Origin of the sequence: Lacrimispora amygdalina (assembly GCF_900205965.1) — a bacterium.
GTDB classification, from domain to species: Bacteria; Bacillota; Clostridia; order Lachnospirales; family Lachnospiraceae; genus Lacrimispora; species Lacrimispora amygdalina_A.
Genome location: NZ_OAOF01000001.1, coordinates 230,686 through 346,028 on the forward strand (window position 1 = coordinate 230,686; position 115,343 = coordinate 346,028).

Below are 115,343 nucleotides of genomic sequence, written 5' to 3' on the forward strand. Positions count from 1 at the left end.
TCTGGTTATTATTGGTCCCTGCTCTGCCGATAACGAGGACTCTGTCTGTGATTATGTTAATCGTCTGGTAAAGGTTCAGGAGAAAACAAAAGACCGCCTGATCCTGGTTCCCAGAATTTATACAAACAAGCCAAGAACCACAGGCGAAGGCTATAAAGGAATGCTTCACCAGCCTGATCCGGAGAAAAAGCCGGACATGCATGAAGGTCTCATTGCCATCCGCCGTATGCACATGAAGGTATTTGAAGAGACCGGTTTATCCACAGCAGACGAGATGCTGTATCCGGAGAATTTAACCTACCTTGACGATATCATGTCCTACATTGCCATCGGTGCGCGTTCCGTGGAGAACCAGCAGCACCGCTTAACTTCCAGCGGCTGCGAAGTGGCAGTTGGTATGAAGAACCCCACCAGCGGTGATATCTCGGTCATGCTTAATTCTGTAGTTGCCGCCCAGCAGGCTCATGACTTCACCTACCGCGGCTGGGAAGTGAAAAGCTCCGGGAATCCCCTTGCTCATACGATTCTGCGCGGTGCGGTCAACAAGCATGGCCAGTGTATCCCTAACTATCATTTTGAAGATTTATTCCTTCTTCATGAGATGTACAGCAGACGCAGTTTACAAAACCCTGCCTGCATTGTGGATGCAAACCATTCAAACTCCAATAAAAAATACCGGGAACAGATCCGTATCTCCAAAGAAGTCCTTCACAGCAGGAAGCACGCGCCGGAGATCCGCAGCCTCGTTAAAGGATTGATGATAGAAAGCTACATTGAACCTGGATGCCAGAAGGTAGGCGATGGTTGTTATGGAAAGTCCATCACCGATCCATGCCTTGGGTGGGAGGAATCCGAGCGTCTGCTTTATGAGATTGCGGAGAGCTGCTGATTACCAGTACAATTTTAAAATTTCAAGTAATTTAATAGAAGGTATAGATCAAAACAGTCTGATGTATTACTCAGCAGATTGCTTTGTTCTATAACCTTCTTTTAACTTAGAAAATATTTTAAAAGTATATCATATCTGCCGATTACAGTAAGTATAGAAACAAGTGAACCAGCTAAAACAAATAAAATCCCAAATAATAATTCCAGTATTGTAATAATTATTGTAGATCCATCACGAGATTCTCTAATTATCTCTCCTCCCGCCGCAGCTAACGTAGTCCCAATAAACATGCAAACCCATATCATTGTTGCAATCTCATAAGATATTAAATCCATAAGAGTTGCAGTATAATAAGCAATACAGGATATAATCAAATATCCAGCTTCCAAAAACAATATAATATCTACCTCGGAATCACTTCGTTTTCCTAATAGCGGTAATACAAGTTTAATATATTTATGAGAGACTTTAGCTTTTTTACCAGAACGGCTATTATTATGATATGTACAACCATATAAAAACACTGTGAAAAAAAATACAAATAGTTTTTCTGACATTAATCCACTCCATGTTTATTGATCTTCCTGCTTACCCTGAGATCTCCAACTTCGTAAAACCTAATTGGTTCTGTTTTTTAATTATACTCTTTCACGTTATCATCCTCTGTTTGTATTGTCTTAAGCATTTTAAGGATTACTGGTCTCCATTTTTCGTGATCATTAAATATGCAATTAAAGCTCCCAATAACCAGTTTTCCGCTTGAAAGAATCAAAAATATCATGTTATAGATCCATTCATCCCCAGAAAAGCTTTTGTAATCAAACCATATCACGGGTAGATTTCCTGTAACGTTTCCCTGATCATAGAATACATTCTTTCCGTCTGTCTGTCTTAAAATCTGGCATATTCGCTCCCTTTCATGATACAGATCCATTGCGTATGTCTTATTTTCCAAAATTGCAGTCTGGAAGGTAAGACCCGCATGGGCCGACGAATGTACAAGAACCAGATCGGGCCGATTTTCAGAAAAATAAATGAGAGTGGAGTTCTCTTTATCCGCTTCTAAAAAATCGTCTGGAACCTCAAGTGCAAAACCTATACTCGGAAACCATTTCAATTTATTTGATTCAGCCACCCTGTCTGCTGCTTCAAGCTCTATGTTCTTTAACCTCTTTTGAAGCTGCAGAAAAACCTTATCGATATAGTTATCCTTGTTGATCTCTTCCATACCTTCACTCCTGACCTTTCCCATAATACGATGCTGCCTCCTGCAGTGTATCAAAAAATATTATCCTGTTAGATTTGATTAAATGACATATAATTACATTATACTCCTGTAAATCACAAAATGTGTCATCATGTAATAATTAGCACTCTACATGTAACATTTGGTATACTAATTTCTCGCGCCGGTCAAAGAGAGGTCAAATAGATATCTCAATGTATCAAAATGCTTAAAGCTTTTTCGTCTTTTGCATATGCAGGGAGGTCAGAGCTCGTCCATAGCCCGTAAACTCAAAAATTGCCCACCATTTTATTTGACAGAGCATTTTAAAATTCATTTAACCCTTGTAATTTCCTAATAAAGTAGGTAAAATGATATTACCAGATTTACCTTAATACATAACATATCATAAGCCCTCACCGGCACAGACCGGTGTACAAGAGAAGGAGGTATGGATATGCGGACGATGAATGTCGATATCCAGCTGCGTACCATTCCCATTCCGCTGGCACTCCTTATTAATACCGCTAATGCATTTATGTGCGATATATATATTGATTACGGTTTGACCAGGGTTAATGTAAAAGACTATGATGAGATGAAGATAGGACTGGTAACGCAGGATCGGAATTTATTATTTAACTTTGACGGCATTGATGAACTTGCCGCTGAAGGGCGGATCGGAATGCTTTTTAAACCGTAGACGCCGGAAAGGACCCCTATATGACCCACCACACAAAAGAGAGTTGACCGCGGCGAATGGCCGGCAGACAACTCTCTTTTTTATGGTTTACTTAACCAAGGAATGCGGAAATACCAAAATACACTAACACAATTGCTCCAAGTACAATTCTGTAATATCCAAAAAATTTAAAGTCATGCTGTCTGATATATCCCATAAGGAATTTAATGGCATATACAGAAACAGCAAATGCCACTACCATTCCCAGAATCAGATAAAACACCTGGGCTCCGGTAAAATGAAATCCAAATTTAACAATCTTTAAAAGGCTCGCTCCAAACATAACCGGTATCCCAAGAAAGAAGGAGAATTCTGCAGATGCCGCCCTGGAACAACCGAGAATCATGGCTCCCAGAATGGTGGAGCCGGAACGGGAGGTCCCCGGAATCAAGGAAAGGAGCTGAAACAGACCAATATAGAGAGCAGTCTGGTAAGAAATCTCCCCCACCTTCTGAACCTCAAAATTCCGGTACTGGTTCCGGTTCTCAATCATAATAAAGAGTACACCATATAGAATTAATGTCGCCGCTACCACATAACCGTTCATTAAATATTTATCCAGAATGTCATCCACTAAAATCCCAATAACAGCCGCAGGTAAGCATGCCAGTATGATCTTACTCCACAAAATGAAGGTTGCCTTCTGCTGGGCTGGCTTCTTCCTTGGGGAGAATGGGTTTAACCTGTCAAAATATAATACAACTACTGCAAGTATGGCTCCCAGCTGTATTACAACCAGAAACATGTTTTTATAACTGTCCGGCTGATTTAAATGAATGATCTCATCTACCAGAATCATATGTCCGGTGCTGCTGATCGGCAGCCATTCTGAAAATCCTTCTACAATTCCCAGGACGATAACTTTTAATATCTCAATAATATTCATCTTAATTCCTCTGTTTTAAATATTTTCGATCTGCCAGTCTATGGGTGTCATTCCATTAGCCTCCAGATAAGCATTTGTTTTGCTGAAATGCCTGCAGCCAAAGAATCCTCTGTAAGCGGATAAAGGGCTGGGGTGGGGGGCTTCCAGTATTAAGTGTTTTGGATTTGTCAGCATTACTTTCTTATTCTGCGCAGGACGTCCCCATAGGAGAAAGACCATGGGCCGGTCCTGTTCATTTAAGATTTTAATCGCTGCATCCGTAAATGTCTCCCAGCCGATTCTCTGATGGGAATTGGCTGCATGGGCTCTGACGGTCAATACAGTATTTAGAAGCATGATTCCCTGATCTGCCCATTTTTTTAAGTATCCGTTGTTTGGAATCTCACATCCCAGATCTTCTTTTAATTCCTGATAGATATTTACCAGAGAGGGCGGGATATCCACATCAGGCTTTACGGAAAAGCACAGACCGTGGGCCTGACCAACATTATGATAAGGGTCCTGCCCCAGTATAACCACTTTAACCTTGGACAGGGGGGTAAACTGAAAGGCATTAAATATGTCGTTGGGGTCCGGAAAGACTTGTGTTGTCTCGTATTCTTTCTTCACCTTCTGATAAAGATCCCTGTAATATGGCTTCTTAAACTCCCCGCTTAAGGGTTCCAGCCAGTCGTTGTCAATTGCTCCCATGTTTCCTCCTTTGCATCTTGCCGGTTCCAGCCGGTTTTAAATCCGAACCGGTACTCCTTTCTCTTCCAGGTACCGTTTTAACTCCATAATTTCCAGTTCTTTGTAATGAAACAAAGAAGCTGCCAGTGCTGCGTCCGCCCTTCCTTTTGTAAGTGCACTGTAAAAATGCTCCATAGTTCCCGCACCGCCTGATGCAATGACCGGAACAGATACCGAATCTGCTATGATCCCATTTAATTCATCATCATAGCCGGCCTTGGTTCCGTCACAATCCATACTGGTAAGCAGAATCTCTCCGGCTCCTAAGCGATCCGCCTCCATGGCCCATTCCACAGCATCCAGTCCCGTATCAACCCTTCCTCCGTTTTTAAAAACATTCCAGCCGGTTCCGTCTGCCCGCCTTCTTGCATCAATGGCAACCACCACACACTGGCGTCCAAACTTATCCGCAGCATCAGAAATCAGTCTGGGCGTATTAATTGCAGAGGAATTGATGGATATCTTATCCGCTCCTTCCCGCAGAAGCATCTTAAAATCCTCCACGGTACGGATTCCTCCGCCCACCGTAAACGGAATAAAGACCTTTTGGGCAACCCGGCGCACCATATCAACCACTGTATTCCGGTTATCAGAGGAAGCCGTGATATCCAGAAACACCAGCTCATCTGCTCCTGCTTTATCATAGGCTGCAGCGATTTCCACCGGATCTCCAGCATCCTGTAAATTGACGAAATTAACTCCCTTTACCACTCTCGCATTGTGTACATCCAGACATGGAATGATTCGTTTCGTAAGCATGCGGCTCCTCCTTTATGTAAGTTCAATGAAGTTTTTCAGGATCGTAAGACCGGTATCCCCGCTCTTTTCCGGATGGAACTGGCATGCAAACAGATTGCCTCTTTCCACCGATGCACCAAATGTTACACCGTACTCACAGGAAGCGGCAACATCAGATTTCCTGTCTGCTTCTAAATAATATGAATGGACAAAATAAACATATGCTCCGGAATCCAGTCCCTTAAAAAGTCTTGCTTCCGGCCTGATTGTCAGACTGTTCCAGCCCATATGGGGAACCTTAAGACCCTGCTGGTCCGGGAATTTAACGATTCTGCCGGGAAGAATGGAAAGTCCCTTCATTCCTTCACATTCCTCACTGCTATCGAATAAAAGCTGCAGCCCTAAGCAGATCCCTAAAAAAGGGGTGCCCTTCTCCGTCACCTGACGGATCACTCCAGGCAGATCATACTGACAAAGCTTTTCCATGGCATCTCCAAATGCTCCCACGCCTGGAAGAATCACTTTGTCCGCTGAAAGAATGGTTTCCTTGTCCCGGGTTATCACCGGATTTTCACCTAACGAAGCAAGGGCCTTTTCTACACTTTTTAAGTTTCCGGCATCATAGTCAATAATCGCAATCATGGCAGCCACCTCTTTTTCGCCTTTTTTCAATATTCTAACACAGTCCCTGTTTCAGTACAACGCAAAACATTATGAAAAACTACGAAGGAAATTAACGGAATTGACAGAAACGGATTCTGCCTTCTTTCGTATCCCTTCCGAAAGCTGTGCAAAACTTCCATGAATCCGGTACATAAATGCCTTATTATTTACAGAAACGGTTTTCTCAAAGGGCCAGCGTATTACCGTCGGCGTCTGAAATCCAACTCCTAGTTCCAGAATCAGAAGCTTTTTATTAAGCGTTCCTGCCAGCCATCTGGTATAGGCATTCCACTGAGGAAGATACCCCTCTTCAATATAATCCTCCGCCTGAATGGTATTGCCGGTCAGCGGCTCGCCGCAATGAGGACAGATATCATCGGCAATCTCACCCGGTTCCCAGATATCCTTCGTACAGGATTTGGAACACTGTCTCCAGGTAACGTTGCCACAGGGTGCCACCATGCGCTCAGGGTCCAGACCTGACTTTAACAGTTCTCCATTTGTAAGAGTCGTAACAATAAAGTAATCCTTATCCTTTATCAGTTGTCCCAGTTTTTCATACAGGCTGTCTTCCTGTTTGGCCTCCTCCCGGTTCCATTCCTCTCCGATTCCGATCAGAAGCTTCTCGCATTCCTTTATTTCATTTAACATCTTCTCTTTTAAAGCCATACATTATCCACCTTCTTTTCTGCAATACCCGTCTATTATACATCATTGGAGTTTTTAAGAAAAGATGGAAATTCTTATCTTGCGGCAGTCCTCCCATCCATGCTATACTAATCTGTGCTATTTGAATAATGAAAAAGGAAGTCAGCATAACATGAATCGATTCAAAAGGCTCTCTCCCTTTTTGGGAGGCTTTGCAGCGATAGCAGTTCTGACACTGCTGTTAATCATCTATACTCTGACAAGACCTGTTCCCATGGCCGGAACGAAGAATATCACCGTAGACGTGGTATATGAAGACGGGGGAACGGACCACTACCAGTTAACAACAGAAGCGCGGTACTTATTAGACGCTCTAAAAACAATACCCAATCTGACAATTGAAGGAACCACAACCGAAGAACTGGGCTTAATGGTGACCAGCATTAACGGCAGACAGGCAGATTATAAAACAGACGGTGCGTACTGGGCTATTCTTTGCGACGGCGAACCATGCAGCTACGGCGTAAGCCAGCAGGCAATTAAGGATGGGGAACGCTACACCTTTCAATATACCCCTGCTGGCGGTAAAGGCGGCACTTCATGACTTCCCATCGCCCCATGACCACAAAAAGGCTGGTAATTGATGCGTTTTTATGTGCACTTTTGTTTATCAGTCAGGTCAGCTTATCCTGGCTTCCAAATGTGGAGCTGGTCTCTTTGTTTCTAATTTTATACTCTCTGGTATTTGGCAGACACGTATGGATCATCCTGTACGTGTTTGTTCTGTTGGAAGGACTGTTCTGGGGAATAGGTATGTGGTGGTTTTCCTACTTATACGTATGGGCACTGGTCCCCGCCTCCGTTTTTCTGCTTTACAAAAAACACTGCCCATCTCCTGTCTCAGCTGCGCTGCTGGCTGGAACCTTTGGTATGCTGTTTGGATTGTTTTCCTCTCTGCCCGCAGTACTAACCGGAGGCTTAACTGCAGCCTTTGTCTGGTGGACTGCAGGCATACCATATGATATTCTTCACGGTATGGGGAACTTCATCATTTCACTTATTTTATTTAAACCCTTATATCAGCTGCTGACTGCGCTGAAGCAGCATCAATTATAAAAAAAAGGAGTATCTGAATATGGAAACAGCTGTCGTAAGAATCAAAAAGGGAGAAGGCCGTTCCTTAAAAGCCGGCGGAATGTGGATTTACGATAATGAAATAGATGCAATTACAGGAGATTTTGTAAACGGAGATATCATCACAGTCCAGGATTTTGATGGCTACTGTATGGGTCGTGGCTTTATAAACACCAACTCAAAAATTACAGTCCGCATGCTGACACGGAAAAAAGACGCGGAGATCAATGAGGAATTTATTGAAATGCGGGTCCGCAATGCATGGGAATACAGAAAAACTACCGTGGACACCAGCAGCTGCCGTATCATATTCGGAGAAGCCGATTTTCTTCCGGGAATCGTTGTGGACAAGTTTTCCGATGTTCTGGTAGTGGAATCCCTTGCACTTGGAATCGACCGCTTGAAGCCCATGATATTAGAAAAGCTGAAATCCATACTGGCAGAAGACGGAATCCTAATCCGGGGGATCTATGAACGAAGCGATGCCAAGGTCCGTCTGCAGGAGGGAATGGAACGTTTTAAGGGATTCATAGGCGAGCCCTTTGACACCAAGGTAGAGATTACGGAAAACGATGTCAAATATCTGGTAGATGTGGAAGACGGTCAGAAAACCGGATTCTTTCTGGATCAGAAATACAACCGGCTTGCCATAAAACGCTTATGCAGGGACAAACGGGTCCTGGACTGCTTCACCCACACCGGCTCTTTCGCTTTAAACGCTGGAATCGCAGGCGCAAAAGAAGTGATTGGTGTTGATGCCTCCGAACTGGGTGTTGCCCAGGCAAGGGAAAATGCGCAGCTAAACGGCCTTTCAGACAGGGTTTCCTTCCGCTGCGCCGATGTCTTTGAACTCCTCCCTGAACTTGAGAAAAACGGAGAAAAATTCGATGTAGTCATCCTGGATCCTCCTGCATTCACCAAATCCAGGAACTCCGTTAAGAACGCAGTAAAGGGATACCGGGAGATCAATATCCGGGGATTAAAGCTTGTTAAGGACGGCGGCTATCTGGCAACCTGCTCCTGCTCCCATTTCATGAATCCAGAACTGTTTACGAAAACCATACGGGAAGCTGCTGTAAGCGCCCATAAGCGCCTGCGGCAGGTGGAATACCGCACCCAGTCTGCAGACCATCCGATTCTCTGGAGCGGAGATGAGAACTCCTACTATTTAAAGTTCTATATCTTTCAGGTTTGTGATGAAAAATAAATAATAAAAGAGCAGCCGATAAAAAAAATCAGGTTAGAAATCCTCTTGTGTGGATTCCCAACCTGATTTTTCTTTTATTCTGCCTCCATCGCTTTACCGCAATGACATCGCAGCATACATACCGCTTCTCACAGCACCGCCGACCTTGCCGACTATCGTACAGTCACCGATCAGACGCACCTTATTATGGTATCTTGCATCAATAGCTTCAGCTGTTTCATTGTTCGGTTTCATTCCAAAGGACGCGACGATTGTATTTCCTTCAATGAATACTTCTTTCCCATCCTTTTGCATTGCTTTAACACCTTCTGCCGTGATTTCAAGCACCTTGTGTCCCGTATAAAGTTCCACGTTATTCTCTAAAAGCATTGGTATTAAAGCGGCTTTATTTATCATATGATCTCCCGCAGCTACTTCATCAAGCATTTCTATGACTGCAACCTTTTTCCCTTTGATAGCTGTTTCCAAAGCACTGTCACACGCAGATAAACCGCCTCCGCAATAGACGATCTTATCTCCTTTCAGCTTATTTTCATCAAGATGCGCCTCCAGAACATTAATTGTATTCTCAATCCCTTTAATCGGCGGCATTATGGGAACTGCTCCAGCAGCAATAATAATCGCATCAGCCTTTGCAAGAGCCGGGCTATCTTCTTCTATTTTGGCATTGACATATACTGATACACCTGCTAATTCCAATTGGCGTTTATACCAGGTAACCAGTTCACGCAGCTGACTCTTAAAAGGAGGAGTTGCCGCGCTGCGCAATTGACCGCCCAAATCACTTTCCTTTTCATACAAGTCAACCGTGTGTCCCATAAGTGCAGCAGTTCTGGCTGCTTCCATTCCGCCAGGTCCGCCTCCAATCACGACTACATGCCGGGGGTTTTCAGCCTTCAGAAGTCTGAATCGCTTTTCAAATCCGGTAGCCGGATTGACCGAGCAGCTGATTTTTGTCAGTCTGGTCAGAATTCTTCCAATACAGTCATCATTGCAGCGAATGCAGGGCCTGATCTCATCACGGCGGTTACTTAAGATTTTGTTTGCCATCTCCGGTTCGGCAATTATTGGTCTTCCCATTAATACAAAATCAGCGTTTCCGCTTTCGATTAACTGAACTGCTGTTTCAGGAGTATGATTGCCTGCATTCAGCAGGGGAATTCGTACTGCCTTACGTGCAACCTCACAGACATCTGCCATGCATGCGTCTCCCAGATAAGCAGGAGGAAAGATATAATCTATATTTTCATAGCTGCCGCTGTCAACATCCAGTGCGTCAACCCCTGCCTTTTCCAGTTCCTGCATCAGAGGAATGGTTTCTTCAAAGGTACGGCCGCCTTCAAAATTATGCTTCACTGCCATTCTGAACAGAATTGGCATATCAGGTCCCACCGCTTCCCGTATGGACTGTACGATCTCTACAGCAAAGCGCATACGGTTTTGAGGTGTACCACCATACTCATCTTGTCTCTTATTCCAGATTTCAGACATAAACTGGTCGATGAGGTATCCGGCATGTCCATGAATTTCGATCGCATCAAATCCGGCATCCTTTAACACTTTTGCTGAGAAGGCAAATTGTTTCATAATCGTCTTAATTTCATCAATGGTTAGTTCTCGGCACAGTAAATTCGGATCAAACATAGAAGGAATTGCTGAAGAAGATACAGGCGCCTTTCCATTTAACATGTTTGGAAATGCATTTTTTCCAGTACCGCAGCTGAGCTGTGCACAAATTTTCGTTCCATAACGGTGAACTGCTTCCACTAATGTGGTTAATTGAGGGATCACGTAAGTATTGTCCAGATAACCTTCCATTGAACCCTGGGCCAGTTCCTTCGTTAAAAACTGGCAGCCCATAATAATAAGCCCGGTTCCTCCTTTTGCCCGCTCCTCAAAATAGTCAATTTCGTCATCAGCAATTGTTCCGTCAACATGACCTGAGTTTAATCCCATTGGTGCCATAGCGATTCTGTTCTTTACTGTCATAGTTCCGATAGAAAATGGTGTGTTTAAAATATCGTAATTCATTTGCCGCCTCCGTTTTTTGTAATTGTTAAATATGAATATAATTATCGTAACATATTTACGTACTTTTATTCATCGTGCATTTATTTAGAAAAAGGCGGCCAGCAATGACATAACTGCACAAATGAGAAATCATCTCACCGGCTGATGTATTCTAATATTTTATAAGAGAAATAGAGTGTCATATAGCAGTCCCTGTTGTAAAGATCTACAGATATCAGTTCCTGTATCTTTGCCAGACGGTAATTCATAGTATTTCTGTGAATATATAGTTCATCTGCGGAAGCAGCTAAATTTCCCATATTTACAATATAGGTATAAAGACTTTTTAAATAATCTGTTTTATGGTTCCTGTCATATTCTTTCAATTTCAATATGTCCGGGTGGCAATAACGGATCAGATTTTTCTGTTCTTTTATCTGTTCTAACATATCGTAAATCCCATAATCTTCATAACGATATACCGGCAGTACAGAATCGTCCTTTTTCCCCAGCCGGATTGCCGCCAGGGACTGCTGATAGGCCACTGGAATCTCCATTATTTCATCAAAAAACTGACTGACACCTGCAATCATATGCATCTGCTTCAGATAATGGGATAAAGGCTCAATATCCTGGTTTGTTATATATTGGGATTGTTTACAGCCTGTAATGAATATTAAATTATTGTCATGAAACGTTAATTCCCCGCCGGAGCTTTTAAAAAGCTCTGATTCTCTTATAAATGAAATCAGACCGAACGTTTCGGAATAATGATTGTATTGAATAACAATCAGATACTTTCTATCCGGTAATCTCCACTTCAGCCTCTTTGCTCTGTCCGCAATTAATTCTGGTTCTGTAAGACTCCCCTGTATTAAATCCGAGATAAAACGGTTGGCCAGCCAATTATATTGATAGCCTGAATTCTGACTGTTTTTCATCTCATCGGCAATAACATCACAGATAAACTCTGTTATTTCCAAATCCTTATCCGTAAAGGAACGGTTATATTCAAGGACCGCTAAATGCCCGATAATGCGCTGTTCCAGCCCTATTACACAAAAGATTCTTTTATATTTGTAACCTTCTCCAAGACTTCCAATGACAGCTTTCCTGCTTTGAGCCGTTTTCTCAATCCACTGTTTAAAATTATACTTCTGGGTATACTCATAGGTTGTAAATCCCATATTCCGATATTCCATCCAGGGAAGATCATCTACCTCCTTAAAATCGGATGCCGCTAATAAACGGTGATTATTATCCCCCAGCATAACGGGATTACCTAATAATTCACTGGCTATTTCAATAATATAAGGCAGACCCCGTCCCTGAATTATGGTATGAAACAGTGCTGCCGGCCGCTCAATTAATGAATACTGGTCAACAAGTATATCCGTAACATGATTTAAAAGTTCTTCTGCCGTTAAGTCAGGTTTAATATAAACGATATTGATATGACAGTCCGGTTTTTCAATGTCAGGATGCTCAGGGAAGGACGGATTTTCAGGAATCATGACATTCATAGGATAATGACCCCCGCTAACATTAATCATCGATTCATACCGGCCAATATAGAGGATATCAGAATCAAATACAGTAATACGGTCCGTTAAGAGTTTAACCCCCCGTATCCTTTGATTTTCTTCACATAAAACTGACTTTAAAATAATATCTTCGTCTAATCTTTCTATTATATCTTTTATTCTTAACATCAATAGCTTCACCATTCCTTCCCAATAAACAAAAAAATACCCTGATAGTTAGACTCCTTCCCATTCGTGTCATACTATCAGGGTACTGCTATCCTTACTCTTCTTACCGATAAAACTGGGAATAAACCCCGCCTGGAACCACTCCGCCCCGATAGCTGGCAAGCTCGCTGACTGTAACCAGCTGATATCCTTCCTCGGATAATCTGCGGATAATTTCAACCGCAGCAGCTCCGCTTTGGGGATAAAGTTCATGCATCAGCACAATATCCCCATCCCGCACACGGCTCATCACTGTCTGAATGGTCTTAGCCGTATTCCTGGTCTTCCAGTCCAGAGTATCAATGCTCCACATAATCATGGGTGCGTGGACATTCTGAAGAACTGTGCTGTTCTTATTCCCTCCCGGCAGTCTGACCAGCACCGGACGAACTCCGCAGACAGCCTGTACCGCATCATTGCAGCGGTTGATCTGGCTTTGAATCTGCTGTGGGCTTAATTTGTTTAAGTACTTATGTTCATATGTATGATTCCCGATCTCATGCCCCTCAGCCGCCATGCGCTTTAACTCATCAGGATAATAGACCGCCCGGTTTCCCACCACGAAAAAGGTTGCTTTCCCGCCGTACTGTGCCAGGCTGTCCATTATCGGATTCCCTACTGGAGCGTAAGGACCATCATCAAAGGTAAGGGCCACCATGGGTCTGGAAGGATCAATCACTCTTTTAGCCGGCTGTCCTTCACTATCCGCTGTCTCCTGCTGTTTGGTATCTGCAGTCGTTTGGCTTTCTGCCTCTGCCTGTGACTGCGTGGCTTTCTCTGTCTGAGTCTCTTCCTGCTTTCCAGGCTGTGAGGAGACATTCCCGTTCTCATCCACCCATCTGGCCACTCCTGGCCCCAGGTTTTCATCTATCCAGCCTCCCCGTACCTTAGCTGCTGTTTCCTGTGCAGCTGCCGCCGTCTCATATGCCATAGACGGAAAGGGCGAAGCCGGTACTAAGGCTATTATAAGAGCAAGGGTTATTACACCCAGACCCAGTTGTAAAAATTTCTTCATGAAACATCATTCCTTTCCCTGTTACTAACCACTACTATACAGGAAATGGATTAAAATGGAAAGTAAAATATAAAAACCCTGAAGCGCATTTTACTGCACTGCAGAGTTTTCATACTGTTTATATATGATTTGCAACTTCAAATGCATCCCAGATGGCATACATAATATTAGAGACTTTCTTTGCATCTCCCAGGAGATAGATTTCCGGAACATCGAATTCCAGTTCTTTATAAAGACTGTCCTCTTCCTTATATCCAACTGCCAGAATTACACTGTCACAGGCGATTTTCTTTTGTTCCTTTCCTACTGAGACCGACAGGGTTCTATATCTGATTAACATGATAATGCTTATATGCCAGAAATACGAATAATTAATTCACCGATTTTCCTTTTAAAAGGGCAGCAATTACCCCTTCCGCACTTTTTTCCACTGCCTGAAAGGGCAGTCCCTGTTCTTTGATAGCTCCCAGCTGATGGGCATCAGAATTCGTCAGGATAAGGCAGTTCTCAAGATAGGGATTTTTTCTTACCAGTTCCGGCAGCCGGTCCAGGTCCCTTACTTCTGCCGCTGTAAAACGGCTGTCCGGAGGCACAAACCCCAGGTTTGACAACAGGCTGTTGGCATTTTTGTCCAAATGAGCAGGGAACATAACTCCTCCATAGGATCTGACCAGTTCAAAAAGACCGTCAAATGATATCTCCGTAGAATTAATTAAAAGATTGTCCACTGATCCTTCCTGTTCATCATCCTTATTATATATCAATTGATTTCCGAAGATCTCCACCTTATTGGGAAAGGGAATCAGTTTCTTTTCCACGAATGCATCAAATTCCATAGCCATTGAAAGCTCCGGAAAGAGGCAGACCGCATGTACCTCTTCCGACGTACAAAGCTCCATTCCGGGAACTGCAAGGATTCCGAACTCTTTTGCAAAATGAAGAACTGCAGGACAATTCTTACAGGAATTGTGATCTGTAACTGCAATCACATCAAGCCCTTTTAAGGCAGCCATCCCAACGATGTTACCGGGCGTCATATCGTCATCGCCGCAGGGGGATAAGCAGGAATGAATATGGAAATCATACTGGAGCGTCTTCATTGGAAAGCCTTTTTTCTATCAGCAGAGCTGCCTCAAAAATGGGAAGCCCGGTCTTTAACACAGTAATATTTTGTTCTTTAGCCTTTTGCTTCGCTGCCTCATCAGGTATCACACCCTCTGCCAGAATCACGCAGGCCGCGTCCGTAAGTGATGCAACCGCAAGAGTATTCATGTTTCCCATAACAGTCACCCAGGCACAGCCCTCAGGCGCTTTGCCCATGGCAATACTTAATAAATCACAGCAAAATGGCTTCGTAATACGTCTGTCCGTTCGTTCTCCAACATGGATTGTCTCAAATTCTCCCGAATCAATCAGTTCCTTTATCGTCATTTTGATTTCTCCCCTCTTTCCTGTCAAGCTGGTTCATTTCATCAGAAATCCTCACTATATATGAAGTCATGGCTCGAAACTTACTGTAGCTGTCTCCCTCTCCCTCTTCAATATCAGCTGCAAGTCTGGCAACCTCCTTAGTCAGCTTGTGGACATTGTCCCTGAGGAAATAGATACAATCCGATTCCGCGGCTTCTCCCCGGACGATATCCTCAGCCAGGGCTTTACAGGTGGGTGCCCCGCAGGAGCCGCAGTCCAGTCCCGGAAATTTCTTCAGCAGCCGCTCCACCTGGTTAAGTCTTGCAAAACTTTCCATCATGGTATCTCCTAAATGAAATACCGGCTCGTACTGGACCATGCTGGTCCATTTCACAAGCTTCTCACCTCCTGATTCCATATGACTTCTGGCTACAGGCATATATTTTCTCAGACGTTTTAATTTCACTTCTGCCACATAAGGATTTTCTACGGTCAGAACGCCCCCGACACAACCGCCGTTGCAGGCATTTAACTCTACAAATTTTAAGTTGGTAAATTTCTGGTCTTCCATATCCTCAAGGACCCGTATAACATTCTCGATTCCATCCGCGGCTAAGTAATCCTCTGTAAACAGACCGCTTGCCTCTCCTCCGCTTCTTCCCCAGCTGACGCCGATTTTACCGGAAGTTCCAATCTCCGGAGGTTCCTCTCCCACCGCCTTCATACAGGAAAGAAGCCGTGGATAAACATCTTTAATAGCCAGGACCCTGTCGATTTCACTGTGTTCCGTTCCCAGCGGAGATCTTGCATAGGTCACCTTTGAGGGACAGGGGGAAATAAAAATGATACCAATCTTTTCCCTGGACAGCCCCGTTAATTCCATGGCCCTTTTTAAAGCGAGTATGGCAGCTACCTCTACCGGCGGATTAAGGGGAAGAAGATTGGGAATCAGATTGGGAAACCGTACCCTGATAAGCCTCACTACGGAAGGGCAGGCTGTGCTGATAAGCGGAAGCTTATCCGGATTTTTGCTTAAGTACTCTCTGGTTGCCTCACTGACAAGCTCCGCTGCCGCACTTACTTCAAAAACATCATCAAACCCCATGAGCAAAAGAGCATTCAGCACAATGTTCACATCATCTAAGTTATTGAACTGGCTGTACAGGGAAGGGGCGGGGAGGGCTACCGTATATTCGAACTGCTTTAAATCCTCCAGGGTATCATAAATAGCATGTTTGGCGTGATGAGGACATACACGGATGCATTCCCCGCAGTCAATACAGAATTTACTGTTAATCTGTGCCTTTTTATTTCTGACTCTGATCGCCTGAGTCGGACAGCGCTTAATGCAGTTAATGCAGCCCATGCACAGATCCTCGTCTAGCCTTACTGAATGATAAAATTTATCCAATGGCTCACCCCTTTTTGTATCTCATCATATTTTGCGTTTACAGATTCACCACCATACGTATGGTAGTACCTTCTCCAATTACCGTATGTATCTCCATCTCATCGGAATACTTTTTCATATTAGGCAGTCCCATTCCCGCCCCGAACCCAAGGGAGCGCACCGCGTCCGGCGCAGTGGAATATCCGGCCTGCATGGCAAGGTCAATATCAGGAATTCCCGGACCTGAATCCTCTAAAATCATTTCTATGCTCTCCGTTGTCATATGTACCGTAATTTCTCCGCCTTTCGCATGAATGACCATATTGATCTCCCCCTCATACATGGCAATGGCAACCTTTCGTACCGCTTCCGGTGTGACACCCATTTTTTTTAATTTGCTCTTCACATCGCTGCTGGCTTCCCCTGCTCTCGTAAAATCATCGGGAGAGATGGTATAATGAAACGTAATTACATCCATCATCAAACCGCACCTCCGTGAAGTCCCGCCTCATAAAGCATTCCGCAGGCGGAAAACATGCGATGGCCGGTGGACAAAAGTATAATTCCCCTTTCAGCTGCCATCTGGAGCATGGCTTCGTCTGGTTTTTTCCCCCGTACAAATACGATACACACGATATCTAACATTTCAGCAGTCCGGACCACCTGAGGATTGCAAAGTCCTGTCAGCAGGACAGAATGATCCTTAGAATAAGCAAGCACATCACTCATCATATCAGAGCCGCATGCACTTCTCACCTCCTCAGACATATGTTCCTCTCCCACAAGCACCTTTGCACCCAGTATTTTCCTGATATCTTCTACTGTCATATGGTCCTTCTCCTCCATTCATTCACTCTATTCGCACAATTCATGACATTATTGATAATTATATCATAAATAGTCCCTCAGGTGTATAAAATTACCACGAAATCATCGTTATTTTTTTGTCGAATCTTGATTAAAACTATAGATTTTTTCTCAATAACATGATAAAATATCAGTTACATTGCATAAGCAACATTGAAGGAGGTTATCAAATGACTTGTAAAAAACAAGGCGTCCAGTTTAACGGGACAAAAGAGCAGGAAGCTGCTTTGAAAGAAGTGATTTCCCAGCTCAAAGATACAAAAGGATCCCTGATGTCTATCATGCAGAAGGCTCAGGAGATTTATGGTTATCTTCCAATTGAAGTCCAGACCATTATATCTGATGAAACGGGTATTCCCCTTGAAAAGATTTATGGTGTTGCCACTTTTTATGCCCAGTTTGCGCTTCAGCCAAAGGGCAAATATCAGGTATCTGTCTGTCTTGGAACCGCATGCTACGTAAAAGGATCCGGAGACATTTTCCATAAAATTGAGGAAATACTTGGCATAACCAACGGAGAATGCACTCCGGATGGAAAGTTTTCCTTAGATTCCTGCCGCTGTGTAGGGGCCTGCGGTCTGGCTCCTGTCATGATGGTGAACGGAGAAGTTTACGGAAGACTGACAGTTGATGATGTTCCAGGTATTTTAGCCAAATACGAATAATTCCATACGCTTATGATGACAGAGATTTCTTTAAATATTTTGGATGTGGCAGAGAACTCCACACGGGCAGGTGCCAGCCTTGTTACCATTCTTGTTTCTGTGAATACTTTAACAGATAAACTGACCGTCACACTTACCGATGACGGCTGCGGAATGACAAAAGAACAGCTGGAACATGTAACAGATCCTTTTTTTACCACCCGTACGACCAGAAAGGTCGGCCTTGGTATTCCGTTTTTTAAATATGCAGCGGAATCCACCGGGGGAAGTTTCTCCATCGAATCAGAACCGGGAAATGGAACGAAGACAACTGCTGTTTTCGGACTCTCCCATATAGACCGAATGCCCTTAGGTGATATGAACAGCACGATTCAGACACTGATCACCTGCCATCCGGATACAGATTTTCTCTATATCTATCGTTATAACGAAGCGTCCTTTGAGCTGGATACAAGACTCTTTCGGGAGATTCTTGGTGAGATCCCATTTGACTCGCCGGAGGTAGCCGCTTACATAAGGGAATATTTATTTGAAAACAAATTGGAAACTGATGGAGGCGCGGTCATTTAGACCCGTCAGAATTGGAGGATAAACATGAAGACTCTTGAAGAATTAAAAGCAATTCGCGAGAAGATGCAGAGTCAGGTCAGCATGCGCGGAGAGGACCATGCCCGTACCCGTATTTTAGTTGGTATGGCCACATGCGGAATTGCAAGCGGAGCAAGACCTGTTCTTAATAAATTGTCAGATCTGGTTCAGGAGAACCATATGACAGACCGTTTTACTGTTACACAGACAGGCTGTATCGGTTTATGCCAGTATGAGCCGATCGTTGAAGTTTTAGAGCCAGGTAAAGAAAAAGTAACTTACATCAAGATGACAGCGGAGAAGGCAGAGGAAGTTTACAAAGAGCATCTTCTGGGCGGACACGTTGTTCAAAACTACACATTATCATCTGCTGATATTAAATAAAGGAGGATTCAGGATGTATCGTTCACACGTATTGGTTTGCGGCGGCACCGGATGTACTTCCTCCGGAAGCCAGCAGATTATGGTTAAATTAAGAGACGAATTAGGAAAGCAGGGTCTTTCCGAAGAAGTATCAGTTGTACAGACCGGCTGTCACGGTCTTTGTGCTCTGGGCCCCATTATGATTATTTACCCGGATGCCACTTTTTATGCAATGGTAAAAGAAGAAGATATTCCGGAAATTGTCAGCGAACACTTATTAAAGGGACGTCCGGTAGAACGCCTTCTTTACGATGAGACTGTAACCCCGTCAGGAATCAAAGCATTAAGTGATACCGATTTCTACAAGAAGCAGCACAGAATCGCTTTAAGAAACTGCGGTGTTATTAATCCTGAAGAAATCGAAGAATACATCGGTACCGGCGGATATCAGGCACTTGGCAAGGTTCTTACCGAGATGACTCCTGATGAAGTAATCCAGGTTCTTTTAGACAGCGGATTAAGAGGCCGCGGCGGCGCTGGTTTCCCAACTGGTATGAAGTGGAAGCTGGCAAGGCAGAATGATGCTGATCAGAAGTACGTATGCTGTAACGCAGATGAAGGTGATCCAGGTGCATTCATGGACCGTTCCGTATTAGAGGGAGATCCTCATGCATTGCTGGAAGCCATGACCATCGCAGGTTATGCCATCGGCGCATCCCAGGGCTTTATCTACGTCCGTGCTGAGTATCCCATCGCTGTTGACCGTCTTAAAATCGCCATTGAACAGGCCAGAGAGATGGAACTTTTAGGCGATGATATCTTTGGAACAGGTTTTTCCTTTAACATTGATCTCCGACTGGGTGCAGGCGCATTCGTATGCGGCGAGGAAACCGCACTGATGGTATCCATCGAAGGAAACCGCGGCGAGCCAAGACCAAGACCTCCGTTCCCGGCTCAGAAAGGTCTGTTTGGTAAACCAACCATCTTAAACAATGTTGAAACTTATGCAAATATTCCTCAGATCATCTTAAACGGCCCGGAATGGTTTGCTTCCATGGGTACAGAGAAATCCAAGGGAACTAAAGTATTTGCTTTAGGCGGTAAAATCCACAACACCGGACTGGTAGAAGTTCCTATGGGTACCACTCTGCGAGAAATTATTGAGGAAATCGGCGGCGGTATTCCTAACGGAAAGAAATTTAAAGCTGCCCAGACCGGCGGACCTTCCGGCGGATGTATTCCTACTGAGCACTATGATATCCCCATCGATTACGACAACCTTCTGGCAATCGGTTCCATGATGGGATCCGGCGGATTAATTGTAATGGATGAAACTGACTGTATGGTTGATATCGCTAAATTCTTCTTAGAGTTTACAGTTGAGGAATCCTGCGGTAAGTGTACACCATGCCGTATCGGTACCAAACGTATGCTTGAAATACTTGAAAAAATAACAAATGGTCAGGCAAAACCGGAAGATTTAGATCGTCTTGAAGAACTGTGCTATTACGTTAAGGCCAATTCCGCATGCGGACTTGGACAGACAGCTCCAAACCCGGTACTTTCCACATTAAAGTACTTCCGTGATGAGTACAATGCCCACATTTACGAGAAAAAATGTCCGGCCGGTGTATGTAAGGCACTTCTTTCCTACTACATCGATGCTGACAAGTGTAAAGGCTGTACGCTTTGCGCAAGAAACTGTCCGGCTAACGCGATTACTGGCTCTGTAAAGAATCTGCATGTCATTGATCCTGAAAAATGTATCAAGTGCGGCGTTTGTATGGAGAAATGTAAATTCGGCGCTGTCTATAAGAAATAATGGAGGGAGATTGTATCATGGAGAATATTACTATAAAAATCAATGGCATGGACGTAACCGCTCCGGCAGGCTCCACCATTCTGGAAGCTGCCAGATTTGCCCATGTTGAGATACCGACTTTATGCTTTTTAAAAGATACCAATGAAATCGCAGCCTGCCGTATCTGTACCGTTGAGATCAACGGAGGCAGACTTGCCGCTTCCTGCGTTTACCCCATCAATCCGGGCATGGAAGTAAAAACCAATACCCCAAGCCTTCGGGAATACAGAAAGAAGACACTTCAGCTGATTCTTTCCAACCATGACCGTTCCTGCTTATCCTGTGTCCGCAGCGGAAACTGTGAGCTGCAGACCTTATGTAAGGAACTGGGTGTGGATGCAGATGACTATTTCGACGGCGACAAGACTCCTTCCGTTTTGGACGAGAGCGCTGCTCATATGGTCAGAGACAACAGCAAGTGTATTCTTTGCCGCCGCTGCAGTGCAGTCTGCGAAAAAGTACAGGGAATCGGTGTAATCGGACCAAATGAGCGTGGTTTTGCTACCTTTATCGGCTCTGCTTTTGATATGGGACTTGGAGAAACCAGCTGTGTTTCCTGCGGACAGTGTATCGCAGTCTGCCCAACAGGCGCTCTCTATGAAAAAACCAGCATTGATGAAGTAGCTGCTGCCATTGCAGATCCTGCAAAGCATGTTATCGTTCAGACAGCTCCTTCTGTACGCGCTGCGCTGGGTGAAGAATTTGACTATCCGATTGGAACCAATGTAGAAGGCAAGATGGCTGCTGCTCTCAGAAGACTGGGCTTTGATAAAGTATTCGATACCAACTTCAGTGCTGACTTAACCATTATGGAAGAGGCTCATGAGTTCATCGGGCGTGTTCAGAACGGCGGCGTTCTTCCTATGATTACTTCCTGCTCTCCAGGCTGGGTAAAATACTGTGAACACTACTTCCCGGATATGACAGAGAATTTATCTTCCTGTAAATCCCCGCAGCAGATGTTCGGCGCTATTGCCAAATCCTACTATGCAGAGAAGATGGGCTTAAAGCCTGAGGATATCGTATCCGTCAGCATCATGCCCTGTACAGCAAAGAAGTTCGAAATCGGAAGAGATGATCAGGATGCCAACGGTGTTGCTGATGTAGACTATTCCTTAACTACCAGAGAATTAGCCAAAATGATCAAACAGGCTGGTATCCGTTTTAACAATCTTCCTGACGAAGAGTTTGATGCTCCTCTTGGAATCTATTCCGGTGCAGGTGTAATCTTCGGCGCAACCGGCGGTGTTATGGAAGCGGCCCTTCGTACTGCAGTGGAAACCTTAACAGGGGAAGAATTAAAGAAGCTGGAATTCAGTGATGTACGCGGAACTGCAGGCATCAAGGAAGCTACCTATCGCGTAGGCGATATGGATGTAAAAGTTGCCGTAGCCTCCGGTCTTGGCAATGCAAGAGAGCTTTTAAACAAGGTTAAATCCGGTGAAGCAGATTATCACTTTATCGAAATTATGGGTTGTCCAGGCGGCTGTGTAAACGGCGGCGGTCAGCCTCAGCAGCCAGGATACGTACGCAATACCACAGATATCCGCACTCTGCGTGCGAAAGTTCTCTACGATACAGATGCAGCGTTATCCATCCGTAAATCCCACGAGAACCCTGCCATCAAGGAACTTTATGATACATTCCTTGGCAAACCTGGAAGTGAAAAGGCACATCACCTTCTTCATACCAGCTATGTAAAAAGATCAATTAACGATAATTAATTTTTTACCTCCTTCTGCCAGATCAGAAGGAGGTTTTTTATTAAATTAACCGGAAATTATCCGGAAAATGCATGGATCCTTAAAAAACCTCCATACTATGACTGGAGGTGATGAGACATGAGCCCAAAAGAATTAAATTATATTGAAGATGCTCTCGGACATGAAAAATTCTTAAAAACCCAGTGCCAGGATGCTATCCAGAATTTACAGGATCCTGAGTTAAAAGCCTGTGTACAGCAGTTACAGCAAAAGCACCAGCAAATTTTTGATAACTTTTATAACTTAGTGTAAGGAGGAAGTACGATGGACGATAAGTGTATTATGGAAAACTTACTCAATACCACAAAGGGTGCCTGTGATTTGTACCTGCACGGAACTCTTGAATCCCCAACCATGAATGTACACCAGGCATTTGACAATGCGTTAAATGATACTTTGTGCATGCAGGATGATATCTATAAAAGGATGTCCTCCAAGGGCTGGTATACCACCGATCAGGCAGAGCAGCAAAAAATTTCCAAAGTCAAAAATCAGTTTGCAGGGATGTAAGTTTACCTTTCAAAAAAGCGCCCTATGCCGGTTCAGCCGGCTAGGACGCTTTTTAGTTATTCTATTGGTTCCTGTGCATCTTAACAGCCTCCAGGCCAAGACTTTTTATATTATCGTGGACCATTCTGCCATCTGCCTGTCCAATTAGTAAATCTCTGGCTTTTTTCGCTTCTCCTTCACTTCTATGCTTGCTGGGACCGCCGACACAGCCGCCCATACAGGCCATTCCCTCAACAAAATCTGCAGGCAGCTTTCCAACCTTTAAAAGCATCAGCGCTTTCTTGCATTCCGCAGCCCCATTACATTTCATAACCTGGATATCTGCATTTTCACCCGATTCTTTCAGACATTCCAGAACAGCAGCCGTAACTCCGCCTCCGTTGCCAAAACGCTTTCCATATACTGAACCTGCCTGATATGTATTCTCCTCCGGCTCCAGTTCTACCCCCTTTACCACCATCATGGCATGAGCCTCTCCAAGAGTCAGTACATAATCTGCATTTCCCTTAACATTTAAATCCAGAGCTTCGCTTTTCTTTGCGATACAGGGACCGATAAAAACAGCAATCGTTTCCGGATCATCTGCCTTCAACATTCGTGAAACTGCACACATCGGAGACACTGTCGTAGACATATTCTCAAGAAGCATAGGATAATGCTGTTTAATCATATTAACAAATGCCGGACAGCAGGAGGTCGTCATTTTCTTTCCTTCCTTATATGCCTCTGACCATTCTTTCGCTTCTGCTGCAGCGGTTAAGTCACCGCCCAGCGCTACCTCTACCATATCCTCAAAACCGATTTTTTTAAGTGCCGTTCTCCAGCTGGCCATGGTGATATCAGGACCATACTGTCCTTCTATAGCAGGTGCAACCATAGCAACCACCTTTTTTCCAGCCTTAATCAGGTTAATTACATCAACCATAAAAGTTTTGGACCCAATTGCGCCAAATGGACAGCTGTGTATGCATGCTCCGCACTGAATGCATTTGCTTTCATCTATCACAACAATACCATCATCATCCATAGTAATTGCATCCACAGGACAGCTCCTTTTACAGGGACGGGTTAAGTCTGCAATAGCATTATATGGACATGCCTGAGAGCATTTTCCGCACTCCTTACATTTGTCAGGATTGATGTGGGCCCTGTCATGTCCCATACTAATGGCTCCAAAATTACAGGAATTCTGACAGGCCTTACCCATGCATAGCTGGCAGTTATCCGTTACTACATATCTGGCTATGGGACAGCCCTCACAGGCAGAATTAATTACCTGAACTACATTTTTTGTATCTCTGCCGCTGGGGCAGAACCCCTCTGCCAGCCGGACCCTCTCTCTGATGATTTCCCTCTCCCTGTAAATACAGCACCGAAACTGCGCCTTAGGGCCAGGAATTATGTGATAAGGAATCTCATCCCGTTTCTGTTCCAGTATGCCCTCCCAGGCAAGTTTCGCCACTTCATTTAAAACCTGATGCTTGATGCGAAGTAAGGTTGCATCATTTGTTACCATATCGTTCCTCCTTGAAGCTTCCACTCATTGTGGATGTGTGAATAATCTCTATTAATAATAAGTAACTGTAACCGTCTTCCCAATCTCTTCTGCCGCATGTTTCAGCTGCTCCACAAGATTCTGGCGGATTCCCAGATCAAAGGGCAGCCCCGGATTCTGGTATGCGCTGTTAATCGCCTTCCCTACATACAGCTTTAATTCTGTACAGTCCTCAATAATCATCTTTGCTACCATGGAGGCACCGTTTGGTTTATCCAGTTCGAGAAAAAATTCCTCCGTGACTGATTCATTCTTTACATAGCGCTTTAAAAGCTTTAATACCCGGTTCAGCGTCAATACCCCTTCTGTTACCAGTTCGATGCCGTCAATATAAGCCACAGGCGGCAGATCCGGATCAGAATAATCAAGTGATACCTTCAGCTTCCTGTCGGTGGTCCTGGACACAATATTGGCGCTGGTTCCTCCGCAGATAATCCGTTTTGTCATATCATCTCCGCTCAGGAAATCCCTGACCATGCCAGCGTCGTCATCCGGATCCTCGGGCGGACCAGTCATTAAATGAACTGGTTTGCTGTCGATAATCCGCATGACAGCAACTGTAGTATCATCTCCCGGCCGGTACTGGTATAGTTCATCACAGGCCCGGCATAATGAATTGGCAAGACGGACCGCAGATACGGTCAGACGGTACTGTTTCACCGCATAAGAAGCAACATCATCCCAAAGCCAGCCAAAGTTCAAAAGCTGCCCCACGCCTGCATGAATGGTCCCGTCACTGAGAAGGATAAGAGCATCTCCTTTTTTCACACGAAACCGGTATTCATTAATTTTCTTATCCCGAATGACACGCATACTCCGGGGAATGGAAACCAGACTCCCCTCCCGGATAAAAATACAGCCCGGGTTATCAAACTCCACAAGATAAGCATCTCCATTGTGAAATACCTGGAGAATACTGAAGGTTGAATATGCAACCTGTCTGACCTGACAGACCGGCAGCGTCTCCACAATGGTTTCCACACATTCTTCCAGCGTAGCGCCGTTTAAAAACATGGTCCCCAGTATCTTGGAAGTCATTGTAGCCAGTATGTTTGCCTTTACTCCGCTTCCCATACCGTCTGCCAGAATCATAATGTTGGAATCTTCCGTATGGAGCAGCTCCACCTTATCCCCGCACAGCACTTCATTAAATTTATTTAAACTTTTATAAGCAACGTCAACGGTGACTCCCATCATCGAACCTCGCTTTCACTTCCTTCATATAACAGAGACTTGCACAGCTTTGTCAGCGTAGTCTTCGTTTCTGCAGTTGTCTCCCCCAGAAGTCCCGCAATTTCCTGAGCCACCATCATCTGCTTATGAATTACTTTCTGAGCCAGATCAATCGTCTCCAGCTTCTTTTCGTATTCCTGCCTTGCCTGTTCCTCTTCCCTTGTAATATCGATAAAGGTTGCCAGCACCACATCCTCATTGTTTACATAAACAATGTTCTGTAATGTTGAGATTCCGTATTCTCCATAAGTGACTTTCTTTCCGTGGATCTTCTGATGTGTGTCATAAACCCATTGAAAATCAGAAGTATCAATCAGCTCATACAGGTACATATCTAACGCTTCCTGCCTGGTCTTGCCGAAATACTTCTCTCCCACTGCCGAATATTCCAGAATCTTCATCTCTTTATCAACAATTAAAACAATATTGGGTGATGTTTCCATAACAAGATTGGATAAGGATTCCGCTTTTTCATGCATGAATGGAATACACATGTTTAATTCCGCTTTTTTCTGAATAACTGCCACAGCCTTTTCCCTGCATGTGGAATAACCGCATGCTCCGCAGTTTAACTCATCTTCCGGTCTCGTCTTGCCTGTCTTCTTTAATATCTCCTGAATCTGGCTCTCTGTCGGTATGATATCTCTTGGAGCACGGTTTAAAAAGTGTTTGCCAAATGTCAGCGTCTGAAAGATCTTCTGGATCTCTTCGTCAGGAACCGGCTCTTTTTCGATGGTCTCTTCCATGTCCAGTCTGATTTTAAATCTGGATATGTGTTCATGGTCCGCCGCCGGTCCCTTGATGCAGCCTCCGGAGCACATGTTCATTTCAATGAAACACCCCGTAATATCTCCATGGAGCATGCTCTCACAAAGATCCATGCAATTGCGGCACCCGTGAACATAAAACTTCCGGTATCCATCCCGTTTTGCTTCCGTCGCCAGCACAGAGCTGACGATTCCACTGGTAACAGGATATAACCGGTTCACTTTGGGATTCATATGAACAAAAGGAACATCCTCACAATCCTCGATGGTAATTTCCTCTTGTGCAAGCCAGCCTTCTATATCATTAAAATTTAAGACAGCATCAATATAATCCCCATGCCTTAAATCCTCTGCTTCCTTCTTTTTCGCAATACAGGGACCTACAAATACTACCTTCGTATCCCTTCCAAATTCTTCCTTTAACATCTTTCCATGGGCCACCATGGGAGAAACTACCGGTGCCAGATGGGGAATCAGTTCCGGATAATAGATTTCGATTAAATCATTGACACTGGGGCAGCAGGTTGTGATGATATTTTCCATCTTCCCCTCTTTTAAGAGTCTGGTATATTCTGCAGTCACCACCGCTGCGCCCTCCGAGGTTTCCCTTACATCGGTAAATCCCAGCTTTCTTAAGGCACCGTTCACCTGACCTGCAGTTTTATATTTTAACAGCCCCATATACGATGGAGCAAGAGATATCACCGTTTTATATCCTATATCAAGATACCCTTTGACCAGATCCAGATCACTGACAAGCGTTTTGGCAGACTGGGGACATACCTGCATGCATTTTCCGCATAAAATGCACTTATCAGACATAATTTCTGCACGTTCATCTTTAATCATGACTGCTTTGACTTCACAGTTACGAACACATTTATAGCAGTGTTTACATTTGGTCGCCTTGAAATCAATGATTCCCATGATTAAAGCCTCCCCAGAATTTCTTTGTCAAAAAACTCCTTTGTATCTTCCGGTTTTAAGGAATAGATCTGACTGTCAACCGTCACGCAGACTCCATTGACACAGTTCCCGCTGCAAAAGGAACCGTTTAAGTCAACCTGATCCTCCAGATGTTTCTCTCTCACCAGATTCTGAAGCTGGGCTATGATCTCTCTGGAACCTTTTAAATGGCATGCACTTCCTATGCATATAGTTACTCTCATGAATAATCTCCCTCCGAATAAATCCCTTGGTGAACTTCCTTTTCGACTATTATCGCATATTGTTATATTTTTATCAATACTTATTTACTGATTGGATGTATTTTTTCAAATACTGAAAAATATGGTTTTTAAAACCTCCTGCCTCTCAACATCTATCAGGCCGCAGGTATTTAACCGGAGCATGGGAATCACCGGGAGACTGGCAAATGCAAGCGTCATAAAGGGGTCAATTTCCTTTCCCACCCCCAGCAGTTGTGCCTGTTTTTTCAGTTCCTCCAGCCGTTCACCCACCCAGTCAGCAGGTTCCCTGCTCATCAGCCCTGCAATGGGCAGTGCCAGCTCGCCAAGGACCACTCCGCCTGCTGCAACTGCAATACCTCCCCGGTTTTTCCTGACAACATTTCCTGCAAGTGCCATATCCTGATCGTTAGTCCCTGCTATAATCAGATTGTGGGAATCATGGGCAATACTGGTCGCCACTGCTCCCTGCTTCAGCCCGTAACCGCCAAGAAACCCCAGACCGGTATGACCGGTATTATGGTGGCGCTCAAAAACAGCCATCTTCACAATGTCCGCGGCTGCAAGAGCCTTCGGATCATCACTCAGTTTTTTCGTCCAGGAAACAAGCCTCTCTTTTGTAGTCAGCTCTCCGGGGATCAAACACAGGACTCTTATGGTATCCCCATCTTCGTTCAAGGCAAAGTCTTGTGGTACTATTTCTTTTAATCGGAAGGAATCCCCTACTTTGTCCGGTAATACATTATTTTTTGAAGTTTCTGTCCCGGAGTTTTCTGTTAACCGTCCGTTCTCCGCTACCAGTTTCCCTTTCCGGTAGACCTTGCTGACATTAAATTCTGCCAGATCTGAGACAACAATCAGATCAGCCTGGTATCCGGGTGCGATAGCACCAGCCTGATCCAGCCTGAAATACCGTGCAGCATGATAAGAAGCCATGATCACAGCATGCACCGGATCCGCCCCCAGTTTTATGGCTTTTCTTACAATATAATCCATATGGCCAAGCCTGGATAATTCTCCCGGATGCCTGTCATCGGTCACCAGCATGCAGCGGTGATAATAAGGCTCCTGAAACAAAGGCAGAAGCGCCTCCAGATTTCTGGCAGCAGTACCTTCCCTTATCATAACCCACTGGCCCCGCCTGATCTTCTCCACTGCCTCTTCCAGGAGAGAACACTCATGATCTGACCGGACACCGGCTGTGATATATGCATTCAACTGCAGCCCGGTTAAAAAAGGTCCATGGCCGTCGATCATTCTCCCATGATCTGCGGCGCTGGTTATTTTTTCCATAATATTTGGTTCTGCCTGTATGGTACCATGACAATCCATCAGTTCTGCAAGTCCAAGCACCCGTCTGTCCCTGTAAAAAGGAGCAAGATCATCTGCTGAAATAACAGCGCCGGATTCATCAAGCTTTGCTGCCGGAACACAGGAAGGGAGCATAAAGTATACGTCCAGATCAAGATCCTTTGTATGATCCATCATAAACCGGATTCCTTCTGCTCCCGCTACATTGGCAATCTCATGAGGATCCGTAACAACCGCGGAGGTTCCATGGGGTATGACCGTCTTTGCAAATTCCTCCGGAGACAGCATGGAGCTTTCCAGATGAATATGTCCGTCTATCAGCCCCGGACAGACCACGTTACCGTTTAAATCTGTCTCTCTCTCCCCTTCATACGAACCGATTCCCACAATATATCCGTCCTCAATGGCGATATCACCATCCTCCAATTCTGAAGTAAATACATTCACCATTCTGGCATTCTTTAATACCAGCGAAGGCTTTTTCCTCCCTGACGCAGCATAAATCCGTTCCGCCAGCCTCTGATCCATAAGCCCCTTCCCCCTTTATTTACCGGCAAGCTTCGTAATGGATGCCGTAATCAGTCTTTTAAACAGTGGTGCCACCCGGTCTGCTGTCTCCTGGACCTCCAGATGGCTTAAAGGCTGGTCGATAATCCCGCACGCCATATTCGTGATGCAGGAAATGCCGCATACTTTCATGCCCATATGGTTTGCAGCTACCGCCTCGCAGGCAGTGCTCATTCCAACCGCGTCTGCCCCCAGTATCCGGCACATCTGCACTTCAGCAGGTGATTCATACGCCGGTCCCGTCAGCTGTAAATAAATCCCCTCCTGGAGCTCAATTCCCTCTTCCCTGGCCGCTTCCTTAATTAAAGCTCTCAGTTCTTTACGGTAAATATCACTCATATCCGGAAATCTGGTTCCCAGTTCCCCGATATTGGAGCCAATTAACGGAGAAGGAACAAACGTTGCGATATGATCACTCAGAAGCATAAAATCTCCTGGCTTAAATTCCTTGTTTACGCCGCCGCTGGCATTGGTTAAGAACAGGATTTTTGCTCCCATCAGCCCCATCAGCCGTGTGGGAAGCACCACATCTGTCATGGGATAACCTTCATAATAATGGACACGTCCCTGCATGATCACCACAGGAACCTTATTTACATAACCAAAAATAAATCTCCCTTTATGTCCGGGTACTGTTGATACCGGAAATCCTTCAATATCTTTATAATCTATGGTGGCAGTTACGTCAATCTCCTCTGCATATTCACCCAGTCCGGAACCAAGAATCAGGGCAACTTCGGGGATAAAATCCGTTTTCTCACGTACACTTTTTAAACAGCTTTGAAGCTTCTCATATACATCGTTCATATTATTTTTTCTCCTTTCAAACTCCTTACAGAGTCTCTCCCTGCAGGTGCTACAAGTATAACACATTTCCACCTTGTTTCGCATAATATTTTGACAAACACAGCTGAAAAATGGTATAATTACCCTGTTCGTACTAACCCGGAAGGATCCCTGACGGAGAAGGCGAGGAGAATACGTCAAACCGGAAATCCCATGCCTGTCGGCGTGGTTTTTTTTCATCTGTTTGCATGGTAAACCAGTATAAAATGGTACGGACAGAAAGTGAGGATTATTATGAAAAAAGTTTTATCTGCACTTGCTGCACTGGCAATAACTGCTGCAGTCCTAACCGGCTGTGCCAGAAACAATTCCCAGACCTCAGCACCTGCACAGGAAAGCACTACTGCAGTCCAGACTTCCAAAGAACAGGAAACTACTGCAGCATCGGAAACAGCCGCAAGTGACGAGGCCCAGTCAGACACTTATACCTTAAAAATTGGTTCTCTTAAAGGTCCTACTTCCATGGGGCTGGTGGGACTGATGGACAAGGCAAAAAAAGGCGAAACCCAGAACTCCTATGAATTTACCATGGTAACTGCTCCAGATGAGCTCCTGGGAAAATTAGTAAGCGGCGAATTAGATGTTGCTTTGATTCCTGCAAATATGGCGTCCATTCTTTACACAAAAACCAACCACAATATAACCGTTCTGGATATCAATACGCTGGGGGTCCTCTATGCCGTCTCCGCTGACGATTCCATTCACACCACAGCAGATTTAAAGGGCAGGACCGTTTATTTAACAGGAAAAGGGACAACACCTGACTATGCTCTCGCCCATGTCCTGAAAGCCAACGGACTGACCACTGACGATGTAAAGCTGGAGTATAAATCAGAAGCTGCAGAGGTAGCTGCCGTATTAAAAGAGAATCCAGATGCGGTCGGTCTTCTTCCACAGCCTTTTGTTACAGCTGCCATGGCTCAGAATGATCAGCTGAAAATGGTACTTGATTTAACAAAAGAATGGGATTCCGCTGCAAAAGATGGAAGCGGCAGTCTGGTAACCGGAGTTACTGTCTGCAAAAATAATATATTAAAGGATCATCGGCAGGCAATTAACCAGTTCCTTGCCGATCATAAGGAATCAGCCGAATATGTCAATAGCAATGTAAGTGAGGCTGCTGCTTTAGTTGCTGCTGCCGGAATTATTGAAAAAGCCCCTGTTGCCGAAAAAGCCATTCCCTACTGCAGCATTACCTATATAGATGGGAATAAGATGAAATCCATGTTAAGCGGATATCTAAATGTACTTTTTGAAATGGAACCGCAGACAGTCGGAGGAGCGCTTCCCGGAGATGACTTCTACTATCTGCAGTAAATATACCCCTAAGGAGACCCGATTATGAAAGCAGGTATCTTCCCGTTCAAGAAACCCGGAATCATCTTATTCTGGCTTTTGGTATGGCAGGCCGCCAGTATGGCAGTACACAACAACATCATACTGGTTGGTCCGCTGGAGGTTTTATCCGCTTTACTGCGCCAGGCCGGACTGCCGGATTTCTGGAAAACCATCGGCTATTCCTTCGGTAAAATCAGCCTTGGATTTCTTATGGCTTTTATTGCTGGTATTTTTGCCGGAGGAGCTGCCTGCCGTTTTCCAATCATAGGGGACCTTTTATCACCGTTAATGGCTCTGATTAAGTCGGTTCCGGTTGCTTCCTTCGTCATACTGGCACTGATCTGGGCTGGATCTGAAAATCTTTCTGTAATCATCGGGTTTCTGGTTGTTTTTCCCATGATCTATATTCAGACCATTGCAGGAATCGAAAGCACGGACCCGCATCTGCTTGAGATGGCTAAGGTATTTCAGATGTCAGAACTGAAGAAATTCTTTTACCTTTACCGTCCGGCACTGCTTCCCTATCTGGCAGCGGGCAGCCGTGTAGCACTGGGAATGAGCTGGAAATCCGGAATTGCTGCAGAAGTAATTGGTGTTCCTCTTCACTCTATCGGGGAAAAGCCCTATCTTGCAAAGATCTATTTAAGTACTGCAGACTTATTCGCCTGGACACTGGTAATTATTCTGCTCAGCATGCTTTTTGAAACGATTTTCCTATGGCTTTTAAATCTGGCATCCCCCGGCATCAGACGCAAAAAAAGAGAGGGGGGATCTGTGTGGAACTCCTGATCAGACAGCTGTCAAAGTCCTTTGACGGTCAAACTGTACTGAACCATGTAAATCTCCATCTGGTTTCAGGTAATATTTACTGCCTTATGGGACCTTCCGGCTCAGGCAAGACCACACTGTTTCATATCCTGCTGGGTCTCTTAAAAGCAGATTCAGGGAAAATAGAAGGTCTCAGGAAATCAAAAATTTCCGCTGTCTTTCAGGAACACCGGCTGTGTGAAGCATTTACTCCCATTGAAAACGTAACAATGGTAATGCCTCATTCTTCCGGAAATCATAAAAAAGCAAAGAACGCGCTGGTACGGCTTCTGCCTGCCGCCTGCCTTGACAGACCTGTGTCTGCCCTAAGCGGAGGAATGAAACGCCGTGTGGCTATTATACGGGCTCTTTTAGTACCATTTGACATTCTAATCATGGATGAACCATTTACAGGGCTTGATGAGGATACAAAACAAGAGGTGATTTCCTATATAAAAGAACAATGCGAGGGGAAACTGGTTCTGATCAGCACCCATCAGGAAGAGGATGTAGAGCTGTTAAACGGAATTAAGATTCACTTATAAAAACAAGGGGCTATAACCGAACTTACGGTTACGCCCCTTGCTTCATTTAAAGACAGTATTAATCATTATTTCAGTTTCAGTGAATCCAGAGCTGCCTCAATCTGTGCTTCTACACCGTTCTCGGTTGATCCCACTGTTCCGGCTGCACTGATGTAGGTCTTTGTGGCTGCATTGTAAGAACCGGAAATGGCATAATAACGAACCCCATCATCTGGTGTCTTATACCGGATCGCATACCGGAACGTCTGACTGCCATCACTGCCGTCCTTCACATCATAGCGTACAAATTCCATATCCTCACCGCGGCTGACTAACTTCTTATATTCATCCATCGTAGCGGGATAATCCTCACGGGCATCATCCGCATTATCTCCCTGTACATAGGTGATTTCCAGGTAATCATCGCCATTAGGAGAATTAATCGTTACCAGGTTTTCATCTGCATCTTCGTCAAGAGACCAGCCTTTTGGAGGCGTAATCTCGTATTTACCTGACTTTGGTGTAAATGAGCCTTCCTTGATGTTACCTGCATCATTGGCTGTGATCGGCTGCGTTGCTTCTGTTGCTTCTTCCTCTGATGTATCCTCTTCTTCAGAAGTTTCCTGATCTGAAGGATTGGTTACTTCTGCGTTAACCGCTGTGGTTTCTGGCGCAGCTTCTGTAGTGCCTGCCTCTGCCTGTGTCTCCTGCTTCGTATCAGCCTTTGTATTATTCTTTCCGCAGGCTGTTGCTGTCATCATCACTGCCATTGCAATGATAATCCCTGCAAAGATCTTGTTTTTTCTCATAAAATCACTCCTTGTCAAACATTCTTATTGGTGACGTGGAGGATTATATCATGAACAACACCGAAAGTATAGCATTTTAAATGAACCGAAAGAATCACAATGAAATCTTAATAATTCTTCCATACTGCATCCGGATTTTCCATATTCAACAACTTTAATTTAATATCCAGTCCTCCGCCATATCCTACCAGGCGGTTGTCTGCGCCAACTACCCTGTGGCATGGAATTATTATGGAAATGGGGTTGCGGTTGTTGGCCATACCAACGGCACGGCAAGCCTTTGGATTCCCAATCTGGACTGCAATCTCTTTATAGCTTCTTGTCTGTCCCCAGGGAATGGTTGTGAGTGCATCCCATACCTTTTTCTGAAATGCCGTTCCCTCCGGCTTTAATGGCAAATCGAACTCCGTTCTTTCCCCTTTCAGATACTCTTTTAACTGGAGAACCGTTTTTTTCGTCAGCTCTGTGGCTTTGTGCTCTCCTTTTGGCGTACCTTCCGTTTTAAATTCCACTCCTAAAACCCATTTTTCATCACATATAATATGAATGGGGCCCAGTTCACTATTAAAAACATCCCAATATTTCATGTATACTCCTTTCACAGTTGTGTCATCCCGTTTCACATTCTCCTGCAATTATAACATAAGATCTATTTTTTCAAACATTATTCCTATTTCTTTAAGTTTTTTTATGAAATGTTTATTGACTGGTCAAACTTATGTCATAATTCCAGGATATACTATTATTTGTAAAGGAACCCCACCCTTTTAACATTGACTTTTTATTTTTCATACTCAAACCGGCAGGAACATGATTGTACCTGCCGGTTCCTCCCATTTCAGAACTATTTCTTCTTATTTTCAAATCCTGCCGAAATCCAGCAAATATCAGCTTTTTTCGATTTTTATTTTTTTTCGAAAATATTGTTGACAAATCCATATCCATCATATATAATAACTCTTGCGTTGCGGAAAAGAAGTTAAACAAAGACGCGAAAAACCTTCGGGGTGTGGCTCAGCTTGGCTAGAGCGCCTGGTTTGGGACCAGGAAGTCGCAGGTTCGAATCCTGTCACCCCGACTTGAAATTAAGCTGCTTTTACAGTCGGTTAATTTCACAAAAACCTTTGCGGGTGTAGTTCAATGGTAGAACACCAGCCTTCCAAGCTGGATACGTGGGTTCGATTCCCATCACCCGCTCTTGAGTCTGTAGCTCAGTTGGATAGAGCAACGGCCTTCTAAGCCGTGGGTCGGGGGTTCGAATCCCTTCAGGCTCGTTTCACACTGATAACCACAGTGTGAAATTTTTATGGTGGGTATGGCGAAGTTGGTTATCGCGCCAGATTGTGGCTCTGGAGGCCCAGGGTTCGAATCCCTGTACTCACCTTTCCCTTAACGGGAATTTTTTTTTATCAGGAGATGTTAATGGGCTATCGCCAAGCGGTAAGGCACAGGACTTTGACTCCTGCATTCGTTGGTTCAAATCCAACTAGCCCAGTATGGGATACTAGCTCAGGTGGTAGAGCACTTGACTTTTAATCAAGTTGTCCGGGGTTCGAATCCCCGGTGTCTCATTTCAATACGTTTTGTTTGCTGTCAGCGGGTATGGCGGAATTGGCAGACGCGCCAGATTTAGGTTCTGGTGGGAGACCGTGCAGGTTCAAGTCCTGTTACCCGCATGAATCACGAAAGATGGAAACACCGGAATTCCTTGTTAATACGAGGCATTCCGGTGTTTTTGTTTTTTGTTAACGCATTTTCACATAAGTGAAACCCCAAAGCATAAAATATATTACAAATTCGTCAAAACAGAAGGGGGTTAATCTTGTTAAAAATTATAGATGATAATTATTATGACCTAATCATAAATAATGCTGCCATCTCTTCCGAATACGGGGAGGATATTACATTCTTGAACAGCCTTCACTCATTGCGCCATGTTCTGAAGTTTGAAAAAGAATCCTGCGGTCTCGAGCAAAGTCCTTATGAAACCCTTCCCGCACTATTTACACTTACATCAGTCTTCAGTTTAGAAAAATCTGGCATCGAAACGATCCAGAACAATCCTGATTTCGGTCTGTTCGGGCAGGGAATTATCGTTGGTATTATTGATACCGGAATTGATTATCAACATTCTTCATTTATCAATAACGATAAAACCACCCGCATCCTGTCAATATGGGATCAGACTATCCAGAAAGGCTCTCCGCCTGCTGGTTTTACGTTTGGTACGGAATACAATAAAAATATGATAAATTATGCGTTAATATCGGGAAATCCCTCCTCAGTTGTTCCCTCAACAGATTCAAATGGGCATGGAACAGCGATTGCAAGCATTGTCGCAGGAAATCCCAGCTCAGATCATCATTTTTCAGGAATTGTTCCGAAAGCAGAGCTGTTAGTGGTGAAGTTAAAGGAAGCAAAGCATAACCTGAAAGATATCTACTTTGTTCCATCAGATTCATTATGTTTTCAAGAATCCGACATCATGCTTGGGGTACGTTACCTTACTACAGTGTCTCAAAATTTGAACCGACCGCTTGTCATATGTATTGCTCTTGGAAGCAGTCATGGAGGACATGATGGCTATGGCCCTTTAAGCACTTATCTGGATAATATAACACGTTATCCAAGAATCGGAATTGCTGTTTCTGCCGGAAATGAAGGAGACAATAACAGACATTACTTTAACAGCACTAATACTCAACCGTTCTACAACGACTTTGGATTAAATATAGGAAACAAAGACAGACGGTTTTCTATGGAGATCTGGCCATATGCGCCTCAGAGATTCTCTATTGAAATTACCCCTCCGGATCTGGAGACTACGCAGATTGTTTATCCATCTTTAAATGAATGTCAAGGATTTTTAGTAGGGAATAATCAGAGTTTTATATGGGTTAATAATATTTCCTTCTAAGGAGATCCAAATACAACAATAACCACACCTGGTAACGCCATGAGTGTCCTGACTGTTACTGCCTATAATCAGTATTCAGATACAATACTGGCTGAATCTGGCAGAGGTTATACAAGAAGCGGTCTCATTAAACCTGATATCGTGGCTCCAGGATACCAACTTACCTGCGCCATACCAAATGGTCAGTATAGTAAGCTTACAGGAACAGGTGCAGCTGCAGCACATACTGCCGGAATAATGGCCATGATCATGGAATGGGCCTATAGCAGGGGTAACTTTACCGCTATCACCGGTATACAGATCAATCGAATGATTATTAGGGAAGCCCGGCGCAGCAATATGTATCTCTATCCAAATAACATTTGGGGATATGGCCAGATAAATATATACAATATATTAAGCCGGCTTTCAGGTACTTAACATATTTGTAACTATAGATCCTATTTATTATGGCGGGACCGAACACCGGATACCCGCCATTATCCGTTTTCAATTGCCAATAAAACTACAGCAATTTCTTTAATTTCTATATTGTTTAATATCTAATTCATTTATAATTCACCTGGAGGTGATAATTATGAATTCCAGGAAGGAAAAAAAACTTGCTGAAGAATTTGACCGGCTGGAAGCAGCAAGCAAAGATGTAAAGACTCCTGCTGCCCCGTCTGACGAATTTAAATCCATCTTAGACGAGATGGAACGCAGGGGAATCAGTCCCAGAGTCAGAAAAGAATTAGGCAACAGGAAGTAGGCGGGCCGGGTTACCGATAACCCGCCCCCAAAAAGTTGTTTAATAAATTAAAAGCTGTTTCAGGGTACTGTCTATACTTAGCTTTCCATATCCCCAGACAGGATTGGGATAGACATTAACAGGATCCCGGTCAGCCGATTTCATCATCAGACGGTTGGTCTGATTTCCTGTTGCAGCAGTATAATTTCCTTTGATGTATGCCCATTCTATCATCATAACCGCAGCCCCTGCTACATGAGCGGCTGCCGCTCCAGTTCCGGATATGGTTCCGTACTGAAAATCAGGTATGGCACATGGGATTCTGTATCCTGGTGCTGCCAGATCTGGCTTTACCTGCCCCAGTCTTGTATAGCCAATGCTGGATTCTTCCATTATAGTACCAACGTTTTGATTGTATGCCGTAACAGTCAGAAGGTTGGAAGTATTTCCCAGTATGGTAACCGTCGTATCCGGACTTGAATTGACAAAATACGTTTCATTGGAAATCAGGTTTCCGGAAGGAAGCCAGCAATGATAGGAAAAGGGTACTGAATTCAGATTTTCCAGCTTTATATACCACGTTCCGCTAATCATATTACGGAAGCGCAAAAGGATCAGCTGATTTCCCGTCTCTTCTTCAAAGAGAATATTGTTCACCCATATATTGGTTTTTATGGACTGAAAATTCAGTTTAATGCACTCTCCTACTCCAGGTTTAATAACTTCAGCAGTTTCCCAGGTAGGCGCCGTTATCTGAACGGAAAGTGCGGCGGGCATGTAAGGCCAGATTTCCATAAAATATTCTTTATCAATTTCCCCTGAATTTAACTGCAGGCTGTCAGAAAATGGATTCATTGTTACTTTTCCATAATAATGCCTGCGGCTGCTTCCCTCATTCCCTGCAGAAGTGATCATACTCAGCTTTGGCAGCTGCATCAGACTGTCCAGGTATGCGCTTAACGCTCCCCGTCCGTCATGTCCTCCCTGGTTCGTTCCCAGTGCCAGACAGATTACCAACGGCCGGTTCAGTCTGGTTGCCACATTTAATAAATAACGGATTGCCAGAATAATATCCGACTCCTGATAACACAGGGCATCGGACCGGACACAGAACAGGTTTTTTAAATTCTCTTTTGCTTCCTTTAATTTAACTACTGCTAAATCTGCCTGAGGCACTACGCCGCCAAATCCCTCCTTTTCATTGGGTCGCCCTGCAATTATGCTTGCTATGGCAGTTCCATGACGGTAGGGGTCTGTAGTTGGAACAATGGAATAAGGATATTGAGATAGCAGAGCAAAATTAATCAGCTCCTTTGTGTATTCCGAACCAAAAGTGAAACCAGCAGGCGGCGATGATCCCTCCACTGTCTGGTCCCAGATTCTAAGAATACGGGTCGTTGTATCATTGTTCATGAAAGCAGGATGGCGGTAATCGATTCCTGTGTCAATCAATCCCACTATGACTCCTCTGCCAAAAAGCCCCATCTCAGGGTTTATCCCTTCAGATTTTTCATTGCTGTTTTCCGTGCTTACGACAGATTCCAGAGTATACAGATCCGGAAATCTGTGATAAGAATTTAATCCCAGATCACATGGCTGCATACTTTTCTTAGGTACATGGAGCAGGGAATACATTTCGTTCATTTTTGTTATGTTATCCCCGGTATTATACGAAGTGACCAGTGCATTGCTGATAATAAAATCATAATATCGATTGTCCAGAATCTTTTCCATTCTTGCCTCCTGACATCCCGGGTGGAGCATATGATATAATCTATGCACTGCCATTTCTATTATGAAATAAATGTCAACTGCAATACAAAACTGCTCTTCTGACTTATATAATCTCAAATACCCATTGTTTTTAAAAAGTTTTCACTAATTAATAAAAAAAATTACATATTTTTCTTTACTTAAACGTTTTATTGCGTTATACTTTATGTAACTCTTCTTAGGAGTGCCGTATTTCCCCAATCCTGCGGTGCTCCATTTTTTTGTCCTGCCTTAATATAATTCCCCCACTCAGCGATCCGCAAATTTTAAGAAGTATCAACCTGCAAAATAACAACATCTGCATTGTTCCCTTCCGGTTTCCATGATACAATCAAAGCGACACAATACGCAAACCAGTGATAGACGGGGAATGGAGTTTCTATGAAAAAACACTACGAAAGAATTATATTATACAGTGACCGAAAAACAGAAGAAATCATGAATCAGCAGGTTATGGATCAGTCTTCCGAATTCTATGGTGGTTTTCGCGACCACGACGGACTGGTGGAACCAAAACTTGCCATTTTCCAGGTGACTACCATGACTGCCTGCTTATTTAACAGCCAGAGCTGTTTTTATGGCAGCGAAATCGTTTACAACCGGATTACCATTGCCCTGTCCTACATTGTAAGAGGGCAGCGGGAAAATGGTTTTTTTGATCTGATAAACTGTAATTTTTATTCCGGAGCAGATACCGCCTTCTGCCTTGACGGTCTTTTACCAGCCTATATTTATTTAGACCGTCTCTCCCAGACGGAATACTGCTCTGCTACGGAAAAAAGCATGATCTCTACTCTTCTCCCGGTTATGAAATCCATTCTGGTCAAGGGCGGAAAAGCGATGATACACGGAGGATTTCACACCCCCAATCACCGCTGGGCCATTGCTTCTGTTTTAATGATGCTTTATCGCCTCACTGCAGACGAATCCATGAGGGAGGGAGCCGAGAAGTTTCTGATTGAAGGCTGTGACTGCAATGACGACGGAGAATATGCAGAGCGCTCTGCAGGAGGCTACAATCAGGTCAATAACAATGCCATGATGATGCTTGCTGCTGCAACTGGCGACGATTCCTGGTATGAACCGGTCAAACGTAATTTAACCATGATGCTTCACTATATTGAGCCAGATGGCAGCATCTTTACCAACAACTCCACAAGACAGGACCGGGGGAATAAGATATATCCGACCGGTTACTATTTGGAATACTTATATATGGGTATCAAATTCCACAACGAAACCTTTCTGCAGGCGGCCTGCTTCATTATGGACCAGGCTGTGGAGAAAGGAATTGGTCCTCTGGACTGGCTGATCCATTTTATGCTCCATCCGGAACTGATAGAATTTGAATATGAAACCGGCAAGATTCTCAGGAACTACTGCCATCACTACACAGATTCCGGAATAGTACGGCTTCGAAGAGATTCTTATTCCTGTTCTCTGTTAAAGGACAGCCCATCCTTTCTCTACTTTCAACACGGGGATTTATGCGTCAGCATGAAAATCGGTGCCAGTTTCTGTGAACACCGGTACTTTGTGCCGGAAAACCTGGTACAGCTTCCACAAGATGAGGGGTTTGTCCTGAATCAGAAGATGGCGGGCTGGTACTATCTTCCATTTAAGGAGCCGCAGGATACTACCGACTGGTGGCAGATGGACCACACAAAACGCGAAAAACTGAACGGGCCAGACATGAATTTTGTAATCACTGCAACCGAAGTCAAAGACGGCATGGACATCACCATAGAGACGGCTGGCATTGACCGGGCACCTGTGCGGATAGAACTGGCATTTGATGCAGGCTGCCGTGTGGAATCCCCGTATTTCATCTCAGAAGGCAGCGCAGGCGGGGGAATCGTTGCAAAGGAAGGTATCGTTACTGCCTCAAAGGGCAAATATGCCATCACAGCCGGTCCTGGATTCGGAACTCATAACTATGTAGCAGGCAAATTCGGAAGCCAGGGACGCTCACAGGACTGCTATACAGTCTATTTTACAGACTTTACCTGCTTTAAGCATACCATATCACTTCGGGCAGTTCCATCAGCTTATTAACAAAAATGAGGGGCATTAAGCACCCTCATTTTTTAATGGTTATAGTAAGCTTTTATAATATCGATCTGTCTGTTGACACGTTGAGGGATGGATTCTTTCAGTTCTTCCCAGCACATCAGTTTCTCATCTTCTAAATAAAACGGCTCAAATACCAAAGATGGGCAAAAACCAAACACTTCCTTAATATAATCTTCCGTCATTTTCTGCAGTTTATGGTCGGTATGAATCTGATCCTCAAACATATCCTGTACCAGAACCCCATCTGCTCCCGCCTTTATATGGCAGCTCTCCAGCCAATCCGGAATTATGCGGACCAGACGCGGGTCAGGCAGCATCGCGTGCTTCCCAGGCTGTGCATAGACAATCGGGTGGGTATTTCCTTCCAGAATCAGCTCCCCGTGTTCCAGATCCACAATATTTAAAAATTTTCCATGAAAGCTCGCCTCTACCTTTTTTACGGCTCCATTGTGACCAACGTATACCCATACATGCTCCAGCTCATATAAATGCTGGATATCATAGTCATACCAGATTGCATATTCGATGGCGAACGCCGTATCTTCCTGATTAACAACAATCTCGCGCTTAGGAAAGGAACTGCTCCTCATCGTTTCCCGAAAAATGGTGCAGCCCATGGCTGTAATGGAAAAAGGCTCGTTTTTATCCTGCATGATAACAGGTTTATAGGTTTTCAGTATCTCTCTATCTCTTTTCATCATTTTGACGCTTCCAGCAAAAACAGCATAGCCATTGCCTGTCCGTATGGCATTGGACGGAGTTCAATATCTTTATAGAACTGCACACTTTCTCTGCCCATAGGAGTACCATAAGATACCTGATGCACCACGCCTTCTGCATCGATACACTGAAGTACAGGCAGAAGAGCCTTTCGTGCACTGGCCTCAAATGACGGATCCACAAGCCCTAAATGAACTGCTTTAAGTATACCGTAACCAAAACCGCAGGTTGCACTGGCCTCAACGTAAGAGGTGTTATCATCGATTACCGTATGCCACATACCGTTTTCGTTCTGGTAGGATACCAGGGCGTCAATCTGGTTTTTTAATGCTTCTGTCAGATAATGTCTGACAGCTCCGCTGCATGGAATCATACCGAAAAGTTCCGGGATTGCCATTGTAATCCAGCTGTTACCTCTTCCCCAGAATGCACCGGCGAAATTATGGCAGCCATGGAACGTCCAGCCATGATACCAGAGACCGGTCTTTTTGTCAGCCAGGTATTTCACATGGAGGAGAAACTGGTATTCCGCTTCATCAATCCATTCCTGCTTTTTAAGAATAACACCCATACGGGCAAGGAATAAAACCGACATGAACAGCGTATCGTCCCACAGCTCCTGCTCATTTAAAGTATCAGAAGTCAGATGCTGAAATCCGCCTTCTTCCGTTTTGGGAAGCTCATCTATCAGCCACTGCGCCCAGTCCCTGCAGATTTCCATATAAGTCTCATTGCCGTCCTTTTCAACCAGATAGGTTAAAGCCAGCAGAGGAGCTGTTGTGTTAATATTCCGGGCAGGAAGACCAATGGTAAGCTGTCTTTCATAATACTTATTCAGTTTATTTATAATTTCTTCCTCTCCTGTTTCTTCATAGATCTTCCATAAACCAAATAAACCTACGCCCTGCGTCCATTCCCAATAACGATAACGCTCCGGATTGTCTCCGGCCAGATTATTTGTCTGCATGTTTTTCAGAAAAATATCATCTTCATCATACAAAATCTTTTCAAAGCTTGAAACTAGTAAATTTATTTTATCTTTTAAATTTTCCATTCTATTGACAGTTCCTTTCTGCTGCCTGTCAACGGGTCCGTTGGAGGCACATTGCAATCTCTACAATATTTTTCTTTTTTATTTGTTAATGTATTGCACATTTTGTCATCATTCTGCTATAATGTATATCCGATACATGACTAATCCATAGAAAGAATAAAGGTGGTTTATATGACAAACCCTGATGATACACTGCTTTATAAGAAAAAACATAATATCACCATAAACGATATCCAGCATTCCCTTTATTATTACTTTGATTATGATGAACGATCCTTTGATATCAACATGCCATTTCAGCATTTTCACTCTTTTTATGAACTGATGATACTGATCAGTCCCCAGGCATACCATCTGGTAGAAGGTATCCCTTACTCCATCCGGTCCGGCGATATCGTGCTTCTTCGGCCATCGGTGCTTCACCGCTCCGAATATCAGAAAGGCGCCCCCAGCAAACGGCTGATTATCGGTTTTTTGTATCCCCCTTCACTCTGGGGAATGCCGGAAACCTATGAGAAGCTTTTTGAGCCTTTTTACTCGCCGCTGCCCATTTTCCGTTTTCCTTCCAAGCAGCAGCAGCTGATTAATGAAAAACTTAATCGTATTTACCGCTACTCCTTTCAGGACGAGGAACCGGAGCTGAAATCGCTTATTGTCCACGGTATGTTCGTGGAATTTCTCTACACTCTTCGGCAGCTGGCTCCCTATAACACCTACACCAATGAACCATTAAAAGATGAAGCATCCCAAAAAATATACTCCATTGCCAACTTCATCCATAATCATTATTCTGAAGAATTAACACTGGACTCCCTTTCCAGGGAATTTTATATCAGTTCTTACTATCTGTCCCATCAGTTTAAAGATGTGACGGGCTACACCCTGACCCAGTACATTCAGATGACACGGATCCGAAACGTACAATACCTGCTTTTAAATACGAAAAAGAAGATCTCTGAACTGGCGGAAGAATGTGGATTTACAAGCTTTTCACAATTTAACCGAATCTTTCAAAAGTATTGCAGCCAGTCGCCCTCTGAATTTCGTAAAAGTGGAGGGGGAAACAGCATTCCCACATTTTTCTAACGATCAGATGGGCAGAAAAAGCCCGTTACAGCTTCCCGGCATCATCTATATTATCGATGAGAAAGAGCTGTAACGAGCTTCTTATAGCCTGCTGCCCCGTTAAGGAATTACTTTATTGTGTCGAAATATTCTGCTCTTGCGTCAAGAATCTTCTGCAGCCCTGCATTTACAAGGTTGTCGTATTCTGATTTCTGCAGACTGTCGAACTGATCCGGTGAACAGCTGATCAGCTTGTAAACATATTCTAACATTAAATTCTGAACATTCTGTCCGTAATCTGACTCTGCCTGTGAAATGTTTGCATATACAGGGAAACGGAATTTTCCTTCGGAACGAACATCATAGAAATTAGAGAACCATTCTTGGTTTTCCCACTCAACAGACTGATCTTTAATCCATTTAGATACAATGGAATCTTTGTCCTTGGTCCAGTCCATAGCCAGGTTAACAATATTTAAGTCATCACAGGTTCCTGGATATCCCTTAGAAGAAAGCTCTTCGCTGGTTAACTTAATCGGAACGTTGTTTTCATCTCTTTTATGCTCTGCAGTAAATACGATATTTTCAGCAACTGCCGGATCTGCCATCCAGTTTAAATACTTCATGCAGGCATCAGCCTTTTTCTCGCTGCTCTTTGGTACCATTACAAACATACCGTGTCTTGGTTCAAATGGTGTACGGTAAGAACCGTCAGCCAGTTCAAAGCACTGTACAGGAACGAATGTTCTTCCGCCTGCATTTGTGTTTAAAACAGTGATATAGTTCCATGGGCTCTCTGTATCGTCCAGGAAGAAACCTACATTACCTGCAGTTACCTGAGCCTTGTAAAGATCTTCGGTTGTATCAGTAGCGAAATCTTTGGTAATAAGTCCTTTGTTATAGAATTCGTTTAATTTCTTAATACCATCAACAGCACCAGGAGCTACTGCCATATAACCTTCGCTGTAGATATATGCATCCTTGTCATTTGCAAGATTTACATAAGATCCAACAAAGTTTAAATAACCTTTTTCTGTATCGTTACGTCCACTCATCGCCCATGGAATTACATTATCCACGCCGCCTGGATTCTTATCCTTTACTGCCTGTAAGTAAGCAGCCAGTTCCTCTTTTGTTTTAGGCATCTCCATTCCCAGCTTATCCAGCCAGTCCTGACGGATATATGCTGTATGGCGAGGAGATTCCACACCTCTCTGTTTCATAATTGCCAACTGCTTTCCGTCCATCTGTCCCATGTTCTGAGCGTCTGCTACGAATTTTTTAATATCTGAGCCATAGGTCTCATAAGACTGGGTTAAATCAGCCAGACCGCCGTTTGAAGCAAAATTATAGAAAAGACCCTGATTATAGGTAAATATAATATCAGGAGCACTTCCACCAGACATCATGATATTTAACTTATCATCAGAAGAGGATCTTGGTACGGATACATACTCCACATTGATGTTATACTTATCTTTTACCTGCTTTTTGATCCAGTCAGTCTGGGTATTGTTCTCTACGGTTGTACCGGGAGCTGCATCTCCTCTGTCCCAAACCATAACCTTAATGGTTACTTCTTCTCCCTTATCTGCTGCAGTAGTTGCCTCTGCCTTTGTGTCTGTACCTCCTGCTGCGGTGGTTGCTGTAGTAGCGTCCTTTGCTGCACCGGAACCGCAGCCGGCTACCATGGATGCTGCAGCTAATACTGCTACACAGCTCTTAAATAATCTTGCTTTTTTCATTATAAAACCTCCCTTTCATAATCGTTTTATATTATTTAATTAATAAATAATCAACCCTTAACGGCGCCAAGCATAATGCCCTTTGTAAAGTATTTCTGAATAAACGGATAAGCAATAATCATAGGTGTCATGGATATAACAATACTTGCTGATTTTATATTATCTGCTACCAGCTGAGACTGGAGACCTTCCTCCTGGGTCAGCTTCACCGCTTCGATCAGCTGCTTTAATACCATCTGTACTGTGTAAAGCTTTGAAGAGTTTACATAGTACAGAACATCACTCAGCCGGTTCCATCTGCCAACTGCATAAAACAGTGCCAGTGTTGCAAGGGTAGGATAAACCAGAGGAAGTGCCACCTTAAATAACGTCTGTACCTCATTGCAGCCATCAATCTTTGCTGCCTCGTAAAGGGAAGAATCCAACCCTCTGAATGCGGTACACATGATGATCATATTATACGCACTAAGTGCCTCAGGTATAATTAACGCCCATACTGTATCAATCAGCTTAAAGTCTTTTACGTTTAAATATTTAGGAATAATACCTGGATCCAGATACATTGTCAGTACAAACAAAGTCATAATGACAGCTCCGCCCTTTAAATTTTTCTTAGAAAGGGGATAAGCTGCAAGTACAGTCATAACGATACAAACCACAGTAGAGCCAATCATCAGGAACACGGAATAGATAAAAGAGGATACAAAGCTTCCGCTTTGAAACGCTCTCCCATATGCTTCTATTGTAAACTCCACCGGATAAAGGAATACTTTACCACCCAGTATGGCATCCTTCGAGCTTAATGACATGGACACTACACGGATAATGGGAATCAATGCCACTACGCTGATTACGATGAAAAATGTGTTCCAGAAAAGCTGAAACCGTTTGTCTGCTTTGCTCTTTAACTCGCTCATTACATAATTCCCTCCTCTCCCATTTTTTTAGAAATCTTATTCACAGACAGAATCAAAATGATTCCGACTACGGACTGGAAGAGACCAACCGCAGTTGCAAAGTCGAACCGGCCTGCCTGAAGACCTACGTTATAAACGTAAGTACTGATAACGTCGGCTGCACTTTTTACCAGTGTATTTCCCATCATATACGGACGGTCGAAATCGATGGAGACGATCTTACCCAGCTGCATGATGAGCATAATTGAAATAGTAGGTCTGATCTGAGGAATGGTTACATGTGCAATTCTCTGAAGTCTGGTAGCACCGTCGATATAAGCCGCTTCTCCAAGAGATGGATCCGTAGCAGTCAGCGCTGCAAGATAAATAATCAGGGAATAGCCGGCAGACTGCCAGATTCCTGCAAACCAGTAGACAAATCTCCATATAAATGGACTGCTTAAAAAGTTCACTTCCGGTATTCCTGTTTTCCGGAAAATATCATTTACAAGTCCGCTGCTGGAAAACAGCTGAGTGATGATACCTGCAATGATAACCCAGGAAAGGAAGTTTGGCAGATATAAAATAGTCTGTGTTGCTTTTCTAATCCGCATATTCCTGATCTCAAAAAGAAAAACAGCAATAAGTACAGGTACAGGAAATCCGATAATCAGATCACCAAGATTTAAAATCAATGTATTGACTAATGCATTCCAGAAATCCTTAGACCCAAATGCCTCTCTAAAATGAGCCAGACCAACCCATGGGCTGGCCCATATTCCTGCAAACACATTAAACTTCTTAAAAGCAATTAATCCCCCGATCATAGGTTTATAACGGAATATAAGCATATAGATAACCGGAATCAGAAGCATTAAGTAAAGCTGCCAGGTATTGCGCATATATACCTTAAAAGGAATCTTACGTGCCTTCACCTTTGTTGTCTTATCTTTCATAATATCCACACCCTCCTTCTATTCATTTCCGTCTTTATGAAGCTCAGCCTCCAGACTTTCAATCAGTGCCAGAAGCTCTTTCGGCTCATGGACGGTATAATCCGGCGTTTCCCACTCATCAGCCGGATTCATATCATAGCGTGGAGACCAGTCAATGAGAATTGAGGTAATACCAAAGCGGTTGGCTCCTGCAACATCTTTTCTCACATTATTTCCGATCATAACCACCCTTTTTTTATCTTCCTCAGTCAGGTGATTCTTCTCCATGGCATCCAAAAACATCCGTTCGGATGGTTTCTGGATTCCGACTATCTCTGAAATTGTCCTGGTGTGAAAGCAGTAACCAAGACCATTTTCTTCATAAACATTGGTGAACGACTGCTCTTCCCCGTCTGCCACCATGGCAATGACATAACCGGCGTCGTAAAGAGCTTTTAACGTCTCCCCTGCACCCGGAATTAATTCTGCGTGGACTACAATACCGTCATCATTGCGGATTTCGGTTCCTTCATCAATAATGGTATCCCCACTGTCTGTAAAAATGATTAGCTTTTTTTGCATTTTGTTAACTCCATATCAAATTTTGGTGTAATTTTTATTAAAGCTGATGAAAATATTATAATATTTTGGGTACATTGTTGCTATGCGTTATTTGTTTTTATTGAAACCATCTTACTCGCATTTTTTGCGATTATGGAATCAGACGCAGGGTTTTTATTTCAAACGGCGCAAAATCCAGAAGCATTTCACTATCATTCTCAAAGTGGTTTACTGATACCATTTTTCCGGAATCCATATTCTCTTCCATGGTAGTTTCCCACAGTCTGCTGATTTTAAAACCTGCACAAACCACACAGGATGTGTGTTTTCCTGTCGCTTCATAAAGCCTTACAATCAGATCTTTTTCGCCGTTTTCTGCCATTTTAACCGTCTCTAAAATTATATTATCTGCAAAAATGCGGAAAAATTCTCTCTTACCAGTTCCTTTTCCCCAATATGTCAAAGGATTGTTCAACTGCATTCCTTCGCGAATGACTCCACTCTCTGAAAAGCTGCTGCTTTCTGCATAAAAGGAATAGGTAAACTCCTGCATTCCCTTATCTGCATACATATCCGGCCATACAGGTGCTCTAAGCAGTGTCAGCTCCATAGCATTGCCGGTGGTGCTGATTCCATATTTGGAATCATTGAGCACAGCAGCCGTTCTTCCCGGCTGTGTCATTGCAGTATACCGGTGATTGCACACCTCGTATCGGTCTGCATCATAACGGCGGTTCTGATGGGTCGGACGTTTTACGTAACCAAACTGGATTTCTTCCAGGGCTTCTTCCGTTCGGATGGTAACCGGAAATGATACTTTTAACAGCTTATGGGTTTCCTGCCAGTCAATAACCGTGGAAAAATCAATTCTCCTGCTGTTATAGGTTAAGGAAATTCTCTGAGTCAAGACAGACTCATGAATTTTTCGTTTTACCAAAAGCACTGCTTTTAAAGGACCCGTCTCCTCAATAGTAAGAGCTGCCGTCTGTTCCAACTCTATGGGAACATTTTTATAGAAAGAACTCATTTCCCATGCATCGTAATCTACATTGATATCCTGGTAAAGCAGAAGCTGATTTGCAATTCCATCTACAAATTCTGTTTTGGTTTCCTGATCCATCACGCTTCTGACCTGACCAATTCCATCAATCCTCACCTTTACCAACCTGTTTTCCAGAATAAAGAAACCATCTTCCTGATAAAGTCTGCATTCAGCTTCCAAAACCACATTTTCCCCAACGGAGGCATATCCGCAGGAGGGAACTTTTACTGGTATCAGCAATCGATCACCGATTTTCTGGCTTACCGGCAGCCTTTTGCCATCTGACAGATCTTTCCCTTCTTCTGCTGGTATCTCTGCCAGTTCTTCCCTCTCCCAGGAAAGGGAATTAAATATCAGGATACCGTCTCCCCCGGACCCTGTGATCTGTTTTTTGGCTTCCTCATAAACACAAAGGGCTCCTTCTCCGATAGCATGGAATGCATTTTTTGCATCTTCATAAACTCTGGTAATCGAAGTTCCCGGAATGATATCATGGAACTGGTTAAACAGCAGCACCTTCCATAAAGCTTCCAGCTCCACTCTCCGGTTCTCTCCGTTTTCCACAAAACACGCAATGGAATTTAGCATTTCTGCCTCCCGCAGCTTACGTTCCATCTTCCGGTTCTCTTTCTTTATCCACGCCTGTGATGTATAGGTTCCCCTGTGCCAGGGAAGGTAAAGTTCCCCTCTGTAAACCTCTTTTACAGCGTTTTTCTCTTCCAGTCTCTTGAAAAAGTCAACCGGACTCTCCATGCGGGTGCGGGGTGCGCCTTCTAAATCTTTCACCCGCTTTGCTACCTCTGCCATCTCCCGTGTAGCACCGCCACCACCGTCACCGAATCCAAAGGGGAAAATAAGGGTATCTATATTTTCCTGCTGTACCCGGTCCTCTTCCCATCTGGTTATTAAGTCAAGAGGATCCAGTCTGGCATTGTTCTTCTTATAAAAATGGGTCAGAATCCTGGTTCCGTCTATTCCTTCCCACCAGAAATTATTATAAGGAAATACATCACAGCCCTTTAACGCCCTAGCCATCTTCTGCGTGGCAAAATAGCGGATTCCGCAGCCTTTCATGATTTGGGGCAGCTGTCCGTTAAAGCCAAAACAATCCGGCAGCCAGACCATCACACTATCTATTCCAAGTTCCTGTCTAAACCACTTTCTTCCATACAGGCACTGACGGATCAGACTCTCTCCGGATACCAGATTCGTATCAGGCTCCACATACATTCCGCCCTCAGGAATAAAGGATCCCTCCTCTACTTTCTTTAAAAGACGCCGGTACAGTTCGGGATAATGTTGTTTTACATTCTCCATAATGGGAGGTTCACATAAAAGGAATTTATAGTCCTGGTATTCATCTGATAATGCGATCTGGGTGGATAAGGTCCTTGCACATTTCCGTTTTGTCTCCTCCCATGGCCACAGCCATGCAAGATCCAGATGGGATTGTCCGAAAATGGTAAATTCAGGAGCTGTCGTTCCATTCACGCAGGAAAGAAGAGGGGCCAGTTTCTGTCTCGCATCACGGAAAGATTCACTCCGCCCTTTCCGGTCCAGCTCGAAGTCAGCTGTAAACGTAAATTCCAAAAGTCCCTGATTAATCTTCATTGCCCTTAAGGATTTAGGATCAAGCCCTTCAGATAGCTTATATAATGTAAAAACATCCATGAGCAGCTGAAATGCATCTTCATTCCAGATTCCATAATCTGATACGCCTACCTTTACCTGAAACTCAGGCGGTTCTGGAACTGCGGTACAAAAATCAGGGCATGGTCCGCCCTTTTCCAGTCTCGGTCCATGCCCTGAATAACTTTCCGCCACCACAAAAAAACGCTCACCTGCCTTTGCATGGCGGGTCAGTGTTATTCCATCGTGCTTTAAATCTCTGGAACCTGCCGCCTTTCCATTCACCCATAAAAGCATCTCACCGCCTACCTCAGGGTGAAGAAAAATCCGCTTTCCCTCCGCCTCATCCGGCATGACGATCTCTGTTAAAAACCAGCCATATTCCCATTTGGAGCCCCAGGGGGTTCCCTGAGGCATAGGGTAAAACTCTCTCTTTAACGCTTCTTCATAAGTAAGATGCTCTTTCGTTGTAAATCCGGTAAATGTAACCGTTGAAAGTCTGTCAAACAGATGGTTCTTCAGCTCCTCCATCCATATGTTAATCCGTCCATTGCGTTCTGCAGCAAGTTCCATCTGCATATCCTCCCTCTACTGATACATTCATATTGCTTCATTATATGATATCTCACAGGCAGTGACTATGCAAAGTTTGTCAAGTTACTGTATATATTTTGCAAATATTGCAAAATTATAATTTCTATCTCTGAATCTTAATTGTTTTTATTTCATATGGCTTAAAGGTAAGAGCGATTCGTCCACCTTCCGACGGTACCAGCTCTTTCACTTCTTCCATACAGCTGCATTCGCCAAACTGTGCATCCGCTGTCATGGGGAATGTTACGTGGGTATTGGTTCTCATGCCATAGGATTCATAAAAACGTACAATGAGTCCGTCTCCGTCTTCGGATAGTTTCACTGTATCAGCAAGTATATTTTCATTCTCAATCTCTAAGAAGGAACAGGTAAGAACACCGTCTCCCTTTACCAGGGAAGAAACGAGAGGGCAGTTTAAATCATAAGCTTCCTGCACCACCCCTCCTGCGCGGAAATCTCCTTTATGAGGCAGCAGAGAGTAGGTAAACGTATGCTCTCCCTGGTCTGCATCCGGATTGGGGAATATACCGGATTTTAACAGGGTAAGGCGAATGACAGAACCTTGAACATCATAACCATATTTGCAGTCATTTAGAACAGCGGCGCCATAGCCTGCCTCTGAAACATCTGCCCATTTATGGGCACATACTTCAAATCTTGCCTGGTCCCAGGTCGTATTCCTGTGAGTGGGACGGCTGACATTGCCAAACTGAATGTCATAATTGGCCTCATTACATAGTATATCAAGAGGGAATGCGGTTTTCAAAAGCATCTGATGCTCATTCCAGTCAATTCTTGTCTTGAAATCAATTCGTTTTGTATGATTGTAAAAGCAGATCTGCTGTTCAATAACAGAATCCATGAATTTTCGTTTTACAAAAATAACTGCTCTGACCGGACCGTTTTCTAAAAGCTTCATTTCCATCACTTCATCTACATGCCACTGTTTCTCCTCAAAGGTCGAATCAATATTCCATGCATCAAATTCCAGCGGACGGTCTTCAAATACCAGAAGCTGATTACCCGTCTCTCCTTCCTTTAACAGGCTTCTTTCTTCTGCTCTGTCATAAATGCGGGACAGATTTCCTGCCTGATCAAATTCCACTTCGTAAAAAGAGCTGACTGCTTTTTTCAAAGCTCCTTCTTCTTTGCAATCCACGAAGGTAAATACGGAATCTGCTTTTTTGAGAGACTTTCCTGTGCCGATTACCGTTACTCCCTTTGATGGTACATCCTCCGCCAATGCTAACATACGGCCATCCCAGGTTTGCTGTGTGACTGCAAATAGATCCTTAACCAGTACCTCAGACTCAACAATTCCGGTTCTTTTAAAGCTTAATGAGTTCCACACCGCAAGCGCAGCAGGATTATTCCCGTCACATTCAAATCCGGCTGCCTTTAATATGCTTTCCTGGCTCTTCTTTATAAGACCACGATCTGACTTAAGGATTTTCTCGTATTGAACCTCTGAATCCTCGTATACCTCTTTGATGGAAGACCCAGGAAGGATGTCATGAAACTGGTTTAAAAGCAGCAGCTTCCAGTTTTCCTCCAGCTGACTCTTTGGATACTCCCCGCCTTTGGTAAAAAGGGATTCCAGTACCGAATAAAATTCTGCATCTCCGTTTAAAAACTCACAGCTTCTGTTATATTTCTTATTCTTTGCCATAGAAGTATAGGTTCCACGGTGAAACTCTAAATATAATTCGCCGGACCATACAGGAAGCCGCTTTTTATCAAGCTCCTTTTCCAGCTTATGAAAGAAATCCTTAACAAAAGTCTGTTCTGTCCTTGGACAACGGGCAACATTTAATTCCAGTCTCCTGCTCTGTTCCAGCATCTCTTCTGTTGGTCCGCCGCCTCCGTCACCGTAGCCATAACAGGTCAGTACTTCACGGCTGACATCCTTGTTCTGAAACCTCTGCCAGGTTCCCATGATCTGTTTAGGATCCTGTCTGCCGTTGTAGGTGGTGCTGTAACCTTTGGAGGGCTGACCGTTTTTATAATAATCCTTGGTTGAAATCAGATAAGTTAAAACTTCACTGCCGTCAATTCCCCGCCAGGTAAAGGTATCATAGGGAAACTGGTTATATTCGTTCCAGCCCAGCTTTGTTGTCATAAAATAGGATAATCCGGACTGCTTCATGATCTGAGGTATGGCAGCGCTGTAGCCGAATACGTCCGGAAGCCAGAGCACTTCATTAACCTGACCGGAAAGTTCCTTTTCAAAGAATCTTCTTCCATAAAGAATATGCCGAACTAAGGATTCTCCAGATGCCAGGTTACAGTCCGGCTCCAGCCACATGGCACCTTCTGTCTCCCATCGGCCTTCTTTTATCTTTTCCTTAATCTCTTCAAACAGCTGGGGTGCCTCTTCTTTTACAAATTCATAAAGCTGGGGCTGGCTGGACATAAACTTATATTCCGGGTACCGCTCCATCAGGCTTAAAACCGTACGGAAGCTTCTGACCGCCTTTTGTCTCGTCTGCTTTAAAGGCCATTTCCACGCAACATCAATATGAGTGTGACCAATGCTGTGTACAGTTACCGGATTTTCCGGTCTGTCTTTATAATAAGCTTGGATGAGAAATTCATCCGCTTCTCTTACAGAAGAAAAAAACTGTACGGAATGAGGTCTGGTAAAATCAATCCGTTTTACTGCTTCTGACAGAACCTTAAATCCATCAATCTGTTCTAAGTCATCTTCTTCCAGAAGATCTGCTGCTTCAAAGGGAACTGCCAGATCATAATACAGCTTTGCCACATCTTCTTCGTAAGCCCCAATTTCCAAATGAAAGAAATTGGTGCAGCCGGGACTGTTAGAATAGGCATAAAAGACCAGTTCATGTGTTTCTCCCTTTTTGGCACGATCCGTCAGTATAAAATCCTGATGGTTCATATCCATGGTTCCGGAATGTTTTCCGTCCAGAAATACCATGATCTGGGGATTATCCGTATTCCAGATATCCGTAGCACCTGTATTTAAGACTGCTCTGACCTGCTTATTTTCTAATTCAGACGGCACAGTAATACAGGTTTTAAACCAGTAATGCTGATCCGATCCTCCCCAGGTCTCATCCCTGCCAAAAGAATTCCAATTTAAAATGCTGCTGTCAAACTCTTCTTTCCATTCATAACTTCCGGTACAAAACCATACTTCATCTGCCGGTTTTAAATTGGAATAGCATAGCGGTTTCAACGCTTCCAGTGCCGCCATTAATCTGTTTCTGATCGGATTCATTCATCATTCCACCTTTTGTTTTGATTTTAAAAAAGGCAGGAAACGCCGCACTTGCGGGTCTCCCACCTAAAAAGCCTTATTAGCCCTTTATTCCTGTAGAGGCGATTCCTTCTACCAGATATTTCTGCATTGTTAAGAAAATGAAGAAAATCGGAATCAAAGATAACGTTGCCATTGCAAACATTGCGCCCCAGTCGGAACCAGCTGTCGGATCTGAGAACATCTTTAATGCATAGCTGACCGGATATTTCAACGGATCGCTTAAGTAGAGCAAAGCTGCAAGGAAATCATCCCATCTCCACATGAAGGAGAAAATTGCGCTTGTAACCAGAGATGGTTTCACCAGCGGCAGAATGATCCTGGTAAAGATCGTATAGATCGTACAACCGTCCATTCTGGCAGCTTCGTCTAAATCAATGGGAATTCCCTTAATAAACTGAACATTTAAGAAGATGAAAAAGCCCTGTCCAAAAAACTGCGGTACAATAATGGGAAGATAGCTGCCTACCCAGCCCATTCTGTTAAAGATAATGTACTGCGGAATCATGATTACCTGGAATGGCAGCATCATTGCAAGAAGCATACATGCAAACCAGAAGCTCTTAAACTTAAAGTCGATTCTTGCAAATCCATATCCCACGATTGCTGAGGAGATCACTGCTCCTACCGTGGATAAGCCTGCAATAATAAAGGAATTCTTAAAAAAGTTGCCAAAACCGTAACCTGCAAAGCCTTTCCAGCCCGTCTTATAATTGTCAAAAGAAAAGTGTTCTGGCAGGAGGCTGGCAGCAGTCCTGAATATTTCATTGGTGTTTTTAAAGGAACTCATCACCATCCAAACAAGCGGATATATCATAACACATGCAAAGAAAAAGGTAAATACATGATAAACCACTGTGGTGATTGTTTTTCTCTCCTGATATCCTGTCTTCATATTTCATCACCCTTCTGCTTCGTAATATACCCACTTTTTCTGTGTCTTGAACAATATCAGTGTCATGATTCCTACAACAAATACCATAAACCATGCCATTGCACACCCATATCCCAGCTTACTGTAAGTAAAGGAATTCTGATACATGTATACGGTATAAAATAATGTCGTATCTCTTGGCTTTCCCTGGGTAATAATATAACTCTGTGTAAATGCCATAAACCCATTGATCAGCTGGTTAATGAGGTTAAAGAAAATAGTAGGAGTCAGCATAGGAATAGTGATTTTGAAAAATCTCTGGAATCCGTTTGCACCGTCAACTGTAGCTGCTTCATAAAGGCTGACTGGAATCTGTTTTAAACCGGATAAAAAGATAAGCATGGAGGAACCAAACTGCCACACAGCCAGAATGATCAGCGTCCAGATCGCCGTATCTGTTCTTCCCAGCCATGCAATGTCCGATGGAAGTCCGAACAATTTAAAAATTGCATTGATTACACCATCACTTGCGAACATTCTCTTCCAGAGAATAGCTACTGCCACACTGGATCCGATAATGGAAGGGAGATAATAAACAGCCCTGTAAAAGCCGGAAAGCTTGGTGGTTTTCACTAAAAGCATGGCAACAACTAATGCCATAATAAGCCGGAGAGGAACCGAAAACAGAACATAGTACATGGTAACACCAAATACTTTCCAGAACTTTGGATCCGCCGTAAACATCGTTTTATAATTTTCCAGTCCGATAAAAACCGGTGTTTTTAATATATTGTATCTGGTGAATGAAAACCCTAAAGATAAAATCATAGGCAGAGCCATGAAAGCGAGAAATCCTATAATGAAGGGCAGGATAAATACATATCCTGCAACCTTCGGTGTGTTTATAATCTGGCTCAATGATTTTTTTCTTTTCGGGATCATTTGATTGTTGTTCATCTTATCCCCTCCAGAATTTTACCTGTTATTTTGCCGCTTGTTCAAGTATATTTTTTGCTTCAGGCACAAACTGGCCAACTGCATCTTCTCCTGTTGCATCTCCGTAACGGACTGCCTCAGAAACTGTTTTTCCTAATGCTTCGACTTCACCCTTACCAGATGGATCCGGAGCATCGATTGGGGTTGCAATTTCAGTAACTTTTGCAACATAATCAAATACGGCCTGTGCTGTTGGATCTGCCTGTGTTTTGATTGCATCTGCTACTTCTGTGTTAATCGGAATTCCTCTTTCAGCAAGAAGGATTTCATTACACTCTGTGCTGTTTGTAAACCAGTCAAGGAATTTCGCTGCTTCTTCTTTATTCTTGGAAGTTTCAGCAACAGAGAAGAACATACTTGGTTTCAAATACAGTGGCTGTTCTTTTGCATCTGTAATTGTTGGGAACATGGTGATTGCAAGATCTCTTCCTGCAGCATTTGTGATACTGATAAACTGGTTGGATAAGCTTAAATCATTCCAGGTAGTTCCGTCAATAATTGGTTTCGTCTCAACTACGTCAGGATTTTTCTCTGCTAATAAATCAGCGGAAATACTGGAATCAGATTTTGCAAACTTCTCGATTGTGTTAAAATAAATTTTTAAGGAATCTTCTTTTCCAGCGGATAATTCATCAAATAAATGAGAACCATTTGCTCTTGCCATGATCTGCATCATGTTGATACCGCCGTCATAGAGAGTTTTAACACCGGTTTTCTCATCGATGGTCTTTGAAATGTCATAAAGCTCATCCATTGTCAACTGGTCAGGAATTGTAACTCCAGCCTTTTCAACAATTGCTTTGTCATAAACCATCATAGGAGCGTTGCTTCCAAGGCTGATTGCATAAGTCTTTCCATCTACATTACCACTTTTAATAATGCTTTCCGGAATCTTGGAAGTATCGATCAGTCCGCTGCTCATGAATTCAGATAAATCTGCAAGCTGACCACTCTTCTGATACTGGTTTAAATAGGAGTAATCCATCTGAATGATATCAGGAAGATTGCCGCCTGCTGCCATAGCAGAAAGCTTGTCCCAGTAACCAGACCAATCTGTAAACTCAACTTTGATGTCTACATTTGGGTTTTTACTCATGTAAAGGTCAACTGCTTTTTTTGTTACATCGTTTCTTGTCTGATTTCCCCACCAGCACAGGCTTAATGATATCTTGTCACCTGATGCTGCAGAAGTATCTGCCGGGGCTGCTGTTGATGCTGCCTGTGTAGTAGCAGTGTCTGCACTACTTGTTTCCGTTGGTTCTGTTTTTGAACCGCAGGCTGCTAATGATGTTGCTGCAAGAATTGCTGCAAGTGATGTTGCTAAGATTCTTTTCTTCATTTTGCAAAACCTCCCATTTGATTTCATTATGATAACCATATTTTATGTCAAATATGCACAAACGTAAAGTTAAAATACGGCTATTTATGGTTGAAAAAACAGCTTTATGTAATTTTTGGTCGATTTTTAATTTCTTTTTTTGTTCTTTTACTATATAATACGTTTATCTGAGAAAGGAATTTTTATTTATGAGACGATGTGCGGTCTGGTTTAATGACCTGTCCTTATACAAAAAAATACTCACAGTTTTCCTCGTTGCTCTTTTCGCTCTGTTCCTGACAAGCCTGATCAGCATACAGGTTCTCACTCACCGCTATAATGAAGTGCTCTATCAGACAAATGCCGATTCCCTAAGCCATGTAACCACTTATCTGGAATCGGAAATGCAGATGATTGAGAATATTACAGACAATATGATTGGTGATTCTGTTTTGCAGGAAAATTTATCTTTTCTTTTTGAAAACCCTTACAGTGACAGGAGAGCTCTGGCGAAAAGAGATATTTATCAACAGCTTTACTCCTATATCTATCAAAGCCGCTATGTCAAATCCATCAACATTGTATTGGATGACGGTTCTAATATCTGCATGGGGCGTTCGGATGATATATTTAAATTCAACCGGCTTGAGCTTGACAGCGCAATTGACAGTCTGAAAGGAAAAGCCCTGTGGTCTGCAGCCATAGATCCGGGAGAAGATACCGTCTGCGCTAGGCAGATCTTAAAACTCAAGTATTTAAGCCTGAAAAAACTGGCAGGACTTTATGTAACGGTAAATATGGAAAAAATGATAGAAGATGGTTTAAAAAGTTCCGGAACTCTGGCAGACAATTCCAGGTTTATATTAATGAACGGAGATAAACGGATCTATCCGGCAGAAGCATATCATCCAAATTACTGCCAGACTCTTATTTCCAAAAGAGAAAAAAGCAAAAATACCTACACCATCGCCTCACTGGACAATAAGAAAGAATTTATTATAACCGGCTATGTCCCTTATACCGGCTGGGACTATCTCTATTTCAGGGATTATAACCCTCTTTTTAACAACGTCCGCCTGATCACCATACAGATTCTTTTCTTTACCTTTTTTATAATTCTGGTGACTGCAGTACTGGTGAATTTAATATTCCGCTATATTTTCCGACATTTGGATTACTTAATCGAAAAAATCCAGCGTTTTGGTAACGGAGAAACGCCTGACTACGACAGAAAGACCTATCATTATGAAAACAGGAAGGATGAAATCGGACAGCTTCACCGCAGTTTTGACGAGATGACACACAGCGTGAAAGTATTAAGGGATGAAAATTATGATAAACAGATCCTTTTAAGAGATTCCACGATTAAGATGCTGCAGCAGCAGATTAATCCCCATTTTCTGTACAATACGCTGGATACGATCAACTGGATGGCACAAAAATACGGAGCGGACGACATCTCCATGATGGTACGCTCTCTAGGTAATTTATTCCGCGCTTCCATTGCAGGACAGAAAGATATCATTCCTCTGTCTGATGAACTGGAGGTTCTGAATAATTACATCCGGATCCAGGAGATGCGATTTAAGGACCGGCTGCACTTTGAACTGGAGATCCCTGAGAATATTTCCCATATATTTGTCCCAAAACTTTGTATACAGCCCCTGGTGGAAAATGCTTTGAAGCATGCCATGGAAGATACTGATGAAATGTGCAGCATTTATGTTACGATACGGGACAAGGAACAGGATTATGAGATCAAGGTTTCCAATACCGGATCCAGTTTTGATCCGGATCTGATCTCAAAACTGGAAAGCAGGGAGATCCTGCCCCAGGGCTCTGGTGTGGGACTTGTAAACATTAATTCCAGATTAAAATTACTCTATGGAAACAAGTACGGGCTGAATTTTTACAATAATAATGGAATGGCAGTGGTAACGCTCTCCATTCCCAAAGAACAGGAGGTTTGACATGCTGAGATTAATGATTGTGGATGACGAACAGATTATCAGAGAAGCACTTTCCCAAATGATTGATTATGAATCTCTGGGTTATGAACTGATTGCAACTGCCAAAAACGGAATGGAAGCCTATGATATCATATGCGACGAATACCCGGATGTGGTAATCACCGATATCCGTATGCCAATCTTAAACGGCCTGGATTTAATTGAACGCTCCATGAAAACAGATTCCAAAATCTCTTTTATTCTGCTTTCCGGGTATAATGATTTTGAATACGCCAAACAGGCGATGAAATATGGCGTCCGCTTTTATTTATTAAAACCAACAGATAAAAACGAGCTGATAGATTCCCTTGCTTCCATTAGAAAAGAGCGCCTTCAGGAAGAATACCGACGAAAGTCACAACAGCAGGATCTTTTAAAAACACTTCACATTCCACTGGAACAAAGCTTTATCATGGAACTTCTGGAGCATCAGGATACCTTCACCGGTGTGTTTTGCAAATACCAGGAGCTGTTATCCCTGCCTGAGAACTGCCTCTATGCGTGCATCTGCTCGTTTGTAGAAGAACCTTATTTAAAAAGCTTTGCATCTGATCTTATTAAAATCCTTGGATCAGAAGGAATTCAGATGCACTTTTCCATACTATATGTAAAGAACACTGCTGTTTTGATCTTTCCTGCCAGCACTCTTGCCATACAGGAACGAATCAAAAATTCCATTCTGAACCTGCACTATCCCAATCAGTCCGTCACATTTGAAGCGGATTTTGTGCACATGGAAACACCGGAAAAGCTGTTTCACTTTGTAATCCAGAAAATTTCACGCTTTGAACGGATTCTCTTACTGAGTGAAAAGGGAGAAAGCTACGAGATCCGAAACCATCTTACAGCTCCATGGATGATCAGCCGCTTAGAAGATTCCATCACCTCTGCCCCCGATATTATACAGGCCACAGAGCTTTTAAACTCTGTTTTCATTGAATCCATGCCTCCTGCAACAGCCAGAAGCCTGGCCCTTGGTCTCTATCTCCAGGCTGATATAAATCATGAAAAGCCAACCATTGACGCTGCCTGTGACTTTTTCCGCCGGCTTTATTCCTGCGATAATGTCGCAGAGATCAGAAACCTGTTATCCGTTGTTCTGGTTCCAAAGGAATCAGAATCCAGCGGCCATAAACCCAGTTCCAATATTGCCCTTTTAAAGACCTATATCCGGGAGCATTTGGATTCTGAAAACCTTTCTTTAAAATGGCTGGCTGAGAATTATTTGTTCGTCAGCGTCGGATATTTAAGCAAACAGTTTGTAAAGGAAGAAGGAATGCGCTTTTCGGATTATTTAAATAAAGAGCGTATGGAGGAAGCCATCCGGCTGATGACCTATTATCACAACGACAACATCAAACAGATTGCAAAGCAGGTGGGATTTGGAAGCAATCCCCAGTACTTCAGCCAGGTATTCAAACGATATACCGGACTTCCGCCCACTGATTATATTGAAAAGCTAAAAAACACAAAGCATAAAGGAGAATAACAAAATGACTAACGAGAGATTGCTTGAGAAAATTCATCTGGTTGTAGAAAAACTAATGAATCTGGGAGGCTGTGATTATGATAAGGACAAATCCGTCAGCTCCACAGACACCAATAAGGGAATTATCCAGAGAGATTTTGGTATCGAGGAGTGGGACTGGCCGCAGGGCGTCGGACTCTACGGTCTTTATAAGCTGCAGGAGTTCTACGGAGATGACAGATATCTTCCATTCTTTGAAGACTGGTACAACAGACATTTAAAAAATGGTCTTCCCTCCAGAAACATTAACACAACGGCCCCATTTCTTCCCCTTTCCTGTCTCCACCAAAAGCTGAAGAAATCTCAAGACTTATATCATCTGTGTGAAAGCCAGGCCGACTGGCTGATCAATGGTCTTCCAAAGACTCAGGACAATGGCTTTCAGCATGTAACAAGCGCCATTGGTGACCGCAACGCAGTAACACTGCATGAAGGACAGATCTGGGTCGACACACTGTTCATGTCTGTACTCTTCTTAAACAGAATGGGCCAGCAGGCAGAAAATCCGGTATGGAAAAATGAAGCTCTTCATCAGTTCCTGGTACACATCAAATACTTATTTGATAAACAGACAGGACTCTTCCATCATGGATTCAGCTTTGAACGCATGGATAATTTCGGCGGCGTCTTCTGGTGCAGGGGGAATTCCTGGTTCACCTATGGAATCATGGAATTTTTAGATGACTGCAAAGAGGATTTAGATAAAGGCGTAAGAGCGTATCTGATTGATACCTTTCAGTCTCAGGCTGCCGCCCTCTTAAAGCTCCAGGCTCCCTCTGGTCTATGGAGAACGGTTCTGACTGATGAAACCAGTTATGAAGAAGTATCCGGATCTGCGGCAATTGCTGCCGGATTCCTCCGGGGCGTACAGGCAGGCATTCTTGACCATACCTATCAAACAGCTGCAGATCTTGCAATTTCAGCCATCTGTGACAATATTTCTGAAGACGGAACTGTACAGAATGTATCTGCAGGCACCGGTATCGGAATGGACAGCAGCCACTATAAAAATGTTCTCATCATGCCCATGGCATATGGTCAGGCTCTGGCTCTTACAGCACTCTGTGAAGCTTTAGAAAAATAATCAGATTTAAGAACAGATTTCTGCACAGGAATCTGTTCTTTTTCTATAATATTTTCAATTAATGTATAAATAGCAATTTGCACAAAGAATAAAAGGTATATAGTACATAAAAGACAATTCCTGTTCTTTCTCCCTAAAAAAAAGCCTGTTCTTTTGGTATATATGACTTTCTTGCGCCTGTCATTTAAGGGGTGTTCATTTGACAATCAATATTGTGTCCTGTAACATAAAATAAGCGAATTTAGCCAATTTGAATGAAGGAGGAACACAGAATGATATTAAAAAACACACAAATAACAGCTGCTATTTTTGATATGGATGGTACGATGTTTGATACAGAAAGACTCAGAATGAAAACCTTAAAAAGGGCTTCCATGGAACTCTTTGGCAAATCCATACCAGACCAGCTGCTGACAGACTCCCTTGGACTCAGTTCTGTTTCTGCTATGCAGTTGGCGAAGAAGGAATTTGGTGAGGATTATCCATACGAAGAGATCAGAAAACGGGCCGATGAGCTTGAAATGGCCTACGTAAAAGAATTTGGCGTTCCCGTAAAAAAAGGCCTGATCGAAGTCCTGGAGCGTTTGAAACGAAATGAAATTCTGCTGGCTGTGGCAACCTCCAGCAAACGAATGATTGCGGAAGAATATTTACATGATGCCGATGTTTATAAATATTTTGATGTTATTGTCTGCGGCGATGAGGTGACATGCGGAAAACCCCATCCGGAAATCTTTCTGACAGCGGCTTCCAGGATTAATTGTAATCTGGAATCGTGCCTGATCATTGAGGATTCTGAAAACGGTCTTCTAGCCGCCTCAAAAGCAGAAGGGCTTCCAGTCTATATCAAAGACATTAAGGAACCCAGATCCGATATAAAAGAAAAAACCTGGTGTTCTTATGATAGTCTTAATGAATTTCTCCATGATCTGCGTCCTGATACAAAGAAGTATCCCGTCCCTGCTTTAAATGAGCACTTTCCTCAGAACAACAATCAGCTTACTGCCGGTATTCATGGCTTCGGTGCCATCGGAGGCGGTTATATCGCTCAGATCTTTTCCCACTGGGACGGATATACAAGACCCAGCCGGATTATTGGTGCTACCAGAAATTTAAATCTTCGAAACATGGTAAATGCTTTTAACTCCTATCATATCAGTTATAAAAGCATTGCTTATGAACAGTCAATCCGCAACGTTTCCCTGATTGATATCGACAGCCATGAAGAGATGGTTTCCATGTATCTGGAATCAGAAATCATAGCAATCTGTCTTCCGGAAGACGCCATCCGGCATCAGGCCAAGATGATTGCAGCGGGGCTGTTAGAACGGTCACTTGCAAATAAAAAACCTTTGACCATACTGATTATTTTAAATAAGATCAATGCAGCTTCCTTTGTGAAAAAGCAGGTTAAAAAAGCACTTCTGCCCCTGATACCGGAAGAACAGGTAAGTAAAATCCTGAATGAGAACTATTTCTGTGAAACGGTAGTAAACCGTATGGTTTCTTCAGTCTCAAAAGATGAACTGACAAAACAGATCCAGCGCAGCTTAAATTCCCTGCCGGATTCCATTGCAGATACCAAAGGCTTTAAAAAGCCTGCCCTCAGCTTAAAAAGCATCACCAGACTATTCAAAGACATCTCCCAAATCCAGAATTATCTTTCCAAAGTAAGTCTGGTACTGTTTCATAGTGAACCGGATATGATACTTTATGCAGGCGGAAACAGTCCTCTCCTGCCATACCTCCGTCAAATTAAGGTCATTGATAACATTGGAGATCTGCAGACAATTAAGAACCGTCTTTCCAACGGAACCCATGCCATGATAGCATGGTACAGCGCATTACTTGGATATAAAACCATTGGTCAGGGTATGGGGGATGAACGGATATCCCAATTTACGGAACAATTAATTAATCGGGAAATTAAACCGGCTCTTCTAAAAAGGACTCCGGAATATAAAGAATATATCAGTGAATTTACCGAAAATTTCATCAAGCGATGTCGGTTTTCCTTTAAAGACCCGGTTTCAAGAGTCGGGCGGGATCCCATTCGTAAACTTCAGCATAACGAGCGGATCCTTGGAACCATTTACATGATACAGGAGTGCAAAATCCCCTCTTCCCTGGCCGAATTCGGTGCTGCGCTGGGATTTTACTATGGAATCAACGGAACTAATGTGAAAGATAAAGAAAGTATGAAATTAAAACGACTTTATGACCAGCTGGGCGGAATTGAATCAGTCTTAACCTACAGCGGAGAATTAGATGGAAAGCCCTGCCGCTTCCTTAACCCGGCAAAGGATAAAGAAACAATATACCGGATCAGCCACTTCTTTCACAGTATGTCTTTAAAAAGCAGGGAGACTCCGGCGTAATAAAACAAAAGCGGGTTACTCCTTAGCCCGCCTTGTCTCCTTCCTGTATTTTAAAGGTGTGGCATCCGTATGCTTTTTAAATACCCGTTCAAAATAAGTCACACTCTCAAAACCAAGAAGCTCTGAGATCTCCGTTACCGAGTATTCACTGGCTGACAGGAGTTCTCTGGCTTTGCGCACCCTTGCCAGATTCCGGTATTCATTGACAGAGAAACCAGTAACTTCCCGAAAAATCCTGCTTAAATAGGATTTGCTGATAAAAAAACGCTCAGCCAGCTCTTCCAGGCTCTCGTCAGTCTCACAGTGAAGCGTTAAATATTCTGCAACCTCATGGACTTTCCCATGCTTGGACGTCTGAACCGTAGGCGGCATATCCTTTAATACATTTTTCTTCCGGCTTCTGTAAACCATAAGAAGAATTCTGGATATTATAAGACGAACCATAACTTCATACCGTTCTCTCCTGCCTTTTAATTCGTCTCTGATTGACAGAAGCAGTGTTTTCATCTCCCCCCATTCCTTTTCCGAAAGCCTTGCCACGCCATAGTAATCCCCGAACAGCTTTTCCAGAGAATACACTCCGGCGTGCTTTAACCAGGATTCTAAATATTTGCCGTTTAACTGCAGTAAAATCCGGTCATGGCTTCCGTTTCCTGCCTGACTCGTCTTATGGACCTGCTGGCGGTTAACTAACACCACGTCTCCGGTTTTTACATAATAGGTTTCTTTCTCAATAAAATAATAACGTTCTCCATTCAGGAGAAAATACAGTTCATAGGTATCATGAAAATGTTTCATCGTCATGGAAAATCCGTCTTCCCGCACCACTTCATCAATGACAACGCCTTCCATGCTCTCTTCAAATAGGATTCGTTCCATATACCCCTCCAAATTAGTATCCAAAAGTATGATTATGATAAATAAAGAATCAATTTTATAAGAATTATAATACTATAATGCATTATAATATGCAATAGAGAGTGATAGGAGGATACCATATGAAATACGAAACCAACAAAGTAAGTGACATACAGATCGCATACATCGGCGGCGGTTCCAGAGGCTGGGCTTGGACTTTTATGACAGACTTATCCATGGATGATTCCATGAGCGGAACCATACGGCTTTATGATATCGATCCGGCTGCATCAAAGAACAATGAAATTATCGGCAATCATTTAAGCGACAGAACAGATACCACCGGCAAATGGAACTATATCACATGTGATTCTTTAAAAGATGCGCTGACCGGCTGTGATTTTGCTGTCATCTCCATTCTGCCAGGTACCTTTGACGAGATGGAATCCGACGTGCATCTGCCGGAAAGACTGGGAATCTATCAGTCTGTAGGGGATACAGCCGGTCCTGGCGGTATGATCCGCGCACTGCGCACCATACCAATGTTTGTAACCATTGCAGAAGCGGTCAAAGAGTACGCACCGGAAGCCTGGGTCATTAACTACACAAACCCTATGACCTTATGTGTAAAAGCACTTTATCACGTATTCCCTCAGATCAAGGCTTTTGGCTGCTGCCACGAAGTATTCGGTACCCAGAAAGTACTAAAGGGAATCTGTGAAGAGACCTTTGGTTTCGAAGCGGTTGATCGCAGAGACATCCATGTAAATGTTCTTGGTATCAATCATTTTACCTGGTTTGATGAAGCCTCTTATAAAGGAATTGATTTATTCCCTGTTTACCGTGATTATATCGATGCCCACTATGAAGAAGGTTACCATGAACCGGATAAAAACTGGGCAAACAGCACTTTTGAATGCGCGCACCGGGTGAAATTTGATCTGTTCCGCCGCTATGGTCTGATTGCTGCTGCCGGGGACCGCCATCTTGCAGAATTTATGCCGGGAACTGATTATCTGAAAGATCCGGAGACTGTTACCTCCTGGAAATTTGGACTAACAACCGTTGACTGGAGAAAGAACGACTTAAAAAAGCGTCTTGCAAAAAGCAGCCGCCTGGCAGCAGGAGAGGAAGAAATCGAATTAAAACCGTCTGGGGAAGAGGGAATTCTACTGATCAAATCTTTATGCGGACTGGAACGGACCATCAGCAACGTAAATATTCCAAATTCCTATTTACAGATTACAAACCTTCCTGCAGATGCAGTGGTTGAGACCAATGCAGTATTCAGCCGTGACAGCATTAAACCTGTAATAGCCGGAACGATTCCCGAAAACGTGCTGGAGCTTATCAAACCTCACACAGACAATCATGAACGCATATTAAAAGCAGCTCTTACCTGCGACCGCACTCTGGTTTATGATGCATTCTTAAATGACCCGCTGGTAAAGGGCCGGGTAAGTGAAGAGGAAGTAAAGAGTCTGGTTGATGATATGATAGAAAATACCATGACTTATCTGCCTGAAGGCTGGAAGTAAATTCATAAGCAATCATACAAAACCCTGACAGAGCCTCTTGCCTGCCAGGGTCTTTTTTATACCGTTTATTCTTTTTCCAGAAAATTCAGGGTAAAATGTGCCTCTCCCTGTTCATCCAGTTCCATGATCATGTAAGAAGGTTTTCTGCCTTCCTGGCGGGGATAGGACATACTACCCGGATTTAATATGATCACACCGTTATGTACCTCGTAAAACGGTCTGTGCGTATGTCCGTACATAGCGATCTGAATATTCCGCTCTCTTGCCTCCGCTTCCAGACGTTCTACTCCAAGAGATACATTGTAGTAATGCCCATGGGTCAGTAAAATCCGGTAATTGCCCAGCTTTATTTCTTTTTCCCGCTCCAGGTCTGAAAAAAAATCATTGTTTCCAAGAACCATGTGACATTCACAGCCTTCATCCAGCCAGCTTTCAATTTTCTTTTCGCTGCCTTCTGAATCTCCCAGATGGATCAGCATGTCAAAGGGCTTGTTTGCATCAATCACCCGCAAGAGATTTTCATCCTTTCTGTGGGTATCACTGACAATCAGTACTTTCATGATTCTCCTCCCTGAATTGCTCCTTCAGCTTTTCTTTCATGGCTTCCAATGCTTTTCCCCTGTGACTGATCCGGTTCTTCTGCTCCATGGTAAGCTCTGCCGAAGTCATACCGAACTCCGGTATATAAAGAATGGGGTCATATCCGAATCCGTCTCCTCCGGCCGGTTTATCTGCAACCAGTCCCTCCATGGCAGCCTCCGTATGAAGGACTAAACCGTCGGGAAGTACTGCGGCAATGTTACATACAAAGCGTGCACTCCGCTCCTCTCCGACAGCAAAAGACGCACGGTCTAATATGGCCTGATTCTTGATTTCATAGGAAGTATCCTCTCCCATATAACGGGCGGAGTAAATTCCAGGCTCTCCGCCCAGGCAGTCAACCACCAGACCGGAATCATCGGCCAGAACGATTCCACCGGATTTTTTCCACACAGCTCTGGCTTTTATTTCTGCATTTTCCCCAAAAGTGGTTCCGTTTTCTTCAATATCCAAATAAATACCTGCCTCTTTCATGGAACACACTTCCATACCCAGGTCCTTTAAGATCTCACGGATCTCCTTCATCTTTCCTTCATTGGCAGTTGCAAAAATAATTTTATACTCCCTCATCTGTTCTCTCCTTCAAACCCTTCTCTATTGGGCAGCCGTATATGCTTTCAGACATAGATTGCAGTTCTGTTTTTTTTCCACTCTTTCCCAAACGCTGCCGTCTGCGCTGATATAACCCTCCCCGTCAGATAAATCCACAAAGGTTCTTCCGTCTCCTGCATCGTACTCGATCGCTGCAGGATGAACTGTATCGGGAGTGGTAATTTTAACAATAACTGCAAACCGCTCTCCCTTTTTTAATTTCAGTTCCTTTTTTTTATTCTTGTCAAAGGAAACGGTATAGTAACCCGCATTCTCAAAACTTCCTTTTGTGAGGAAAATTTTCCGGTCAAATTCACCGCTGTCAATTATGCTGGATTCGTCTCCTGCCTGGTGCACTGCGTAAATTTCATAGGCAGAACGTGGTGCAGTTGCATAGAACCCAACTGCCTTTAGAAATTCGGAGCTGCCTGCCTCATAAACATTGGAAAACCAGATCGTGTCACTGCCATAGCCCAGTTGTCCAGCCCAGCCTCGCAGATCAGACTGATAAATCCTGTCAAATGTGCCCGGATCTTCCACTACGGAATACACCAGATTATTCATACCTATATTGGAATCATAATAAGAAACATAAAAATAGCCCTGGTCACCAAACCCGTCTCCCCAGCTGTTCATGCAGATAAATGCTCCATCCCCATTGACCGGGACATTAAAGTTATCCCCGGAATATTGGTCATCCCAGCCAATAATCACGGAATCGTGATTGGGCGGCTGTGAACCTATGTAACAGTATGCGGACTCTTTCTCATTATAGCTGGCAGACTGGCTGTTTGCTTCATTCATGGCAGTATAAAGAGAACTTTGGACTCCTCCGTAACGGAGAACAGCACGCTTTATCTGATCGTAATCTTTCCCTGGTATTATCTGGATCTCCTGAACATGTTTTACTGCTTTCAGTCCTTTTGGAGATATTCCGTCACCATACGGATCATCTGTCTCCAGTACCGGACCTTTCCAGGAAAGGAGGTAAGCCATAGACATAGTATACTCTCCTCCCTTTTCCTGGGGTATGCAAAAGCCATTGTTTAAAGACATGTGGTCTTCCGAAAAATGATAGACTTCATCCGGAAGAAGTCTGGCCTCCAGTGCCTGCAAGGATGCAAATGCCCAACAGGTTCCAAGTGATCCCTGATTCCTGATTGCCGGAGCCCGTCCGTTTTTTCTTCCGTCATAGAACGCAGGAAGTTCTCCCAGATATAGATTCCCGGTCTCTAAAGGAACGAAATAATCTGCCGTAAAAACTGAAACTGAGCACAGCACTACAAGAAAAATGGCAAAACGGAATCTATTTTTCAAGCTCATCTCCTGCTTTTCTTTTAGGCGGTTTAGGCCCCATAAACTGATAGAAATAGGTCTTCATCATACCGTTATAGATTTTACGGTTTTTATCCGCTTTTCTTCCAATATACTTCTCGGCATCCTCATATGCAGTAATCATATACAGAGACCATGCATCAAGAGCTGCATATCGCGCTCCAATCTGGCGGTACAATTCCGGAAGATTCTTTTTTTCCTCGATACGCTCTCCATAGGGAGGATTGGTTATAATAAAACCAAATTTCTTCGGGTGGCTTAACGCCTCCACTGAACGCTGCTGAAAATGGATTAAGTGATCTACACCTGCAGATTCCGCATTGGTTCTGGCAGCTTTCACTATATCAGGGTCAATATCATATCCCTGTATGTCCACCTTTATATCAGGATTCACCAGATCATTGGCTTCATCCATGGCCTCATACCAGCATTTTCTTGGAATGATATTTTTCCAGTCTTCTGCCAAGAAGGAACGGTTCATACCAGGTGCCATATTAGCTGCCATCATGGCTGCCTCAATGACAAATGTACCGCTTCCGCAGAACGGGTCCACTAAAATCCGGTCTTTATTCCAGGGGGTCAGCATGATTAGTGCTGCAGCCAGCGTTTCTGTAATGGGAGCCTTACTGGTAAGCGTCCGGTAACCTCTCTTATGAAGGGAATCCCCAGAAGTATCAATGCCAACCGTTACATGATCTTTATAAAGGAAAACCCGGAGAGGATAGCTTGCACCCTTTTCTTCAAACCATTCCACTTTATAGGCGCCCTTCATTCGTTCCACCATGGCTTTTTTCATAATGGATTGTATATCGGAAGGGCTGAACAGCTTACTTTTAATAGAGGAGGCCTTTGCCACCCAGAATTTTCCGTCACAGGGAATATACTCTTCCCATGGAATTGACCTCGTTGCCTGAAAAAGCTCTTCAAAGGATTCTGCATGAAAGCTTCCCACCTTTAAAAGAACTCTTTCAGCTGTCCTTAAAAATACATTGGCACGGCAGATGGCTTCATCATCTCCAAGAAAAGTGACTCTACCATCTTCCACCAAAGTAATATCATAACCAAGATCCGTAATTTCCTTTTTCAAGACTGCCTCCATGCCAAAATGGCAGGGCGCAATTAATTCGTATGTTTTTTTCACATTAATCTCCTAAGTTCATTTCTTTTACAACATTTCCCTCAAAGTCCATGATTCGGAATATACGGTCTTCAAGCACAGCATACGTAGGTGGATTCCCTCCCTTTGGTATGGAGACAGAGCCGGGGTTGAGTATGGTGATATCACCAAAGGTTTCAGCAGCCAATATATGCGTATGTCCGTGCAGAAGAATATCTCCCTTTTGCATCGGCAAAAGATGTTCCTTATTGTAGATATGGCCATGAGTAGCATAAATCGTCAGACCGTCAATCACAAACAGCGCATAATCAGAAAGAACCGGGAATTCCAGGACCATCTGATCTACTTCCGTATCACAGTTTCCCCTGACATTATAAATCTGGTCCTTATAGCTGTTCAGCATGGAGATGACCTCTTTGGGCGCATATTCTTTGGGAAGATCATTTCTCGGTCCATGGTAAAGAATATCTCCAAGGAGGATCAGTCTCTTAGCTCCTGAATTTTTATATGCATCTAACAGGCTCCTGCAGTAATAAGCAGAACCGTGAATGTCTGAAGCAATCATATATTTCATAAGTATTTTCTCCTTTTTTGGGTTATCAGGTATATTTTAAAACCTGATAGGTATATCTGTCAATGAATACCTATCCACGTACCATATATTTTCCCCTGTAGTGGACAATTCCACTGGCTATATTAATCACATCATAGCCTAAAGGCTCTAAATGTCTGCAGACCATCATGCTTTGACCTCCCCTGGAACAATAGAAAATGATTCTTTTATTTTTAGGCAGCTGGTTTTTCCAGCTGTCAAACTGCTCATATGGTAAATTTACCGCGCCTTTCAAATGTCCACGCTCATAGGAAAAGGGGCTTCGAAGATCTACAATCATCACATTATCATTATAAATAATATATTGATCAACATCCCATAACGGTATTGTCATGAACATACTATCACCTGTCCTTTCTAGTAATAATATATTCCAATTTTTCCAGAATGGGAAAATACAAAAAAAACGCGGGAAAGAATCCCCATTGACTCTTTCCCACGCCTTTTTTGGTTTTGTCTGCTATTTTAGTATGAATTCTGGTTGTTGTTCCGGCTGGAATCACGGCTGGAATTACGGCTAGTATCCTGCATCTTATTCTGGCTGTTTGTGCTCTTGTTCTGGTTATTATTCTGATTGTTGTTCTGGCTGTTGTTCTGGTTGTTATTCTGGTTGTTGTTCTGGTTGTTGTTCTGGCTTGATGTGTTATAATTCCTTGATGAATTATTCATATCATTGTAGCTGTCATTATAATTATTCTTTGACATTTTCATACCTCCTGTGGGTGTTTTTTGTTACATGGTGTAGTATGGCGAAATTCGGACAGAATATACTCAAAAATTTTTTTTAGAAAATTCTGAATTTTTTAGATTTCTATTAAAAATCTTTGCATTTTTATATAGCCTATATTATAATTTAACTGAGGAATATTATTCCTCATCCTTATTAATTATTTATACTCCCCTCAGAAGCAGCCGAATAGCTCCCCTATTACGGCTGTTTCTCTTTTACCATATACCTGATTACAAAAGACCTCCGGCAATCCCATGCCGAAGGTCTTATATCCCTTTCCAAAATCCGGTAATCCGCTATTTAATTAATCGCCAAGTACATTGACAATTTTTACAGGTGCCCGATAATTCCACGGGGAAGTCTTAATACCTGTACTGTAGGTTGAAGAATGTACTACTTGTCCATTCCCGATATACATTGCAACATGATTGATAGAACTTCCTCTTCCATAAAAAATCAGGTCGCCGGGACGCATCTGATCTGCACTGACTGCTCTTCCCTGTGATGCCTGTCCTCCCGAAGAACGGTTGATAGTAAGTCCTGCTGCATGCTGCATGATATATCTTGTAAATCCGGAGCAATCGACTCCTGTATGAGGATCACTGCCACCATAGGAATAACGTCCGCCTACGAACTGCAGTGCATAGTTAACAATACTTTGTCTGAAATTAACGGTTGATTCTGCCTGAGCTTTTTCTTCCAGTTCTTTTAATGTTGCTTCATCGGTTGCAGTTACAGTGGCACTTTCATCCACCGGCAAAAAGCCATATGTATCATTCACCTTAACCTTTAAAAAACCATCGCCCATGTCTTCCACAACTTCAAAGGCGGATCCTTTCGAAGCGCTCATCAATGGTTCTGTACCTTCTTCATCTTTACTGATTGTAACCTGATCTGAATTTACGGTTACCATATAATTTCCAAAACTTAATCCTGGGCCGGATACCTCATCTGCTCTTACATCTGAAGGAACTGCAACGATCATAGTTCCACAAAAAGCCATAAGTCCTAACGTTTTCCATACTTTGTTTATCATCGGGAAATTTACTCCTATTTTTACTTTTTGAGTTTCAAATGTTACGTAATTATTAATTTCATTACGGTTATTATACATTTACTTTATCTTTTCGTCAAGTATTATTTAAAAATGCACGAATTTAAAATTATATTAGTTTAAAACACTGACAAATTTCACAGGTTTGCGATACATGACGTTTGTTACGATAATTCCTGTTTTTTCGGTGGATGCATGAACGACTTTGCCCTCTCCCAGATACAATGCTACATGATTGATTGACCCGTTTCTACTATAAAACACCAGATCTCCGGGACGTGCCTGATCGTAGCTTATTATCTTTCCTTCTCCTGCCTGTGATCTTGCGCTGTGAACCAGATCGACATCAGCAGATTTCTTCAGAACATATCTGGTAAATCCGGAACAATCCACACCAGTATTCGGGTTCACTCCGCCGTACACATAACGTCCTCCGACAAACTGAAGGGCATAGTCTACAACCTCTTTACGTTCCAGAGCAGACTCGTCCACCTTTTCCTTGGTCTTTTCAATCAGTGTGGCAGAATCACTCCGTATGTATCCGTCACCATCAGGCACTTTTATCTTCAGCCAGCCGTTGTCAGCCGTTTCCATCACTTCACAGGTCTGCCCCTTAAATGCAGCCGCTACAACTGCACCACTGTCCTCAGCAGTCAATCTGACCGATTCAGGTTTGTCCAATCTGGCATAGAGTGTTGTACTGGTTTCCACGGTGATTTCCGCAGCTTTCGCCTCTGTCTGATTGTTGAAATTTAAGGTAGTTAAAAGCCCTAAAAGTCCCATTACCTTCCATATTCTGAATTTCATATCGGATCTCCTGTCTGCGTATGATTACTGTCCTCGCAAATATTTGACTTAAATATTACATAATTGTTACATTTCGAATTATATCCTTTCATTCCGCATTTGTCAAGCAAAAACGGCATTTATGACCATCAATGATCATAAATGCCGTTACATTTTTGTAATATATTGAGATTATTTTGTTACATATTCGTGACATTATCGTCTCAAACCTTTAATAAACCAGTAAATCAGTCCGATTAAAAGCAAAGGTCCCATCAGTGGCATAAGAAGGCTGAAAATACCGGTGACAATTGTGGCCGTGAGGAAGAAAAAGAGTATAATTGTAATAACCCCTAACAGCTTCCAGTACCATTTGCTCAGATCAATATAATGCATTCCACGTCTTTTCTGTCCCGGCTCCTCATATATGTTCTCATCGGCTCCGGTAAAAGAGCGGTAAAAAGAGCCGGTGTTGCTGCTTTCCTTTCCGTTCTCATTCGCCTCAATAATTGTTTTGGCAATCAGTCTGGGATCTCCGATCGCTGCAGTCACAGTTTCTTCCGAAGAGCCTCTTAAGACCTCTCCTCGGATATATTCTTCATAAAATCTGATATTTTCTTCCACTACGTTTCCTGGAACTTCTCCTGTCAGGGCATCCCTTAAACGCTGTAAAAATTCCTGTCTGCTCATCTGAGCCTCCTTCAATTAAGTAAACAACTTTCGACTATTCTATCATTTGACAGGGGTTCCGTAAAGAAATCTTATCTGAAAAAATTCTAAATTTTTCATAATGTGCCCGACTACTCTACCCGTTCTTTAATAACTCCCTCCCTGTACGCTGCAACCAGCTCCTTTAAATCCTCGATCATTTCGGCAAGTTCAGTCCCCTTATCCGTGTCTGCAACCATCATACGGCGTTTCATATTCTCAACTACCGACACTTTTGGTGTGCTCTCTTTCTCCGGGTCAAAAGGCTTATGCTCTGCCAAAGCAAGGTGGTTGGAATTATAGATCAGGGTATAACCTGCGATTCCTGTCCTAGCCTGATACGCCTTTGAGAGTCCGCCATCGATCAGGAACAGTCTCCCTCCAGCTTTAACCGGAGATTCCCCTTCTTTAATTTTTACCGGAACATGACCGTTTATAATATGGGAGCTTTCCCCGGAAAGACCGAATTCTTCCAATATTTTTCTGCAGTATTCTTCCTTCACACTCAGACGGTAATATGGATTCATCGGTTCCGTGCGGGTCTGCGGATCTTCTATAAAATAGTGTTCAAAGGTAGTCATTTTCCCTTTTCCATATACCGGGGACTTGGCACCGCACCACAGATACCACATGAAATCTCTGGCATCCGCGCTTTCAGCGGTATGCTCCGGAAGAAAATAGGCATTCTGTATCTTATTATCAACATAATCCATCAGCGCTTTCCCGGAATAGGCCCCACCTTCCATGAAAAGTTCTTCAAAGGTTCCATCTTCCCGCATGGGAATGCAGCCGTGAAAGAGAAGATTGGAATTATAGCATTTGTACATACTTCCATGAGAATAGAGAAAACGGACATGGCGGTGAAGCAGCTCGTTGTGCAGAAAGGAAAGCTGCAGCGCCCGTAAAAGCTCCTCTTCCTCTTCATTCAGTGCCAGCGGATCGGCTGGATCAACGGTGGGGAAAAAAGTATCAAGAAGAGGATATTCTCTTCCCTCCACTACAACCGTTCCCCGCTTATAGTCAATGGATTCCAATAAAATCCTGTCATCCATTTCATATTCTGTATGCCGCCTGATAATCTGTCCTTCCACTTTAAACTGAATGATAGCAATTGCTTTATGCATCTTGGCAGCCAGACCCGGGTCCACGGCATCGTATATATTTTTATCAAGAATCTGCGGTATAAAACGCTCACAGGGATCCTTGCGGTATACTTTGGCCGCAAACATGGAAAGTGGTCTTAAATTAATCCCATAGCCATCTTCCAGAACATCAAAGCTGTTGTAGCTGATGGCGATTCTTAATACATTACAGATACATGCCAGATTTCCGGTTGCCGCTCCCATCCAGGATATATCATGGTTTCCCCACTGGATATCCACATCGTGAAACTGCAGCAGTTCATTCATAATCATATCAGCTCTTGGACCGCGGTCAAAAATATCTCCAATGATATGAAGGCAGTCAATGGTTAAATTCTGAATCAGCTCACAAAGTGCTATAATAAATTTATCTCCGATCCGGATATCAATAATGGATCTGATGATTTCGCTGTAGTATACACGTTTGTTGTCATCATTATAATCCACATGAAGAAGTTCATCTATTATATAAGCAAATTCCGCAGGCATCTTTTTTCTGACCTTGGATCTGGTATATTTGGATGATACCACCTTACAGATCTGTACCAGACGGTAAATCGTCACTCTCTGCCAATCGTCATCTGCCTGACCGCTAAGCTCCAGCTGATTCATAATACGGTCCGGATAGTAAATTAAGTTGGCCAGCTCTACCTCTTCCTTTTCCGGCAGGATATGACTGAAGGTTTCCGAAATCTTTTCCCGAATCACACCGGAGGCACTTTTTAACAGGTGAATAAAAGCCTCATGTTCCCCATGCAGATCACTGAAAAAATACTCTGTTCCTTTGGGAAGTCCCTGAATCGCAGTCAGATTAATAATTTCACTGGAAGCAGCCCGTATGGTGGGATATTCCCTTGCCATAAGCTTTAAATAAGCCAAATCTTTCATAAATACATTCTCCCTTTTTAGGCACTGTTGCAACCCTATGAATTTTATAGTATCATAAAAAACGACAATTTTAAACCCCTTTCACCTGACGTCCTTTCAAGCCGCCAGGCTTTACAAAAGAAAGAGGAAAAACACACAGCAAAAAGGAGACACCTATGGAAGAATTATATGTTTTCGGAACCGGAAATGCCGCAGCTACCAGATGCTATAATACCTGCTTTGCCATCAAAAAAGGGGAAGATTACTTTATGATAGATGCAGGGGGCGGAAACGGTATCCTTTCAGTCTTAGATACCATGAATGTGGATCTGTCCCATATCCATCATATATTTGCAACCCATGAACATACCGACCATATACTGGGCATTATCTGGATGGTGCGGTCAACCGGCACCAGAATTAAATCCGGAAACTACGAAGGGGATTTAAATATTTACTGCCATAAAAATCTGGTTTCCGTAATTGATACACTCTGCCGGCTGACTTTGCAGAAGAAATTTTATGATCTGATCGGAACCAGAATTCACTTAATTCCGGTTGCAGATGGAGAAACCAGATCAATTCTTGGATTAGACATCACATTTTTCGATATCCATTCCACCAAAGCAGAGCAATACGGATTCACCACAGTGTTAAGCAGTAAAAAGCGCTTATCCTTTTGCGGAGATGAGCCTTATAATCCCAAATATTCCGGTTTTATAGCCAATAGCAGCTGGCTGCTTCATGAAACCTTCTGCCTCTACAGAGACCGGGAAATATTTAAACCCTACGAAAAACATCACAGTACCGTTGCCGATGCATGCCGGATCGCGGAGGATTTAAAAGCAGAGCATTTAATTTTGTGGCACACAGAGGACAAACATTTAGAAAACAGGAAAGAGCTTTATGTCAGTGAAGGCAGCCCCATCTTCTCCGGTGAACTTCTGATTCCCAATGACAGGGAAATCATTCAGCTTTCCTGATTAATAGCATAAAATAAACTCACGCTCGTCCCCGGTGCTGCATATGATATAACAATAGAAAAAGCAAAGGAGTTTCTCATATGTTTTGCCCGGGCGGCTTTACCCCATACCGTGACGTTGACTGCAGAGACCTGGCTGTTTTCTATGAGGCCACCAGGGAATTACGCGGCACTACCTACAAGCCCTATCTGGTGGCAACACAGGAAGCCAGGGGCGTCAACTTCCGATTTATCTGCAACTCCACGATTATGACCAGACCTCCTCAAAATGCTATCACTATGGTATGCATTTTTAAACCCTTTTGCAAAGAACACGATAAGGCCAGGGCGGTTGTGACAAGTATCTGTAAAATGGGATGCTACAATTGTTATTAAAATATAAATCGGAACGGTTTCTACACCGTCCCGATTTTTTATTATGGGCTGTGCCCCTGTTAAGCTCTGCCATATAGTTTTCAATTATTAAGCATTTCCGTCACCTCCGATACGTTTCTACTTCATATTGATTCTTAACTTGCCTTTTCCGTCATAAACCCTGCTCCTGACGCATATCATATATGGGAAAGCCAAAAAAGCTGCTTTCCCTTTTCACATGCATCTTTCATGGAACGACAAGGAGAATTCTTATGAACCCATTCCAAAAGAGTTTTACATCTTTCCCAGTCACACGGCATCATCTCATAATTTACATAGAAGCAATCATTCTTACGTTTCTTTTAGTTTCCCTGTTTTTTATGTCACCTGGAGGCAGATTCTCATTTCCAGTAGTAAATCAGGACGGAAAAGCCAGCTCTTCAGAGGCTAAAAAGTTTATTAAATGGGTGGATTTTAACGTATCTGCGAAAGCAATGCAGGAAGCTTTCCGTTATGATATCAACACCTGCCAGTCTGATATTCATCTTAACTGGGTGGATTTACTTTCCTATCTGGGAGCCAGATACGGAGGAGACTTCTCCAGATATTCAAACAAAGATTTAGATGCGCTGGCCGAACAGCTTCTTTCAGGCAAAACCATGGAGGAGCTGACTGGCAAAATGAAGTATTATAACTATTACAGGGAAGCCTACGGAGCGGTACTTGATGGTCTGGTTGGGCAATATGAGATTCAGATTCCATCTGAAAATGCGCCCCTTTACGCCACTCCTGATCTGCTGGCGGACGGTTCCGTAAATCCGGATAAGGTCTGGGTGACCAAATACGGTTTAAAAGGCTATTCCCCCATTGCCAAAGGATTTCCCTACAATGATTTTGACGATTTCGGAACGGCAAGATCCTATGGGTTCAAGCGTCAGCACCTGGGCCATGATATGATGGGTCAGGTCGGTACTCCTGTGATTGCAGTGGAAAGCGGTTATGTGGAGGCTATCGGCTGGAACCAGTACGGCGGCTGGAGACTGGGTATCCGCAGCTTCGACGGAAAACGCTATTACTACTACGCCCATTTGAGAAAAAATTATCCCTATCATAAATCATTAAAGCAGGGCAGCATTGTTAAATCCGGAGATGTTATCGGATATCTGGGCCGTACCGGCTACAGCAGAACAGAAAACACCAACAACATCAACCAGCCCCATCTCCATTTCGGACTTCAGCTGATTTTTGATGAGTCACAGAAAGAAGGAAATAATGAGATCTGGGTGGATTGCTATGAACTGACTAAATTCCTGTCTATGAACCGTTCTGAAACAGTTAAGAACCAGGAAACCAAGGAATACAGCCGGGTCTATGACATGAAGGATCCCGCCATTCCCGAAAATTTCGTGCCTCCCCCTCCGCCTCCCGAAAAAGAGCAATAATGTCAATAAAAGCTTATTCTAACATCTGTCTTCAGACCGTGAATAAGCTTTTTATGATTTTTACCATTTTGTTCCAATTAAATAAATGGTATAATGCATAACAGGAACATTTGCAGCACAAGCCGCAAAATAAAAGTATTATGGGGAAGGGGATTTATATGGAAAAGCAAATCAGTTACCGGATCGATTCTGAAACAGAGTGCGCATTCCGCAATCACGCAGATTTTTGCATTGGAACCGGGCGAATGGGGTTATCCCTGCAGCAGCAATATCAGGAACAGCTAAAGCTGATACAGGACCAGATCAGTTTTTGCTATATCCGGGGGCACGGAATCTTTTGTGATGATATGGCAGTTTATCAGGAGTATACGGATGAATCAGGCAATGTCAGAACAGAATATAATTTCACCTATCTGGATATGGTCATGGATGCTTACCAGGAACTGGGAATTAAGCCGTTTTTAGAACTGGGATTCATGCCGCAGAAGATGGCTTCAGGGGAGCAGACTGTCTTTTACTGGAAAGGGAATGTGACGCCTCCAAAGAACTACCAGGCATGGTCTGATCTGGTACAGGCTGTTCTTTTACACCTTATGGAACGCTATGGGAAGGAAGAAGTGGTAACCTGGCCGGTGGAGGTGTGGAACGAGCCAAACCTGCCTGGTTTCTGGAAAAATGCAGACAAAGAAGAATATTTCCGTCTGTTTCAGGAAACCTTTGATGCAGTGAAAAGGGTAGACAGCCGCTTTTTGGTAGGCGGTCCTGCGATCTGCGGAGTGGATGATGTCAACTGGCTGGAATCTTTCCTGGAATTCTGCCAGAAGCAGGATCTAAAACCGGATTTCATCACACGGCACCATTACATGTTTGATAAGCCGGAGCAATGCGGTCATTACAGCTACGGAGCCTTAAGAGATCCGGTGGCTGCTTTGGGAGAACTGAAAATATCCCGTAATATCATAGACAGCTTTGATTCATTTCAGGGGCTTCCCATGCATATTACAGAATTCAACACCTCCTACAGTCCTGACAGCCCGATTCACGATACTACCGTCAATGCTGCTTATGTAGCATGGCTTCTGTCTCAGCTGGGTGATTTATGCGAATCTTATTCTTACTGGACTTTCGGCGATATATTTGAGGAAAAAGGCGTACCCTTCACACCGTTTCACGGCGGCTTTGGATTGGTTGCAAACGGAACAATCCCAAAGCCCACATTCTGGACCTTCGTTTTCTTTAAAACGCTTCAGGGCAGATGTATCCACCGCTCCGACGAACTGGTTGTTGTGGAGAATGAGGACGGAAGTTATTGCGGAACAGCCTGGAATCTGTGCCTGGATCAGAAAGAAAGAATCCGGCTTAATTTTACACTTCCTGCAAAAGAAAATGGGGAATACTGTGTTCTGACAAAAACAGTCGATGAGCTTCACGGAAATCCCAGAAAGATCTGGCATGATCTGGGAGAGCCGGCCTGGCTCACAAAAGAAGAAATACAGATACTAAAAGACGGCGCACAGCCTGCGATTCATACTGAGACCCATTTTGCCGATGCCTCCGGCATTTCGTTATCAATTCTGCTGGAACCATGGGCAGTGGTATGGTTCCAGCTTAAGAAAATTAACAGAAGATCTGACCGGGGATATGATTACCTGCGCGGGGAGGATCCTATCCCTTCACGCCGCCAATCGTAAGGCCGGTAACGAAATACCTCTGTAAGAACGGATAAAGGCAGACGATAGGCAGCATGGTAAGTATGGTGGCAGCAGAGCGAACCGAAGTGGGCGTTACAGCTGCCACCGCATTTTTCATGGATTCCACAGAATTACTTTGATTACTTACCGATGACAATAACTTCATCAGTTCATACTGCAGTGTGGTCAGATTGGCATTCATCCGATTGTAGAGCATGGCATCAAACCAGGAATTCCAATGTCCCACTGCACAGAATAACGCAATGGTCGCATATACCGGTTTGCATAAAGGTGAGATAATTTTTGTAAATATAACCAGGTCTCCGGCTCCGTCTAACTGAGCCGACTCTTCCAGACTATCGGGAATCCCTACCATATAAGTCCGGATCACCAGCATATTAAAGGCTCCTACCATTCCAGGAACTATATAAACCAGAAAGCTGTTGGTAAGGCCTAAGCCCTTATATAAAAGAAAGACAGGAATCATTCCACCATTTACGTACATGGTAATAACCCAGAATAAGGAGAGCTGTCTCTTAAAAAGAAACCGTTTCCTGCTTACAATATAAGCAAGAAGGGCATTTGCGGCCAATGCGGTAATGGTGCCGATCACCGTCCTTGCAACGCTTACATAAGCTCCCACCAGAAGATTTTTTTTATGAAGTACTGTAATATAATTCTGAAGTGTCCATTTTCTGGGCCATAAATAAAGCCCTCCCCTCAGAGCATCGGTCCCGTCATTAAAGGCCAGAACCAGTGTATTCCAGACCGGATATAGGGTAATGACCACGAACAGAATCATGAATATGGTATTAAGGAAAACAAATATCTTATTACCCAGTGAACTTTTCCTTCTATGTAACATTCTATGATTAATCATATCTGCCCCCCCTTAGAATAAGCGTTCTTCGCCGGCCCGCTTAGCCATCTCATTTGCAATTAATATAATGGCAATACTTACCACGCTTTTAAATATTCCTGCTGCAGTACCCAGGGAGTAATCTCCCTGACTGATCCCCCATTTCAAAACGTAAATATCAATAGTCTGGGATACACTCTGCACCAGTCCGTTTCCTAACAAATACTGGACTTCGAAACCGGCATTTAAAACATTCCCTGCATTCATCAAAAGAAGAATAATAATCGTCGGCTTAATACCGGGCAGCGTGATGTATTTGATTCTGGCCCACCTTCCTGCTCCGTCTATGGCCGCCGCTTCATAGAGAGATGTGTCTATGGCTGTGATGGAAGCCAGGTAGATAATGGCATTCCAGCCCGTTTCCTTCCAGACATTGGCAAAGGCAACAATCCACCAGAAATACTTAGGATATGCAAAAAAATTCAGAGGTTCCTTTAACAGATGAAAACGAACCAGAAGATCATTGACTATCCCCGTCCCGGACAAAGCATCGTGCAAAATGCCGGTAACAATAATCCAGGATAAGAAATGTGGAAGATATGAAATTGTCTGAACAACTTTTTTACCCCCCTGTGATTTTACTTCGTTTAAGAGAATCGCAAACACAATTGCGGTGACCATGGTAGTAACTAAATTAATGACTCCCATAGCCAGTGTATTTCTGATGACTTTAATAAATCCATCATCAAGAAACAGCTGCCGGAATTTTCCAAGCCCTATAAATTCTGAATGGAAAAAGCCTTCCTTCGGCTTATAGTTTTCAAATGCCATGAGCCAGCCTGCAAGGGGCAGATAACAGAATATAAATCCATATAAAACGTAGCCTGCAGACAACAGCAGGAGTACTCTCTGCTTTTTTATTTCTTTCCAATTGATACTTTCTTTTTTAACCTTTCCAATGGGTGCCATGGTATCACTCCTTTGCTAAAAAACAGGCTGGCGCAGGTATTTATTATTGCACCGCCTGTTTTCTATTATTTATTTTGCTGCTGCTTCTTCTGCGATTTTAATTCTCCTGTCCACTTCCGGCTGTACTTCATCAAGAAATGCCTGTGGATTGCAGGTCTCATAAGCAGATAAATATTCCTCCCAGCCAGCTTCAAAATCAGGCGCCATGACAACCTTCGGTAAATACTCATGTTTTAATTCTCTCATCTTAATCCATGCGGTTCCGCCGGGTGTTGCCGTAGTCATGGTTCCAACAAACGTATAAATAGGATACCATGGCCCGGGAATTTCATTTTGTCCTACCATGTCTACATAGGTTTTGCAGCCATATGCCTGGAGACATTCCTGTACATTCTTTGGAAGACTATCTAGGAACTCATTGGGCTGCAGCTCCGGTTTTGCTGCATTGATTCCATCCTGGCTCATACCGGTCCAGATCGGGAAATAGGAATAAGGGCATAAATGAGATGCCTTATATGCAGTATTGCTGACTTTCATACGAATCTCAGGTGTCCGGTAGAATAAGCCATCCTGATCCACCAGATAATCCACATCCTTTTCTCCCCAGTTTCTGAGAGTGATGACCTCTTCACTTAACAGATCATCTACAAATTTTAAGGCTCCTCTGACATCTTTACAGCTTACGGTAATGGAAAGCCCGGAACCTACATTTAACGTATCCCCGGAGGTATGCCATCTGTTTTTTACTCCCTTGTCAATGGTAATCGGAAGGGGTACGTAATTACACCCCTGGTCTTCCAGCCCCTGCTGCTTTAAGGCATCATTAACATTCCCATAAAAATCCCACCACTGGTCAATCATTCCAAGTACACGGCCTGTGGAAAGCTTTGCAATATATTCATCATAGATCTGGGTAAAGGATTCCGGATCAACGATTCCCTTTTTAAATTCTTCGTTCAGCTTCTGGAAATAGCGTTTCGCCGTAGGTGTGGTATTGTAATCAATTACTTTCTTCGTCTCCGGATCTACAATACAGCTTCCATCATTGGCATATCCGTCCAGGAATAACGGAGCATTCTCCAGACAGAAGTATCTCCAGTCATCACACAAAATAGTGTATGGAATATTCTTGGTTCCATCCTCCATGGTGGGATTGGCTTCCTGATAACGCTCGATTAAGTCAAAATATTCGTCCATGGTGGTGATCTTCGGATATCCGGCCCACTTTAATACACGGGTCTGAATCCAGAAGGCTTCATCGTTGTGAGTGGTCGCCATTTCCTTTCCATAGCTGTTGTTAAACTGAGGGATCCAGTATATATGACCATCGTCCTGGCGAAGCTGATCCCATTCCAGCTTGGTGAAGAAATTCTTGATATTGGGATAATCATCGATATAATCATCAAGCGGTACCAGAGCCCCTGCATCATAAAGCTGGCTGGTTCCGTCACTTCCGCAGATAAAATCGGGATATTCCCCTCCTGCAATTAAGGTTCCCACTGCTTCTTCTGCAGTCTGTCCGGTCAGCCAGGTTTCCTTTACTCTGGCTCCTGTAATCTCCGCAATGTGTTGTTGAATCTCATTGTCATCATTGATTTCGTTTCCCGGTACTGCAAAAAAAGCGGTAAATTCTTTTATTCCTCCATCCTCTTTTGATGAATTTCCATTCGCTGCCGTCCCCTTTGAGCAGCCTGAAAGTGTTCCCAAGATCATGGTGCCAATGACAAGCAGGGCTGTAAACTGTTTCCGTCTCAAACTCGTATCCTCCCTTTTTTTATTTATACTAATAGTTTACTTCAATGGAGTGTTTTCACAACTGGAGAAAGCTTATGAAAACACAGGAGAAATTATAGAAGCTTATTACAGGATCTCCCCTGTTTCTTTCTATTTCCCCCCTCCTTTTCTAAACTTTGACGGTGTACACCCCTTAAGGGATATAAAACGGTTTACAAAGTAGTCCAGGTCCCGATAACCTACCTCCTCCGCTATCTGGTATATCTTAAGATCAGTCCGTAAAAGTCTGACTGCCGCCTGCTCAATCCTGCAATTATTCAGATAATCTTTGAAGGACATGCCATATTTTTTCCGGAACAGCTGGCCTAAATAAGCGCTGTTTAAATAATATCTGTTGCTGTATTCTCTTAAGGTCAGATTTTTTTTGTAATTTTTCCTGATGTCTTTTTCCACTTCATGCAGGATATCTTTTGATACATGCTTTCGAAGCTGTTCCAAATAAGCTGCATATTCACAGGATAACCGGATTAGATGCTCCTTTCCTCCTCTCAGCATATCTCCTTCAAAGACATTTTCACTGATGTAAAGCATGATTTCTTCCTGATTTACATAACTATCCAGTTCCGAAGCCAGGTGGATAAGCTGAAACAGCAGATAATTAATATTTAAATTAACTGTATCCATGGCAAATCTCAGATGATTCATCTCCTCATACAGCCGTTCCACACTTTCCTCAATTCTTGTCCGTTCATTCTGTTCCACTGCAAAAAGCAGCTCATCCAGATATTGTTTACATAAGACAATCCCGCTGTTGTTCACCTGTACTTCTTTTTCATAATAATAGATCGGCTGCTTTTTACGAAACGCCTGAAAGGACCGGAGAATTCTGGCAGCTCCATAGGAATTGGATATTTTGGAAATATCACTCACTTTCTTTCCTACCAGCATAACAACCGGAAGATGCATGGCATTATTCAGATAGCTCCGAAACCGTTCCAGATACTCCTTTTGCGATTCCCTCTGATTTTGTGCCATATAGTCGCAGTAAATAAACCCGATATCATAGCTTTTTTCATGACTTGTAACATCGAAAATACAGTGATCTCCGTCTTCCTTCAAAAATGTAAGACAGGCGCTGTAAAGCTCTCTCTGCTGATTCCTTTTTTCCTCATCCATCAGTTCTTCCATCTGCTCAATATCATCAATTTCGATGTCAACATAACTGATCCCTTCTGACCAGTGCATATGCTCTCTGATATAATTAAGATTAATCTGGTCATATTTTCCAAAAATTAAAGAAATCATATTTCTGGATAAATAGGCTTTTTCCATTTTTTTTCTGTTCTGCTTCTGCTTTTTATTTCCCAGTCTCTGGTAATTCAGACGGTGCAGCACCCGGATCAGCTCTTCTTTTACTACTGGTTTTAAAATATAATCAAAACAATCGTAACGGATAGCCTGCTGTGCAAAGGAAAAATCACTGTAACCGCTTAAAATGATGAAATAAGCATCGGAGACCTTGTCCTTTCTTAAAACCTCCAGTAGTTCCATGCCTGTCATGACAGGCATTTTAATATCTGCGATGATTAAATCCACCTGGTTATTTTTTAAGTAATCATACGCCTCCATTCCATTTGCTGCCGTTTTTACGATCTGATAGCCTTCCTCCTCCCAGTCAATTAATACCTGCAACCCCTGCACGATAAATGGTTCATCATCCACCAATAAAACACGTATCATAACTCCCACCCCTTATTTCATTATATTTGATATCGGAATTTTAATTGTTACCATCATGGAAATTCCGGACTCACTTTCCAATTCAAAGCACACCTGATCATCCGTTGCCATCTTAAGCCGCAGACAGGCATTTAAAATTCCAACCCCCTTTTTATCCTTTAGTTTATCGATACTGGCATGATTCATCTTGTTTTTCATCTCTTCCAAAAACGTCTCACTCATACCCTCTCCTGTATCTTCTATTTCAATATAAAACATATCGTTTTCTATATAGACCCTGACAAATATCCACCCATCCGTTGTTTTGCTCTCGATCCCATGGATACAGGCATTCTCGGCAAACGTGACAATGGTCAGTTTGGGAATCCGGTAATCAAAGCATTCCTCCATGATATCCAGCCGATAAGACAGCCGGTCTCCAAACCGGTATTTTTGCAGCTGCAGATAAGCCTCTACAAATGACATCTCCTCCCTTACTGTGATAAAATCCGTTCCCCAGTCAAAGTTCTGACGTTCCATCATCGCCAGCTTTTCCACCATGGAAGCAGTTTCTGTCTCATCTTTTAACAGACTGTGCATGCGGATGCTCTCCAGTGCATTAAAGAGAAAATGGGGATTAATCTGACTGTGAAGTGCCAGAAGCTCTGCTTTCTGCCTTTCAATATCCATTTCCTGCTCCCGTAACCTGTCAATATATACCGTCTGTATCAGACCATTGATGGTGGTTACCATGCGGTTATAATTGCGCATCAACGTACCGATCTCATCCTCGCCCCTGACATTGTCAATCTTTTGCAGCTTCTCGTCGTCAATGTGTCTGAATGCCTCACTTAACTCCTTCAGCCGTTCAGTAAAGGACTGGTTGATTACCGTCATAAAGCCAAGGGGAAGCAGTATATTGATGCAGATCAGCAGTATAAACAGGGGAATGTATTTAAAAATCTGCCTCACACTTTCTTTTCCAGGCTTTAGAACATAGATAGTAAGCTCTGCTCCATAGGAGGAAAAGGTTGTTTTATAACCAACTTTTTTCTGTAACTGAAATGTTTCATAATCCTTCCATTGGCCATTATCTCTCTGGTTTGACAGAATGATCTTATCATTCCAGCACACGTAGACCGGGGCCTCATAATTCATTTTTACAAAACTTTGTACCATGGTACTGTAATCAATATCCATTTTTACAAGCTTCTCGCAGCCATCTCTTTTATAGAAGTTCAGCTTTCTGATAAAAGATATTTTCCGTTTGGAATTAACCGTTGGAATTCTGCTTTCATCATAATACATATAGAGCACTCCGTCCCGGTCGGAGTTTTTTAAATAACGGTACCAATCCTGGTCTTTCGCTGCCGAAAGCCTTTTAAATTCCCCTCCGCTTACGATGGTAGGGTTGTCTGCATACATGGTAATAGAGGAAGCTGTAGAACCTATGCTGCTTTCAAACAGTGAGTCTTTCATAAAAGCTTTATAACTTAAATAGTAATCAAGCTCGTTTTGAAACTGTTTATCCATGAACTGGTTTACATATTTATTCATATATATCTTTTTTGTTGTACCGGCCGCTTCTTCAATGTCATAGAAAAAATTATATTTTACCGCACTGGCAATATTCTCCATGCCTGTTTGCACGGAGGCATTTTCCGAAGCAATGAATATGTATACAATTACACTGTCCGTGATAATAATCGGCAGCAGCACACTGAATATGTAAAGAATCTTTAGCTTCTTCTTCAGTTTATAATTATCTAATCTGCAGTTAATCCATTTTAAAATATGTTTCATTTCTCTCCCCCTCTTATTCATTATACGGGATAAACTGTTTCTATCCTCCCGTCAAACTATATAAATTTGCCAGACAAATTTTGATTATATGGTTAAAATATAAAAAAAGCGTATCAAACATACGAAAATATGTCTGATACGCTGGTAAATTTTAGGTAAATTGTTTAATTTTATCTTTTAGGCTGCTGCTGAGTGATGCAGTGAATATTTCCGCCTCCGAATGCAATCTCCTCGGTACGCACCCCTACTGCCTTCCGCTCCGGATACATTGCCTGAATCTGCTCCAGTGCAAGTGCATCGTTGGCATCACCGTACTGGGGAACTATAACACCTCCGTTAACGACAAGGAAATTCATATAGGAAGCAATGGATATTTCCCCGTTTTCTCTTGGAAGAGTACCCTCCACCAGATCAATGGAATCAGCACCGTTTAGCCGTACAGGCTCTTTGGTAAGACAGAGCTTATGTACCTTCAGTTTGCGCCCTTTTGCATCCACTGATTCAGAAAGTGTCTGATAAGCAGCCTGCGCCTCTTTGTAGAAAGGATTTTCTTTGTCTTCCGTCCAGATGCAGGCTACCTCTCCCGGTCTTACATATTGAACAACATCATCAATGTGTCCATTGGTCTCATTGGGATCGATTCCATCTTTAATCCAGATTACTTTCTCACAGCTTAAGTACTGGCAAAGCATTTCCTCAATCTCTTCTTTCGTCATATGAGGATTGCGGCCCTCACTTAACAGGCACATCTCCGTTGTAATGACAGTGCCTTCTCCGTCCACATGAAAGGATCCGCCCTCCAGTACAAATCCCTCCGTACGGTAGGAATCAATTCCCTCCAGATCACATACCTTCTGAGCTACCAGATCATCCTGATCCCAGGGGAAGTACAGTCCGTCAACCAGACCGCCCCACGCATTGAAGGTCCAGTCACAGCCTCTGATACCACCCTTGTCATTGATGACAAACGTTGGTCCGCAGTCACGGATCCATGCATCGTTGCTGGTGACTTCCACCACACGGATATCTGCCGGAAGATGTGCGCGGCAGTTCTGAAACTGGGCGGGGGAAGCGCATACCGTAACCGGTTCAAACTGCCGGATTGTTTTGGCAACTTCAGCAAATACTGCCTGTGCAGGCTTTGCACCATTTCTCCAGTTATCAGGTCTCTCCGGCCAGAGCATCCAGATGCGTTCCTGTTCTTCAAATTCTGCAGGCATACGGTATCCATCCTGCTTTGGGGTTGTATGTTCAATTCTCTTTGCCATAATTCATACCTTCTCTCTTATTGATTTCTTTTGTTTTTTACAATGATCTCTCCGATAATAATGAATATAACCGCACCGATGGTGATGGGAAGCATGGATGATAAGGTCTCAGCATCAAAGCTTAAGGGGATTGCGGTAAATACAAGGGCAACCACGATCAGTACCATGGGAACACCTGCCAATACTTTTAAAAATGCCGGGCTTCCGGGAACCCGGAACGGGCGTTCTGTATCTGCATCAATTTTTCTAAGCTTAATAAATGCGGGAAATACAGGCAGGTAAGAAAGCAGGAACATAACCAGGTTCAGTGCAAAGAAACTCCAGAACAAATCCTTATTCGGCATAAATGGGGCTATAATAAGAACAACGCTGGCAACTGCTCCGTTCATAATGGAGGCTCCAATGGGCATATTTGTTTTTTTGCTTCGTAATTTAAATACCCGGGGCATATCTCCGTTTTCCGCGGAATAGGCTGCCACGTTATTGACTCCCAAAGACCAGGAAATCATATTTCCAAACAGTGTCAGCAGAAAAGCGACTGCTACCGCAATTACAATCATACCTCTGGTGGATCCTGTCAGAATCTGTACACTTGCAACAAGACCTGTGCTGGTGCTGATCTGGTCGGAAGGAATGGCAACACCGATTCCAAATGCCATAAAGATATAGATGGCTGCGATGACAAGACCTCCGGCAATGATTGACTGGGGAATCTGCTTTTTGGGATTTTCCATGTCTCCTGCAAATGTGCAGACCACTTCAAAACCAAGACAGTTAAACAAAATTACGGATATATAGGATAAGCTGTTTATATCAAATTTGGGCAGCATGGAGGATAATGTATATTCATTGGCTACACCATGGGTAACTGCTCCGTAAATTCCAAGCACTCCCAGAGTAAGAGCAATTAAAATTTTAATTACAGCCGCACCATTTAAAATCCATGCACTGTCACAAATGGAGTTAAAGCTGATTAATACAATAATCCATACAAACGTTAATTCTATCAGTAAGGAAGGAATCACTCCCAGCTCGGTACCTGTCAGCAAACTGATAATATCAGGGAATACCAGCGCCAAAGAAGCCATCCAGAGGGGAAAATTAATCCAGTAATACCACGCTACTCTTCCTCCCCATTTTTTTCCAAAGGCTTTCGATACCCAGTCATACAATCCGCCGTCCCCTTCATAGGTTGTACCAAGTTCTGATGAAATCAAACCATAAGGCAGCAAAAACGTAATCAGGAGGAAGATCCACCAGAAATACTGTGAATTACCGATTGCTGCTACCGGTGCTGCTGCTTCTGCCACAAATACGACACAAATAACTGTCATAATGGCATCAATTAAACGAAATTTTTTCTTTGGCGCTTCTGACATGGTAACTCCCCCTTATCTGATATGTCTTTCATCCATGAATTTTTCCAGCTGCTCTTTTGCTGCTGCAATCTGCAGCTCGCTTGCTGCCTGCTCTCTCTGATACTGGGTGAAGTAAACCAGCAGACCTCTCATTGCAGTCAGACGGTTTCCTGCCTCTAAGAACGCAATCGAGCTTTCACTGTCAAGAACCTCATCTGTGACATCCTCTCCTCTTGTAGCCGGGAGACAGTGCATAAACTTGCATCCGATATTTCCAAGAGACATCAAATCCTTGTTAACCTGGTAATCTTTAAATGTGGCAACACGTTCTTCTTTGGGAGTTTCATTTTCGTAAAGGCCATACCATACATCGGTATAAATAAAGTCAGCGCCTCTTACGCTTTCCCGGTTATCGGATACTTCCCATGTACCGCCTGAAACCTTACAGTTTTCTTCCATGATTTTTTTATGCTCATCAAGAAGCTGGTTCTTTTCCGGGCCATAATGAACAAAATGCATACCCAGCTTTGTTGTAATAAATCCCAGGGAAGCACATACCTGAGTGCCGTCTCCTACGAATACAACCTTGCAGTCTTCCAGTTTCTTTCCTCTTGGAAGATGCTCAACAATTGTACAAAGATCGCCGATTTCCTGAGTGGGGTGATTATAATCACTCATTCCGTTCAACACGGGAATTGAGCTAGCTTTTGCCAGTTCTACAACGCTCTTATGCTCGATCACCCGTGCCATAACAACGTCAATCAGCTGTGATAAAACTCTTCCTGTATCGCCGATGGTCTCATGTCCTCCCAGCTGTATCATACCAGGTCCTAAATACTGGGCATGTCCGCCGAGCTGCTCCATTGCAGTTTCAAAAGATACACGGGTTCTTGTGGAGGACTGCTGGAAGATCATTCCAAGTGTTTTCCCCTTCATAAGAGGTGGATTGTATCCTGCCTTAATGCTTTTTTTAATTTGTAAGGAAAGATCGATGATGTCTAATAACTCCTCTTTTGTAAAATCATTGGTGTCAATAAAATGACGAATACCGTTTGCTCTCATGGTAAATCCTCCTGTTTTTTATTTTAATTAAATGTAAATACCGTACCTGTTTTTCCATCCAGAGCATCAATGGCTTTATCCAGAGATGTGATAATTGCCCGCTTGTCCGGATTGGATCTTACAAACTTCATTGCAGCCTGCACTTTGGGAAGCATACTTCCCGGAGCGAATTGTCCTTCTTCACAATATTTATTTGCCTCATAAATACTGAGATGATTAAGGTCCTTCTGATCCGGCTTGTTGTAATTTACTGCTACCTTTTCTACCTCTGTGAGAATCATGAGTATATCCGCTTCTACCTGTTCTGCCAGAAGCTCTGCCGCAAAATCTTTGTCAATAACCGCTGCAGTACCGCAAAGTGAACCAGCCGGATGTTCAATGACCGGGATTCCGCCGCCGCCACAGGTGATTACGATTGCTTTGGGCCAGAGTTCCTTTACTGCATCAATTTCAACAATTTTTCTGGGAAGAGGAGAAGCTACCACTCTCCGGTAACCACGACCTGCATCTTCCTTCATCACATAGCCTTTTGATGCCGTCAGTTCATCGGCCTCTTCTTTTGTATAAAAAGGACCGATTGGCTTGGTTGGGTGATGAAATGCCGGATCTTTCTCATCCACCACTACCTGAGTTGCAATGGTTACAACAGGGAAATTCTGATTTCTCTTATTAAGTGCATACTTAAGTGCCTGCTGCAGATGATATCCGATATATCCCTGTGACATGGCTCCGCACACATCGAATGGCATAGGGGGAGTAACATCTTTTGCAGCCTCGGATGCCATCAGGATTCTTCCGACCTGAGGACCATTTCCATGTACAATGGCCATTTCATACCCGCGTTCGTTCATTTCTACAATGTACTCACAGGTCTTATGAACGACTGAAAGCTGAGCCTTTGCAGTCGCTTCTCCTTTTCCTGACTGGAGTGCGTTACCGCCTAAAGCAAGAACTATTTTTACAGCCACTGGTGATACCTCCTTTATTTTCATTTTGCTGTGATCGCTGGTCAAAGCCGCTCTCACAAGACGAAAATAACAGTTTTTCAGCCGGTTGAGAATGTAGCGTTGAGATAGATTTTTATAGCACTTTACCTCATTTTTTACATAAACTCTTCTAAACTTTTGTGCGTTTTGCACTATATTTTTGCCATTTTTACGATTTTTGCGGTTGAAAAAACTATTATTTTTGATATACTGTTTATAACTTACAACGACGGCTAAGGACGGAGGTACACATGGCAAAAGGCATTATCTTTCTCTACAATCTGGTTTTAATCATTGTCTATTCCGGAGTTCTGTGGATGTCTTTCTTTCTGTTTATGAATGGAAAGGATAAAATTCTGCTTTGGATTGGAATTATTTTCGGGGCAATCATCATTGATGATATCGTGATTTTTACTTCAGAACTATTTCAGAATTTTTCGGAACAATATGATCGGATATTTATGATCGTACCGACTCATAAAACATTAATTTATTTAATCCTGTCTCTTGGCTATCTGATTATTTTCAAGACACTGATCAACAAACAAGTGTCACTGCACGATTATACGATTCTTGCATTTTATGTGATTTTCATGTTTTTTGTCCCCATATTAGAAAACAGTGCATGGAAGATCTGGCTTTATTACCTGCCCAGCCAGCTCTTCAATGCATACATCGGCGCGGAAGTTTTATGGGCAATAAAAAAGAACCCTGAATTTTATCAGAATTCTTTCTACCGCTGGTGCAAACGGCTTTTTTATTTCACAGTGATTATGAATATCTGTGTCATAGCCGAAGATACGATTGTTATTTTTCATTTTGATGTTTACTCCAAATACTATATTAACATGAATAACAGAAGCTACACATCGGATGTATTATACCTTACTTACGCTGTATTCTCTGCAGGTTACCTGATGTATTATTTAAAAACTTCTCTGCGGAATAATACAATTGTAGACTCCGTAATGAGTCATACCCACACAAATCTGCCCTCTGATATTGAAGAAAGCATTCTGCTTCATTTTTGTGAGACGTATCATTTAACGGTCCGTGAGCGGGAAATTTTTAAAGTTTTGCTTTTAGATAAAACGAATCAGGAAATCAGTGATGATTTATATATCTCCATAGGTACAGCGAAAACCCATGTTCATAACATCTATCAAAAGACAGGCGTTGTAAAACGCCAGCAGCTTCTTGAAATTTATGAGGAATACCGGAAAGAGCAGATGAATTTGAAATCAGAAAGTGAAACGCCGTCCCCTCAGCCATAAAGGCTCCGGGAACGGCGCTTTTTATTTCAGCATATGAATGAACAGCCCGCTTCTTAACTTTGGCTCAAACCAGGTAGATTTAGGGGGCATTAAAAGACCGGCATCCGCTACAGCGAACAGCTCTCCAATGGAAGTGGGATACATGGAAAAAGCCACTGTCATATCTTCTTCACACCGTTTCTCCAATTCCTTTAATCCACGGATTCCTCCGATAAAATCAATCCTCTTATCAATTCTCGGATCTTCGATTCCCAGTATGGGACCTAAGAGATTGTCCTGCAGAATTGATACATCAAGTCCCTTGACCGGATCATCAGTTTTTAAAGCTTCCTTCGCCTTCAGGCAATACCAGGTCTTATTGAAATACATCCCAAAGCTTCCCTTTTCAGACGGTCCAAAGGCATTCTCTCCTACAGCAGTAACTGTAAAGCCCTCAGATAGCTTAGAAAGGAACTCTTCCCTGGATAATCCGTTTAAATCCTTTACCACACGGTTATAAGGCAGAATCATCAGCTGATCATCAGGAAAAAGTACGGACAAAAAGTACTGATACTCCTCTTCTCCTGTATTGTCCGGATTTTCCTTCCTCCTCTTTATGCCTACCTTTACAGCAGAAGCCGCCCGGTGGTGCCCGTCAGCAATATAAGTGACAGGAATACTTAAAAAATGCTCTTCGATCAGACGGACTGTTTCCGGATCGGCAATCCTCCATACCTTGTGGCTGATCCCGTCATCTGCAGTAAAATCATAGAGGGGAACGTCTTTCTTTTTTTCTTCTACCAGCCGGTTGATTACCTCTCTGGAACGGTATGCCAGAAAGATGGGGCCGGTCTGGGCATCTGTGGTATCCACATGGCGGATCCGGTCCAGCTCCTTCTCCTCTCTGGTATTTTCATGCTTTTTAATCACACCATTTAAGTAATCATCGACAGATGAGCAGGCCACTATTCCTGTCTGGCCTCTTCCATCCATAATCAGCTCATAGATATAGTAGGCTTTCGCATCATCCTGAACAAAGGTACCATCCTTCATCCATTCCTTCAGCATGTTCGCAGCCTTTTCATAGACCCGGTCATCATAAATATTCACCTCCTGGGGAAACTGTGTTTCCGGACGGTCAATATTCAGGAAAGATTTCGGATTCCCAGCAGTCACCTGACAGGCTTCCTTCCGGTTATATACATCGTAAGGAAGAGCCGCCACCAGACGGGCCTCTTCCTTATTCGGTCTTACACATTGAAATGGTTTTACTATTGCCATAATATCTCCCTTATTTGATTACTCTGACCCGTACCACGCCTTTAATGGCATTCAGCTTCTGAATGCTTACAGAATCTGGTGCAGACTCCAAATCAATGAGTGTATATGCATACTTGTCACGGCTCTTATTGGTCATATCGGAGATATTCACATTGCCCGCTGCCAGAGTTCCTGTAATCTGCCCGATCATATTCGGAATATTTAAATGCAGAACTGCAATCCTGCTTGCGGCGCTGCAGATTCCCATGTCACAAGCCGGGAAATTCACGGAATTGTGTATATTTCCATTGTCTATGTAGTCCATAATCTCCTTCACTGCCATCTTCGCACAGTTGTCCTCAGATTCTTCTGTGGAAGCACCCAGATGAGGAATTACAATGGCACCTTCCATATGTACGGAAGTGGGGTTTGGGAAATCAGTCACATATTTTTTAATCTTACCAGACTTTAATGCCTCGGCCATATCCTCTTCATTTACCAGAATGTCTCTTGCGAAGTTAAGAATTACTGTTCCCTCCTTCATATTGTCAAAGGCTGCTTTATTAATCATTCCCTTTGTTGTATCCACTAAGGGCACATGAAGGGTAATGTAGTCGCATTCCTTATAAATCGTTTCCACAGAGGTGATATGCTTTACATTTCTTGAGAGTCTCCAGGCTGCATTCACGGAAATAAAGGGATCATATCCGTATACCTCCATTCCAAGAGAGGAGCAGGCATTGGCAACCTCAGTTCCGATTGCACCAAGGCCGATGACTCCCAGCTTTTTACCCCGGATCTCACAGCCGGCAAAGGAACTTTTTGCTTTTTCTGCAGATTTGGCTATATTTTCATCCGCCTGATTATCCTTACACCAGCGGATACCTCCTTCGATATCACGGGAAGCCAGCATCAGTCCGGCTATTACCAGCTCCTTTACTCCGTTTGCATTGGCTCCGGGTGTATTAAATACGACGATTCCTTCCGCAGCGCATGCTTCTAAGGGAATGTTATTGACACCAGCTCCGGCTCTTGCTATTGCAAGAAGACCGTCAGGGAACTTCATCTCATGCATAGAAGCACTTCTGACAAGCACGCCATCTGCTTCTTCCATCTGTTTGGTAAGCTCATAATCTTCTGTTAACAGTGCGGTTCCATATGCAGAAATTGCATTAAGGCAATGAATCTTTTTCATCTTCTAATCTCCTTTCAGTCTGCCTGTCTCGTGTGTTTTTCTTCAAAATCCTTCATGAAGGAAACCAGCTTTTCCACGCCTTCGTACGGCATGGCATTATAAATACTGGCGCGCATTCCGCCTACGGTTCTGTGACCTTTTAAATTCTCAAAACCTGCTGCTTTTGATTCCTTCACAAATAAGGCATCCAGTTCTTCATCACCTGTGACAAACGGTACGTTCATAAGAGAACGGTCCTTCTTTTCAACGGTACCGTGAAACATCTTGCTCTGATCCAGAAAATCATAAAGAATTCCTGCTTTTTTCTCGTTCAGCTTCTTCATGGCTTCCAGTCCGCCTAAGTTCTTTAACCACTTAAATACCTTGCCGCAGACATAGATTCCATAAGCAGGAGGTGTATTATAAAGGGATTTGGCATCCGCATGAGTTTTATAACGAAGCATGGTAGGCGTTTCTTTTAAAACATCCTCCCGGATTAAATCTTCCCGGATGATCACAATAACAACGCCCGCAGGTCCCACATTCTTCTGGGCTCCGGCAAATATAATACCATACTTACTCACATCAACAGGTTCCGATAAAAAGCAGGAGGAGAGATCTGCTACCAGTATTTTCCCTTTGGTGTCAGGCAGTGTTTTATATTTTGTTCCGTATATGGTGTTGTTTTCACAGATATATACGTAATCCGCATCGTCTGAGACAGGGAGATCGGAAATATCCGGTATATAACTGAAGGTCTTATCCGCACTGGAAGCAATCGCATTGGAGGTTCCATAAAGCTTTGCTTCCTGGTATGCTTTCTTTGCCCATTGCCCGGTGATGATATAATCTCCAACCCCATTTTTAAATAAATTCATGGGAACCATGGCAAACTGCTGGGATGCTCCTCCCTGTAAAAACAGCACCTTATAGTTATCCGGAATTGCCAGTAAGTCTCTTAAATCAGCCTCTGCTTCATTGATGATGGTTTCATAAGCTTTGGACCGGTGACTCATCTCCATTACCGACATTCCGGTACCCTTATAATCCAACATCTCCTCTGCTGCTTCTTTTAAGACTTCTTCCGGCAGAACCGCAGGTCCTGCAGAAAAATTGTACACTCTGCTCATATCTCTTCCTCCTCAAATTCGGGATTTCGATCCCTTTCCTTACTGATGTTAAATCTTTAAATCTTCTGCGTCAAATACATCTTCAATGGGCGCTCCCGGCGAAACCATGGGGAATACCTTATCATCGCAGTGAATCTGACAGTCTATAACAACAGGAACGTTGAGGGCAATGGCTTCTTTTAAGACTTCTTCAAATTCTTCCTTCCCGGTAACCCGGTAAGCCTTTGCCCCCATTCCTTCTGCTATCTTTACAAAATCAACCTGGTCATTAAGAACTGTATGTGAATACCTCTTGCCATAGAACAGGGTCTGCCACTGGCGGACCATGCCCAGCACATGGTTGTTTAATACAACCTGTATTATGGGAATATTATAGCGGGTGGCTGTGGCAATCTCGTTTAGATTCATACGGAAGCAGCCGTCTCCTGCCACATTGATAACAGTCTTATCCTTACATCCCATCTTTGCTCCAAGAGAAGCGCCAAGACCGTAGCCCATGGTGCCAAGTCCTCCTGAAGTGATAAAGCTTCTGGGCTTTTTATACTGATAAAACTGTGCCGCCCACATCTGATGCTGACCTACCTCTGTGGTGATGATTGCATCGCCTTTTGTCACTTCATATATCTTTTCAATGATATAAGGTCCGGTCAATATGCTCTTTTCATAGCGCATGGGATACATATCCTTCATACGGTCAATATGGGCAACCCACTCCTCGTGATTGATGGGGTCCAGCCTTGCATTTAACTTTCTTAAAATGGATTTTACATCTCCGATTACGCTGGCATAAGCCTTCACGTTTTTACTGATCTCCGCCGGATCCACATCGAAATGCAGAATCTTTGCATTTCTGGCAAAGCGGGAAGCATTGCCGGTCACACGGTCACTGAATCTGGCACCTACCACGATTAAAAGGTCACACTCTGTAATTCCCAGATTGGAGGTCTTTGTTCCGTGCATACCTACCATTCCGGTATAGAGTTCATCGGTTCCGTCAAAGGCTCCCTTTCCCATCAGACTGTCTGCAACAGGGGCCTGAATCTTATGGGCAAAGGACGCAAGTTCCTCAGAAGCATTGGCGATGACAGCACCTCCGCCTACAAAAATATAGGGTTTTTGTGATTTGCGGATCAGGTGCAGCGCCTGCTCCAAATCCTCTTCCAGTATGGTATCTTCCTGACGGACAATTGGCTCGGGTTCCACCTGCTCATAATCATACTTACTGGCTGTTACGTCCTTTGTAATATCGATGAGCACAGGACCAGGTCTTCCGGTCTGGGCGATTTTAAATGCTCTGCGTATGGTATCTGCCAGTTTTTTAATGTCTTTTACAATAAAATTATATTTTGTGATGGGCATGGTCACGCCGGCGATATCGATCTCCTGAAAACTGTCTCTGCCAAGGAGTCCCACCGCTACGTTGCAGGTGATGGCTACCATGGGTACGGAATCCATGAAAGCAGTTGCAATTCCTGTTACTAAGTTGGTTGCCCCCGGACCTGAGGTTGCCAGACATACTCCTACTTTTCCGGTTGCTCTTGCATAACCGTCCGCTGCATGGGCAGCTCCCTGTTCATGGGAGGTAAGAATATGGTTGATCTCATCCTGATGCTTATAAAGGGCATCATATATATTTAAAATGGTGCCGCCCGGATATCCAAAAACGGTATCCACGCCCTGTTCCTTCAGGCACTCGATTACAATCTCTGCTCCAGTTAATGTCTTCATAAGCTGCTCCTTTTCTTTATATTTCCAGGATCGCCCCACGGCTTGCCGGGGCTGCCATTGCCGCATATCTTGCCAGATATCCGGAAGTAACTGCTGGTTTTCTTGGCTGCCATTTTTCCTTCCTTGCTGCCATCTCTTCGTCTGATACCTTTACATCCAGTCTGTGATTGTCAATATCAATGGAAATGATATCCCCTTCTTCAACCAGTGCAATGGGACCTCCCACTGCTGCTTCCGGACATGCATGACCGATGGAAGCTCCTCTGGAGGCTCCGCTGAACCTGCCGTCTGTGATGAGCGCCACTGTGGAGCCAAGTCCCATTCCCGCAATGGCGGAGGTAGGATTTAACATCTCCCTCATTCCAGGTCCACCCTTAGGTCCCTCATAACGGATGACCACCACATCTCCTGCCACGATTTTTCCGCCTTTGATGGCATCAATGGCATCCTCTTCACAGTCAAAGACTCTGGCAGGTCCTTCGTGCTTTAACATCTCCGGAGCTACTGCAGAACGTTTTACAACTGCGCTGTCCGGTGCTAAATTACCTTTTAATATGGCGATTCCACCGGTTTTGCTATAGGGATCTTCCACCGGACGAATTACCTGCGGATCTTTATTTACACATCCTTTGATATTATCTCCCACTGTTTTTCCAGTTGCTGTAATGCAGTCCAGTTCAAGAAGTCCAAGCTTGTTTATCTCATTCATTACAGCATAGATGCCTCCGGCTTCATTTAAATCTTCTATATAAGTAGGGCCTGCCGGAGCAAGATGGCAGAGGTTGGGCGTCTTTGCGCTGATCTCATTGGCAATCTCCAGATTTAAGTCCACGCCTGCTTCGTGGGCAATGGCAGGAAGGTGAAGCATGCTGTTTGTGCTGCATCCCAGAGCCATATCCATGGTAAGAGCATTCCGGAATGCTTTCTCAGTCATGATATCACGGGGACAGATATTCTTCTTTAACAGCTCCATAACTGCCATTCCCGCATGTTTTGCCAGCTTCAGCCGTTCAGAGTAAACAGCTGGTATGGTTCCGTTGCCTTTTAATCCCATTCCAAGAACTTCAGTTAAACAGTTCATGCTGTTTGCCGTATACATACCGGAACAGGAGCCGCAGGTGGGACATGCTTTCTGCTCGTATTCCTTTACATCCTCTTCCGTCATCTTTCCCGCCGTATAGGCTCCTACCGCCTCAAACATGCTGGAAAGGCTGGTTTTGTGTCCCTGCACACGTCCAGCTAACATAGGTCCGCCACTGACGAACACCGTAGGTATGTTAATGCGCGCTGCTGCCATCAAAAGTCCGGGAACATTCTTATCACAATTGGGTACCATAACCAGAGCATCAAAGGCATGGGCTCTTGCAAGACATTCCGTGGAATCTGCAACCAGATCCCTTGTGACCAGTGAATACTTCATACCAATATGTCCCATTGCAATTCCGTCACAGACTGCGATGGCCGGAACCATAACTGGTGTTCCGCCTGCCATGGCAACTCCCATTTTGACGGCATCGACGATTTTATCCAGATTCATATGGCCGGGGACGATTTCATTATAGGAACTGACAATACCAATTAAAGGCCTTTCCATCTCTTCCTCAGTCATTCCCAACGCGTTAAAAAGGGAACGGTGAGGTGCCTGCTGCATACCTTTTTTTACTGAATCACTTTTCATCTGCTGCACACTCCTTTACTTTTTTCATAACTTTCTGATTATATGGAAATCCGGGAGCGTATAAAATCAAATATTTTATCCGCTTCCGGCAATTTTCATGTTCTGAATTGTAGAGAAACCGCAGAGCTAAACCACGCGTTCTGCGATTAAATCACCCATCCTGGTTGTGGACACCTTTTCCATTCCTTCCGAGAAGATATCTCCGGTCCGGAACCCTTCTTTTAAAACCATCTCCACTGCTGCTTCCACTGCATCTGCTTCCTTATCCAGATCAAAGGAATACCGGAGCATCATGGCTGCGGAGAGAATGGTTGCTATGGGGTTTGCAATATTCTTCCCTGCTATATCAGGAGCAGAACCGTGGCTTGGTTCATACATGCCAAATTTGCTTTCATTCATGCTGGCTGAGGAGAGCATTCCAATGGACCCGGTAATCATGCTTGCTTCATCGGACAGGATATCTCCAAACATGTTCTCCGTTAGAATTACGTCAAACTGTCCTGGATTCATCACCAGCTGCATGGCACAGTTGTCAACCAGCATGTGGCTTAACGTCACTTCCGGATAATCTTTTGCCACCTCTTCCACCACTTTTCTCCAAAGTCTGGAGGAATCTAATACATTGGCTTTATCTACGCTGACCACCCGCTTTTTCCGCTTCATTGCAATATCAAATGCCTTAACTGCAATTCTGCGGATCTCATTTTCATTGTAAGTAAGAGTATCCACGGCAGTCATCACTCCGTCCACCTCTTTGGTGCATCGGTCTCCAAAGTAGAGTCCGCCGGTCAGTTCCCGCATAATGACCATATCAAAGCCGTCTCCGATGATCTCCTTTTTCAAGGGACATGCATCAGCCAGTTCTTTATAAAGATAGGCAGGACGGATATTAGCGAATAAATTGAGACCTTTGCGGATGGCCAGCAGCCCCGCTTCAGGTCTCAGATTCGGTGCCACATCGTACCATTTTGAATTTCCTACATCTCCCCCAACTGCTCCCAGGAGAACGGAGTCACTTTTTTTTGCTGTTTCTAATGCTTCGTCCGTTAATGGGACGCCGTAAGTATCAATGGAGATTCCTCCCATCAGGACTTCTGTATACGTAAACTGGTGGTGATACAATGCACCAACCTTATTTAATATCTTTCTCGCCTCTCCAATGATTTCAGGTCCTATCCCGTCGCCAGGGATTACTGCAATGTTATAGTTCATTTGTACTCTCCCTCTGTGTCACTGTAATCTGCTGATATATTTCTTCTCATAATAGAACATTTGTCAGGATTTTTCAACTAAAATAAAATATTTTTACTGGAAAACATATATGAGAAAGGAATTGATACCATAAATCAGAGTTATAAAAGAAAAAACCTGCCTGCCGGTCCATGGGATAATTTCCAGTCGGACCGGCAGTGCAGGATTTGCATTTTAGCGTTTTATATTCCTTTATCGACCGTAAGACACTTGTCAATAGAAGCTTTTTCTATTTCATTAATAAATACGGAATTTTCAGTTCTCGTATAATAACAGCTGGAATCCTGATTCAAGCTTCCCACTGCCAGTGTGAAGGTCTCATCTTTTCCATTCTTGTTATAAGTATAGGTAATAACGGCAGAAGGCTGGTCGAGGCCGTATTCCTTTAACTGGGAATCCTGTACATTATAATTTGGACAGCTCTTTACCTTCAGACTGCTGAGTGAATCAGCCAGCACATTTAAGGGGGAATTATCCTCCACCTTATTCTCCTGTGAGTCCGCAGAGTCTTTATACCACTCAATGGTATCTTTCTCATCATCTGACTTCTTCTTTACATAATGTCTGCTGTCCTCTCCCTTTGTTACAGTTATGTCTGTGATATCGGTTCCTGCAATAGCAGGGAACTCTTCCAGAGCCATGAGGTCATAAAGCTTGCTGTCCGTTTCCGTATACAGGGAAGAGCTGATGAGATAAGGGGTATCCTCTCCCTGGATTGCGGCGTAGTAATCTCCGTCCTCCGTTGCATTTCCCAGAAGGATCACAGACGTTTTACTGTCTGCTGCGGTTACTGCAATGGAACGGATGGGATGATCCAGACCGTATGCCGCAAATCCATCGCCTCCATCCAGTTTTCTGACTGCTTCCAGTTTTGATACAGTGGAAGCAATTGCGTCAAGCTTTGCCTGCTTTACCGGGAATTTATCATCCTGGTCATAGTTCCATGTACCGTCTTTTTTTGTAAAGGAAAGCTGTTTTCCGTCCAGATCGTAAGAAACTGACTGTACATCAGAAAAGTCGGTGATATAAACTCTGGATGCCTCTTTTTCTTTTTCCGTATTTTTCTGAGAGTGGTCCATATACTGGCCGACTCCTACATACACTGCACAAAGCACTGCCAGCGCGGCAGCTCCGTATATCAGGCCGTTTTTTTTCTTCATCATCCTGCCTCCTTTTACAGACGTCTGCGCTTGAACCAGATTATAAGTCCGCAGCAAAGAGCTGCTGCCGGAATAACAAAAATAAACAATATCCCCCACATACCGCCGTGGGTCACAGTATTATACGTAACTTCCAGACTCTTTGATGGTATGGAGACATTGGCAACATCTTTAAAATTAGAGGTAACCGCATTCATAAACAGGGTCAGATTGGTTAAGTTGGTAAAACTGGTATTTAAATTTTCATCAATCAGTGTAGGAGTTGAAAAAACAGTGAGGCGGGAAGAACCAGTATCCAGTTTCTTTTCTGAAACAGCTCCCAGAATATAGGTACCTTTCTTCTGGGCCTCCTCCGTTACCAGCATTCCTCCGTCACTGGTCTGCATAAACGGAGTAACCGTGATCCCTTCCGGTACATTTTCAGTCTTAGTCATTGCAGCTGACTGAAGAACCAGTGCTGCACTCCTTGTATCCACGCCGTTTGTCACTTCGCTGCCAGTTTCAATCGTCGGGAAAATGTAGTAAGGGTTATTCTGATAAAAGTTCTTGGTATCTGCAGCCATTCCATTTTCCAGGTTAAGTCCATATGCACTGATCACAGCAGTTAAGTTGGGACGTTCCTTCTCAGAATAGCCGGCCAGAATCAATACGTGACCGCCCTTGTCTAAATAATCAGTAAGCATGGTCTTCTCATCATTGGCCAGATCTGATTCCGGAGCATTAATCAGAAGAAGCTCACAATCATCCGGAATTTTACCATCTTTTAAAAGATTGATGCTATTGACTGTTAAATTGGATTTTTTCAGCATATCGGATACGGTGCCCCCAAAGGCTGCTTCTTGATGTCCTTCTGTTGTATAGATGGTTTTGGAAACATCACTGGTCACATGGGAAATGGCACCTGTCAGCTGTCCTTCACCATCAAATTCAGTTTCTTTTGTCTGTCCGTAATAATAATAAGAGGATTGATCTATTTTAATGATATCCGTAAATGGGATAGACTGGGTTTTATTGGTGGTCTCACAGTTTACAAGCAGAGTGCTGTCTGTTGCATTCAGCTTTTTCACTTGTTCGGGATGAAGCACGGAGTCCACTGTCTCTACCTTGATATGACTGGATAAATCATCATAGCGGTTAACAAAGCTTGTGATCCGTTTGTCTATCTTAGAGGGGTCTCCCACTACATAGATTGTAACATCCTTATCAAGTCCTTTTACCAGGTCCGTGGTGGTCTTTCCCAGGGAGTAGATCTGGCTGCTGCTCATATCCCATTGCCGTACCTTTTCCGGGAGACGCCCCACAATCATATTCAGTATAATAACAGCAGCTATGACAATAACGGAAAGTATTGCCGTATAGCCGCCTTTTTTTAATTTTCTGGTCATTTCCACCCTCCTAACTCCATCTGCGTTTCTCTATGGACTGCACAGTCAAGAATACCAACAGGAATATAATGCTGATATAGGAAACCAGACCACCTGCATCAAAGATATAATGTTCCGCAAAGTTCTGGAATACACCGGCGATTGCAACCTTCTCCATTACGCTGGTCAGTGCGCGGTCAAACAGACCTCTCCTGATTAAGTACAATCCTGCCATAACGATAATTCCCGCTGCCTCCAGAATAAACGCAAGTCCGTTGTGACTGGTGACCCGTTGAACAATAAATACAGCTATCGACCAAAGCAGGACAAATCCAATGAGAGAACCCAGTGCAGTAGTCGGTAAAAATCCCACAAGATTGGGCCATAAAATCAACAGCAGAATCATTCCAAAGGTTCCTACAGCCGCAATAATCTGACTTTCTGTCAGAGATGAAATAAACATTCCTATGGCAATGTAAACACAGCCCAGCAGGAAAAATGCAAGAATGGCCGCATAATCTGCTTTTAAATGAGCGGTACCGTTCATTTTAATGATCAGCGGGCAAAGGCCAGACAGAACAACCGGTACTGCAAATACGGTTACCATGGAAAGATATTTCCCTACCACTATTTTCCCCACAGAAACCGGAGCTGTCAGCAGCAGCTGATCGGTCTTGGTCTTTCTGTCATCTGCAAAGCTTCTCATGGTAAGAACCGGAATACCAATCATGATAATCGTTACCATTCCGGAAAGTGTATAGGAAAAATACGGATAACCGCTCATCATGTTATATGCCATAAAGTAAATGCCGATAAACAGCACTACAAAAGCAATGAAAACATATCCGGTCATGGACTGGAAGTACGATTTCAGCTCTCTTCTATAAATAGCAGCCATTACAGTTCCTCCTTTCCATCTGTTTCTGTATCTGTATCTTCTGTTTCTGTCTCTGTATCTTCTGTTTCTGTATCTGTATCTTCTGTTTCGATTTCAGCCTGCACTTCAGGCTCTTCCTGGATCCCTTCTTTGTTGTTCCCGGACTCTGCTTCCGCTTCAGCAGTCAGTTCCAGGAATACCTCTTCTAACGACGCCCGGCTTACATGCATGGAAAGAATGGGCAGTCTCTGGTCTGCAAAAGCAAAAAAGATGGCTTCCCGGATATCCGTCTCTTCTTCCGCAGCGTTCATTCGGAATGTTACCTTCTTCACCAGTTCTTCCCCGCTGTCCACAACGATCACATCAGCTGCCTGGGGCAGAGTGTCAAGTATCTCACGGATCTGTTTCTCTTCTCCCTTTATCAGCAGTTCCATTCCGGAAGCGTCCGCCATCTGCCGCTCTAAGTTTTCCGGTGAATCGCTGGCAATCAGACGTCCCCTGTCTATGATCAGCACATGGTCGCAGACTGCGCTGACCTCGGATAAAATGTGGGAGCTTAAAATAACGGTATGGTTCTGCCCCAGTTCCCTTATGGTATCACGAATTTCAATAATCTGTTTGGGATCCAGACCAACAGTTGGCTCATCTAAAATAATAACCGGAGGGAAGCCTAAAACTGCCTGAGCGAGTCCGACTCTCTGTCTGTAGCCTTTTGAGAGATTTCGTATCAGACGTCCGCTTACATCTTCAAGCTTCGCCAGCTTCATTACTTTCAGAATTTCTTCTTCCTTGTTCTTTTTCGGTATTTTCTTTAATTCAGCTGCAAAATCCAGCTGCTCTTTTACTGTCATATCCACATAAAGAGGCGGAAGCTCCGGCAGATATCCAATGCATTTTTTTGCTTCCTCCGGATCTTCTAAAATATTATGACCGTTAATCCAGACATCACCCTCGGTCGCACCTATGTAACCGGTTATGATATTCATTGTGGTGGACTTTCCAGCGCCGTTAGGTCCAAGAAAACCATAGATCTTACCATCCTGAATGGTAAAGTTTAAATGATCCACAGCCAGATGCCCGCCGTAATCTTTTACCAGGTTTTTGACTTCAATCAACTCTCTCTCCTCCTGTTCTAATTCACGTAATCGTGTCCTTACTTAGGGTAGAATGGAATTGTGAAAATTGTGTGATTTAAATTTGTTTATTGTGTGATAAAAGTATGAATTATTTCGACATAAGAAAAGACAGGCACAGTTTAGAGACTTACTGCGTCCCAGACTGTGCCTGAAAGATTGAAAATTCACTCGGCCGCCAGCCGGTTGATCTTATGGTAAAACATATATTGCTGCAGAATACCTGCGCAGTCTTCATATCTTTTAAGGGGAAAACCATTGGGATAATGGGCGGTAAGAATCTGCTTCACATGGGTATCCACAGGGAAGGCACCAACGTGATGCAGCCCAAAAAGGCAGACACAATCTGCCACCTTTTTGCCAATTCCGTATTGCTTTTGCAGCATGGTATGAGCAGTTTCATAATCCGCTTCCTTTAAACCGGACATCCACTTCTCCCCCTCCGGTCCGCTGCAGTGCTCTGCTATGGAAAGAAGATACTTGTCCCTGTATCCAAGCCCCAGACCAGAAAGACCGGAAAGACCGGCGATGGCAATGGATTCCGGCGATGGAAAGGTGTAATAACTGCACGTAGTCTCTTCCCATGATCCGGAAGCCGACAGCATCAGTCCTCTTCCCGTCTTTTCCGAACCAAACCTCTCACAGAGTCCCGCCACACTGCCCTTTATACGCGGAATGTTATTATTCTGGGAAATCAAAAATGTGATCAGCATCTCCCAGAAATCCTGTCGGAGAATCCTGACGCCCCATCCACACCGGATGGCTTCCCTTAAGTAAGTATCCTCAGACGGCACCCGTTTTTTATATCCCCCGTAATCTTCTTCCAGATCAAAATAAGAGGACCATATTAATTGAAACTCCGGCTTATCGCAGGAGAAAATAAATTCCTCCCCTTCTTTTACTGCTTCTATGTATTCCCCGCCTGCTGCAACAGACCAGATACCATGTTCCTGCTCTTTCATGCGGAAGCACTGCCCGGACTGGGCAATCTGCCCTAAATCCATATCTTCAATCTTAATCCGGTACATGACTGTCTTCTCCGTTCTCACCACTGTCAGTTATATATTTCTCATACTGTTCTGTGAAATACTTAATTTTATGGTCCACCTTACATAAATACTTCTGCATACCGGCAATCTGTTCCTCCACATCCTTTTTGTGTTCGATCAACATGGCGCAGCGTTCCTTCAGAGTGTCTTTTCCCTGTACGCTCAGCTCCACAAATTCCCGTATCTGTCTGATCGCCATACCCGTGTTTTTCAGACAGCAGATCAGGGAGAGCCACTCTAAGTCCTCATCCGAATAACGGCGGATTCCGCTGTCACTCCTGTTTACGAATGGAAGAAGCCCTTCCCGCTCATAATACCGGAGTACATGAGGCTTTAAATTTGTTTTTTCTGATACCTGCTTGATTGTATAATTCATTTTTATCCTGTTCCTGCAGATTTTTCATCTGTCTCTTGACTTAAAGTTAACGTTAAGGTTTACAATATTTACTATACAGTAGTTTGGTCCTTTGATCAAGCAAAATGAATAAAGGAGGAACCTAATGAAATCATTATCAGACAACTATATACTTTCAAATGGTGTTAAAATTCCATGCGTCGGCTTCGGCACCTGGAAAGCACCAAACGGCGAAACAGCGGTTAATGCAGTAAAGCAGGCCCTTAAAGCAGGTTACCGACACATCGATACTGCGGCGCTCTATTACAATGAGGAGAGCGTTGGAACCGGAATAAAGGAAAGCGGCATCCCAAGGGAAGAAATATTTGTAACCAGCAAACTTCAAAACGGAGAGCACGGATACCAGGAAACATTAAATGCCTTTGAAACAACCATGAAAAACCTAAATCTGGATTACTTAGACTTATACTTAATCCACTGGCCCAACCCCATTAAGTCCCGTCATGAATGGCAGGCGGCAAACGCAGGCACCTGGAAGGCATTTGAAGAACTGTATGAGGCAGGACGCATCCGTTCCATCGGCGTCAGCAATTTCCGCCGCCATCACTTAGAGGAGCTGATGAAAACAGCAAACGTTGCTCCCATGGTAAACCAGATCAGGCTCTGCCCTGGCGATACCCAGGATGAACTGGTCTCCTACTTAAGAGAACAGAACATTCTGGCAGAAGCTTACAGTCCCCTTGGATCCGGCAAAATCTTTGAAGTTCCACAGATGATAGCACTGTCAGAAAAATACGGAAAATCCATTGCACAGATTTGTATCAGATGGAGCCTGCAGATGGGCTTCCTTCCATTGCCTAAATCCGTTACAAAAGAGCGGATCGAGGAAAATGCCCATGTATTTGATTTTGAACTTTCAGAGGAAGATGTATCCATAATAGCAGACTTAAAGGGCTGCTGCGGATACGCCACCAACCCGGACACCACAGATTTCTAAAATAATATATAAGAGAGGGGTATTACTATGTTAAATTTTGATTTTCACATTCCCACCCGTATCTGCTTTGGAAAGGATACCCATAAGGAAATCGGAAACCTTCTGGCTCCTTATGCTAAAAAGGTACTCTTGCATTACAGCGGGGAGCGGATCAAAAAGAATGGTCTTTTTGATACAGTCGTCCATTCGTTAAAGGAAAGCGGAATTGAATTTGTGGAGTTGGGAGGAGTTGTTCCAAATCCCCGCCTGTCGCTAGTTTATGAGGGCATAAAATTATGCAAAGACCAGGGTGTAGACTTAATTCTGGCAGTTGGCGGCGGCAGTGTCATTGACTCTGCAAAGGCCATTGCCATCGGCGTCTGTTATGATGGCGATGTATGGGATGTTTATGAGCAGGGAAAAGCGATTACTGCTGCTCTGCCGGTTGCTACGATTCTGACAATTCCGGCTGCTGGCAGCGAATCCAGCAACAGCACCGTTATTACCAATGAAGAAAAGCAGATGAAGCTGGGATACGGAAGCAATCTGGTCCGTCCGGTCTTAAGTGTCATGAATCCGGAATTTTTCTTTACTCTCCCGAAAAACCAGATAGCCAACGGCGTGGCTGACATGATGAGCCATATATTTGAGCGTTATTTTACCAATACACTGCATACAGATCTGACAGATGGTCTTTGTGAAACCACATTAAAATCAATAATGAAACATGCTCTTCTGGTATCCAGGGATCCCCAAAACTACGATGCCTGGTGTCAGGTGGGACTGGGCGGCACCATAGCCCACAACGATTTACTGGGACTGGGCCGGAGGCAGGACTGGGCATGTCATGGCATGGAGCATGAGCTGAGTGCCATCTACGATGTGGCTCACGGCGCCGGACTGGCAGTTCTCACTCCCGCCTGGATGAAATATGTTTATAAAACAAATATTAACATGTTTGTCCAGTTTGCCGTCAATGTCATGGGCGTGGAAGGAAGCTTCCGTGATCCTGACGCCATAGTACTGGAAGGAATCAACCGCCTGTCCCAGTTCTTTGTAAAAATGGGACTTCCCACAACCCTTGAGGAACTGGGAATTGACAGTACCAATTTAGAGCTGATGGCTAAAAAATCAACCGGAGAGGCCTACGGCGTGGAACACCCGTTAGGCGGGTTGAAAAAGCTGTATTGGCAGGATGTTCTGGAAATCTATAAAATGGCTTCCGGATCATAACACATTAATGACAGTATAATAATAGGACAGCCAGACTCAGTTGTCTGGCTGTCCTCTATGCGGATATTCACGGCGGGTTATTCTCCCGTTCTCATCAATAAAAGTTACACTAGAATCAATTAATTCCTTTTTCCCAGGGATAATATTCATTGGGTCAACTAAAAACGCAGCATCTTCTTCCATAAAGTCTTCATTATTAATCTGCAGTATTCTCTCAGCTTCCTCTGTTATCTCTTTGGGAAATTCCATACACTCTAATAATTTAATAGCATTTTTCGAAACAGCAGGTCCCTTATGAATTTTATATTCAAATATTATTTTATTATCACTTATACGCTCAGTGAAGTGATAGTTTTCATATTTTCTTTTCATTAATTCCGTTAACTCTATATCGTGAGTAGCCACTACTGTAATGCAATTTTTTTCAGATAAATATTTTAAAATCGCTATAGAAGCAGCAATCCGCTCTGCTGTATTGGTTCCTCGTAAAATTTCATCAATAATGCAGAGAACCGGTCTTTTTTCATTTAATGCGTCCACAATCCTCTTTATATATTTAATCTCTTTTATATAATAACTATCTCCTGTTGATACTTCGTCGCGAACAGCCATTGAGGTAATAATTGCAGAATGAGGCATAACAAATTTTTTAGCAAGACACGTAAAAATACTTTGAGCCAATATTGCATTGATAGCCAGCCCCTTTATAAAGGTGGATTTACCAGAGGCATTCGAACCTGTAATCATACACCCTTTATTTATTACTATGGAATTATTAATTGGATTTTCTACGATCGGGTGATATAGTTCTTCTGCTATAATTTCATTACTATTGCAGAAAATTGGAGTACAATAAAATGGAAGCGTTTTTCTAAATGAAGCAATAGAAATTGCTGAATCTATTTCACCAATTACTCTATATAATGCTATTAATTCTTCCTGATAGTTTATCAATTGGCATATTACTTTATCATATTGGATCAAATCCCATAATGTAATACCAAAAGTCATAGATTCTAATAATGTCATTGCATCCCCAGACAAACTGGAGGGAGAACGATGCTGCAATTTGCTAATTTTTAATAATAATGGGCGAAATATGGCTATTTTATCACTTAAATCATTAAAATTTTTTTCATATTTCAAAAAGGGAGAATCAACAATACGTTTTGCCGCTATTAGAATTTTAAGAACGCTGCTAAGCATATTTAGATATAATTCATATCTGCTTTTTTGAAACGAATATATCACAATATTTATTAAAGCTATAAAAAATGGAAATAAAAGAAATATATAATTCACGGATACAATTGCTGGTAAAAATGATAATAGCAAAAGTAATCTCATAAAATGATAATATTCAATATGAGCTATTCTAAATGTTTTTAAGTTTTTTATATAATCAGGCAGATAATAACTATCACGATTCTTTCCTATTCCAGATATAATATACCAAATTTCATTCCTGTCTATTGATTCAGACTGGAAATAATTAATTTTTCTTTCTATTTCAGCATTGTCTTTGTCATTAATTTTAATCTCATGTAAAATCGAATATAAAATCTGGTCTCCTGCAAATGATTTACAATTATTTATTATACAGTAAACTTGATCCATTTCCAAATCATACCAGGTAACATCATCAATTTTATTATTACCAGTTCTTTTTATTGATTTATTTTTCCAATATTTCTCAATCAATTCTTTCTCAAAAAGCTGATTCGCAGATTTTTTTCCAAAAGAATTATTTATCTCGTCCTTAATATTTTGTATTCTTTTAAATTTCAACTTTTTATTGATGATCAAAAAAAGAGTTATAAATATAATTATAAAAAGCACAATGATTATTTGCATGTTATCATCTCCACATACTTAAACCTTATTTTCATTCGTTCCTATAAAATGATTTGCAGAACGATTATTATAACGAAGACAGCCAAAATTTAGTTTTGGCTGTCCTTATCAAAAGTAAATGTTTAATAAAAAAAGCATCAAAATTAACGATCCACACTATCTTTTTTGTGTCTTAAATATAAAACTAACTTCCGAAATACTTTAACTAAGATACACAAAATAATCCAGTTCACACCTACATTACCCAAAAACTGAATTGGATTAATTCCCAGCCCAGCAGGAAATTCAGAAATATGTCCATGCAGAGTAATAAATATATCCGGGAACCCCAAACTATATACATGTTCGATATTCCTCTCGTTGATATGTAATGCCGGCGGAAAGAAAGAAATTACTATTGCAAAAACCAACAATCTTTTCTTTTCACTATTTGACAAATTTCTCATGATCCCTCCTAAATTATGCTCGGGTTTAAGAATTAAAAAATCATGGGCATGACAAAACAAACTGCTCAAAATTAAAAAAATATCTAATTATATTTTATACCTATCTTTCTTAATATGTCAACAAAGGAAGTATTTCCACACTGATTTATTCCCAATAAACCACAACATTCTTTGCCGCATCGTCTACATATGTCATATACCTTATGGATCTCTCAAACTGACTTCTTGGCATGCTGATTAGAATAGAAGTATCCCACGGATTTATTACTACCACAGTGTCTTTATTTACACTCCTTATGGAATAAGAATGTCCGCCATCCCCGATAATTCCTTTGCTTGGATCTGCTATATTAAAATCGCAGGCTGCTGTAATTCCCTCTCCGTTCTGGCATTTTGCAGCCATCGCATTCATGATCATAGTTTTATTTGAAGACCAGTAGGTTCTTTGTCTGAATCCTGTCATTCTTGTGAATACATCACATGCAAAACAACCATTATAAACATTCATGGCCTTTTGTAAACCAGCCTCTATTACTCTGGCATCAAGATCACCTTCTATGTATGCATTATCAACATCATACTCCGTCACTGTTTCTCTTCCACCGCCAAAATTAAGTGTATAGGTACCATTGTAATTATCTGTAATCATTTTTCTGAAAATTTTTCTTCCATATCTGCTGTTGTCTAATGCCTGAATTGCTGAAACTGCTCCGCAATCATTGGCGGCACCCTGATGAAATGTACTTAACTTTCCATCTAACTGTGTCTCCGGATAGCTGGCTGTTGCTGCAAAAGCAGTAGCTGGTGAAAACATAGTACTGGCAGCAAGTCCTAATGCCAGACACAAAGCGCCTATTCTTTTTTTCATTCTTCTCATATTATCTTTCATACCTGACCCATTCCTTTCAATTTTAAATAGTTTATATAGTTTAAAAATCCTGCACAAATCTGCTTAGGTCTTACAGCTTTTTTTCTTTTGTTCACCCCCTGATTTTTATCGTCTCAAAAAACTCAAACCGTATTTCCTGCCGCAGTTTTATAACAAAATTCAAAAACCTCGTTTCCCTGATTATTATAGTCTATTTTGTCACAAAAGCACGTACCATGTAATTAATAACGGTTTAATTGTAACTTTCGGTTCAAATATGCACAAAAAAAGACCAGGCAATTTTAAATCCTGATCTTTTTTATTCTTTATTTACGCTTCATTTAATTTACTAAGACACTCTTTAAGCCCTTCTATATTCCTGTCAGCAAAGCAGTATCCTTCCATACCGCATGCTCTTGCCCCTTCCACATTCATGAGCAGATCATCTATAAAAAAGCACTCCCTGGGATTTAAATGAAACCGTTCAAACAGATGCTCATACATCTCCTTTTGCGGCTTCATGCATTTCACTTCTGCAGAAAATAGAACTCCGTCAAAATATTCAATTCCTGGAATAATGTCCCTGCAGGTCAGCAGCCGGAGGGAAGCATTAGAACAGAGGTAGATTCCATATCCCTGTTCTTTCAGTTCCCTCACAAGCTCTCCCATCTCTTTCACAGGCTTCATATTATACTCATGCCAGTGCTTCAGACAAAGTTCTGCCATCTCCTTTGCGTGATCCGTGGTCAGACGGGACTGCATTCTCTGTAATGCATCCTCCTCTGAAATCAGCCCCATATCAAGCAGCAGCCATTCCTGGGAATCAAAGACCGATGTGCAGACTTCCTTCCGTTCCCTTTCATCCTCTATAAAAACAGTACCCACTTTATGACCTTCATAGTCAACCAGTACCTTTCCCATATCAAAAACAATATTTTTTATCATCTGTCACTCTCCTGTAGTAATTCATTTTTATTTTTAAACCAGAAATAATAAGGTACTTCTGCAAGAAGCATACAGGCCCAGCCAATAAGACAGGCATACGCAACTCCTTTCAATCCCATCCCGGGAACAAGAAGAGATACGAACACCACCCGCACAGATATCTGAATGAGTGTGGAGATCAGGGTAATAGACATATTTCCCATTCCCCGGAAAAAGCCCTGAATTCCATTGGTAAATGCCGGCA

107 protein-coding genes and 7 tRNA genes (2 of these 114 only partly in view) are annotated in these 115,343 nt (G+C 43.1%); 39 read left to right on the forward strand and 75 right to left on the reverse strand.

Translation table 11 applies throughout. The features are described from left to right. Positions 1-889: the 3' portion of a 3-deoxy-7-phosphoheptulonate synthase gene (locus tag CRO04_RS01045; protein WP_097002379.1), read on the forward strand. 140 nt of this gene lie to the left of the window's left edge; 889 of the gene's 1,029 nt are visible here — the last part of the coding sequence; its start codon lies beyond the left edge, outside the window; the stop codon is at positions 887-889. A 101-nt stretch (positions 890-990) separates the two neighbouring features. On the opposite strand, the gene CRO04_RS01050 is transcribed toward CRO04_RS01045, so the two are convergent. Both CRO04_RS01050 and CRO04_RS01055 read right to left on the reverse strand, forming a co-directional pair. After that, the gene (locus tag CRO04_RS01050) at positions 991-1,446 is read right to left on the reverse strand and encodes a hypothetical protein (RefSeq protein WP_097002380.1); all 456 of its coding nucleotides are present in this window, start codon (positions 1,444-1,446) and stop codon (positions 991-993) included. 77 nt (positions 1,447-1,523) lie between these two features. Further along, positions 1,524-2,141 (reverse strand): hypothetical protein, encoded by a 618-nt coding sequence (locus tag CRO04_RS01055; protein WP_097002381.1) that lies wholly within the window; start codon positions 2,139-2,141, stop codon positions 1,524-1,526. Between the two features lie 430 nt (positions 2,142-2,571). Here CRO04_RS01055 and CRO04_RS01060 point away from each other — a divergent pair, with 430 nt between their 5' ends. Further along, positions 2,572-2,817, forward strand: a complete 246-nt coding sequence (locus CRO04_RS01060) for a hypothetical protein (protein ID WP_097002382.1) — start codon at positions 2,572-2,574, stop codon at positions 2,815-2,817. Positions 2,818-2,908: 91 nt separating this feature from the next. Here CRO04_RS01060 and CRO04_RS01065 read toward each other — a convergent pair whose 3' ends face one another. From CRO04_RS01065 to CRO04_RS01085, 5 genes are all read right to left on the reverse strand, one after another. Further along, the gene (locus CRO04_RS01065; RefSeq protein WP_097002383.1) at positions 2,909-3,742 is read right to left on the reverse strand and encodes an undecaprenyl-diphosphate phosphatase; all 834 of its coding nucleotides are present in this window, start codon (positions 3,740-3,742) and stop codon (positions 2,909-2,911) included. Positions 3,743-3,757: 15 nt separating this feature from the next. Beyond that, a complete protein-coding gene (gene ung, locus CRO04_RS01070; RefSeq protein WP_097002384.1) occupies positions 3,758-4,432 on the reverse strand; it encodes a uracil-DNA glycosylase in 675 nt (224 codons plus the stop codon). Positions 4,433-4,468: 36 nt separating this feature from the next. Further along, entirely contained in the window at positions 4,469-5,230 is a 762-nt protein-coding gene (gene hisF, locus CRO04_RS01075) for an imidazole glycerol phosphate synthase subunit HisF (RefSeq protein ID WP_097002385.1), read from the reverse strand. 12 nt (positions 5,231-5,242) lie between these two features. Continuing rightward, on the reverse strand, positions 5,243-5,851 hold the full coding sequence (gene hisH, locus CRO04_RS01080; RefSeq protein WP_097002386.1) for an imidazole glycerol phosphate synthase subunit HisH: 609 nt from the start codon (positions 5,849-5,851) through the stop codon (positions 5,243-5,245). Positions 5,852-5,920: 69 nt separating this feature from the next. Beyond that, positions 5,921-6,541: a hypothetical protein gene (locus CRO04_RS01085; RefSeq protein WP_097002387.1), complete on the reverse strand. Its 621-nt coding sequence runs from the start codon at positions 6,539-6,541 to the stop codon at positions 5,921-5,923. A 151-nt stretch (positions 6,542-6,692) separates the two neighbouring features. Between CRO04_RS01085 and CRO04_RS01090 the strand changes: the two genes are divergently transcribed. From CRO04_RS01090 to CRO04_RS01100, 3 genes are read left to right on the forward strand one after another with little or no spacing between them, the layout of a single operon-like run. Beyond that, entirely contained in the window at positions 6,693-7,124 is a 432-nt protein-coding gene (locus CRO04_RS01090) for a DUF4430 domain-containing protein (protein WP_097002388.1), read from the forward strand. Beyond that, positions 7,121-7,636, forward strand: a complete 516-nt coding sequence (locus CRO04_RS01095) for a hypothetical protein (protein WP_242974301.1) — start codon at positions 7,121-7,123, stop codon at positions 7,634-7,636. The genes CRO04_RS01090 and CRO04_RS01095 overlap by 4 nt, the downstream gene beginning before the upstream one ends. Positions 7,637-7,655: 19 nt before the next feature. Then, positions 7,656-8,861, forward strand: coding sequence for a class I SAM-dependent rRNA methyltransferase (locus CRO04_RS01100; protein WP_097002389.1), 1,206 nt, complete (start codon positions 7,656-7,658; stop codon positions 8,859-8,861). Positions 8,862-8,954: 93 nt separating this feature from the next. On the opposite strand, the gene CRO04_RS01105 is transcribed toward CRO04_RS01100, so the two are convergent. The 9 genes from CRO04_RS01105 to CRO04_RS01145 form a co-directional block, all read right to left on the reverse strand. Then, positions 8,955-10,892, reverse strand: coding sequence for an FAD-dependent oxidoreductase (locus tag CRO04_RS01105; RefSeq protein ID WP_097002390.1), 1,938 nt, complete (start codon positions 10,890-10,892; stop codon positions 8,955-8,957). A gap of 134 nt (positions 10,893-11,026) precedes the next feature. Further along, positions 11,027-12,583: a PucR family transcriptional regulator gene (locus CRO04_RS01110; RefSeq protein ID WP_166432444.1), complete on the reverse strand. Its 1,557-nt coding sequence runs from the start codon at positions 12,581-12,583 to the stop codon at positions 11,027-11,029. Positions 12,584-12,686: 103 nt separating this feature from the next. Next, entirely contained in the window at positions 12,687-13,637 is a 951-nt protein-coding gene (locus tag CRO04_RS01115; RefSeq protein WP_097002392.1) for a polysaccharide deacetylase family protein, read from the reverse strand. Positions 13,638-13,755: 118 nt separating this feature from the next. Next, positions 13,756-13,977 carry a hypothetical protein gene (locus tag CRO04_RS01120; RefSeq protein ID WP_097002393.1) on the reverse strand — a complete coding sequence of 74 codons (222 nt, stop codon included), beginning with the start codon at positions 13,975-13,977 and terminating at the stop codon, positions 13,756-13,758. 31 nt (positions 13,978-14,008) lie between these two features. After that, positions 14,009-14,737 carry a PHP domain-containing protein gene (locus CRO04_RS01125; RefSeq protein WP_097002394.1) on the reverse strand — a complete coding sequence of 243 codons (729 nt, stop codon included), beginning with the start codon at positions 14,735-14,737 and terminating at the stop codon, positions 14,009-14,011. Next, a complete protein-coding gene (locus CRO04_RS01130; protein ID WP_097002395.1) occupies positions 14,718-15,068 on the reverse strand; it encodes a hypothetical protein in 351 nt (116 codons plus the stop codon). Before CRO04_RS01130 ends, CRO04_RS01125 begins: the two co-directional genes overlap by 20 nt. Continuing rightward, entirely contained in the window at positions 15,046-16,458 is a 1,413-nt protein-coding gene (locus tag CRO04_RS01135) for a [Fe-Fe] hydrogenase large subunit C-terminal domain-containing protein (RefSeq protein ID WP_097002396.1), read from the reverse strand. Before CRO04_RS01135 ends, CRO04_RS01130 begins: the two co-directional genes overlap by 23 nt. A 37-nt stretch (positions 16,459-16,495) precedes the next feature. After that, complete coding sequence (locus tag CRO04_RS01140; RefSeq protein WP_097002397.1) at positions 16,496-16,918, reverse strand: ATP-binding protein; 423 nt, start codon at positions 16,916-16,918, stop codon at positions 16,496-16,498. Then, entirely contained in the window at positions 16,918-17,265 is a 348-nt protein-coding gene (locus tag CRO04_RS01145; RefSeq protein ID WP_097002398.1) for a DRTGG domain-containing protein, read from the reverse strand. Before CRO04_RS01145 ends, CRO04_RS01140 begins: the two co-directional genes overlap by 1 nt. A gap of 209 nt (positions 17,266-17,474) precedes the next feature. Here CRO04_RS01145 and CRO04_RS01150 point away from each other — a divergent pair, with 209 nt between their 5' ends. The 7 genes from CRO04_RS01150 to CRO04_RS01175 all read left to right on the forward strand — a co-directional run bounded on the left by CRO04_RS01150 (position 17,475) and on the right by CRO04_RS01175 (position 23,054). After that, entirely contained in the window at positions 17,475-17,969 is a 495-nt protein-coding gene (locus CRO04_RS01150) for a complex I 24 kDa subunit family protein (protein WP_097002399.1), read from the forward strand. Positions 17,970-17,981: 12 nt separating this feature from the next. Next, positions 17,982-18,539 carry an ATP-binding protein gene (locus tag CRO04_RS01155; protein WP_097002400.1) on the forward strand — a complete coding sequence of 186 codons (558 nt, stop codon included), beginning with the start codon at positions 17,982-17,984 and terminating at the stop codon, positions 18,537-18,539. 24 nt (positions 18,540-18,563) lie between these two features. Beyond that, a complete protein-coding gene (locus CRO04_RS01160) occupies positions 18,564-18,941 on the forward strand; it encodes a (2Fe-2S) ferredoxin domain-containing protein (protein WP_097002401.1) in 378 nt (125 codons plus the stop codon). A gap of 13 nt (positions 18,942-18,954) precedes the next feature. Then, positions 18,955-20,742 carry an NADH-quinone oxidoreductase subunit NuoF gene (nuoF, locus tag CRO04_RS01165; RefSeq protein ID WP_097002402.1) on the forward strand — a complete coding sequence of 596 codons (1,788 nt, stop codon included), beginning with the start codon at positions 18,955-18,957 and terminating at the stop codon, positions 20,740-20,742. Positions 20,743-20,759: 17 nt separating this feature from the next. Next, complete coding sequence (locus tag CRO04_RS01170; protein ID WP_097002403.1) at positions 20,760-22,505, forward strand: NADH-dependent [FeFe] hydrogenase, group A6; 1,746 nt, start codon at positions 20,760-20,762, stop codon at positions 22,503-22,505. A 117-nt stretch (positions 22,506-22,622) separates the two neighbouring features. Continuing rightward, entirely contained in the window at positions 22,623-22,796 is a 174-nt protein-coding gene (locus CRO04_RS26055; RefSeq protein ID WP_166432445.1) for a hypothetical protein, read from the forward strand. Between the two features lie 12 nt (positions 22,797-22,808). Continuing rightward, positions 22,809-23,054: a spore coat protein gene (locus CRO04_RS01175; RefSeq protein WP_097002404.1), complete on the forward strand. Its 246-nt coding sequence runs from the start codon at positions 22,809-22,811 to the stop codon at positions 23,052-23,054. Positions 23,055-23,115: 61 nt separating this feature from the next. Here CRO04_RS01175 and CRO04_RS01180 read toward each other — a convergent pair whose 3' ends face one another. The 6 genes from CRO04_RS01180 to CRO04_RS01205 all read right to left on the reverse strand — a co-directional run bounded on the left by CRO04_RS01180 (position 23,116) and on the right by CRO04_RS01205 (position 30,481). After that, a complete protein-coding gene (locus CRO04_RS01180) occupies positions 23,116-24,570 on the reverse strand; it encodes a 4Fe-4S dicluster domain-containing protein (RefSeq protein ID WP_097002405.1) in 1,455 nt (484 codons plus the stop codon). A 51-nt stretch (positions 24,571-24,621) separates the two neighbouring features. Next, positions 24,622-25,803 carry a SpoIIE family protein phosphatase gene (locus CRO04_RS01185; protein WP_097002708.1) on the reverse strand — a complete coding sequence of 394 codons (1,182 nt, stop codon included), beginning with the start codon at positions 25,801-25,803 and terminating at the stop codon, positions 24,622-24,624. Beyond that, a complete protein-coding gene (locus CRO04_RS01190) occupies positions 25,803-27,536 on the reverse strand; it encodes a [Fe-Fe] hydrogenase large subunit C-terminal domain-containing protein (RefSeq protein ID WP_097002406.1) in 1,734 nt (577 codons plus the stop codon). Before CRO04_RS01190 ends, CRO04_RS01185 begins: the two co-directional genes overlap by 1 nt. Before the next feature lie 2 nt (positions 27,537-27,538). Next, on the reverse strand, positions 27,539-27,778 hold the full coding sequence (locus CRO04_RS01195; RefSeq protein ID WP_097002407.1) for a (2Fe-2S) ferredoxin domain-containing protein: 240 nt from the start codon (positions 27,776-27,778) through the stop codon (positions 27,539-27,541). 105 nt (positions 27,779-27,883) lie between these two features. Beyond that, the gene (ade, locus tag CRO04_RS01200; RefSeq protein WP_097002408.1) at positions 27,884-29,635 is read right to left on the reverse strand and encodes an adenine deaminase; all 1,752 of its coding nucleotides are present in this window, start codon (positions 29,633-29,635) and stop codon (positions 27,884-27,886) included. Positions 29,636-29,650: 15 nt separating this feature from the next. Next, positions 29,651-30,481 carry a purine-nucleoside phosphorylase gene (locus CRO04_RS01205; protein WP_097002409.1) on the reverse strand — a complete coding sequence of 277 codons (831 nt, stop codon included), beginning with the start codon at positions 30,479-30,481 and terminating at the stop codon, positions 29,651-29,653. A 273-nt stretch (positions 30,482-30,754) separates the two neighbouring features. On the opposite strand from CRO04_RS01205, the gene CRO04_RS01210 reads away from it, so the two are divergent. Genes CRO04_RS01210 through CRO04_RS01220 form a run of 3 tightly spaced genes read left to right on the forward strand, consistent with a single transcriptional unit; the run spans position 30,755 to position 33,210 of the window. Then, on the forward strand, positions 30,755-31,837 hold the full coding sequence (locus tag CRO04_RS01210) for an ABC transporter substrate-binding protein (protein WP_097002410.1): 1,083 nt from the start codon (positions 30,755-30,757) through the stop codon (positions 31,835-31,837). A gap of 24 nt (positions 31,838-31,861) precedes the next feature. Continuing rightward, positions 31,862-32,647, forward strand: a complete 786-nt coding sequence (locus CRO04_RS01215; RefSeq protein ID WP_207654381.1) for an ABC transporter permease — start codon at positions 31,862-31,864, stop codon at positions 32,645-32,647. Next, positions 32,635-33,210 carry an ATP-binding cassette domain-containing protein gene (locus CRO04_RS01220; protein ID WP_097002412.1) on the forward strand — a complete coding sequence of 192 codons (576 nt, stop codon included), beginning with the start codon at positions 32,635-32,637 and terminating at the stop codon, positions 33,208-33,210. The genes CRO04_RS01215 and CRO04_RS01220 overlap by 13 nt, the downstream gene beginning before the upstream one ends. 65 nt (positions 33,211-33,275) lie before the next feature. Here the strand turns inward: CRO04_RS01220 and CRO04_RS01225 are convergent, their stop codons facing one another. From CRO04_RS01225 to CRO04_RS01235, 3 genes are all read right to left on the reverse strand, one after another. Beyond that, positions 33,276-33,998, reverse strand: coding sequence for a hypothetical protein (locus tag CRO04_RS01225; protein WP_097002413.1), 723 nt, complete (start codon positions 33,996-33,998; stop codon positions 33,276-33,278). A gap of 107 nt (positions 33,999-34,105) precedes the next feature. Beyond that, positions 34,106-34,585 (reverse strand): methylated-DNA--[protein]-cysteine S-methyltransferase, encoded by a 480-nt coding sequence (locus CRO04_RS01230; protein ID WP_097002414.1) that lies wholly within the window; start codon positions 34,583-34,585, stop codon positions 34,106-34,108. A gap of 112 nt (positions 34,586-34,697) precedes the next feature. Continuing rightward, positions 34,698-34,946: a hypothetical protein gene (locus tag CRO04_RS01235; RefSeq protein WP_097002415.1), complete on the reverse strand. Its 249-nt coding sequence runs from the start codon at positions 34,944-34,946 to the stop codon at positions 34,698-34,700. Positions 34,947-35,001: 55 nt separating this feature from the next. Between CRO04_RS01235 and CRO04_RS01240 the strand changes: the two genes are divergently transcribed. The 10 genes from CRO04_RS01240 to CRO04_RS01280 all read left to right on the forward strand — a co-directional run bounded on the left by CRO04_RS01240 (position 35,002) and on the right by CRO04_RS01280 (position 37,666). Further along, positions 35,002-35,076, forward strand: a tRNA-Pro gene (locus tag CRO04_RS01240). 48 nt (positions 35,077-35,124) lie between these two features. Further along, positions 35,125-35,195, forward strand: a tRNA-Gly gene (locus CRO04_RS01245). A 3-nt stretch (positions 35,196-35,198) separates the two neighbouring features. Next, positions 35,199-35,272 (forward strand) — tRNA-Arg (locus tag CRO04_RS01250). 34 nt (positions 35,273-35,306) lie between these two features. Beyond that, positions 35,307-35,382 (forward strand) — tRNA-His (locus tag CRO04_RS01255). Positions 35,383-35,421: 39 nt separating this feature from the next. Beyond that, positions 35,422-35,493 (forward strand) — tRNA-Gln (locus tag CRO04_RS01260). Between the two features lie 3 nt (positions 35,494-35,496). Continuing rightward, a tRNA-Lys gene (locus CRO04_RS01265) sits at positions 35,497-35,569 on the forward strand. Between the two features lie 25 nt (positions 35,570-35,594). After that, positions 35,595-35,674: transfer RNA gene (locus tag CRO04_RS01270), tRNA-Leu, on the forward strand. Between the two features lie 146 nt (positions 35,675-35,820). Continuing rightward, the gene (locus tag CRO04_RS01275) at positions 35,821-36,915 is read left to right on the forward strand and encodes a S8 family serine peptidase (RefSeq protein WP_330400748.1); all 1,095 of its coding nucleotides are present in this window, start codon (positions 35,821-35,823) and stop codon (positions 36,913-36,915) included. An 18-nt stretch (positions 36,916-36,933) separates the two neighbouring features. Further along, the gene (locus CRO04_RS27115; protein WP_330400758.1) at positions 36,934-37,335 is read left to right on the forward strand and encodes a S8 family serine peptidase; all 402 of its coding nucleotides are present in this window, start codon (positions 36,934-36,936) and stop codon (positions 37,333-37,335) included. 157 nt (positions 37,336-37,492) lie between these two features. Beyond that, positions 37,493-37,666: a hypothetical protein gene (locus CRO04_RS01280; RefSeq protein ID WP_166432446.1), complete on the forward strand. Its 174-nt coding sequence runs from the start codon at positions 37,493-37,495 to the stop codon at positions 37,664-37,666. Between the two features lie 39 nt (positions 37,667-37,705). Here CRO04_RS01280 and CRO04_RS01285 read toward each other — a convergent pair whose 3' ends face one another. Further along, the gene (locus CRO04_RS01285; protein ID WP_097002417.1) at positions 37,706-39,379 is read right to left on the reverse strand and encodes a S8 family peptidase; all 1,674 of its coding nucleotides are present in this window, start codon (positions 39,377-39,379) and stop codon (positions 37,706-37,708) included. Between the two features lie 420 nt (positions 39,380-39,799). On the opposite strand from CRO04_RS01285, the gene CRO04_RS01290 reads away from it, so the two are divergent. Then, a complete protein-coding gene (locus CRO04_RS01290; protein ID WP_097002418.1) occupies positions 39,800-41,473 on the forward strand; it encodes a hypothetical protein in 1,674 nt (557 codons plus the stop codon). A 32-nt stretch (positions 41,474-41,505) separates the two neighbouring features. Here CRO04_RS01290 and CRO04_RS01295 read toward each other — a convergent pair whose 3' ends face one another. Beyond that, the gene (locus CRO04_RS01295) at positions 41,506-42,192 is read right to left on the reverse strand and encodes a hypothetical protein (RefSeq protein WP_097002419.1); all 687 of its coding nucleotides are present in this window, start codon (positions 42,190-42,192) and stop codon (positions 41,506-41,508) included. Next, positions 42,189-43,265 (reverse strand): glycoside hydrolase family 88/105 protein, encoded by a 1,077-nt coding sequence (locus CRO04_RS01300; RefSeq protein WP_097002420.1) that lies wholly within the window; start codon positions 43,263-43,265, stop codon positions 42,189-42,191. The genes CRO04_RS01295 and CRO04_RS01300 overlap by 4 nt, the downstream gene beginning before the upstream one ends. 171 nt (positions 43,266-43,436) lie before the next feature. On the opposite strand from CRO04_RS01300, the gene CRO04_RS01305 reads away from it, so the two are divergent. Continuing rightward, positions 43,437-44,351: a helix-turn-helix transcriptional regulator gene (locus CRO04_RS01305; RefSeq protein WP_097002421.1), complete on the forward strand. Its 915-nt coding sequence runs from the start codon at positions 43,437-43,439 to the stop codon at positions 44,349-44,351. Between the two features lie 107 nt (positions 44,352-44,458). Here the strand turns inward: CRO04_RS01305 and CRO04_RS01310 are convergent, their stop codons facing one another. From CRO04_RS01310 to CRO04_RS01350, 9 genes are all read right to left on the reverse strand, one after another. Further along, positions 44,459-46,075: an extracellular solute-binding protein gene (locus tag CRO04_RS01310; RefSeq protein ID WP_097002422.1), complete on the reverse strand. Its 1,617-nt coding sequence runs from the start codon at positions 46,073-46,075 to the stop codon at positions 44,459-44,461. 50 nt (positions 46,076-46,125) lie between these two features. Next, the gene (locus tag CRO04_RS01315; RefSeq protein WP_097002423.1) at positions 46,126-46,992 is read right to left on the reverse strand and encodes a carbohydrate ABC transporter permease; all 867 of its coding nucleotides are present in this window, start codon (positions 46,990-46,992) and stop codon (positions 46,126-46,128) included. Continuing rightward, entirely contained in the window at positions 46,992-47,927 is a 936-nt protein-coding gene (locus CRO04_RS01320) for an ABC transporter permease (protein ID WP_097002424.1), read from the reverse strand. The genes CRO04_RS01315 and CRO04_RS01320 overlap by 1 nt, the downstream gene beginning before the upstream one ends. 18 nt (positions 47,928-47,945) lie before the next feature. Beyond that, positions 47,946-48,488, reverse strand: a complete 543-nt coding sequence (locus CRO04_RS01325) for an HAD family hydrolase (RefSeq protein WP_097002425.1) — start codon at positions 48,486-48,488, stop codon at positions 47,946-47,948. 130 nt (positions 48,489-48,618) lie between these two features. After that, entirely contained in the window at positions 48,619-51,711 is a 3,093-nt protein-coding gene (locus tag CRO04_RS01330) for an alpha-mannosidase (protein WP_097002426.1), read from the reverse strand. A gap of 124 nt (positions 51,712-51,835) precedes the next feature. Further along, complete coding sequence (locus tag CRO04_RS01335) at positions 51,836-54,973, reverse strand: alpha-mannosidase (protein WP_097002427.1); 3,138 nt, start codon at positions 54,971-54,973, stop codon at positions 51,836-51,838. Positions 54,974-55,052: 79 nt separating this feature from the next. Further along, positions 55,053-55,907 carry a carbohydrate ABC transporter permease gene (locus tag CRO04_RS01340; RefSeq protein WP_097002428.1) on the reverse strand — a complete coding sequence of 285 codons (855 nt, stop codon included), beginning with the start codon at positions 55,905-55,907 and terminating at the stop codon, positions 55,053-55,055. A 6-nt stretch (positions 55,908-55,913) separates the two neighbouring features. Next, positions 55,914-56,843, reverse strand: a complete 930-nt coding sequence (locus tag CRO04_RS01345) for a carbohydrate ABC transporter permease (RefSeq protein ID WP_097002429.1) — start codon at positions 56,841-56,843, stop codon at positions 55,914-55,916. Between the two features lie 25 nt (positions 56,844-56,868). Continuing rightward, on the reverse strand, positions 56,869-58,221 hold the full coding sequence (locus tag CRO04_RS01350; RefSeq protein WP_097002430.1) for an ABC transporter substrate-binding protein: 1,353 nt from the start codon (positions 58,219-58,221) through the stop codon (positions 56,869-56,871). Positions 58,222-58,409: 188 nt separating this feature from the next. On the opposite strand from CRO04_RS01350, the gene CRO04_RS01355 reads away from it, so the two are divergent. The 4 genes from CRO04_RS01355 to mtlD all read left to right on the forward strand — a co-directional run bounded on the left by CRO04_RS01355 (position 58,410) and on the right by mtlD (position 65,199). Next, a complete protein-coding gene (locus CRO04_RS01355; protein WP_097002431.1) occupies positions 58,410-60,170 on the forward strand; it encodes a sensor histidine kinase in 1,761 nt (586 codons plus the stop codon). 1 nt (position 60,171) lies between these two features. Beyond that, positions 60,172-61,698 (forward strand): response regulator transcription factor, encoded by a 1,527-nt coding sequence (locus CRO04_RS01360; protein ID WP_097002432.1) that lies wholly within the window; start codon positions 60,172-60,174, stop codon positions 61,696-61,698. Between the two features lie 4 nt (positions 61,699-61,702). Next, positions 61,703-62,821: a glycoside hydrolase family 88/105 protein gene (locus tag CRO04_RS01365; RefSeq protein ID WP_097002433.1), complete on the forward strand. Its 1,119-nt coding sequence runs from the start codon at positions 61,703-61,705 to the stop codon at positions 62,819-62,821. A gap of 272 nt (positions 62,822-63,093) precedes the next feature. Next, complete coding sequence (mtlD, locus tag CRO04_RS01370; RefSeq protein ID WP_207654382.1) at positions 63,094-65,199, forward strand: bifunctional mannitol-1-phosphate dehydrogenase/phosphatase; 2,106 nt, start codon at positions 63,094-63,096, stop codon at positions 65,197-65,199. 15 nt (positions 65,200-65,214) lie between these two features. Here the strand turns inward: mtlD and CRO04_RS01375 are convergent, their stop codons facing one another. Beyond that, positions 65,215-66,078, reverse strand: a complete 864-nt coding sequence (locus CRO04_RS01375; protein WP_097002435.1) for an AraC family transcriptional regulator — start codon at positions 66,076-66,078, stop codon at positions 65,215-65,217. Between the two features lie 119 nt (positions 66,079-66,197). Here CRO04_RS01375 and CRO04_RS01380 point away from each other — a divergent pair, with 119 nt between their 5' ends. After that, the gene (locus tag CRO04_RS01380; RefSeq protein ID WP_097002436.1) at positions 66,198-67,595 is read left to right on the forward strand and encodes an alpha-glucosidase/alpha-galactosidase; all 1,398 of its coding nucleotides are present in this window, start codon (positions 66,198-66,200) and stop codon (positions 67,593-67,595) included. 65 nt (positions 67,596-67,660) lie between these two features. Here the strand turns inward: CRO04_RS01380 and CRO04_RS01385 are convergent, their stop codons facing one another. From CRO04_RS01385 to CRO04_RS01435, 11 genes are all read right to left on the reverse strand, one after another. Next, on the reverse strand, positions 67,661-68,155 hold the full coding sequence (locus CRO04_RS01385; RefSeq protein WP_097002437.1) for a YfcE family phosphodiesterase: 495 nt from the start codon (positions 68,153-68,155) through the stop codon (positions 67,661-67,663). Then, positions 68,133-68,765 (reverse strand): RdgB/HAM1 family non-canonical purine NTP pyrophosphatase, encoded by a 633-nt coding sequence (gene rdgB / locus CRO04_RS01390; protein ID WP_097002438.1) that lies wholly within the window; start codon positions 68,763-68,765, stop codon positions 68,133-68,135. Before rdgB ends, CRO04_RS01385 begins: the two co-directional genes overlap by 23 nt. Positions 68,766-68,789: 24 nt before the next feature. Then, positions 68,790-70,103: a lectin like domain-containing protein gene (locus CRO04_RS01395; RefSeq protein WP_242974302.1), complete on the reverse strand. Its 1,314-nt coding sequence runs from the start codon at positions 70,101-70,103 to the stop codon at positions 68,790-68,792. After that, positions 70,093-71,262 carry a class I SAM-dependent RNA methyltransferase gene (locus CRO04_RS01400; RefSeq protein WP_330400749.1) on the reverse strand — a complete coding sequence of 390 codons (1,170 nt, stop codon included), beginning with the start codon at positions 71,260-71,262 and terminating at the stop codon, positions 70,093-70,095. Before CRO04_RS01400 ends, CRO04_RS01395 begins: the two co-directional genes overlap by 11 nt. A gap of 1 nt (position 71,263) precedes the next feature. Then, the gene (gene yfcE, locus CRO04_RS01405; protein ID WP_097002440.1) at positions 71,264-71,812 is read right to left on the reverse strand and encodes a phosphodiesterase; all 549 of its coding nucleotides are present in this window, start codon (positions 71,810-71,812) and stop codon (positions 71,264-71,266) included. A 70-nt stretch (positions 71,813-71,882) separates the two neighbouring features. Further along, positions 71,883-72,185: a rhodanese-like domain-containing protein gene (locus CRO04_RS01410; RefSeq protein ID WP_242974303.1), complete on the reverse strand. Its 303-nt coding sequence runs from the start codon at positions 72,183-72,185 to the stop codon at positions 71,883-71,885. Positions 72,186-72,316: 131 nt separating this feature from the next. Further along, positions 72,317-72,556 carry a hypothetical protein gene (locus tag CRO04_RS01415; protein ID WP_097002442.1) on the reverse strand — a complete coding sequence of 80 codons (240 nt, stop codon included), beginning with the start codon at positions 72,554-72,556 and terminating at the stop codon, positions 72,317-72,319. A 329-nt stretch (positions 72,557-72,885) separates the two neighbouring features. After that, positions 72,886-73,617, reverse strand: a complete 732-nt coding sequence (locus CRO04_RS01420) for a C40 family peptidase (RefSeq protein WP_097002443.1) — start codon at positions 73,615-73,617, stop codon at positions 72,886-72,888. Positions 73,618-73,749: 132 nt separating this feature from the next. After that, positions 73,750-74,442 (reverse strand): C40 family peptidase, encoded by a 693-nt coding sequence (locus tag CRO04_RS01425; RefSeq protein ID WP_097002444.1) that lies wholly within the window; start codon positions 74,440-74,442, stop codon positions 73,750-73,752. A gap of 195 nt (positions 74,443-74,637) precedes the next feature. Further along, positions 74,638-75,111 carry a DUF1700 domain-containing protein gene (locus CRO04_RS01430; protein WP_097002445.1) on the reverse strand — a complete coding sequence of 158 codons (474 nt, stop codon included), beginning with the start codon at positions 75,109-75,111 and terminating at the stop codon, positions 74,638-74,640. Positions 75,112-75,221: 110 nt separating this feature from the next. Further along, positions 75,222-77,159 carry a fructose-1,6-bisphosphatase gene (locus CRO04_RS01435; protein ID WP_097002446.1) on the reverse strand — a complete coding sequence of 646 codons (1,938 nt, stop codon included), beginning with the start codon at positions 77,157-77,159 and terminating at the stop codon, positions 75,222-75,224. Positions 77,160-77,314: 155 nt separating this feature from the next. Between CRO04_RS01435 and CRO04_RS01440 the strand changes: the two genes are divergently transcribed. From CRO04_RS01440 to CRO04_RS01455, 4 genes are all read left to right on the forward strand, one after another. Further along, on the forward strand, positions 77,315-78,121 hold the full coding sequence (locus CRO04_RS01440; RefSeq protein ID WP_097002447.1) for an MBL fold metallo-hydrolase: 807 nt from the start codon (positions 77,315-77,317) through the stop codon (positions 78,119-78,121). A gap of 80 nt (positions 78,122-78,201) precedes the next feature. Beyond that, the gene (locus CRO04_RS01445; RefSeq protein ID WP_097002448.1) at positions 78,202-78,495 is read left to right on the forward strand and encodes a hypothetical protein; all 294 of its coding nucleotides are present in this window, start codon (positions 78,202-78,204) and stop codon (positions 78,493-78,495) included. Positions 78,496-78,746: 251 nt separating this feature from the next. After that, on the forward strand, positions 78,747-79,916 hold the full coding sequence (locus CRO04_RS01450) for a M23 family metallopeptidase (RefSeq protein ID WP_097002449.1): 1,170 nt from the start codon (positions 78,747-78,749) through the stop codon (positions 79,914-79,916). A 158-nt stretch (positions 79,917-80,074) separates the two neighbouring features. Beyond that, positions 80,075-81,607: a GH39 family glycosyl hydrolase gene (locus CRO04_RS01455; protein WP_097002450.1), complete on the forward strand. Its 1,533-nt coding sequence runs from the start codon at positions 80,075-80,077 to the stop codon at positions 81,605-81,607. On the opposite strand, the gene CRO04_RS01460 is transcribed toward CRO04_RS01455, so the two are convergent. The 9 genes from CRO04_RS01460 to arcC form a co-directional block, all read right to left on the reverse strand. Continuing rightward, positions 81,582-82,472 carry a carbohydrate ABC transporter permease gene (locus CRO04_RS01460; RefSeq protein WP_242974319.1) on the reverse strand — a complete coding sequence of 297 codons (891 nt, stop codon included), beginning with the start codon at positions 82,470-82,472 and terminating at the stop codon, positions 81,582-81,584. The genes CRO04_RS01455 and CRO04_RS01460 overlap by 26 nt on opposite strands. Before the next feature lie 27 nt (positions 82,473-82,499). Further along, on the reverse strand, positions 82,500-83,435 hold the full coding sequence (locus CRO04_RS01465) for an ABC transporter permease (RefSeq protein ID WP_097002452.1): 936 nt from the start codon (positions 83,433-83,435) through the stop codon (positions 82,500-82,502). Positions 83,436-83,504: 69 nt separating this feature from the next. Next, entirely contained in the window at positions 83,505-85,190 is a 1,686-nt protein-coding gene (locus CRO04_RS01470) for an extracellular solute-binding protein (protein WP_097002453.1), read from the reverse strand. Between the two features lie 129 nt (positions 85,191-85,319). Further along, entirely contained in the window at positions 85,320-86,909 is a 1,590-nt protein-coding gene (locus tag CRO04_RS01475; protein ID WP_097002454.1) for a response regulator, read from the reverse strand. 12 nt (positions 86,910-86,921) lie between these two features. After that, positions 86,922-88,691, reverse strand: a complete 1,770-nt coding sequence (locus CRO04_RS01480; protein ID WP_242974304.1) for a sensor histidine kinase — start codon at positions 88,689-88,691, stop codon at positions 86,922-86,924. Positions 88,692-88,861: 170 nt separating this feature from the next. Further along, positions 88,862-89,959 (reverse strand): agmatine deiminase, encoded by a 1,098-nt coding sequence (gene aguA, locus CRO04_RS01485; RefSeq protein ID WP_097002456.1) that lies wholly within the window; start codon positions 89,957-89,959, stop codon positions 88,862-88,864. A gap of 17 nt (positions 89,960-89,976) precedes the next feature. Then, a complete protein-coding gene (locus tag CRO04_RS01490) occupies positions 89,977-91,338 on the reverse strand; it encodes an APC family permease (protein ID WP_097002457.1) in 1,362 nt (453 codons plus the stop codon). Between the two features lie 12 nt (positions 91,339-91,350). Next, positions 91,351-92,379 carry a putrescine carbamoyltransferase gene (gene ptcA / locus CRO04_RS01495; protein ID WP_097002458.1) on the reverse strand — a complete coding sequence of 343 codons (1,029 nt, stop codon included), beginning with the start codon at positions 92,377-92,379 and terminating at the stop codon, positions 91,351-91,353. Between the two features lie 23 nt (positions 92,380-92,402). Further along, positions 92,403-93,347, reverse strand: coding sequence for a carbamate kinase (gene arcC / locus CRO04_RS01500; RefSeq protein WP_242974305.1), 945 nt, complete (start codon positions 93,345-93,347; stop codon positions 92,403-92,405). Positions 93,348-93,616: 269 nt separating this feature from the next. On the opposite strand from arcC, the gene CRO04_RS01505 reads away from it, so the two are divergent. Beyond that, positions 93,617-94,639 (forward strand): LuxR C-terminal-related transcriptional regulator, encoded by a 1,023-nt coding sequence (locus CRO04_RS01505; RefSeq protein WP_097002459.1) that lies wholly within the window; start codon positions 93,617-93,619, stop codon positions 94,637-94,639. 21 nt (positions 94,640-94,660) lie between these two features. On the opposite strand, the gene CRO04_RS01510 is transcribed toward CRO04_RS01505, so the two are convergent. From CRO04_RS01510 to CRO04_RS01565, 12 genes are all read right to left on the reverse strand, one after another. Continuing rightward, positions 94,661-95,899, reverse strand: coding sequence for a DUF1015 domain-containing protein (locus CRO04_RS01510; RefSeq protein WP_097002460.1), 1,239 nt, complete (start codon positions 95,897-95,899; stop codon positions 94,661-94,663). A gap of 10 nt (positions 95,900-95,909) precedes the next feature. Beyond that, the gene (locus CRO04_RS01515; RefSeq protein WP_097002461.1) at positions 95,910-97,073 is read right to left on the reverse strand and encodes a phosphoglycerate dehydrogenase; all 1,164 of its coding nucleotides are present in this window, start codon (positions 97,071-97,073) and stop codon (positions 95,910-95,912) included. 14 nt (positions 97,074-97,087) lie between these two features. Further along, positions 97,088-98,182, reverse strand: coding sequence for a 3-phosphoserine/phosphohydroxythreonine transaminase (gene serC, locus CRO04_RS01520; protein ID WP_097002462.1), 1,095 nt, complete (start codon positions 98,180-98,182; stop codon positions 97,088-97,090). A gap of 48 nt (positions 98,183-98,230) precedes the next feature. Continuing rightward, positions 98,231-99,910 (reverse strand): biosynthetic-type acetolactate synthase large subunit, encoded by a 1,680-nt coding sequence (ilvB, locus tag CRO04_RS01525; protein ID WP_097002463.1) that lies wholly within the window; start codon positions 99,908-99,910, stop codon positions 98,231-98,233. Between the two features lie 16 nt (positions 99,911-99,926). Continuing rightward, a complete protein-coding gene (gene ilvD, locus CRO04_RS01530) occupies positions 99,927-101,588 on the reverse strand; it encodes a dihydroxy-acid dehydratase (protein WP_097002464.1) in 1,662 nt (553 codons plus the stop codon). Positions 101,589-101,714: 126 nt separating this feature from the next. Beyond that, a complete protein-coding gene (gene leuB, locus CRO04_RS01535) occupies positions 101,715-102,800 on the reverse strand; it encodes a 3-isopropylmalate dehydrogenase (RefSeq protein ID WP_097002465.1) in 1,086 nt (361 codons plus the stop codon). Between the two features lie 221 nt (positions 102,801-103,021). Next, positions 103,022-104,002: a DUF4340 domain-containing protein gene (locus CRO04_RS01540; RefSeq protein WP_242974306.1), complete on the reverse strand. Its 981-nt coding sequence runs from the start codon at positions 104,000-104,002 to the stop codon at positions 103,022-103,024. 11 nt (positions 104,003-104,013) lie between these two features. Continuing rightward, entirely contained in the window at positions 104,014-105,384 is a 1,371-nt protein-coding gene (locus tag CRO04_RS01545; protein WP_097002467.1) for a Gldg family protein, read from the reverse strand. Positions 105,385-105,394: 10 nt separating this feature from the next. Next, positions 105,395-106,261: an ABC transporter permease gene (locus tag CRO04_RS01550; protein ID WP_097002468.1), complete on the reverse strand. Its 867-nt coding sequence runs from the start codon at positions 106,259-106,261 to the stop codon at positions 105,395-105,397. After that, positions 106,261-107,355: an ABC transporter ATP-binding protein gene (locus CRO04_RS01555; RefSeq protein WP_097002469.1), complete on the reverse strand. Its 1,095-nt coding sequence runs from the start codon at positions 107,353-107,355 to the stop codon at positions 106,261-106,263. The genes CRO04_RS01550 and CRO04_RS01555 overlap by 1 nt, the downstream gene beginning before the upstream one ends. Before the next feature lie 185 nt (positions 107,356-107,540). Next, positions 107,541-108,401 carry a DNA glycosylase gene (locus tag CRO04_RS01560; protein WP_097002470.1) on the reverse strand — a complete coding sequence of 287 codons (861 nt, stop codon included), beginning with the start codon at positions 108,399-108,401 and terminating at the stop codon, positions 107,541-107,543. Then, the gene (locus CRO04_RS01565; RefSeq protein ID WP_097002471.1) at positions 108,388-108,798 is read right to left on the reverse strand and encodes a MerR family transcriptional regulator; all 411 of its coding nucleotides are present in this window, start codon (positions 108,796-108,798) and stop codon (positions 108,388-108,390) included. The genes CRO04_RS01560 and CRO04_RS01565 overlap by 14 nt, the downstream gene beginning before the upstream one ends. Before the next feature lie 124 nt (positions 108,799-108,922). Between CRO04_RS01565 and CRO04_RS01570 the strand changes: the two genes are divergently transcribed. Together CRO04_RS01570 and CRO04_RS01575 are read left to right on the forward strand one after the other, a co-directional pair. Continuing rightward, positions 108,923-109,774, forward strand: a complete 852-nt coding sequence (locus CRO04_RS01570) for an aldo/keto reductase (protein ID WP_097002472.1) — start codon at positions 108,923-108,925, stop codon at positions 109,772-109,774. A gap of 27 nt (positions 109,775-109,801) precedes the next feature. Further along, entirely contained in the window at positions 109,802-110,986 is a 1,185-nt protein-coding gene (locus tag CRO04_RS01575; protein ID WP_097002473.1) for an iron-containing alcohol dehydrogenase, read from the forward strand. A gap of 36 nt (positions 110,987-111,022) precedes the next feature. Here CRO04_RS01575 and CRO04_RS01580 read toward each other — a convergent pair whose 3' ends face one another. The 5 genes from CRO04_RS01580 to CRO04_RS01600 form a co-directional block, all read right to left on the reverse strand. Continuing rightward, on the reverse strand, positions 111,023-112,840 hold the full coding sequence (locus CRO04_RS01580; RefSeq protein WP_097002474.1) for a MutS-related protein: 1,818 nt from the start codon (positions 112,838-112,840) through the stop codon (positions 111,023-111,025). A gap of 143 nt (positions 112,841-112,983) precedes the next feature. Then, the gene (locus CRO04_RS01585; protein WP_097002475.1) at positions 112,984-113,286 is read right to left on the reverse strand and encodes a hypothetical protein; all 303 of its coding nucleotides are present in this window, start codon (positions 113,284-113,286) and stop codon (positions 112,984-112,986) included. Positions 113,287-113,431: 145 nt separating this feature from the next. Then, positions 113,432-114,175: a hypothetical protein gene (locus tag CRO04_RS01590; protein WP_242974307.1), complete on the reverse strand. Its 744-nt coding sequence runs from the start codon at positions 114,173-114,175 to the stop codon at positions 113,432-113,434. Positions 114,176-114,484: 309 nt separating this feature from the next. Then, on the reverse strand, positions 114,485-115,099 hold the full coding sequence (locus CRO04_RS01595) for an HAD family hydrolase (RefSeq protein ID WP_097002476.1): 615 nt from the start codon (positions 115,097-115,099) through the stop codon (positions 114,485-114,487). Further along, positions 115,096-115,343: the 3' end of an MATE family efflux transporter gene (locus CRO04_RS01600; RefSeq protein ID WP_242974308.1), read on the reverse strand. The gene runs 1,096 nt beyond the window's last position; 248 of the gene's 1,344 nt are visible here — the last part of the coding sequence; its start codon lies beyond the right edge, outside the window — the gene reads right to left on this strand; the stop codon is at positions 115,096-115,098. Before CRO04_RS01600 ends, CRO04_RS01595 begins: the two co-directional genes overlap by 4 nt.

Coding starts and splice junctions, on each gene's coding strand:
- aguA (WP_097002456.1), bottom strand. CDS start 89,959: ATGGCAAAGAGAATTGAACATACAACCCCAAAGCAGGATGGATACCGT.
- CRO04_RS01420 (WP_097002443.1), bottom strand. CDS start 73,617: ATGATAAACAAAGTATGGAAAACGTTAGGACTTATGGCTTTTTGTGGA.
- CRO04_RS01055 (WP_097002381.1), bottom strand. CDS start 2,141: ATGGGAAAGGTCAGGAGTGAAGGTATGGAAGAGATCAACAAGGATAAC.
- CRO04_RS01120 (WP_097002393.1), bottom strand. CDS start 13,977: ATGTTAATCAGATATAGAACCCTGTCGGTCTCAGTAGGAAAGGAACAA.
- CRO04_RS01375 (WP_097002435.1), bottom strand. CDS start 66,078: ATGGAACGAATCCTATTTGAAGAGAGCATGGAAGGCGTTGTCATTGAT.
- CRO04_RS01145 (WP_097002398.1), bottom strand. CDS start 17,265: ATGACAGTAGAAGATATCAGGAAAATACTGGGTGCAAAGGTGCTTGTG.
- CRO04_RS01435 (WP_097002446.1), bottom strand. CDS start 77,159: ATGAAAGATTTGGCTTATTTAAAGCTTATGGCAAGGGAATATCCCACC.
- CRO04_RS01350 (WP_097002430.1), bottom strand. CDS start 58,221: ATGAAGAAAAGAATCTTAGCAACATCACTTGCAGCAATTCTTGCAGCA.
- CRO04_RS01510 (WP_097002460.1), bottom strand. CDS start 95,899: ATGGCAATAGTAAAACCATTTCAATGTGTAAGACCGAATAAGGAAGAG.
- CRO04_RS01550 (WP_097002468.1), bottom strand. CDS start 106,261: ATGGCTGCTATTTATAGAAGAGAGCTGAAATCGTACTTCCAGTCCATG.
- CRO04_RS01305 (WP_097002421.1), top strand. CDS start 43,437: ATGACAAACCCTGATGATACACTGCTTTATAAGAAAAAACATAATATC.
- CRO04_RS01320 (WP_097002424.1), bottom strand. CDS start 47,927: ATGAAAGATAAGACAACAAAGGTGAAGGCACGTAAGATTCCTTTTAAG.
- ilvB (WP_097002463.1), bottom strand. CDS start 99,910: ATGAAGACATTAACTGGAGCAGAGATTGTAATCGAGTGCCTGAAGGAA.
- CRO04_RS01515 (WP_097002461.1), bottom strand. CDS start 97,073: ATGAAAAAGATTCATTGCCTTAATGCAATTTCTGCATATGGAACCGCA.
- CRO04_RS01340 (WP_097002428.1), bottom strand. CDS start 55,907: ATGAAGACAGGATATCAGGAGAGAAAAACAATCACCACAGTGGTTTAT.
- ptcA (WP_097002458.1), bottom strand. CDS start 92,379: ATGAGAGCAAACGGTATTCGTCATTTTATTGACACCAATGATTTTACA.
- CRO04_RS01330 (WP_097002426.1), bottom strand. CDS start 51,711: ATGGAACTTGCTGCAGAACGCAATGGACGGATTAACATATGGATGGAG.
- CRO04_RS01385 (WP_097002437.1), bottom strand. CDS start 68,155: ATGAAAGTACTGATTGTCAGTGATACCCACAGAAAGGATGAAAATCTC.
- CRO04_RS01095 (WP_242974301.1), top strand. CDS start 7,121: ATGACTTCCCATCGCCCCATGACCACAAAAAGGCTGGTAATTGATGCG.
- CRO04_RS01195 (WP_097002407.1), bottom strand. CDS start 27,778: ATGAGAGTAACTATATGCATAGGAAGTGCATGCCATTTAAAAGGTTCC.
- CRO04_RS01085 (WP_097002387.1), bottom strand. CDS start 6,541: ATGGCTTTAAAAGAGAAGATGTTAAATGAAATAAAGGAATGCGAGAAG.
- CRO04_RS01440 (WP_097002447.1), top strand. CDS start 77,315: ATGGAAGAATTATATGTTTTCGGAACCGGAAATGCCGCAGCTACCAGA.
- CRO04_RS01355 (WP_097002431.1), top strand. CDS start 58,410: ATGAGACGATGTGCGGTCTGGTTTAATGACCTGTCCTTATACAAAAAA.
- CRO04_RS01335 (WP_097002427.1), bottom strand. CDS start 54,973: ATGAATCCGATCAGAAACAGATTAATGGCGGCACTGGAAGCGTTGAAA.
- CRO04_RS01545 (WP_097002467.1), bottom strand. CDS start 105,384: ATGACCAGAAAATTAAAAAAAGGCGGCTATACGGCAATACTTTCCGTT.
- ade (WP_097002408.1), bottom strand. CDS start 29,635: ATGGATCAGAGGCTGGCGGAACGGATTTATGCTGCGTCAGGGAGGAAA.
- CRO04_RS01065 (WP_097002383.1), bottom strand. CDS start 3,742: ATGAATATTATTGAGATATTAAAAGTTATCGTCCTGGGAATTGTAGAA.
- CRO04_RS01170 (WP_097002403.1), top strand. CDS start 20,760: ATGGAGAATATTACTATAAAAATCAATGGCATGGACGTAACCGCTCCG.
- CRO04_RS01050 (WP_097002380.1), bottom strand. CDS start 1,446: ATGTCAGAAAAACTATTTGTATTTTTTTTCACAGTGTTTTTATATGGT.
- CRO04_RS01185 (WP_097002708.1), bottom strand. CDS start 25,803: ATGGGAGTCACCGTTGACGTTGCTTATAAAAGTTTAAATAAATTTAAT.
- CRO04_RS01325 (WP_097002425.1), bottom strand. CDS start 48,488: ATGCAAAAAAAGCTAATCATTTTTACAGACAGTGGGGATACCATTATT.
- CRO04_RS01290 (WP_097002418.1), top strand. CDS start 39,800: ATGAAAAAACACTACGAAAGAATTATATTATACAGTGACCGAAAAACA.
- hisH (WP_097002386.1), bottom strand. CDS start 5,851: ATGATTGCGATTATTGACTATGATGCCGGAAACTTAAAAAGTGTAGAA.
- CRO04_RS01505 (WP_097002459.1), top strand. CDS start 93,617: ATGGCAAAAGGCATTATCTTTCTCTACAATCTGGTTTTAATCATTGTC.
- CRO04_RS01235 (WP_097002415.1), bottom strand. CDS start 34,946: ATGATGGATATGGATTTGTCAACAATATTTTCGAAAAAAAATAAAAAT.
- CRO04_RS01310 (WP_097002422.1), bottom strand. CDS start 46,075: ATGAAAAAAGCAAGATTATTTAAGAGCTGTGTAGCAGTATTAGCTGCA.
- CRO04_RS01490 (WP_097002457.1), bottom strand. CDS start 91,338: ATGTCAGAAGCGCCAAAGAAAAAATTTCGTTTAATTGATGCCATTATG.
- CRO04_RS01105 (WP_097002390.1), bottom strand. CDS start 10,892: ATGAATTACGATATTTTAAACACACCATTTTCTATCGGAACTATGACA.
- CRO04_RS01455 (WP_097002450.1), top strand. CDS start 80,075: ATGGAAAAGCAAATCAGTTACCGGATCGATTCTGAAACAGAGTGCGCA.
- hisF (WP_097002385.1), bottom strand. CDS start 5,230: ATGCTTACGAAACGAATCATTCCATGTCTGGATGTACACAATGCGAGA.
- CRO04_RS01300 (WP_097002420.1), bottom strand. CDS start 43,265: ATGGAAAATTTAAAAGATAAAATAAATTTACTAGTTTCAAGCTTTGAA.
- CRO04_RS01210 (WP_097002410.1), top strand. CDS start 30,755: ATGAAAAAAGTTTTATCTGCACTTGCTGCACTGGCAATAACTGCTGCA.
- CRO04_RS01445 (WP_097002448.1), top strand. CDS start 78,202: ATGTTTTGCCCGGGCGGCTTTACCCCATACCGTGACGTTGACTGCAGA.
- leuB (WP_097002465.1), bottom strand. CDS start 102,800: ATGAACTATAACATTGCAGTAATCCCTGGCGACGGGATAGGACCTGAA.
- CRO04_RS01125 (WP_097002394.1), bottom strand. CDS start 14,737: ATGAAGACGCTCCAGTATGATTTCCATATTCATTCCTGCTTATCCCCC.
- CRO04_RS01295 (WP_097002419.1), bottom strand. CDS start 42,192: ATGATGAAAAGAGATAGAGAGATACTGAAAACCTATAAACCTGTTATC.
- CRO04_RS01180 (WP_097002405.1), bottom strand. CDS start 24,570: ATGGTAACAAATGATGCAACCTTACTTCGCATCAAGCATCAGGTTTTA.
- CRO04_RS01160 (WP_097002401.1), top strand. CDS start 18,564: ATGAAGACTCTTGAAGAATTAAAAGCAATTCGCGAGAAGATGCAGAGT.
- CRO04_RS01475 (WP_097002454.1), bottom strand. CDS start 86,909: ATGATACGTGTTTTATTGGTGGATGATGAACCATTTATCGTGCAGGGG.
- yfcE (WP_097002440.1), bottom strand. CDS start 71,812: ATGAAATATATGATTGCTTCAGACATTCACGGTTCTGCTTATTACTGC.
- CRO04_RS01175 (WP_097002404.1), top strand. CDS start 22,809: ATGGACGATAAGTGTATTATGGAAAACTTACTCAATACCACAAAGGGT.
- ilvD (WP_097002464.1), bottom strand. CDS start 101,588: ATGAAAAGTGATTCAGTAAAAAAAGGTATGCAGCAGGCACCTCACCGT.
- CRO04_RS01360 (WP_097002432.1), top strand. CDS start 60,172: ATGCTGAGATTAATGATTGTGGATGACGAACAGATTATCAGAGAAGCA.
- CRO04_RS01480 (WP_242974304.1), bottom strand. CDS start 88,691: ATGAAACATATTTTAAAATGGATTAACTGCAGATTAGATAATTATAAA.
- CRO04_RS01190 (WP_097002406.1), bottom strand. CDS start 27,536: ATGGGAATCATTGATTTCAAGGCGACCAAATGTAAACACTGCTATAAA.
- CRO04_RS01425 (WP_097002444.1), bottom strand. CDS start 74,442: ATGAAATTCAGAATATGGAAGGTAATGGGACTTTTAGGGCTTTTAACT.
- CRO04_RS01315 (WP_097002423.1), bottom strand. CDS start 46,992: ATGAGCGAGTTAAAGAGCAAAGCAGACAAACGGTTTCAGCTTTTCTGG.
- CRO04_RS01205 (WP_097002409.1), bottom strand. CDS start 30,481: ATGAACGATGTATATGAGAAGCTTCAAAGCTGTTTAAAAAGTGTACGT.
- CRO04_RS01345 (WP_097002429.1), bottom strand. CDS start 56,843: ATGAACAACAATCAAATGATCCCGAAAAGAAAAAAATCATTGAGCCAG.
- CRO04_RS01155 (WP_097002400.1), top strand. CDS start 17,982: ATGATGACAGAGATTTCTTTAAATATTTTGGATGTGGCAGAGAACTCC.
- CRO04_RS01100 (WP_097002389.1), top strand. CDS start 7,656: ATGGAAACAGCTGTCGTAAGAATCAAAAAGGGAGAAGGCCGTTCCTTA.
- CRO04_RS01540 (WP_242974306.1), bottom strand. CDS start 104,002: ATGATGAAGAAAAAAAACGGCCTGATATACGGAGCTGCCGCGCTGGCA.
- CRO04_RS01430 (WP_097002445.1), bottom strand. CDS start 75,111: ATGAGCAGACAGGAATTTTTACAGCGTTTAAGGGATGCCCTGACAGGA.
- CRO04_RS01560 (WP_097002470.1), bottom strand. CDS start 108,401: ATGTACCGGATTAAGATTGAAGATATGGATTTAGGGCAGATTGCCCAG.
- CRO04_RS01595 (WP_097002476.1), bottom strand. CDS start 115,099: ATGATAAAAAATATTGTTTTTGATATGGGAAAGGTACTGGTTGACTAT.
- serC (WP_097002462.1), bottom strand. CDS start 98,182: ATGAGCAGAGTGTACAATTTTTCTGCAGGACCTGCGGTTCTGCCGGAA.
- CRO04_RS01140 (WP_097002397.1), bottom strand. CDS start 16,918: ATGATGGATGTAATTACGTTTCATTATACCATCTCTCCCGATGATTTT.
- CRO04_RS01365 (WP_097002433.1), top strand. CDS start 61,703: ATGACTAACGAGAGATTGCTTGAGAAAATTCATCTGGTTGTAGAAAAA.
- CRO04_RS01225 (WP_097002413.1), bottom strand. CDS start 33,998: ATGAGAAAAAACAAGATCTTTGCAGGGATTATCATTGCAATGGCAGTG.
- CRO04_RS01570 (WP_097002472.1), top strand. CDS start 108,923: ATGAAATCATTATCAGACAACTATATACTTTCAAATGGTGTTAAAATT.
- nuoF (WP_097002402.1), top strand. CDS start 18,955: ATGTATCGTTCACACGTATTGGTTTGCGGCGGCACCGGATGTACTTCC.
- CRO04_RS01460 (WP_242974319.1), bottom strand. CDS start 82,472: ATGTTACATAGAAGGAAAAGTTCACTGGGTAATAAGATATTTGTTTTC.
- CRO04_RS01285 (WP_097002417.1), bottom strand. CDS start 39,379: ATGGAAAAGATTCTGGACAATCGATATTATGATTTTATTATCAGCAAT.
- CRO04_RS01590 (WP_242974307.1), bottom strand. CDS start 114,175: ATGAAAGATAATATGAGAAGAATGAAAAAAAGAATAGGCGCTTTGTGT.
- CRO04_RS01150 (WP_097002399.1), top strand. CDS start 17,475: ATGACTTGTAAAAAACAAGGCGTCCAGTTTAACGGGACAAAAGAGCAG.
- CRO04_RS01415 (WP_097002442.1), bottom strand. CDS start 72,556: ATGTCAAAGAATAATTATAATGACAGCTACAATGATATGAATAATTCA.
- CRO04_RS01465 (WP_097002452.1), bottom strand. CDS start 83,435: ATGGCACCCATTGGAAAGGTTAAAAAAGAAAGTATCAATTGGAAAGAA.
- CRO04_RS01410 (WP_242974303.1), bottom strand. CDS start 72,185: ATGACAATACCGTTATGGGATGTTGATCAATATATTATTTATAATGAT.
- mtlD (WP_207654382.1), top strand. CDS start 63,094: ATGATATTAAAAAACACACAAATAACAGCTGCTATTTTTGATATGGAT.
- CRO04_RS01215 (WP_207654381.1), top strand. CDS start 31,862: ATGAAAGCAGGTATCTTCCCGTTCAAGAAACCCGGAATCATCTTATTC.
- CRO04_RS01090 (WP_097002388.1), top strand. CDS start 6,693: ATGAATCGATTCAAAAGGCTCTCTCCCTTTTTGGGAGGCTTTGCAGCG.
- CRO04_RS01110 (WP_166432444.1), bottom strand. CDS start 12,583: ATGTTAAGAATAAAAGATATAATAGAAAGATTAGACGAAGATATTATT.
- CRO04_RS01230 (WP_097002414.1), bottom strand. CDS start 34,585: ATGAAATATTGGGATGTTTTTAATAGTGAACTGGGCCCCATTCATATT.
- CRO04_RS01380 (WP_097002436.1), top strand. CDS start 66,198: ATGAAATACGAAACCAACAAAGTAAGTGACATACAGATCGCATACATC.
- CRO04_RS01060 (WP_097002382.1), top strand. CDS start 2,572: ATGCGGACGATGAATGTCGATATCCAGCTGCGTACCATTCCCATTCCG.
- CRO04_RS01575 (WP_097002473.1), top strand. CDS start 109,802: ATGTTAAATTTTGATTTTCACATTCCCACCCGTATCTGCTTTGGAAAG.
- CRO04_RS01115 (WP_097002392.1), bottom strand. CDS start 13,637: ATGAAGAAATTTTTACAACTGGGTCTGGGTGTAATAACCCTTGCTCTT.
- CRO04_RS01565 (WP_097002471.1), bottom strand. CDS start 108,798: ATGAATTATACAATCAAGCAGGTATCAGAAAAAACAAATTTAAAGCCT.
- CRO04_RS01280 (WP_166432446.1), top strand. CDS start 37,493: ATGAATTCCAGGAAGGAAAAAAAACTTGCTGAAGAATTTGACCGGCTG.
- CRO04_RS01585 (WP_097002475.1), bottom strand. CDS start 113,286: ATGAGAAATTTGTCAAATAGTGAAAAGAAAAGATTGTTGGTTTTTGCA.
- CRO04_RS01130 (WP_097002395.1), bottom strand. CDS start 15,068: ATGACGATAAAGGAACTGATTGATTCGGGAGAATTTGAGACAATCCAT.
- CRO04_RS01450 (WP_097002449.1), top strand. CDS start 78,747: ATGAACCCATTCCAAAAGAGTTTTACATCTTTCCCAGTCACACGGCAT.
- CRO04_RS01580 (WP_097002474.1), bottom strand. CDS start 112,840: ATGCAAATAATCATTGTGCTTTTTATAATTATATTTATAACTCTTTTT.
- ung (WP_097002384.1), bottom strand. CDS start 4,432: ATGGGAGCAATTGACAACGACTGGCTGGAACCCTTAAGCGGGGAGTTT.
- rdgB (WP_097002438.1), bottom strand. CDS start 68,765: ATGAGGGAGTATAAAATTATTTTTGCAACTGCCAATGAAGGAAAGATG.
- CRO04_RS26055 (WP_166432445.1), top strand. CDS start 22,623: ATGAGCCCAAAAGAATTAAATTATATTGAAGATGCTCTCGGACATGAA.